Here is a 113,557-nt window from a genome sequence, read left to right as displayed (position 1 = left end):
CGACCAGCGCGCTGTCGACCAGCGCCTGCCCCACTTCGCGGCCGCTGCCCATCACGAGGTTGAAGGCACCGGCCGGCAGGGCCGCGCGGCTGATGATCTCGGTCAGCGCCCAGCCGCAGGCCGGCACCAGTTCGGCCGGCTTGAACACCACGCTGTTGCCATGGGCCAGCGCGGGCGCGATCTTCCAGGCTGGAATGACGAAGGGCGAGTTCCACGGCGTGATGAGCCCCACCACGCCGACCGGCTCGCGCGTGACGTCGACCTGCACGCCCGCGCGCACCGAGGCCACGTTCTCGCCCCCGCCGCCACGCAGGGCTTCACCCGCGAAGAACTTGAAGACCTGGCCCGCGCGCGCCACTTCCGCAACGGCCTCGGGCAGGGTCTTGCCCTCTTCGCGCGCCAGCAGCAGGCCCAGGTCGTCCTTGCGTGCGAGCAGCTCGGCGCCGATGCGGTCGAGCACGTCGGCGCGCCGCTGCGGCGTGCTGTGGCTCCAGTGGGGAAAGGCCTCGGTGGCCGCGCGGATGGCGGCCTCGGCCTGGCGGCGATCGGCGCGTGCGTACTCGGCCACCACTTCGCTGGTGTCCGAGGGATTGGCGCTCACACCCGTGGTCGCGCTGGTTTCCCAGCGGCCATTGATGTACTGCCGCACGTTCTGATGGAGCTCGCCGTGAATCACTGGGGCGCGGACCTTGTCTCTGTTGTTTTTGGAGTGCTGCGAGTCTATGAATAGATTTGATATCAATCCAATCGTTTTTTAAGCAAAATGGATATCGATCATCGGATTCTGGAAAACCCGATCAGTCCTTCGTTTCAAGAGACGACATGACCAACTACAACCACTGGTTCATCCGCGCCCGGCTCAAGACCCGGCAACTGCTGCTGCTCGTGGCCCTGGCCGAGGAAGGCAACATCCACCGCGCGGCGCAGGTGCTCAACATGACGCAGCCCGCCGCCTCCAAGCTGCTGAAAGACCTGGAAGACGTGCTGGAGGTGCCGCTGTTCGACCGCCTGCCGCGCGGCATGCGCCCGACCTGGTACGGCGAGACCATGATCCGCCACGCCCGCGTCGCGCTAGCGAGCCTGAACCAGGCGCACGACGAACTCACCGCGCTCAAGGCCGGCCGCTTCGGCCAGGTGAGCGTGGGCGCCATCACCGCGCCGGGCCTCACGCTGATGCCGCCCGCCGTGGCCATGGTGAAGCGCGAGCAGCCCGACCTGCGCGTGTCGCTGGAAATCGAGACCAGCCCGGTGCTGATCGAACGGCTGGAGCAAGGCAAGCTCGACATCCTGGTGGCGCGCCTCTTCGCCGAGCACGACAAATCGCAGCTGCGCTACGAGGCGCTGACCGAAGAGCCCGTGTGCGCGCTGGTGCGCCCCGGCCATCCGCTGCTGGGCGTGAGCGGGCTCACGCTGCGCGACGTGGTGAGCGCCGGCTGGATCGTGCCGCCTGCGGGCAGCGTGCTGCGGCACCGCTTCGAGTTGATGTTCCAGGAAGAAGGGCTAGCGCCGCCGACCAACACCATCGAAAGCTCGGCCCTGCTCTTCATCACGCGCATGCTGCAGCAGAGCGACATGGTGGCCGTGCTCGCAACCGACGTGGCGCGCTACTACGCCGCGCACGGCATCGTGTCGCTGCTGCCGCTGGACATGCCCTGCCACATGGACGCCTTCGGCATCATCACGCGCACCGACCGGCTGCTGTCGCCGGCGGCGAAGGTGATGATGAAGGCGCTGAAGACGGCCAGCATGAGCGTCTACGGACGCAAACTCGAAATCGATTGACCGGATTCATTCGCGGAATGCCGCGGAACCGGCTTTGCCGGGCCGCTGGCATTGCCCCCGGCGAGGGGGTCGGCGAAGCGACACGAAGTGCGCGAAGCCTGGGGGAGTGCCTGATTACGTCCAGCCGGCGTCGACGGTGAACTCTTGCGCCGTGCACATCTTCGCGTCGTCAGACGCGAGGAACAGCACCATGCGCGCGATGTCTTCCGGCATCAGCTTGTCGGGCAGGCACTGGTTGCGCTGCAAGGCCTTCTCGCCCTCTTCATCGAGCCACAGCTTCACCTGCCGCTCGGTCATCACCCAGCCGGGCGACACGGTGTTGATGCGGATGCGGTCGCGGCCCAGGTCCACCGCGAGCCCGCGCGTGAGCCCGTTCACCGACGACTTGGCAATTGCATAGCAGGGGTAGCCCGATCCCTTGGTCTGCCAGCCCGTCGAGCCCAGGTTGACCACCGACCCGAAGCCCAGCCGCTTCATGCCCGGCACCACCGACTGGATCGCGAACAGCGCGGGCCGCTCGTTGATGGCCATGCGGTTGTCGTAGTAGTCGGGCGTGACCGATTCGAGCGTGTGGCGGTCGTCGCTCGCCACGTTGTTGACCAGCACAGCGAAGTCGCCGAGTTCGGCGGCCGCGTCGGCAATGGCCTTCTGCAGCGCGGCGATGTCTCGCACGTCGCAGGCACGCCACCATGGCGCCGCGTGGCCAGCCTCTTTGATCTGCTGCGCGAGCGCCGCGCTGGCGCCCTCGGCAATATCGACGAAGGCTACGCGCGCGCCCTGCGCAGCAAAAGCAGCGACGATGGCCGCACCAATGCCGCTGCCGCCACCGGTGACGAACACCGTGCGGTCCTTCAGGCTGGGATGAATGGAAAGCTGGGGGGAATTCAAGAAAAGTCTCCGAGGTACGCATCACATGACATTGCAATATGAATATCAGTTGATGCCAGTATTTTCAATTTCCGTTATCAATATGCCTTGATACGATCCGCCGCGTCAAGAAGACATCACAAGGAAAGAACAAATGAAAGAGACAAGCCCCCTTCCCTCATTGCCCGCGCCTTCGGTCGCAGGCGAGCCCGAATGCATCTGGCCCGCTGGCGCCGAGCTCGGCGAGGGCACGCTCTGGTCGCAGCGCGAACAGGCGCTCTACTGGATCGACATCCTCACGCCGCGCCTGTTCTGGTTTCGCCCCGCCGACGGTGCACGACGGGCCTGGCAGTTCGACGAAGAGATCACCGCGATCTCCGAGCGCGCGACGGCACCGGGCCTGATCCTCACGCTGCGCCGCGGCTTCGCGCTCTTCGACACGACACAGCTGCCGGGTGCCGGCGCGAAGCCGCACTACCTGCACCAGCCCGAACCCGAGCGCACCGGCAACCGCTTCAACGACGGCAAGTGCGACAGCCGCGGCCGCTTCTGGGGCGGCAGCATGGACTTCGACTGCAAGGCTCCTACCGGCGCGCTCTACCGCTACGACGCCGACGGCCGCTGCACGAAGCACGACGACGGCTTCGAAGTGACCAACGGCCCGACGTGGTCGGCCGATGGCCGCACCATGTATTTCAACAACACGGTGCTGAACAATCTCTACGCCTACGACTTCGACATGGAAGCCGGCACCGTGTCGAACCGGCGCGTGTGGCACCGCTTTCCGAAGCCCGATGGTCTGCCCGACGGCATGACCACAGACGCGGCCGGCCGGTTGTGGATCGCGCACTGGGGCGGCTCCTGCGTGACCTGCCATGACCCGGTGAGCGCAGCCGAGCTGTGTCGCATCGTGCTGCCCGCGAGCCACGTCACCGACTGCGCCTTCGGCGATGCCGACCTGCGCACGCTCTACATCACGACCGCGCGCAACGGGCTTACTGCAGAACAGCAGGCGGCCGAGCCGCTGGCGGGTGGGTTGTTCAAGGTGCGCATCGACAGCCCGGGTGTGCCGGCGGCAATGTTCGCAGGCTAGAGCACCTCTCTATGCACGAAAGAATGATCGCGCACTAGTTCACGCAAAGCGCAGGCACCTGATGCGGTGTCATTGCCGTTGGCACATGGGCTCCCAGAATCCCGCCCAAACAAGTTCTTCGCCCTCGGCACGAGAGGCGATCACTATCCAGGGAGCCCAATGTCCAACTTCGACGGCGCGCACGTGCGCGCCCCGCTGCCATGAAGCGGCGGGTAAGCATCCGCACGCCTGCGAGCGATGCAATTCAATTCCACCGTCTGGCGGGCCGCGAGGCACTGAGCCAGCTCTACAGCTTCGATCTCGACCTGCTGGGCAGCGACAACGCAATTGATCCGAATGCGATGCTGGGCAAGTCCGCCAGCGTTGCCATCAAGACCGAACGCGGCGGAGTGCGATACCTCGACGGCATCGTCACCAGATTCGGTCTCTCGCGCGAAGACGACCGACACTGCTTCTACAGGATGCAGCTGCGCCCATGGCTGTGGCTGGCCACGCGCCGCAGTGACTTCAGGATCTTCCAGGACCAGAGCGTTCCCGAAATCATCACGGCCGTGCTGGAGCGCTACGGCTACCCGCTCGAACAGAAGCTCAGCCGAGACTACCGGCGCTGGGACTACTGCGTGCAGTACGGAGAGAGCGACTTTGACTTCATCTCCCGGCTCTGCGAGCACGAGGGCCTGTACTACTTCTTCCGCCACGAAGAAGGGCAGCACGTGCTGGTCTTCGCCGATGACATCGCCAGTTCGCATGGACCGCTGCCCGGTGGCGAAGAGCTCCGTTTCCACGTCGATGAACAAGCCGGCATGACGGGCGGCTTCGATGCGGGCGAGCGCATCTACGAATGGGCAGCTTGCGAAGAAGTCCGCTCAGGCCGGTTCCTCCACGACGACTACGACGACCTGCACCCCAAGGCCGATCTGAGTCAGTCGCAGCAGAAGCCAAGCGGCCACGACCACGACCGCTACGAGCTGTACGAGTGGCCCGGCGGCTACACCCGGCTCGCAGACGGTGAAGCCTATGCGGCCATCCGCAACGAAGAACAGCTGAGCGAGCGCAGCCGCGCAAGTGGCCGCTCCAACAGGCGCGACCTTGCGCCGGGTTTCACCATGCGCCTGGCAGAGCATCCCCGCACCGCTCAGAACCGGCAATACCTGCTGCTCGGCGTGAGCTACGACCTTCAGGAAAATCTTCAGGCCACAGAAGGTGCAAAGGCCTCCGAAGGCTCCGTGCAGCGTTTCGCCTTCGACGTGCAGCCCACGAGCAATCCGTGGCGGCCCCGTCGCACAACGACCAAGCCCCGCACCCACGGCCCACAGACCGCCGTCGTGGTCGGCCCGTCCGGCGAGGAGATCTGGACCGACCAGTACGGCCGCATCAAAGTGCAGTTCCACTGGGACCGCATCGGCCAGAACAACGAGAACTCCAGTTGCTGGATGCGCGTGTCTTCGAACTGGGCCGGCGCGAACTTCGGCGAAGTAGCGCTGCCGCGCATCGGTCAGGAAGTCATCGTCGATTTCCTCAACGGCGATCCGGACTACCCCGTCGTCATCGGCCGCGTGCACAACGCCGACCGGATGCCGGCATGGGCCCTGCCCCACCAGAAGCATCTGGCCGGCTACCGCAGCCGCGAACTCGGCGGCGGTGAGCGCGGCAACCATCTGGCGCTCGACGACACGAGCGGCAAGGTACAGGCCCAGCTCAAGAGCGACCACCTGAGCAGCAGCATCAGCCTGGGGCACATCGGCCGCATCGAAGACACCACCGGCCGCCAGGACGACCGGGGCCAGGGCTTCGAGCTGCGCACCGACGGGCACGGCGCCATTCGCGCCAGGGCCGGCCTGCTGGTCACCACAGAATCGCGCCCGAACGCACAGGCCCACATCACCGACATGCTCGAGACCGTGGCGCGGCTCGCGCAAGGGCGCGACCTGCACGAAGGCCTGAGCCAGATGGCGCAGGAGGCCAGGGCGCACGACTCGGGCGATCAGGACGAAGTGGCCCGGGAACTGAAGGAACAGAACGACGCCATCAGGGGAAGCGGCGTCGACCCGGAGCAAGGCCAGTTCCCCGAATTCCGGCAACCGCACCTGACGCTGGCCAGCCCGGCGGGCATCCAGGCCACGGCGCACGGCTCGACACACGTTGCGAGCTTGGGTCACAACGCGTTCACCAGCGGGGCGCATACCAGCGTGAGCGCGGGCAAGAGCCTTCTTGCAAGCGCGAGGGACGCGGTGCGCCTTTTTGCCTGCAGGGCAGGCATCCGCCTGATCGCCGGCAGCGCGGACATCGACGTTCAAGCTTTGCGCAACAGCATCAACCTCCTGGGCAGGCTCAACATCAAGCTCGAGGCTGAGCGCATCACGATCACGGCCAAAGAGGAAGTGCTGATCGCCGGTGGCTCGAGCTTCAGCCGCTGGAACGCGCAGGGCATCGTGCATGGCACCAGTGGACTGTGGCGCGAGCATGCGGCGACCCACAGCCTGATGGGACCAGCCAGGCGCACGCCGGAAGTGGTGAACCGGGATGCTAAGGCGGCTTTCGATCAGGAAGTCGTCTTCCATCACCTCGATGAGAAGAACACGGCTGCGGCCAGGCAGGTGTTCAGGCTCACTCGCGGTGGCGAATCGCCTCCGCCACCAGATCCCACGGCTTCGTCCGATGCCGCGGGGCTTCCCTGCGCACACACGAACGCCTCCGGTGCAACTACCGGCACCGATGGCACCACGCAATTGCAGCGCTCCGATGGTCCCGAGATCTACAGGGTATGTTGGATGGGGAGGAAGAAATAATGGCTGTCCAAGGCGAAGAAAAAGACATCTGGCTGGATTTCAGCCTCGGCATCGGCGGCTTCGCGGATGTGGCCGTCGCCACGACACCGGTGGCCGACAAGCGCAAGGTGCACGTGCGCGTTCCGCCCGGCAAGCTCATCCCCATCGTGTTCCTCCCCGGCATCATGGGCAGCAACCTGCGACTATCCAAGGCGCGACAGGCATTGCTCAAGCGCAGCGACAACATCGCCTGGCGACCCGACGATGCCGTGGACGGCTGGAACCGACGCAACGCCGAGCCGGCCGACCGCCAGATGCGCCTGGACCCCGACGAAGTGGAAGTTGACCGCTATGAAGTCACCGACGACGGCACCGGTCGCTTCGATGCCACGGGCGACGCTACCGTCAGCTCCGACAAGCGCCACAACAACGTGCCCGACGATCTGGGTCGCGTCGGCAAGCTGCTGATCGACGACCCCAAGGCCGACCCGAACCATCCGCTGGCGAACAACAGGCTGAGCTTCACGGCCGCGCAGAAGGCCCGCGCGCGCGGCTGGAGCGAGGTGATGTTCAAGGCCTATGGCGACATCATCAAACGCATGGAGTACCAGCTCAACGACATGCTGCGAGGCCACGGCGCAAACGCAAAGCTCTCTCCGATCTGGACTCCTGCAGGCAACCACCCCGGGCCGGTACGGTCCGAACGCGCGGTCATGCGCGACCCTTCGGCCTTCGGCGCCACGGGGGCGGCAGCGCTGACCGAGGCCGAGATCAAGAGGATCGGCAACTGCTGGTACCCAGTGCATGCCTTTGGCTACAACTGGCTCAAGAGCAACGGCGAGGAGGCCAAATCACTCGCGCCGAAGATCGAAAAGCTCATACAGACCTACAACGAGAACGGCTTCCACTGCCCGGGCGTGATCCTCGTGACCCACAGCATGGGCGGCATCCTGGCGCGTGCGCTGATTCATCCGGACTACGGAAACATCAAAAGCAAGGTGCTGGGCATCGTGCACGGGGTGATGCCCACGACCGGCGCGGCGGCGGCCTACAAGCGCATGCGTGCGGGCTTCGAGGGAGGCGGCATCGAGGACAACATCATCCAGGGCGTGCTCGGGGACGATGGCGCAAAGGTGACTGCCGTGCTGGCCAATGCGCAGGGCGGGCTGGAACTACTGCCCACGGCTGCCTACGGGATGCAGTGGCTGCATGTGCAGGATCAGAACGGCAACTTTCTGGCCAGGCTGCCGCAGGGCGATGCGGCGGACGAAATCTATGCGCTCGGACCGCAGAAGTGGTGGCGGCTGATCAATCCGGAGTGGATTGATCCGGCAAGGCAACTCGGAAAACCGCTTCAAGAGGGAGGAAAGACGAAAGAGCAGATCGGGCCGAAAGCAACGATGCGGCGAGTCATCAACGCAATGAAATTCGCCAACGCCATCGAGAACACCTTCCACGAGCGCACGTACGCCCATTACGGCAACGATCCGGAACACCGCGCCTGGAACGAGGTGTCGTGGCGTGTGGTCGATGGCGACGCGGCGAAGGCAGGCGACCCGGCCAACTGGACGCTGGTGCCCGGCGAGAAGGGCGACAACAAGAAGGGCCTGCTGAAGGTGCGCGGCAGCTACGGAGTGGAACTTACGCTGAAGCTCCAGCCACCCCTTGCAGCGGCCGACGGCACGGTGCCGGTGGAGCGTAGCGCGAGCAAAGTCAAAGCCAAGGTCAAGTTCACCCAGCGCGGCTACGACCATCAGGACAGCTACAAGAACCTTGATGCCGGTGCCTCAACGCTGTACGGCATTGTGCGCATCGCCAATGACTTCGACCCACCATGGTGGGACAAGAAGGACTGAAGCGCCTCATCTCATTCACGACCAAAGAAAGGACCTGATGACCAATCCTCGCATTGAACGGCTGTTCGAACATACCAAGTTGCTGTGCTTCGGGCGCTATGTATTGACTGCACCTGTGGAATCGCGCCTGGCCTTTGGCCGAGACTTCCCGACCCTACCCAACCAAGCCAAGGACATCGAGAAGGTGATGGAGGCTGATCGGGCAAAAATCCTTGCGGCGCACAAGACAGCCGAGATCAACTACTTCGGCAAAGGCCCAGCGCCGAGCACATGGCTGATTCGGTCCTACATGGATGACACGGCCAAAAAACTTGGGTTGGAAGGATTGCGCGTCTACTACATCGTTGGACCGCACATCTTCAAAGGCGGAGATGGAACGGACAATGGCGAAACGGCGGAGTCCATTCTCGATTACGCCAGCGATACAGCCAAAAACTTGCGAGCTCGTGAGCCCGACGAAGTGCCCAACGAACAAGGTCTTTGCCACGAGTTCGGCTTCCGCCAACTGGATGGCTCCAAAGGCAACGTGCTCACGCAAGTCGGCCTTCACATGGAGTCGTTACCCGACGTGGTCTTCAGCGTCCAAAGCAACCAGACCATCAACGCCAACTACCCCGGCAACAGCGATGGTCTGCTCAAGCTCATCGCCGACCGCAAGCGCGAGGCTGGCAGCAGATACCCCAAGCTCACGACCTTGCGCGAGGGCAAGAAGAAGATTCACGGCTGGGACGGCGAAGAGTCGCTGGTGCGCCGCCCCGACGGCACGCAGGACTTCGAGTGGATGTTCATCGGCGAGAACGGCGGCAGCGTCGCGCGCCCCGGCAATCTGAGCGTGGCGATGCGCACCAAGGTCCAGGCAGACCGCATCGGCGCGGCCGCGGCCTCCTCACTCAACGACGAAGAAGCCATCGCGCTGTGGGACAAGCTGCTCGACGGCTTGAAGTTCCGCGTGGCGGTGCCGGGTGCGCCTGCCGATGCGGTAGCAATCAAGTGACCAGATCAGGGAGGAATCAATCAATGACGAAAAACATCATGAATACGGGTGACGCTCCGTCTGACCCGAAGGCGGCCTCGACCCTTTCACGCCGGCGTGCCTTGCAGGCCGTAGGGACCATGGCTGCATTGCCCTTTTGCCCTGTGGTCCTCACCCATGCCGGGCCAGCACATGTGGAGGAGTTCGTGGCCAACAGGCTGTGGCGACCAACGGCACATGCGATTTACAGCCGTCGCGGACCGCTCAAGGCTCTGTAAAGTGATTCCGATTGCGGCGATGGCTTCACGCGAAGAAGCGGTGCTCCGTCGCACTGCGAAACACCTCCCCCGGCCGCAGCACCGTAGACGGAAACCCAGGCTGATTCGGTGAATCCGGATAGTGCTGCGTCTCCAGGCACAACCCGTCCCCCTGCCGCAGACTTGCACCCGCGCTGCCCATGAGGCTTCCGTCGAGAAAATTGCCTGAATAGAACTGCACCCCGGGCTCGCTGGTATGCACCTCCATGACGCGGCCCGTGGCCTCGTGCTCCAGCCGCGCCGCAAGCGCGAGGCCGCGATCGCCCTGCGCGCGGTCGAGCACCCAGTTGTGGTCATAGCCGTGTGCGAGCAGCAACTGTTCGTGGCCTTCGCGGATGCGCTCGCCAATATGGGTCGTAGTGCGAAAGTCGAACGGCGTCGAAGCCACATCGGCCAAGCCAGTCGGAATCAGCGTCGCATCCACCGGGCAGTAGCGGCTCGCAGGAATCATCAGCCGGTGGTCCATCACCGAGCCGCTGCCTGCGAGGTTGAAGTAGTCGTGGTGGCTCAGGTTCAGCACCGTGGGCTTGTCGGTCAGGGCGCTGTAGTCGATGCGCCATGTGTTTGCGCTCGCGCTCAGCGTGTAGCGCACTGTCAGCTGTACCTCGCCGGGGTAGCCTTCTTCGCCGTCGGCGCTGGTGTAGCGCAGCTCGATGGCGATGTCGTCGCCGGCCTCTTGCGCCGACAGCGGCACGATGTCCCAGAAGCGCGTGCCGAAGCCCTTCGCACCGCCGTGCAGCGAGTTGACGCCATCGTTCAGCCCCAGCTGATGCGCCGTGCCGTCGAGCGTGAAGCGCCCCGCCGCGATCCGGTTCGCGAAGCGTCCGACGATGGTGCCGAAGTGCGGATGCGGCTTGAGGTAGTCGGCGAGCGTCGGCAAGCCCAGCACGATATTCGCGCTGCGCCCATCGCGGTCGGGCACGCGCAGCGCGGTGACGATGCCGCCGTGGTTGATGGCGCTCAGGCTCAGGCCGCGGCCGTTGCCCAGGGTGTATTCGGTGACGGCGCGGCCGTCGGGCATGCGGCCGAACTCGCGCGATGTGATGCTGCTGCTCATGTGTCTCCTGCCTGCCGGAATTGTTTAGGGGAACAACGCCTCGCGCGCGCACTGCGAAGCGGTGCGCAGCGCGATGCGGTCCTTGAGGTCATGGTAGTCGGGCGGCTCGGCGGCGTGCGTGCGCAGTTCGATGCGATGACCGGCCTTGGACACAGCGTCGGCAAAGCGCTCCTGCAGCGCGAAGGGCGTGTTCCTGTCGTCGCGGTTGCCGATCAGCACGATACGCCGTGCCGGGTCGCGCACGATGCCACCCACGTGGTCCAGCGGGTCATAGAACTGCGCGCTGCCGGTGGTGTCGGTGCGGCCGTCTTTGGAGCGGCCCAGCAGGCGCGCGCGCTCCAGCAATCCGTAGGCACCCGAAGTCAGCACCGCGCAGACCACGCGCATGCGGCCCAGCGTGAGCAGCGCGGCGCCCGCGGTGGCACCGCCGCTGTGGCCGACGATGACGATGCGCTGCAGCCTGTGGCGCTGCATGAGTGCGTCGAGCGCGGCATCGAGCGCGTGGAACTCCACCAGCTGGCGGCGCTTGCGGTGATCGCCCGACGAGCCGTACGTGCCGGGCCGCGCCACGAAGATCCACGGCACGCCCGCGCGGTCGCGGCTGCGCTGCGCATCGAGCGTGCGCAGGTCTTCGGTGTTATCGGGAATGCGCGTGGGCGCCTGGTCCATCACGCTGTCGCGGTCGCCCGAGAACTGCACGATGGCGATGCGCGCGCCCTCGATGTCGTCGCTCGCGAAGTAGCGGATGCAGGCGGGGCCCTCTGGGGTCTGCACCCACAGGTAGCTGTTGCGGTCGGGGCAACTGGCGCGGTCGGCGGGCTGGTTCCAGTGCAGCACTTCGTCGTTGGCCGCGGCGAAGGGACGCGGCACGTCGGGGCCGGTGCGCTGCGCGCAGGCGGCCTGCGCCAGCGCGAGCAGAACGAGGGCGCAGCGCGCATATCGACGGAAGAGGCTCGATGCAGTCATAGCCGTTGCAGCAGTGCGGGGATGCTACCGAAGTCGGATCGGTCGCGGTCGCCCTTCACCAGCACCAGGTCGCCGTCGCGCAAGAAGCCTTCGAGGTAGTTCGCGAGCTGCACGGCGTTGTCGAAGTGCGGGCCGAGCAGTTCGGCGGGCACTTCCTCGCGCAGCCAGCGCATCTCTTCGCCGTGCGTCACGAGGTGCTGGATGCCCGATGCCAGCAGCGGCCCGGCCAGGCTGCGGTGCATGGCCTCGGCGTCGTTGTCGAGATTGACGATGCGCCCCAGCACGCCGATCTTGCGCATCACCGGGCCGCTGCTCTCCGCGCGCTGCCAGGTTCGCACGAACTCCATCGCGTTATGCATCGACATGACTTCGGCGTTCCAGCTGTCGTCGATCAGCGTGGCCTGCACGCCGGCCTGCGTGTGCAGCGCGCGCACCTGCATCACCGAGGCCGGCAGGCGCACATGCGGCATGCGCGCGCAGGCGGCCTCGCCATCGAAGCCCATGGCCAGCAGGGCCGCGAATGCGAGCGCCGAGTTGCGCACCAGCCCCGCGCTCTCGACCGGAAACAGGTACTCCAGCGTGCGCCCTGGCACGGCAATACGCACACGGCAGCCGCCGCCGGGCTCGGGCCGGGTGTCGACAATGCGCACGTTCGCGTCGGGCCCGGTGCCCACCACCCAGACGGCGCCCGCCGTGCGTGCGGCCGCTGCCACCACCTGCGGCAGACAGGGAATGTGATCGGGCACGATCGCCACGCCGCCGGGCTCCAGCCCCAGGAAGATGCGCGACTTGTATTCGGCCGTGAGCTCCAGCGTCGAGGCCTGGCGCGTCTGCGACAGGCCGATCTCGGTGATGAGTGCCACGTGCGGCCGCGCCACCAGTGAGATAGGGCCGCGGTCCATCCACAGTCCGCTTTGCGCCATTTCGAGGATGCACACGTCCACATCAGGCCCGAGGTTGGCCAGCATGGCAGGCACGCCGACGCGCGAGTTGTAGTTGTCGATGGTGGTGTGCACGCGCGCGCGCTCGGGCAGCAGGTCGCGCAGCATCGCGATAGTGGACGACTTGCCGACCGTGCCGGTCACGCCCACCACGAAGCCCTTGTAGCGCGACCGCGCGGCGGCGCCTATGGCGAGCATCGCGGCAATGGGATCGTCCACCTGCAGCAGCGGAAAGGCCGGGTCAAGCCCGTCCACCGCGTGCGCGACCACGGCGCCGGCCAGCTCGGAGTGCAGGCAGGGCAGTTCGAGGTGGCGGTCCCAGTTGTCGGTGCGCGGCTTGCTGTAGTTCTCGTGCGCGGCCAGTGTGCGGTAGTCGGAGGCGACGAAGAGCGAGGGCTTCGGCAGCAGCTCCATGTGGACCGGGCCGCGCACCACCGAGTTGGCGAACCAGTCCGGCGGCGGCTCGACGAGCCATCGGCCGCGCGTGGCCTTTTGCAGTTGCTCGGCGGTCCACACGGGCGCGGGATCGGGGCCCGCGCCGGGGCGGTCGGCCATGAGCACTGGCGCTGTGCGTTCCGGCAAGGGCGTAGGAGCGTCCGGCACGCGCAGGCCGCACCACAGCGCGAGGCGACGCGCGGGCGGCAGCTCGGACAGGTCGCCGCGCACACTCACTTCGAGCTGCAGTACGTCGCTTTCCAGCAGGCCGCCGCGCGGCGGGCGCAGGCCGTAGCGGTCGCGGTAGATGCGGCCGGGCTCCCAGCGGCTGGTAGGCCACATCCAGTCGCAGGGGTCGTGGTCCATGCTCTCGCCCCAGGGCGGCATGCGGGTGCTGCGCATCGGCATCGCGCGGAAGTACAAGCGCAGGTCGGCTGCGATGGGCTCGTCAGCGGTCCAGAAAGATTCGACCCACAGCATGCGGCGCCCGACGATCTGCCGCGGCGTGCAGCGCAGGCCCACGAGGCGCAACGGGCCGATCTGCAGTGGCGTGATGCGCGCGTCTTCGGGCACGGCGTCGACCAGCCATTCGGGCCGTGGTGTCTGTACCGGCTCCACGACAGGCGCCGGGCTGAAGACTGGTGCGGCCGCAGAGGCCGAGTCGGGCCGAAAGGCAGGCCGCTCGGGCGGCGACAGTCGCACCGCGCAACGGCCGCCAGACACCAGGACCATCTCCGTCCCGAGCGCGCGGCATTGCGCCGCAAAGCGTTCGCTCAAGGCCTGCGCCTTGTCGCCTTCGAGCTGCCGCGAGAAACCGAAGCCGACGCCAATGGGTGTGAACATCACCTCCTCGACACCGCGCGGACCCAGCGTCAGCGAGAACACGCCCGAGTCGCCGAAGTCGTTGCGCACCGAGTCGAACAGCAGGTCGCCGGCGTCGTGCAGGATCGGCCGGCCGCGATAGATCTCGATGCCCTGCAGCACATGCGCCGAAGTACCGAGGATCGCGTCCGCGCCGGCATCGACGATGGCGTGGCCGACTTCGATCTCGGCCTGCGTGGGTTCGGTCTCGAGGTTGGCGCCCCAGTGCACAGCCACCAGCACTACATCGGCCTCGCGGCGCGCGGCCTCGATGCGCGGCGAGAGCGTGGCGGTCCACTCGGCAGGGTCGTCCAGCGACAGCCAGGCGGCGCCCGCGCGCTCGGCCGTGGCGGCAAATTCGGGCTGCGTGGCGTCGAGCGAGAACAGCGCCACGCGCACGCCGCCCGCGCGCCGGAACGCCGGGCGCAACGCGGCCTCTGGCGTACGGCCGGTGCCGGCGTGGGCGATGCCCGCGGCGTCCAGCAGGCCCTGCTGTTCCATGAGCGCATCGGGGCCATAGTCGCCGCTGTGGTTGTTGGCGGTGGTGACCATGCCGATGCCGGCCTCGGTCAGCACCGCGAGCATTTCGGGGCGGGCGCGGTAGTAGTAGGGAGCCGTCTCGTCCTTGTCGACGCCCTGCTCGCCGATGGTGGCAACCACGCACTCGAGGTTCGCGATGCGCAGGTCTGCCTCGCGCAGCGCGGCGATGTCGCCGAGCATCTTTTTCGCGCCGCCGAGTTCGTGCAGCCGGTAGTGCTGGCGGCGCGAGAGATTCACGTCACCGCCCCAGGCAATGATGCCGGTAGCTGTTGTTGCCCGCGCGTCTTGCTGTGCCTCGCGCTCCTTCAGCATCCGGTGATACGCCACATAGCCCGAGAGGTAATGCTCCACGTCGTCGATGCGCACGCGAAAGCTGTGGTGCTTGATGAAGAACGAGCCGGCAATGCGCGCGGGGTTGCGGAAGAACATCGCCAGCTCGGGCCAGAAGTGGCCATTGGCGAGGTAGCGCGCGCGGTATGCCAGCGCACGGTCGAACCTGTCGCGGTCGAGCCCGGCCAGCAGCGGGCGCAATGCGGGATCGGCTTCGAGCCGCAGCACCATGTCGCGCGCGGCCATCATCAGTTCGAGCAGCGTGGGAAAGGTGGTGATGCGCTCCAGTACGAAGTCGAGATAGCCCGCCACGTTCTGCAGGCCGAACTGGTAGTAGCGCGTCTCGGGCCGGTAACGCGTGAGTTCGTTGACGCAGTAGCTCAACCAGTGGTCGTGCGCGCGCCAGTGCTCGGCGGCAATGAAATGATCGAAGGCTTTCTCGACGACCGCGAGCCAGCGCTCGTCGCGCGTGAGGCCGTAGAGCCGCATCAGACCGAAGGCGGCCTCGCCGTCGTAGTAGATGACGCGGAACCTGTCCTTCACGTCGAGCGCGGGCGCATTCAGCACGTGCACGAAGCTGCCCGTCTCCGCATCCTGCATGTGGCGGATGCCGAGTGCGAGCTGCTCCAGCAGCGGCAGGTATTTCCTGTCGCCGGTGAGCTCGGTGTACTTGACCAGCGCGAGCAGGCACACGGCGTTGCCGCCGAGCTTGATCTCGCTGCCGATGTCCAGCAGGTAGGCGGCGCGCGTGCCGTCCGGCAGATGGGCCGGGCGGATCAGCGTGCCGGTGAGGAAGGCCAGCGAGCGGTCGATGGCGGCCTTGAGCGTGTCGCTGCGCGTGAGCTCCCACGCTTCCAGCATCGCGTAGGTGGAGCTGGCGTGGCGCAGCGTGTTGTAGGTGGGGATGGCGCGGTCGAAGCAGGGAAACCAGCCGTAGTGGAACTCGCCCGTTGGCTTGACCTGCTCGGCGAGGTAGTTGCCGGCGTTGTCTACCAGCGCATGGACTTGCCGCGCATTCCATTCGCGCAGCTCGCGAAATCCGGCCGCCTGGCCTTCAGCGGTGATGGGCCATGCGCCCTTCGCATCCACGTACACGGCCCGCGTGGTGAAGCACCATACGAGCGCTGCGTCGTCAGTCGGAAAGTCGATCTCGCGGCCGAAGCGCCGCTTGCAGTGCAGGCGCAGGTTGCCGGTGTTGGGCTCGGCATGCTCCACGTCCCCGTTGTAGAGGATCGCGCTGCCGTGCATTTCCTGCGCGAGCAGCGCGAACTCGAAGCGCGCGTCGAATGCGATGCCTTCGTTGAAGTAGTTGCGCTTGGTTTTGGCCAGCTTCGTCTTCAGCGCGGCCCAGCTCATGGGCGTGACCTTGTCGACCACCTCGGCGCGCAGGCGCTGTGGTGCCTGGCCGGTGCGCCTGGCTTTCTCGGCGGCGGCGCGCCATGCGGCGTCGATGTCGGCGCCGCGCCCCGAGACCACGCGGGCCCGGCTGTCGTCTTCACCAGTGGCAAGGAACACCACGCACCCTGCTTCTCCGGTGGCGGGCGTTGCCGCGGGCAGCACACCCGCCGGGTCCGCCAGGGCTTGTCTGGCGCGATTCAACAGATCGGCAAGAAAATTCTTCGAGTCGTTATTCATGCAGCCGCGAATGATGACAGGCCCAAGCGTGGCCTGCCATCCCGGCAATCCATGGAAACCGACTGCAAGCCGGCCCCGATCTGACGACCGTCAGCTGACCGCCGACTGACCGCGCGGCTACAGCCGCAGCAGCTCGACACGACGGTTCTTCGCGCGGCCTTCTTCGTTGGTGTTCGGCGCCACCGGCTCCTTGGAACCAGCGCCGCGCGAAGTGAAGCGCCGCGCATCGAGGCCCGTCTTCGCAAGCGCCGCAATCACCGACACGCTGCGCCGGCGCGAGAGGTCTGCGTTGTGCGGCTCTTCGCCCTGCGCGTCGGTGTGGCCCACCACCTGCACGCGCAGTTGCGGGTTGCTGCGCATCAGCTTGGCGATCTCGTCGAGCGTGGGCTGCGAGTCGGGCTTGATGCTGTCCTTGTCGAGGTCGAAGTGAATGCCGTAGAGGCTGATGCGGCCGTTCTCCGCCAGCCCCTTCTGCATGGCCGTGGCATCTACGAAGACGATCTTGTCGCCCTCCATCGCCTTGCTCTCGACCACGCGCACGAAGGCGAAGTTGCCGCGGCTGTTGCCTTCGGCGAGCGCGATGCTGGCGTAGACCTTGCCGTTGGGGCCGTCGTATTGCGCGAGCAGGTAGCGGCCGCTGTTGTCGAAATAGTTGCTCACGAACTGGCGCCCGCGGCCGATCATCGGCCACTCGGGCGTGTCGATGGTGTTGGCAAGCACCGAGACGTCGGTGAACGGCGTTTCGCGGTCGGGGTCTTTCTTGTAGCAGCTGCTGTCGGTGGTGGCGCACGCGAACAGTGTCTGGAAGCCCTTGGCCTTCAGGCCAGCCTCGTAGTTGCGTTGCACTTCGAGCAGCGAGCGACCATCGGGCAGGCGGTAGTAGTAGAGCGAGACTTTGCCCGCGACCTGCAGCAGGCGCGGCTTGGGCACGGGGTCGCCCCAGTTCTGGATCGGTTCGCGCAGCAGGCCGACTTCGTCGTAGTCCTTGCTCTGGAAGGCATCCATCACCGAGCCTTCGTAGCGCCCGACCAGCGGATGATCTTTGGCGGGCTCGGCGGCCGATGTGACGGTGGCGGCCGCGAGCAGCGCGGCACACGCCAGTAGTTGTTGCAGGCGCCGGCCGAAGTTGGGCCGGAACGCGGGGAGTGAATGAGCCATTGTGGTTGTCCGTTTTCCATGCGAATCGCGCCTCGGATGAGGCGCGATTCGAAGGTATCGGCGGCTCGTTGTACGGGCAATAAGCCGTTTGGCATGCCTGTTAAGAAGAAGCTTTTAAGAATGGGCACTGGGGGTGCAAAACACCGACTTCGGGTGTGTTCATTCATTCAGGGCGAGTGCGAATGGCATCGGGTACTCCCCTCCGCGAATGTCCCCCGGCCTGCGGCCTCCTCCTTTATTTCGCTGCGGGGAGCACCCGATGCCATTCGCACATGAGCGCAGTCGTTGTGCCGCCGGATCAAACGCTGCGTCCAACGATCACGTCGATGGGGTGCCTTGCGCAGCGAAATAAAGGAGGAGGCCGAAGGCCGGGGGACATTCGCGGAGCAAGGTACCCCGTCGGCGTGATCGCGCCCCGAACGAGCCACGCCAACACTTCAAGCCCACGCCTCCATCACCGCACTGCGCACAGCATCAACCGCCACAAGCCGCTTGCCCTCAGCCGGCGCAACCCAACACAGCCACGTGTGCGAACGCCATCCGTTCCAGATCGCGAGTTCGCCATTGCGCTCGCCCTGCTCTGCCTGATCGAGCCGCATCAGGCCCGCGCCCATGCCGCTTGCGACCATGCTGCGGATGGCGCTCTCGCCATCGGCCGTGCGGCCCTGGCGGTATTCACGGCCTGCGCCGGCGAACAGTTTTTCGAGGTGCACACGCAGGATGCACGAAGGCGGCGTGCCCACCCATGGCAGGTTCGTAAGCTGGTCCAGCGAGAGGTCGGGGTGCGCTTCGGCCACCGGCAGCGGCAGGGTCACGACGAGGTCGATCACGCCGAGGCGATGCAGCTCCAGCCCGTCGATCTGCTCGCCGTCGCTGAGAACGTAGGCGCAGTCGAGATCGCCGCGTTGCACTGCCGACAGCGTTTCGTACGACAGGCCCTGCTTCAGCTGCAGCGCGACCTGCGGATGGCGCTCAGCCAGCTTCACCAGCACCTCTCCGAGCCGCAGCGCCACCGGATCGACCACGGTGCCGAAGCGCACCACGCCCTGCGCCGCACCACGCAGCTGGTCGGCCGCCGAGCGCATGCGCGATGCGGAGGCCAGCGTGCGCTCGGCCTCTTCCAGCAGGCTTAGGCCGGCCTCGGTGGGCGACATGCCCTTCGGCGTGCGTTCGAACAGCTTCACGCCGAGCTCGTCTTCCAGCGCCTTGAGCTGTGCGCTCACCGCCGGTGCGCTGGTGAACACGCGCTCGGCGGCGCGGGTCAGGCTGCCTTCCTTGGCGATGGCGACGAAGGTCTTGAGTTGGTAGAGCTCCATGGGAGCGGATTGTGAGCTTGGCGGCCGCTTCAGTCTGTTCGCTTTTTTGGAGACCCCTGTCCAAAGAAGCGAATGGCATTTGCGGGCCCCAGCATCGATTCTTGGGGCATTGATTCATTGCAAGAAAAGGCTTCCCCATGTCCCATCGCCAACGCCTGCTCGGCATCGCCGCGCTGCTGCTCGCCACCTCCGGGTGGGGCGGCATGTTCCTGGTCAGCAAGGGCGTGCTGCACCACGTCGAGCCGGCGTGGTTCACGCTCATCCGCTACAGCATGTCCGCACTGCTGTTCGTGCTGCTGATCGTTCCGCGCGGGGCGGCGCCGTGGCGCAAGCTGCGCCAGCATGCCGGGCCGCTGGCGGTGCGCGGGTTCGCGGGCTTCGGCATCTTCAGCGTGATGCTGCTGGCGGGCCTGGCGCACTCGGTGCCCTCGCACGGCGCGGTGATCATGGCGACCACGCCCATGACCACGCAGCTGCTGCGCTGGGCGCTCGACGGCGTGCGGCCGAGCCGCTCCACGCTGCTGACCACGGCGCTGTCGCTGCTCGGCGTGGCCATCGTGTCGGGGCTGCTGTTCGGCGCCGGGGCTTCGGGCGAATCGACGCTCTTCGGCGACGCGGTGGCCTTCGTCGGAACGCTGGGCTGGGTCTGGTACACGCGCGGCGCGGCGCGCTTTCCGGAACTCGACGTGATCGAGTACACGGCGCTCACGGTGCTGGCCTCGTGGCCGCTGCTGCTGGCCACGGCTCTGGTCGGCACGCTGCTGGGCTGGACGCATGCGCCCAGCATGGAAGGCCTGCGGCTGTCGTGGCAGGCATTGCTGTACGTCGGCCTGGTGTCCTCGGCCATCGCGGTGCTGGCTTTCAACTACGGCGTGCGCACGCTGGGCGCGGTGACGGGCACGGCCTTCATCAACTTCGTGCCGGTGTCGGCGCTGCTGATGAGCGCGGCGCTGGGCAGGCTGCCCACGGTGAACGAGGCGGTGGGCATGGCGATGGTGGTCGGCGCGCTGCTGATCCATACCGCCCTGAGCCGCAAGGCTTCCGCGCCGGCCCCGGCACCGATCGCGAAGACCCCGCAGAATTCGCGCAACTACAGCACCTGTGGAGCCGCATCGTCATGAGCAACGACAGCATCAGCAAGCCCCGTCTCTTCGAGCCCCTGCGGCTCGGCCCCCTGCAGATCGACAACCGCATCGTCATCGCGCCGATGTGCCAGTACTCCGCCGTCGATGGCACGCCGGGCGACTGGCACCTGATCCACCTGGGCCATCTCGCGCTCTCGGGAGCGGGGCTGCTGATCCTTGAAGCGACGGCGGTGGAAGCCGAGGGGCGCATCTCGCCCGGCGACCTCGGGCTGTATTCCGATGCCAATGAAGAGGGCCTGGCGCGCGTGCTGCATGCGATGCGTGCGCACTCGCCCATCAAGGTCGCGATGCAACTGGGCCACGCCGGGCGCAAGGCATCGAGCCGTGCACCGTGGGAAGGCGGCAAGCAGATCCGGCCGGACGAGCCCGGCGGCTGGAAGGCGTATGCGCCCTCGGCCGTACCCCATGCGCCCACCGAAGACCCGCCCATCGCGCTCGATGCCGCAGGGCTCGCCCGCATCCGCAACGCCTTCGTCGAAGCCGCACGGCGCGCGGCGCGGCTGGGCCTCGATGGCCTGGAGATCCACGCGGCGCATGGTTACCTGCTGCACCAGTTCCTCTCGCCGCTGGCCAATCACCGGGAGGACGAATACGGCGGCAGCCTCGAGAACCGCATGCGCTTTCCGCTCGAGGTGTTCGATGCGGTGCGCGAAGTCTTCCCCACCGACAAGCCCGTGTGGGTGCGCGTCTCGGCCATCGACTGGGTGCCGGGCGGCTGGGACCTCGACGGCACCGTCGCTTTCGCCAAGGCGCTCGAAGCGCGTGGCTGCGCGGCCATCCACGTATCGAGCGGCGGCGTGTCGCCGAAGCAGGCCATCGCGCTCGGCGCGGGCTACCAGGTGCCGTTTGCCGAGCGCGTGAAGTCGGAGGTCGGCATGCCGGTCATTGCCGTGGGCCTCATCACCGAGCCGCGGCAGGCGGAGGAAATCATTGCCAAGGAACAGGCCAATGCGGTGTCGCTCGCACGCGCGATCCTCTACGACCCGCGCTGGCCGTGGCATGCCGCTGCCGAACTGGGCGCGCAGGTCAAAGCGCCGCACCAGTACTGGCGCTCGCAGCCGCGCGAGTTCAAGGATCTTTTCGAAAACGCGGCGTTCGGGGCGCGCTAGCAGGCTGCAGGCCGCGCAGCCTCCGCGCAGTGGCGTGCTACTTGCATGGTGTCCCGCGCCATGCCTGCCACGCTCCTGACCCCGCCGGTGCCGCTGAATCTGCGGCAGATCGAAGTCTTCCACGCCATCATGATTGCCGGCACCCTCAGCGGGGCGGCGCGCATGCTGTGCGTTTCCCAGCCGGCCGTCAGCCGCGTGCTGGCCACGACGGAGAGCCGGCTGCGCATGCTGATGTTCGAGCGCGTGCGCGGGCGCCTGCAGCCAACGCCCGAGGCGCGCCGCCTGTTCTCGGAGGTGGAAAGCATCCTGGAGGGCGTGCGCCGCTTCAATGCACTGGCGGCCGACCTGGTCGGCGGTTCGCAGGGCGAGCTGTCATTGGTTTCGAGCCCCAGCTTCAGCGAGTGGCTGATACCGGTGGCGATCAAGCGCTTCCGGGCCCGCTATCCCGACGTGCGCATCAAGTACAGGCCATTGCCGTTCGACCAGTTGCTGCCGCACGTGCTGCTGGGCCACGCGGACCTGGCGATCTCCTCGATGCCGCCGCCGGCCAGTGCCAACGCGGCATCGCGGGCGATCGGCCACAGCTTCATCGAATGCGCGGTGCCCGAGCGCCATCCGCTGGCGCAGGCCGAGGCAATCAGCGCAAGCGACCTGGTGGGCCAGACCTTCATCGGCTACGGGCGCGACACGCCCTTCGGCCGGCTCACTGCCGATTTCCTCGCCGCGTCGGGCCTGCCCTTGCGCGCCGACGTCGAGATCCGCTCCACGCCCGAGGCGATGGCGCTGGTGCGCGAAGGCGTCGGCGTGGCGCTGATCGAGGCCTTCGGTGCGCGGCGCTCGGTGATGACGGATGGCGTGGTGCTCAAGCCGCTCTCGCCCGCGCTCGCGCACCGCATCTACCTGATCCACACCAACGTCAGCCCGCTGTCGGCCATGGCGAAGGAATTCCTGGCCGTATTCAAACGGCTGCTGAAGCAGGAGGGGCGCGACAGTGCGCTCGCCCTCACGCTGCCCGAGCACCCGGGCGAGGATGCGCCCGTGCGTGCGCCTCGCCCCTGAGCCGGGCCATTCGTTGCGCGCCATTGACAGCGCGGGCCGGACGTCCATCACCTTTTGTCCCCAGGGCATAACGCGCGGTTATCGACGAGCGGGTCGGGGCGCCTTGAGCGCCACGGGTTTTGTGTTTGAAATCAATCACTTGCGGCAGATTCGATGCATGCCCTCGCGGCCTGCCGGGGCGGTTCAGGCGCAGTTGGCCGCAGGGGCGGCGGGCCAGATCATTTGGCTCAGACCAACTTTTCTGCCGCCATGAACCGCTTGATCACCGTCGCCGCCGCCCAGCTCGGGCCCATCCAGAAAGCCGAAGGCCGCGATGCCGTCGTGGCCCGCATGGTGCGCCTGCTGGAGCGCGCGCATCAGCGCGGCGCCAATGTCGTGGTGTTTCCCGAACTGGCGCTGACCACTTTCTTTCCGCGCTGGTACGTCGAGAACCTCGACGAGGCCGACGCGTGGTACGAGGAGGCGCTGCCCTCGCCCGCCACACAGCCGATCTTCGATGCCATTCGCCGCTATGGGCTGACCTGCTACCTGGGCTACGCCGAGATCGCCCACGAGGCCGACGAGACCGGCGTGGTGCGCAAGCGGCGCTTCAACACCTCGGTGGTGATCGCGCCTTCGGGCGAGATCGTGCTCAAGTACCGCAAAGTGCACCTGCCGGGGCACAAGGAGTTTTCCACCATCCGCAAGGTGCAGCACCTGGAAAAGCGCTACTTCGAGGTGGGCAACCTGGGCTTCCCGGTCGTGCGCGCGCCTGTGGGCCAGGTCGATGGCGTGAACCTGGGCATGCTGATCTGCAACGACCGGCGGTGGCCCGAATCGTGGCGCGAGCTTGGGCTGCAGCAGGTCGAGCTGGTCATGCTGGGCTACAACACGCCGGCGGTGAACCAGGAGAACCGCGGCTTCGAGGCGCACCACCTGCGCAACTTCCACTCGCAGCTTTCCATCCAGGCCGGGTGCTACCAGAACGCCACTTTCGGCGTGGGCGTGGCCAAGGCCGGCAATGAAGACGGCTTCGAGCTGATGGGCCACTCCATCATCGTGAACCCCCAGGGCGAGATCATGGCCATGGCCACCAGCTGGGACGACGAGCTGGTGGTGGCCGACTGCAACCTGGACATGTGCCAGCTGGGCCGCAACACCATCTTCAACTTCGCCCAGCACCGCCGCCTGGAGGCCTACACCCGCCTCACCAGCCAGACCGGCAGCACCGAGCCCCCGGTGTGGCAACCGGCGTGAAGGAGGCCCGCGCGATGACGAGCACCTCCTCCACTTCTTCTGCCGCGGCGCTGCCGGACCACATCGAGCACGCGATGCTCGGCACGATGCGCGTGCCCCGTTTCGAAGACGTGCTGCGCGCCGCACAGGCCATTGCGCCATACGTGCAACGCACGCCGCTGCTGCGCTCGCCCGCGCTGGACGCGCTGATGGGCGGCACCGTGTGGATCAAGCCCGAGAGCCTGCAGGTCACCGGTTCCTTCAAGGCCCGCGGCGCCTTCAATGCCCTGCTGACGCTCACGCCGCAGCAGCGGGAGCGCGGCGTGGTGGCCTATTCGACGGGCAACCACGGCCAGGCGATTGCCTGGGCGGCGCGGCAACTGGGCGTGTCGGCCACCATCGTGATGCCGGTCGATGCCCCGAAGACCAAGGTGGCGCGCGCGCTCGCGCAGGGTGCGAAGGTCGTCCACTACGACCGCGAGAGGGAAAGCCGCGAGGACATCGGCATGCGCCTGCTGGCCGAGACCGGCGGCACGCTGGTACCGCCGGGTGATCACCCCGAGGTGCTGGCCGCGCAGGGCACCGTGGCACTGGAAGCGCTGCAAGACCTGCCGGCCGGTGCGCGGGAAACCCTGGGCCTGTTCGCAGCGCCCTGCGGCGGCGGCGGCCTCATGGCCGGCTGCTGCCTGGCCCTCGATGCGCTGAGCCCCGGCGCGCGGCGCGTGGCCGTCGAGCCCGCGGGCTTCGACGACACCGTGCGCTCGCTGCGCAGCGGCCGGCGCGAGACCAACGCACCCGGCGCGCGCACGCTGTGCGATGCCCTGCAGGCCGTCACGCCCGCAGAGCTGCCGTTCGCCATCAACCAGCCGCTGCTGCACGAGGCCGTCGCCGTGACGGATGCGGAGGTGGCCCGCGCGATGCGATTCGCGCTGGAGGAACTGCACCTCGTCGTCGAGCCCGGCGGCAGCGTGGCGCTCGCGGCAATGCTGGCCGGCCATGTCTCGCTGCGCGGGCAGAGCGCCGTGCTCGTTCTCTCGGGAGGCAATGTCGACCTGCCGGTCCTGCAATCCGTGATGGCGTAGCGCCCATTTCATCCATTCCCATAGCAACGAGGCCGACGCCGCCATGCCCCGGCGCAGCGTCGCCCAGGAGACCGCAAGCCCCTCCATCGATCTTCTTCAGAAAGCCTTGACCATGTCGTTCTTCAACGTCCGTTCCTTTGCCTCCCGCCGCTGGCTCTTGAGTGTGCTGGCCGCGCCGCTGGCCGCGCTGGCCCTGTGCGGCTACGCGCAAGCCGCGTACCCCGACAAGCCGATCACCCTGATCGTGCCCTTCAACGCCGGCACCACGCCCGACATCGTCTCGCGGCTGCTCGCCGATGCGGTGGGCCGCGACCTCGGCCAGTCGGTGGTGGTAATGAACCGCGTCGGCGCCTCCGGCATCATCGGCACGCAGGCCACCATCGCCGCCCCCGCGGACGGCTACACCATCGCCTATGCCAACGTGGCGACGCTGGCGATCAACCAGTCGCTCTACAAGAAGCTGCCCTACGACGCCGACACGCAGCTCGCCCCGGTGGCACTGACCGGCTTTGTGCAGAACGTGCTGGCCGTGCGCAGCGACCTCGGCGTGAAGGACGTGGCCGGCCTCATCGACATGGCCAAGAAGCAGCCCGGCAAGCTCACCGTGGCCTCCGGCGGCAACGGCACCACCGGCCACCTGAGCGCGGAGATGTTCAAGTCGATGGCTGGCGTGTCCATCGTGCACATCCCGTACAAGGGCGGGCTGGAAGCCGACATGGCGCTGATGCGCGGCGAGGTGGACCTGGTGTTCGAGAACATCACCTCCATCGCTCCGCACCTCAAGGGCGGCAAGATCACGCCGCTGGCCGTGACCGGCGCCGCGCGCGACAGCCGCCTGCCCGATCTGCCCACCATCGCCGAGACCGGCCTGAAGAAATACCAGGCCGTGGCGTGGACCGGCTACGTTGCACCGGCCGGCGTCGATCCGAAGATCCTCGACGCTCTCAACACTGCTTTCAACAAGGCGTTGAATTCGCCCGCGGTGAAGCAGCAGCTGGCCGCCCAGGCCTATGAGGTCCACACCGGTCCGCGCCAGGACCTGTTCGACCTCGCCAGGAAAGAGCGCCCCGTGTGGGCCGACGTGGTCAAGCACTCGGGCGCCAAGCTCGACTGAAGCGCGCACGTACATGGCCGACTTCGACCTCGTGGTGCGCCACGGCATGCTGATCGACGGCACGGGCGATGCACGGCGCAAGGCCGATGTCGGCATCCGCGGTGCGCGCGTAGCCGCCATCGGCGATCTGTCGGCGCTGCGTGGCACGGTCGAGATCGATGCCAGCGACCGCATCGTGGCGCCGGGCTTCATCGACTCGCACACGCACGACGACCGCTACCTCCTGCTCGAGCCGGACATGCCGGCCAAGCTGAGCCAGGGCGTGACGACGGTCGTCACCGGCAACTGCGGCATCAGCCTCGCGCCCTGGGGCGCGCCGGCCGGCGCCACCGTGCCGCCACCGCTGAACCTGCTGGGCCACGACCCCGCCTTATTCGGCGACGCCACCTTCGCGGCCTACCTCGCGCGCCTGGAAGCTGCGCCCGCCGCGGTGAACGCGGCCTGCCTGGTGGGCCACACCACCTTGCGCGCGGCGACGATGGAGCGCCTCGACCGGGCCGCCACACCGGAAGAGATCGTGCGCATGCGGGCGCTGCTCGACGAGGCCATGGCCAGCGGCGCCATCGGGCTGTCCACCGGCGCGGCCTATCCCACGGCCATGCCAGCCACGACCGAAGAGATGGCGCAAGTCGCCGAAGTGATCGGCCCCTACGGAGGCGTGTACGCGAGCCACATCCGCGACGAGGGCGACCATGTCTTCGCCGCGCTGGATGAGGCTTTCGCGGTCGGCCGCGCGGCGCAGGCGCCGGTGGTGGTGTCGCACCACAAGCTCATCGGCCCGCGCAACCATGGCCGTTCGGTGCAAACCCTGGCCCACGTGCGCAAGGCCATGGCGCACCAGCCGATCGCGCTCGACTGCTATCCCTACTGCGCGGGCTCCACCATCCTGCGCAAGGACCGCATTGCGGTGTCGAGCCGGATCATCGTCACCCAGTCACTGCCACACCCCGAGTTCGCGGGCATGGACCTCGACGCGATCGCGCAGCGCCTCGGTGTGTCGATGGAAGATGCGGTCGATTTGCTGCAGCCGGCCGGCGCCATCTACTTCCTGATGGACGAGGCCGACGTGCGGCGCGTGCTCGCCTTTCCTCAAACCATGATCGGCTCCGATGGCATGCCGCACGACGCGTCACCGCATCCGCGCCTGTGGGGCACTTTTCCGCGCGTGCTGGGCCACTACTGCCGCGACGTCGGTCTGTTCTCGCTCGAACAGGCGGTGCACAAGATGACGGGGCTGACGGCCCGGCATTTCCGCCTGCCCGGCCGCGGCGTGCTGTGCGAAGGCGCCTTTGCCGACATCACCGTGTTCGATGCCGACCGGATTGCCGACCGCGCAACCTGGGAGGCCCCTACGCTGCGCGCGGAGGGCATCGACGCCGTCATCGTCAACGGGCGGCCTGCGTGGCGCGATGGCAAATCGCTGGGCGTGCGCAACGGGCGCGTGGTGCGCCTGACCGACTGACGGACCGGCCGCGCATGGCAGCTCAGTTGTCCGACGCGGCGCGCACCCAGCGTTGCGTCTTGCCGAACAGCGGCAGCCCGACGTACGCACGCAGCAGCAGCTCGCCCGCCGGATTGCCGGTGGTGCTGACCGACATGTTGCAGCTGTAGGTCTTGCCGTTCTCGCGGTTGTAGATCTGCCCGGCCCATTCGGTGGGCGGCCGGGACGGATCGGTCACATCGACTGGCATGAAGTCTTTCAGCAGCGTCATGCCGAGGGCCGGTCGGCCGTCGGCGGGTTGCATGTCGCCGCCTCCGGGCGCCATCGATCGATTGCCGAGGACCTTGGTGACGGTGCCGCACAGCGCGGTGCCGCACGGTGCGAGCTCCACTTCGAGGTTGCCGTTCGCGGTGATCCAGCGGCCGCGAGGATCGGTTGCCGCGGAAGACGACTGCGCCTGCACGGCGAAGGCTGCGGTCAGCATCAGGACGGCGGCCAGCGCGCGGCCTGATGGACGATGGAACGAGTGCATGGTCATGGCGGGCTTCGTGTCGAGTGGATGAAGCACCCATTGCATCGCAGCACCTGCCTTCGCAGTGTGTCAGGGCAGGCACTGAATGGTCGCTCTCCGTATCTGGCCGCGTGCCAGACAAGGTGCGATACAAATCTGTTCGGCTCAGCCTGCCGCCGGTGCCTGTGCGCGGGCCTGCAGCGCGCGATAGAAGAAGGTGGTGCTGCACGGTTCGCCCTCCGGCAGCAGTGCGAATCCGGGGATCACGCCAACGCGCTGCCAGCCCATGCGGGCATAGAGCCGCTCGGCTTCGGCGCTCGACGTGTCGAGCACCAGCAAGGTCTTGCCGTGCGCATGCGCCTGGTCCTCGGCGGCCTGCATCAGCAGCGCGCCGATGCCCCGGCGCCGCGCCCTGCGGTACACCAGCATCTTCGAGACCTCTGCGCGGTGAGGCTGGTTCTCGGGCTGGTCGAGCACGAGTTGCACTGTTCCGAGGAGGCCCTCGGCGTCTTCGGCCACGAGCAATGCACGTTCGCCGCGCGCCACGCCGTCGGCCACCTTCCGCCAGAACGCGAGGGCGCGCTCGCGGGCCAGCGGGAGCATGAAGCTGACAGACGCGCCGCCCTCGACGCAATCGATCAACAGGTCGGCCAGCGCCTGGACCTGGGCATCGCTCACCGTAGAAAGGACATGGATGCGGGGCGCTTCGAAATTCGTCATGTTGTTCATCTCCAGGAAGAAGGCACTGTCGCGATCACCACGGCGTAGCGGGTGGTAGTGCTCGAGGGGTTGTAGTAGCTCATGGGGCGGTCGAGCACCATCGCCAGGCAATCGCCGGTGGCGAGCCGATGCTGGTCGTCGCCCAGCGTGAGTTCGATGACGCCGTCGAGCACCCACACCTGCTGGTGGATGACCGGCTCTCGCGCCGCGGTTTCATAAGCCACGCGGGCCTTGGGCGGAAACAGCACCTCGACGATCTGGATCGGCGATGCAAAGCTGCCCGGCGAGACGTTCCTCCGCACATAGCCGGAGTGCGGGTCGCGCCACTGCAGCTGGCTGGCCAGGCGCGACACCGGATCGGCGGCGGGCGCGGGCGCCTCGAACAGCGAGGCCAGCGACACGCCGAGACCCGTCGCGAGCTTTTCGAGCAGCACGGCGGTGGGGCTGCTTTCGCCTCGCTCGATCAGCGAGATCATGGAACGGCTGACGCCGCAGTGCGTGGCCAGCGCATCGAGCGAGAGGCCGCGTTGCGCACGCAGGTCGCGCACGCGCTGCGCGATGCGGTCGTTCAGGCCGGACGGTGCTTCTTCTATTTCCTTCATATTGGATTAAATATCCACCATAAAGGAAATTGCGTCAAGCCTCCCGGCGAACCGCCCTCAGCGCGGCGGGCCGATCAATGCGGCGCGCGCGGCTTCCGATGGAAAGACGCACGCCACGTCATGCGCGCAGCCCGGCACCACCACGACCTCGCGGCGCTTGGCCGGCGCGAGCAGCGTGCGGTCGTACTGCGCGTAGGCAAGGCCGCGCTGCAGGCGGAACGGGCCTTGAGCGGCGGCCGCGCAGGACTTGTCGAGCACGCGGTAGGCCGTGCCCCGCGCATCGTTGCTGTCCAGTTCGCCTTCGAGGTAGCTGATGTCGGCTTCCGCATACTGCCGGCGCGCCTGCGCGGCACTGCGCCCGAGGTGCGCTGGCAGGTCGTCGGTGCCGTACTTCCAGCGGTTCATCGCGGGGCAAGCCGTGGCATCGGGCGTCGGCTGCGGACGAAACGGATCGAAGTAGAGCCACGTACCCGGATCGGCGACCACGTAGCGCACGGCCACCGCGCCCCCGTTCTGCGCGAAGCCGATGTAGTGCTGCACCATCTGCGCGCCGGCCGAGAAGCCGGCGATGGTGACTGTGCGCAGGCTCGGCCAGCGCTGCGTCAGCTCGGTCACGAGCGCGTCCATGGCAGCGAACGAGGTGATGCGGCCGCCCTCGCCTGCACGGCCGCCTTCGAGCCAGGAGCCGCAGGTCCACAGCAGGTCGCCGGGCTGCGCAGCGGGCACGCCCGGGGTGCTGCACTTGCCGGCTTTGTCCGCTGCGACCTGGAAGACCGGCGCGACGACCAGCGTGTTGCCCAGCGCATCGGCATTGCGGACGGCGCGCAGTGCCGCGTCGAAGGTCTTGTTGGCGTCGCGCGGATGGCCGTGCACGGCGATGAGTGCCTTCATCGGGCCGGCAATTGCCTCCGCACCGGGAGCGAGCGAGGCGTAGTAGTTCAGCGTGCCGCCGGCTCCGGTCGGCTGGAAGCTGCGGTAGCAATCCAGGGAAGCCGACGCTGTGCAGTCGACGGGATCGGCCGCCGCATGCGCCGACCAGAGCGACAGGCACGCGGCCGCAAGGCAAAGCCATCTGTTGTTGTGCATGTTCGTGCGACTCCCCGGGGCTGGTGGTTGGAACACGGATTCTCTCGCGCGGCCCACCCGCTCGTCTTAGCGATTTACTCTGCCGAATCGCCATTCTTCGAACACAAATTCGCCCTGGAGACGCGGATCATCCAACATATCACCAGCACGAGCCCCTCATGAGCACCACCAGCGCCGACCCCCTGCCCTCTTCCTTCGCGGCGTTTGCCGATGGCTTGTCCGAGCCCTCTTCGGCGCTGCGCGAGCAGATCACTGCAGCCTGGCGCCGCGCCGAACCGCAGGCGCTGCCGCCGCTTCTTGCACAAGCGCGCCTGCCAAGCGGCCAGGCCGAAGAAGCCCAGGAACTCGCCTACCGCATCGCCCGGCAGCTGCGCGAGCGCAAGAACGCAGGGGGCCGCGCCGGCCTCGTGCAGGGCCTGCTGCAGGAATACGCGCTGTCGTCGCAGGAAGGCGTGGCGCTGATGTGCCTGGCCGAGGCGCTGCTGCGCATCCCCGACGCCGAGACGCGCAACGCGCTGATCCGCGACAAGATCGCGCACGGCCAATGGCAGTCGCATGCGGGCCGCAGCCCGTCGGTGTTCGTCAACGCCACGACCTGGGGCCTGCTGCTGACGGGCAAGCTCGTGGCCACGCACAGCGAGACCAGCCTGTCGGCCGTGCTCACGCGCCTGATCGGCAAGGGCGGCGAGCCGCTGATCCGCAAGGGCGTGGACATGGCGATGCGGATGATGGGCGAGCAGTTCGTCACCGGCGAAACCATCGCGCAGGCGCTGGGCAACGCGCGCGAACTGGAGGCCGGGGGCTTTCGCTATTCGTACGACATGCTCGGCGAGGCTGCGCTCACCATGGAAGACGCCAAGCGCTATCGCGTCGCGTACGAAGAGGCGATCCACGCGATCGGCAAGGCATCGAACCATCGCGGCGTGTACGAGGGGCCGGGCATCTCGATCAAGCTGTCGGCGCTGCATCCGCGCTACAGCCGCGCGCAGCATTCACGCGTGATGGCCGAGCTGTACCCGGTGCTGCGCGAGCTTGCGCTGCTGGCGCAGCAGTACGACATCGGCCTGAACATCGACGCAGAGGAGGCCGACCGGCTCGAACTCTCGCTCGATCTGCTGGAGCGCCTTTGCTTCGAGCCGGCGCTCGCGGGCTGGAACGGCATCGGCTTCGTGATCCAGGCTTATCAAAAGCGCTGCCCGTTCGTGATCGACTTCGTGATCGATCTCGCCCGCCGCAGCCGGCACCGGCTGATGGTGCGGCTGGTGAAAGGCGCGTACTGGGACAGCGAAATCAAGCGCGCGCAGATCGACGGGCTCGACGGCTACCCCGTCTACACGCGCAAGGCCTACACCGACGTGTCGTACCTCGCCTGCGCACGCAAGCTGCTCGATGCGCCGGAGGCCGTGTACCCGCAGTTCGCCACGCACAACGCGCACACGCTGGCCGCCATCTACACGGCGGCCGACCCGTCGCGCTACAAGCCGGGGCAGTACGAGTTCCAGTGCCTGCACGGCATGGGCGAGCCGCTGTACGAGCAGGTGGTCGGCCCGCTCGGTCGGCCTTGCCGCATCTATGCGCCAGTGGGCACGCACGAGACGCTGCTGGCCTATCTTGTGCGCCGCCTGCTGGAGAACGGCGCGAACACTTCGTTCGTGAACCGCATCGCGGACCCGACGATCTCGCTCGATGCGCTGGTGGAAGACCCGGTCGCCACGGTGGAACGCATGGCGCAGCAGGAAGGCACGATGGGCCTGCCGCATCCGGCCATTGCGCTGCCCGCGGCGCTGTATGGAACGCAGCGTGCCAACTCGCAGGGGCTCGACCTGGCGAACGACGACAGCCTGCGCGCGCTGGGCCATGTGCTCGCCGGCAGCGCCGGTGAAAGCTGGCATGCAGCGCCGATGCTCGCCGAAGCAGCGCCAGCTGGCGAAGCGGTCAGCGTGCTGAACCCCGCCGACCACCGCGACATCGTCGGACGGGTGCAAGAGGCCACGCTGGCCGATGTCGAATCGGCCATTGCCCATGCCCATGACATCGCCCCGGCATGGGCCGCCACGCCGCCCGCCGAGCGCGCCGCCCTGCTCGACCGCGCCGCCGGCAAGCTCGAAGAAGGCATGCCTCGCCTGCTCGGCCTGCTGACGCGCGAGGCCGGAAAGACCTATGCCAACGCCATCGCCGAAGTGCGCGAGGCGGTCGACTTCCTGCGCTACTACGCGGCGCAGGCACGCAGCGATTTCTCTAACGACACGCACCGCGCGCTCGGCCCGATGGTGTGCATCAGCCCATGGAACTTTCCGCTGGCGATCTTCACCGGCCAGGTGGCGGCCGCGCTCGCGGCGGGCAACCCCGTGCTGGCCAAGCCTGCCGAACAGACGCCGCTGGTGGCGGCCGAAGCAGTGCGCGTGCTGTGGGAAGCCGGCGTGCCGCATGCCGCTGTGCAGCTGCTGCCGGGCCGCGGCGAAACCGTCGGCGCTGCGCTGGTGGCCGACGCGCGCGTGCAGGGCGTGATGTTCACCGGCTCGACCGAGGTTGCGCGCATCCTGCAGAAGACGCTCTCGCAGCGGCTCGGCGCGCATGGTGCGCCGGTGCCGCTCATCGCGGAAACCGGCGGACAGAACGCGATGATCGTCGACTCGTCCGCGCTCGTGGAACAGGTCGTCACAGACGTGATGGCCTCGGCCTTCGACAGCGCGGGCCAGCGCTGCTCGGCGCTGCGCGTGCTGTGCGTGCAGGAAGAAGCGGCCGACCGGCTGCTGGAGATGCTCAAGGGCGCGATGGCCGAAGCCTGCATCGGCAACCCCGCGCGGCTGGCCGTCGACATCGGGCCGGTGATCGACGCCGAAGCACGCGACGGCATCGAGCGCCACATCGCGACCATGCGCTCGAAGGGCCGCAAGGTCTTTCGCCAGGGCCGCGAGTACGCACACGACACGCGCAACGGCACGTACGTGATGCCGACGCTGATCGAGCTCGACAGCATCGCGGAGCTGCAGCGCGAAGTGTTCGGACCGGTGCTGCATGTCGTGCGCTACCGCAGGCGCGACCTGGGCGCGCTGATCGGGCAGATCAACGGCACGGGCTACGGGCTGACGCTGGGCGTGCACACGCGCATCGACGAAACCATCGCGCAGATCGTGGAGCACGCCAAGGCGGGCAATGTCTATGTGAACCGCAACATCGTCGGCGCGGTGGTGGGCGTGCAGCCGTTCGGCGGCGAGGGGCTGTCGGGCACGGGGCCGAAGGCCGGTGGTCCGCTGTACATGCTGCGCATGCTGTCGGCGCGGCCGGACGATGCAATGGAGCGCGCGGTGGCGGGTGGTGCTGTTGCATCACGGGCCGCGCTGTCGGCACTCGCGCGCTGGGCGGAGGCAACCGACCGCCCCGCGCTGGCGGCGCAATGCGCGCGCTTCGCCGAGCAGTCGCGCTCAGGCAGTTCGCGCACGCTGGCCGGCCCGACCGGCGAGCGCAACGTCTACACGCTGGAGCCGCGCGAGGCGGTGCTGTGCCTGGTTGACTCGGGAGCTGATACGGAAGCCGACCGGCTGGTGCAGCTGGCCGCAGTGCTGTCGGTGGGCAGCACCGCGATCTGGCCCGCCAATGCCGCCGCGCAAAGTCTTCGCGCATCGCTGCCGGCCGAGGTGCAGCAGTGCGTGGCCATCGCGAATGACTGGGCCTCCGACACGGTGATGTTCGACGCCGCACTGCACCACGGCAGCATGCAGAGCCTGTCGGGCGTGATGCAGCGCATCGCAGCGCGGCCGGGGCCGATCGTCGGCGTGCGCGCCTTTACGCCCGGCGATACGGACATTCCGCTCGAAAGCCTGGTGGTGGAGCGTGCGCTCAGCATCAACACGGCGGCGGCCGGCGGCAATGCGAGCCTGATGACGATCGGCTGATCGGTTTTACTTGTCGAACGCCGGATCGATCGGCACGCGGTAGCCATTGACGAGCCGGTTGGTCTCGTTGGCCATACCGACCACGCTCATCAGCTCGGCGAACATCGCGGGCGTCATGCCGGCCTTCTCGGCGCCGGCGTGATGGCTCGCAATGCAGTAGCCGCAGTTGTTGGTGACGCTCACGGCAAGGTAGACCATCTCCTTCACCACCGGGTCGAGCGCGCCCGGTGCCATCACTTCCTTCAGGCTGCTCCAGGTGCGCCTGAGCGCGATGGGGTCGTTGGCCAGGTACTTCCAGAAGTTGTTGACGTCGGGCACGTTGCGCGAGGTCTTGATGTCGTCGAAGACGGCTTTGACTTCGTCCGAGGCGTTGGCGTATTCGATGGGCTGGGGTTTCATGAAAGCTCCTGGTGTTGAAGGCCGATAGCCGTTACCGACAACAGTAGCAGCCTCCACACAGCGCCCGTCAGTAGGTCTCCAGAAACCTTGCGTGCTCCTGATGCATGTGCGAGCGCGCGAGCAGCCACTTTCTCAGCGCGGCCTGCGTATCGGGCGACAGGTCTTTGGAGCACTGATCGAACGCTTCGCCCAGGAGCTTGAACTCGACGTCGAGATGGCGGCGCGACGGCGATGCGTCCAGCATCTGGTTCTTCGCGAAGGCGAGAAGTCCGGCCTGGCCGAATGCTTCCATCTCCTTGACGAGACGCCATCGCTCCTGCATCAGGCGACGGAATATGGCGGAGCGCCGGCGCACGCCGAAACGGCGAAGTATGGGATTGGTGTCGTCGGTTTGCACCGTCGCCAGGATGATGTCGAGCTGCTCGAGCAGATGCATCCACTGCTCGGGCTGGAAGAACTCCATCGACTCCGCAGGCGCCTTCTTCACGACTAGCATGGTTGTCTCCTGCCGTCATTTTTTTGGATGCGCCCCGGCCTGGTTCGGAATCATCCGAAACCAGGCCGGGGCTGCACTGCTGTCACTCACTCGGCGGCGACCGGAACCGGTCGCCTTCGATCACCGCCCGATCACTTCTTGAGGTCGAAGCGATCGAGGTTCATCACCTTGGTCCAGGCGGCCACGAAGTCCCGTACGAAGGCCTTCTGCGAATCGCTGGCCCCATAGACTTCCGCGAGCGCGCGCAACTGCGAGTTGGAACCGAACACGAGGTCGACGACGGTGCCCGTCCACTTGAGTTCGCCCGTCTTCCGGTCGCGGCCTTCCAGCACGCCTTCAGCCGTCGTTGACTTCTTCCACCCGGTGTTCATGTCGAGCAGGTTCACGAAGAAATCATTGCTGAGAGTCTCCGGACGCTTGGTGAACACACCGTTCTGCGACTGCCCGACGTTCGCGTTCAGGGCGCGCAGGCCACCGACCAGGACCGTCAGCTCGGGCGCGCTCAGGGTCAGCAGCTGCGCCTTGTCGAGCAGCAGGCCGGCGGCGGTGGCCGAGTCGATACCCTTCTTCAGATAGTTGCGGAACCCGTCGGCCTGCGGCTCCAGGGGTGCGAAGGATTCGACGTCGGTCTGCTCCTGCGAAGCGTCCCCGCGGCCCGGCGAGAAAGGCACCGTCACGTCTTGTCCGGCCTTCTTCGCCGCGGCCTCGACCGCTGCGTTGCCGGCCAGCACGATCAGGTCGGCGAGCGAGATCTTCTTGCCGCCGGACTGCGCGCCGTTGAATTCCTTCTGGATGCCTTCGAGCGTCGAAAGCACCTTCGCCAGCTGGGCCGGCTGGTTGACTTCCCAGTCTTTCTGCGGGGCGAGGCGGATGCGCGCACCGTTGGCGCCGCCGCGCTTGTCGCTGCCGCGGAAAGTCGAGGCCGAAGCCCAGGCGGCGCCCACGAGCTGCGCAATGCCCAGGCCGGAGGCGAGCACCTTGGCCTTCAGGGCCGCGACGTCCTTGTCATCGACCAGCGGGTGGTTCACGGCGGGAATCGGGTCCTGCCAGATCAGCTCTTCCTTCGGCACCAGCGCGCCGAGGTAGCGTGCGCGCGGCCCCATGTCGCGGTGCGTCAGCTTGAACCAGGCGCGGGCGAATGCATCGGCGAACTCCGCCGGATTCGCCATGTAGCGGCGCGAGATTTTTTCGTAGGCCGGGTCCATGCGCATGGCCATGTCGGCCGTGGTCATCATCGGGGCATGGCGTTTGCCCGAATCGTGCGCGTCTGGCACGGTGCCCGCACCCGTGCTGCCCTTGGGCTTCCACTGGTTGGCGCCCGCCGGGCTCTTGGTGAGTTCCCATTCGTAGCCGAACAGCGTCTCGAAGTAGCTGTTGTCCCATTTCGTGGGCGTGGGGGTCCAGGCGCCTTCGATACCGCTGGTGGTGGCATGCGCACCCAGGCCGCTTTCGAAGCCGTTCTTCCATCCCAGGCCCAGTTCCTCGATGTCGGCTCCCTCGGGTTCGGCGCCGACCAGGCCCGGGTCGCCCGCGCCGTGGGCCTTGCCGAAGGTGTGGCCGCCGGCGGTGAGCGCCACGGTTTCCTCGTCGTTCATGGCCATGCGGGCGAAGGTCTCGCGGATGTCGCGGGCCGAGCCGAGCGGATCGGGGTTGCCGTTCGGTCCTTCGGGGTTCACGTAGATCAGGCCCATCTGCACGGCGGCCAGCGGGCCGGCCAGCACGCGATCGCCGCTGTAGCGCTCATCGGCCAGCCACTTGCCTTCGGGGCCCCAGAAGATGTCGTCTTCCGGCTCCCAGATGTCGGGGCGGCCGCCGGCGAAGCCGAACGTCTTGAAGCCCATGGACTCCAGCGCGACGTTGCCGGTCAGGATCATCAGGTCGGCCCACGAAAGCTTGCGGCCGTATTTCTGCTTGATCGGCCACAGCAGCCGGCGCGCCTTGTCGAGGTTGCCGTTGTCCGGCCAGCTGTTCAGGGGCGCGAAGCGCTGAGCGCCGTGGCCACCGCCGCCGCGGCCGTCCGCAATGCGGTACGTGCCGGCGGAGTGCCAGGCCATGCGGATGAAGAGAGGTCCGTAGTGGCCGTAGTCGGCGGGCCACCAGTCCTGCGAATCGGTCATCAGGGCATGGAGGTCCTTGATCACGGCATCAAGGTCGAGGGTCTTGAATTCCTCGGCGTAGTCGAACGCTTCGCCCATGGGATCGGACTCGGCGGAATGCTGGTGCAGGAGCTTCAGGTTCAGCTGGCTGGGCCACCAGTCTGTATTCGCAGGAGCGCCGGCAAAGCTGTGTGTACGCTGGTGGCCCGGGAAGGGGCACTTTGTTTCATCGGACAAGGGGTTCTCCTTTGGTTGGTGATCGCACGTGGGGTCCGAGACCAGTCTAGGTTTGGATCTTCCGCCAATCAACCCAATTGAGTGAATTGAATTCATAGCGGCGAACTATGGTTTCTGCTTCACTCAACCCTTGGCCGGCGCACCCGGCAACCGGTCATGGTTGACGTACTGGCGCCCTGCTTCCAGGAGTCTCGAAGGGTTCTCGACCTGCAGTTCCATCAGATGAATGCCTGACCGCTTGGGCACCCAGCATCGCCACGTCAGATAGACCGTCGCCAGATCGGAGTTCAGATCCACATGGACGCCGTCGAGCATCATTTCCTGAGGGGCAGTGCCTCCATCTTTCCAGTGCGCCATGGCGGACAGCTGCACGCCAGGCAGCCAGACCTGAATGTGGGTGTGGTCCGGATGCATGTGAAGAAGCTGCAGCTCTTCGTCGCCGTTCAGGCGCTCCCGATGAATGAGGTCCGGCGCCGCATACTGGTAGAAGCGGTAGTCGAAATCGTCCGGCAGCAGAGGATGTTTCGACGCGAGCCATGCATCGTCGAAAGTGCCCGTGTATTGCTGGCGGGAACGCCAGACCGGCGGAAGCAGAGCGAAGCCTTGCGGCACGTAGTCACGGCGACGCCAATCGAGAACGGGATCAGCGGGATCCTCGATGCAAGGTGCGGGAATATCGACATCCGAAGGGCTGTGGTCTTCATCGACGATGCCGCATCCGATCGGGTTGAAGCGATGCACGTCGGTCGGCGTCTCATCGTCTCCCGAGCCGGGTATCGGGCCTCCGAAGGCCCCGCGCCAGTCGAGTGCGACGGCCTTGACGGGATGGGCCTGCGAGAGTGCCCAGCCCTTGCTGGTCGATCTGTCTTTTTCCTGTTCCTGCGTGGTGGCGCAGCGCCAGACTCTCGGCCCGTGGACCCTCAGAACCTTTTCGAGCTTGCCCAGACGCACGCCGGTGATCCACGAGCGGGCTTCCACGCCCCGAGGCGCCCAGCTCGCGCCCAGGATGGTGAGGTCAGCCGCCGGCCTGAAAGGCACGATGTCGCAGGTCCGCACCAGCAGGCCGTTGGCAGCGTCGCCTTCGTAGCGGTCGGCAAGTTCGAGTTCGTCCTGTCGGGGCGCGAGCACCAGCGGAGCGTTCGGCACGACATGGAAGCTGCCCCGCACCGCCAGCACGGCCATGTCGGTACCGTCGCTGTGAAACTGCGAAAAGGCCAGAGCGGAAAAAGGCGTGCGATTCTCGAGGTGTGGCGCCATGACTGTTGGGTTGAAGACCGTCGAAGGTTGCCTGTCGTCACTGACGCAGCACGGTGAAGATGACGCGATCACCTTCGCGGCGAATGGCAAAGAGTTGGGCCGGGAGCGAGGCCATGGCCTGCGGAATATCGGTGAACGCCGCAGGATCGTCCGTGGTGAGGATGAGCACCTGCCCCGGTGCGCTGCGGCTCAACGCCTTGCGCAATCGCAATATGGGCACCGGGCAGCGCGTGCCGCAGGCATCGATCTGAAGGGCGTCGCCGGTTTCGGACTCGGCCGGGGCTGGCCGTGCGGGCAGAAAGGGAATGGTCGACGGGTCCGGCGACGGGCTCGTCACGGTGTTCCCATCGTGCGGAAATCGGGCATGGTAACGATGCGCTGCAGGTGCAGGCTCTCGATGCCTGCCAGGGTGGGTCTGAATCCGACGCCGACCACGCGGCCATCTGGAAGGTAGTGGACGACGCGGTAGTTGCCGTCGCGGAAATCGACACTGCGGCCGAAAGCCGTGTCGGCGCTCAACTTGCGTTGGGTGCTCCGAGGCGTCTCGGCGCTGACGTTGAGATCGAAGGGCAGGGGAAGCCTGGAGGCATCGATTTCGAGGTCATGGAGCACCCACGCTTGCGGATCGGCTGACGCGGCGCGTTCGGCGAAGGGGTAGAGCAGCGTCATCTTCAGACCGCGCGAAAGGCTTGCGTAGTCCACCTTCTTTGCAAGCCCCGAGGGTGGGCACTCGGTAGGCGTCAGCTCTGCCCACGAGGCAAATTCCAGCAGCCACTCGGCGAGGCCGCAGCAACCGATGCGCTGCGCCGCCTCGCTGACCCAATCCATATCGCGTTTCCACCGTGCCATGACTGCCTATCGGATCGGGGGATTACCGGGAAACGGAATGCGTTCCCAGACCGTGCCGTCGAAGCGCACGATGTCGGCATAGCCGATGGACCACAGCACCCCATCGACCACCTGCAAGACGTGGCCATCCGCATGGTCTGGATCGAGCCCCGTCTGGACGCGTCGAGTCGTGCCGTTGTCATGGACGTAAAGACCTCTCTCCGTTGCCAGGAAGATCTGCCCGTCGTAGCTCGTGATATCGACGTAGCTGCGGGTGTCGTCGAGCTCCGAAACGTCCCTGAATCCATCGATGCAATTTCCGTGCAGAACGGTTCCACGGCGACCGCACGCCCATATCGAATCGTCACGCTCGGCATGGATGCTACTGATCGACGCGAAACTGGACGTCATGGGCTTCCAGCCACGGTTGTTCCCGCAGAACAGCACACCGTCGTTCACGTTCGCGCGCCAGCCTCCGACGTAGACCTCCTGTTCGTGGGGCCCGGCTATGGCGTTGAGGGTGAGCCCGCCAGTCTCGGTCTTGCCCCGCAGCAATCCGGTACCGATCTGCTCCCAGGTTCCGGCATCCGATCGCCGATAGACCTGGCCGCCGCCGCCGCAGGCATGGAGGCGACTGTCGATCTGCGCGATCGCGTTCATGGTCCCCCATCCCTCGGAGTCGTCGCTCCACAGCCCCGATCCCTCGATGCGCTCGGTTACGGCGGGCTCGTTGGGTGGCATGTACATCACGTTGCCTTCTTCCGTCAGAAAGACAAAGGCGGGCACCGCTACCGCGTCATCGGTATGGCGCGTCGGGGAGAAAAAAGTCGCGTCCGAGACTGTGGCCGAGAGGTCGAAGTAGCCCCACGGCGGCTTCGCTCCCGCGCGAAATCGACACAGACGAGTAAAGCCTTCAAAGCGCTCCTCTGCGTTGGAACAGGTCAGAAAGAGATCGTCGCGCGTGCCAGCTACCGCTGCTTCGAATTGAAGCTGGATCGCGTCGGGTTTGATCAGAGGTTTCATCGCCGTGCCTTGACGCCGCCTCGCTCACCCGGTTCATGTCTCGCGTCCACAGAGCCACCGAAGCTACAGGATCGGAGGATTTCCCGGGAACGGGATGCGCTCCCAGACTGTCCCGTCGTAGCGAGCAATGTCTGCATAGCCGATGGACCACAGGACGCCGTCAACCACCTGCAATACGTGACCATCGCGGTACTCCGGCACGAGACCCGTGACGACGGGCTCGATGATGCCGTTCTCATGGGCAAACAGTCCCTCAGGAGTGGCAAGGTAGACCCTCCCACCGTAAATCTTGACATCGCTGTAGTTCCTCGAATCGTCCAGTTGAGAGACGTCCGCAAATCCCGTTGACTGATTGCCGTGCAGCAATACGCCGTTGTGACCGCAAATCCAGATGGAATCGCTGCTCTCGATGCACAGCCCAGTGAGTTCCGCCGTATCGACGGCAATGGGCTTCCAGGCACCATCCATGCGAAAGAACAGCAGACCTCCATTGGTGTCTGAATTCCAGCCTGCGGCGTAGAGCGCGCGCTCATCGGTACCGTCAATCACATTCAGGAACAGGTTGTGCTCGCCCTCAGGTTCTTGCAGCAGGCCGTGATCGGCATGCTCCCACGCGTCTTCGCCAAGGCGCTGATAGATTTGTCCGCCGCCTCCGCAGGCATATAGATGCCCACCGATCTGACGCAATGCGTTCAAGTAGCCCCAACCTTCGGAGTCGTCGTCCCACAGGCCTGAGCCGACCACACGCTCCATCTCTGGTGCTTTGCCGATCGGCAGATGGACGACATCGCCGTTTTCCGAAGCAAAAACGAAAGAGGCAGCCTCCGATGGAGAGGGATGATGCAGGGCACCGGCTCGTATCGTGAGAGGCAGATCGAAATAGTTCCATTTGACCGACTTGTCCGCATTGAATATGCAGAGGCGGGCGAAGCCCTCGAAGCGATCCTCGATCTTCGAGCACGAGATGACCAGCCGGTTGCGCGTCGCAGCGACACCGGTTTCGATCTTGAGTTCGGGGGCTGACGCAGTGGTGTTGAACTGTTCCATGGATGTGTTGATTTCACTCTATTCAATGGGCCATCCCGCGGACTTCAGAGCTTTGCGGGCAGCTTCTTTCACGGCCTTCGATGCCGTCTTGTAGGCTCGAACCAATGCATCCTGCGAAATCTTCTGGAAGTACTCGTCTGTAGCAGCTTCGAACTTCCCCTTGCAGTCCGGCTTGGCCTTGGCCAAGGCATCGTAGGCAATCTGCTTGACCTTGTCGAAGGAGACGGTCCCGGTGGCTCCGCCGGCCGCCTTGATCGCGCCATCCATCAACTCGTGAACGCGGGCATGTTCCGCATCGGTGAGGCAGATCGCTGGGCCTTCGTTGAGCGACGGAGCTCCCGGCAAACGCGCGCCGGGTTCAGTCCGCGTGCCGATCCGCAGGATGTAGTCCGCGATGATGTGGTGCGATTGCTGATTGGGTGGGCATTCGTTCTTGCCGTGGGCACCTGGGTTGCAGGGATCAGGCTTGCCCTCGATCTTCGCGCCCTCTTCGGGATTTGGCTTTGATGAAGGCGTCACCTCCTGTTGGGACTGTGGGGCCGAGGCCTGCTGCTGCGCTCGCGCGCGCTCTTCGGCAATCTGCGCTTCGACGGCCTTGCGTACTTCCGCGTCGTAGTCACTGGCGCTCGCAGGCCACCAGGAGTCGTACGCGCTGGCCTTGTACTGGGCGAGGTGCTCAAAGGCCTGGTCGTAGATCGCCTGTTCCTGCGGTGTCTTCGGATCTATGCCTTCCAGGACCTGTTTTGCGCCGGACCTGCCCAGGATGAGGCTGTCGCCGGGCATAGGTGCGCCCTGGATGAGCCAAAGGATGATCAGGAATCGGCTCGCCGCGCCGGCCTTGCCGGCCAATCCCGTGCCGCCCGACGGACGAGGCATGCCGGGGGGTGGCCGGAAGACGTTGTCGTTGGCAGCCGGACCGGGCTGGAACGTTGGCGTCGGCCTGACTTGGGGGATGGTCGAGGGGCGCACGTCGCTAACCGGCGCGTTGGGCATCGGCTGCAGTTGCGCTTGCGCGAGCAGGATTGGTCTTTCTCCCAGCGCTGTGCGCACAAGGCTCGAATAGCCGGTCGTGCTCGCAGCAGGGATGAGACGCGCCTTGCCGGTTTTTTCCTGTTCCGTCTCGTAGGTCTCTATGACGGCGCCGTCAGCCTGTGCCCGCGCCAACAGTGCTTCGGCCTCGCTGTCGTCGATGGCCGGATCATCGTTGGGTGGCCAGTGCTTGCTCCGATCTTTCTTGTAGATCAACTCGCCGACAGTGTTGCGCCTGTTCATCCAGAAGCTGTCGCCGTCACGCACCAGCCACTGGCCGTTGACGCGCACTATGGTCGATGCCGTCTTGGGTTCTGCGATGTCGCCGACCGTCCCCGACTTGATCCCTGTCGCCGTTCCGGGCTCGTCACCGTTGACATGCGTAACCACACTGTCGAACTTGAACGCCTTGAGGCCGGTGAGAAAGACGTTTTGCGATGTGTTGGCATCGTCACCAAGCTTGCCGGTGATCTGATACGGAATGGGAGGTGTGGAGGATCCGATGGGCGTCTTGCACACATCGGGGGTTGTGCACACCACGATTGCCTCTCCGACGTCCCGGCCTGCTTCAGGAGCTGGATCGCTGCCGGGGGTTTTCGGCCCTGGCTTGCCCAGGATCACCGCGACACGTGCGATTCGACCGGGGATCAATCCGGGTTTGGACGCAGACGCGCCTGCCTTGGGATCCAGTGCCATGGATGATCGATCCTCGCGGCGTCTTCAATCAGCAGAGATCGATGACCTTGCCGTTGATCCGCACCGCGCCAGTGGCGCGGAAGTCGAACCTGGCACCGGTGAGCGTGACCTGCCCGTCCTTCGTCATCTCGAGCCGGCTCTTGCCAACCGTGATGACGAGCTTCTCGCCCACGTCGAGCGAAAAGTCTTCGCCGATGGTTTCGTTCTTGCTCTTGCCGACGGCCACCGTCTGGGTAAGGCCGATCAGCGAGGTCTTGGCTATGCCCACCTCCTCCGACGAGGTGAGCGCCACGAAGCGATTCATGTTCTGCAGCACGGTCAACAGTTCGTTGGCCTTGATCGTCTCCATGCGGTTGTTGCCGATCGTGATGGTCTCGTCGTGGCCCACGGTCTCGGTGCGGTCGTGCCCGACGCGAACCGTCTCGTCGTGGTCGATGGTCTTGCTGCGGTCGTGGGCTACCCAGTGGGTTTCGTCGTTCTCGACCTCGATGTCCTGATTGCGCTCGGCATGCAGCCACACCTGTTCCTGGCCCTTCTTGTCCTCGAAGCGCAGTGCGTTGGCGTTGGCATCCGTTGCGCCTTCGGAACTGCGCGTGAGCAAACCGCTTTGCGTGGCGTTGTCCGGCAAGGTCCACGGCGGCATGTTGTCGGCGTTGTAGACCCGGCCCGTCACGATGGGGCGGTCGGGGTCGCCGTTCTCGAAGTCGACGATCACCTCCTGGCCGATGCGCGGAATCTGGATGCCACCGAAATTGGTGCCGGCCCAGGGCGAGGACACGCGTACCCAGCAGGAGCTGTTTTCGTCCTTCGTGCAATAGCGATTCCAGTGAAAGCTCAGCTTCACGCGGCCGTACTGGTCGGTCCATATCTCGCGGCCCGCCGGGCCTGTGACGATCGCGGTTTGCGGTCCCGTGGTTCGTGGCCGCGGCACAGTTGGCGTCGAGGCCCTGTAGACCTTGCTGGTTGGAATGACCTCGAACTCCACACGGCACTCGAACTCCTGCTGCGAACTCGCATCGCCCACGTCCTGCAGCCGCAGGCTCGTGTTCGTCACAAGGTACTGCCGGTTCGATTCGTTCTGGGGATGCCGCTCCAGCGTGATCAGGTACCCCGGCACCACGGCCCGCAGGTTGCCCGCACCGTTGGCGCGCTCGCCCTGGCTGCCCGTCTCTTCCATGCGCGTACGCACCAGCTGCTCGCCTTCGGACTCCACGACGTAGTCGCCCGGCCAGTCGTAGCGCTCCCATGTGTTCTGCGCGGTCTTGCGCGGCATTGCGCTGACCTGCTGCAGCTCGGCCTTGGGGCGCTTGAAGTCGAAGTCGTCGGTGATCCAGCGGCCGCTTTGCAGTTCCTCGCAGGCATTGAAGCGGTCGCAATGCTCCTCCCGCACGGTGGCATCCGCCGCATGGAAAGGAATGGTCTGATAGCCCGCGTGTGCGAACGGCTGGTGCGAAGCCATGTCATCGACGATGACCAGCCTGTGATTGTTCTCTTCGTGTTCGAAGTAGTAGTAGAGCCCCCATTCGTGCAGCAGCCGTGCGACAAAGTCGTAGTCGGTCTCACCGTACTGCACCTGGAATTCGCGCGGCGGGTAGCTGCGGGTGGCCCGCACATCGAAGGGAAGGCCGTATTTGCCGAGGACATCCTTGACGATGTCCAGCACGGTCTGGTTCTGGAAAATTCGGTAGTCGCTGGTGCGCGTGGCCAGTGTGAGCCAAGGCTCGAGCACCGCTTCGTACAACGCACGGCGATTCTCCAGGCGCAGGAACCTCACACGCGTTACCAGGCCCGAGATGTGGCGCCGGTCCGGACCTGAGCCGGGACGACCGTCCAGCACGACATGCGCGGTGAGCGCCTCGCCGACCAACTGCTTGATGGTCACGTTGGCGGCCTGACGCTCGTTGTAGCCAGGCTGCTCGGGCGTGGCGAGCGTGAGGGTGTAGCGGAACAACCCGCTCAGGCCTTCGCTGCCTTCGATGGCCACCGGCTCCAGGGCCGGCTCACCGCCGAGTGTGGGCATGGCAGCCGCAGAAACGCTCAGAACGCGCGCAACTTGCGTAGAGCCTGTTGGCATGTGAGATCTCCCTGATGCTTGAACTTACAAGGCAGGACGGGGACCGTGATGCCCGTGGTCCCGTCGAAACTCGTTCGCTACTTTAGTAAAGACCCGTTACCCATATATGACCTGAAAGCCGTCCAAGTCATTTTTCTCATGCGTTTGCGAACTTCTTCTGTAAGAAATACAGCCTCTACTCCAGCGGTCCCTTTCTTTTCTTAATTCTTTCATGCAACTTCACGAGTACATCGACCTGCTCCACGGAGGCACCGAGGATCACGCCGCGAGCGATGCAATCAAACGCAGTGCAGTGGAGCTTGCCGGCAGCCTTTGCGAACCCCTGCGATTGAATGCACGGACGGCTCCCGGGCTGGCGCAGGTTTTTGCCCGCCGCTCGAAGGCGCACGATGTGTTGCTGGTTCATGTGCCGCTCGGCATTCCTGATTGCTTCGACATCGGCGCGGAGTTCGCAGTCAACGAGCGGCGCGGCGGAACGTACATGCAGGTGTTCGCCGACGCCAAGGGCTTTCAAGCGCTGGGAGTGGTTCGAGCTGCAGGCGGCCTCGGGGCCGGGGCAAGGCCAACTCAGTCCAGGCCCTTCCGCGCGAGAAACCCGGACATCAGATCCGCAACCTGCACATTGTTGAGATCGGAGAACGGGAACTGCGTATTGCCGCGGATGAATGGGTGACGAGCACCCCGGGACCGATGCGGTCGAAGAGCGCCGAAACAGCATCGGTCGCGACCTTCGCGTCGAACGGCCCGGTGTCCGGAACCATCTGCCTGAAGTACTGGTTCAACGCCTCAGGGTCTCGCGAGAACTGCGCGCCCGCGAGCCAGTGCAGCGGCAATGAATACGCCAGCCACTGGCGAATTGTTCTGCCCGGAGTGCATCTCAGACGCCGAGCCGCCGTTCGCTCATCCACTTGACGATTGCCGGATCGCGATGCGAGAAGAAGCTGCTCGTGCCGGTTTCGAGTTCTGCGATGCGGAGCATGTCCGAGTCGTCCAGCTGGAAATCGAAGATGTTCAGGTTCTCCGCCATCCGCTCCTTGCGCACCGACTTGGCAAGCGCCACGATGCCGCGCTGAACAAGCCAGCGCAGCACGACCTGCCCGACCGACTTGCCGTACTTTCCACCGATGTCCAGCAAGGCCTCGTTGCCGAACAGGTTGTTGCGGCCCTCGGCGAACGGTGCCCACGCCTCGGCTTGCACTCCGTTGTCGTGCATGAACGTCGCGCTGTCGGTCTGCTGATGGAAGGGGTTCACTTCCACCTGATTCACCGCGGGCGCCACTTCGTTGAAAACCTTGATGTCCATCAGCCGGTCGGGATGGAAGTTGCTCAGGCCGATAGCGCGGAGCTTGCCGGCCTTGTGGGCTGCTTCCATCGCCCTCCACGATCCGTGAACGTCGCCGAAGGGCTGATGGATCAGGTACAGGTCGAGGTAGTCGAGCTGGAGGCGGCGCAGCGACTTGTCGATGGCCAGCAGGGTGCGCTCGTAGCCGTTGTCCTCGACCCAGAGCTTCGTCGTAACGAACAGCTGGTCTCGCGCCACGCCGCTGCGGCGCAGCCCCTTGCCGACAGCCTCTTCGTTCATGTACGAAGCTGCCGTGTCGATCAGGCGATAGCCGGCCTCGATGGCATCGACCACGCTTTGCTCGCACTGCGCCGGGTCGGCAATCTGGAAGACGCCGAAGCCGAGGATCGGCATCCGCACGCCATTGTTCAAAGTCACGTATTGCATATCGAGTTCTTTCATCAAGGCCGCGTCGCGAACACTTCGCGGGCAACGCCGGTTGCCGTCACCGCGTTGGGCCAACCGGCATAGAAGGCGAGGTGCGTCAGTGCCTCGGCCAGCTCGTCTTTGGACAAACCGTTGTCGAGCGCGCGGGACATGTGCGAGCGCAACTGGTCGGGCCGATTCATTGCGATGAGCGCACTCACGGTGACCAGGCTCCGGTCGCGCGGCGAAAGACCCGGCCGCGCCCACACGTCGCCGAACAGCACGTCGTCGGTGAGCTGTGCCAGCTTTGGAGCGACGTCGCCAAGCAGGCGCTGGGCCTGCGACGGCTGCGCCGGTCCTGCGGCCGCAGCAGCCTGCGGCGCGCCGTACTGCGCATCGCTGACCTGCTCAAGCCAATCCACCGCCTTGCCATCGAGAGCTTCCGTGATGGCGATGTGCGTCATCGCGCTGGCGGGAGCGGCCCCATGCCAATGCTTCATGCCCGGCGGAATGTGCACGACGTCGCCGGCCTTGATCTCTTCGATCGGGCCGCCGAGGCGCTGCACGCGGCCAACGCCGGCGGTGACGATCAAGGTCTGCCCCAGCGGATGTGTGTGCCACGCAGTGCGCGCACCGGCGGCGAAGCTCACCGAGCCGGCGGACGTGCGCTCAGGCCCGGCCGGCGTGTAGAGCATCTCGACGCGCACGCTGCCTGTGAAATTCTGTGCAGGTGCACTGTTTGCCGTGCGTGTGCCGGCCCGGGAAATCTGCAACTCGGGCTCGGCGGCTGCCACGGGCGGCAACATCGAGAGGGCCAGCGCGGCTGCGGCGAAATGCTTCATCGGGTTCTCCTAGGTTGGCTGCGCGGACGCAATATCCACGCAGTCTAGGAGCCGCACCCACACCCGAATAGACGGCAAACGCTTGTTGGATTGACAAGCCGGAACGGACAATCGGCGCTACCGCGCCCGGCTTACTCGCAGCACGTGTTGCGGAGAACATCCTTGGGCCTCGGTGCAACGGACACAGCACGCCTCTATCTCGCGGCTGCCTTGGGCCAACCAATATGTGCAGCGCGACGAAGACTGGCTTTCACAACCTGGCGATGAAAAGGAGCGATAACCAATATGTAGGCTCGGCCCAGGAGGTTGTGGCAGTGAACGACGGTTGAGACAGTCAGTTGGCCACCGAGCGTTGGAGACAAGTCGGGGGTGTGGAGTACCGACAGTCTGAAATCAAGGTGCTTGTCGTCCTCGCCCAAGACGATCTCGGTTTCGCTTTTGGCGTAGACCTTGAAGATGCCAATGCGGTCGGCGTTGGCTTCGCTGGAGAGAGTCGCGAGGTGTTTGGCGGTCTTCAGACCAAAGCACGCAACGATTGCATCCCGGGCATTGGTTAGCCATCCGATCCAGGATGGCTGCTGCGAAATAAGGAATCGCCACAGGACCTCTGGATCGCTGGAGGTGCCAAAGGGAAGTTGAACCGCAAATGCGTCTGCGAGATTCGTTGACTCATAAATAGTAGCGACGGCAGACTGCGTGGGGAGAGCAACCGGCTTTACTAGCGTGAGTTCGCTTGGCATGAATGGCGCTCCTAGGCCTAACGGATGACATGAAGGGCGGGCGACGGCGGGCGAAGCCAGATGCTGCACGTCTCCCTCGCTGGAAGGGATGGAGACGTGACAGGGTTTGAACGCATACGTTGATGAGCGTGACGAAACCTGTGTTCTCGGCAATCGTAGTCATTGGAAGACTCCAGCGTCTCAAAGAGAAATCGCTCCCGACTCTCGCATCTTATGCGTGGCAGGTCGCACTGGACTCCATAGTTGGCACAAGTGGAAAAGCTCAGCCTCCTGCCCGTCGCGGTATTCGCGGCGGCAACTGTGGAAGCTACAGTGCTCTCATGACCGACACAAGCATGCTCCCTCCTGACCTGCAAGCCGCCATGCGTGCACGAGACGAAGCCTTCTATACCGTCGATGCGGCACAGTGGGGCAAGTACACCGCAAGCGACTTCACGACTGTCCAGCAGAACGGCCAGTTCATGTCTCGGGCCGAACGGATCGGCAACCTTCAAACGCAGAAGCAGCGGCCCTATGTCCCACGCGAACGCGAGCAACACGAACAGCAGGGCGACCTTGTAGTCACTCGCTTTTTCAGTGGCGGGCTATGGGTAGTGGAAGTCTGGAAGCGCATCGACGGTGCATGGGCCACCGTGATGACTCAAGCCACCACGGCGACTTCCACCACGCCCTGACCCACCGTTCATGGAGTGTCCGGTTCTGGCCGGGAGCACGAACTCACGCCGCTCCTGTTTGCTCATTCAGCGGCCGGCAAACCTCCAGCACCACTCCGCGCAGCCACCGATGCGCGGGGTCCCGGTCAAGACGCGGATGCCACATCTGCGACACGGTGATCTGCTCCGTGGGCATCGGCAGCGGGAACGAGCGCAGCGTGCCCCGCGCCCTCAGGTGTTCGAAGTACGAAGACGGTATCAGTGCCACCAGGTCAGTCGCGGCCGCTATCGACAAGGCAGTGCTGAAGCTGGGCACGACGACTGCGGTATTGCGCACCAGGCCCATCGCTGCGAGAGCGTCATCCACCGGCCCCACAGTCCGGCCGTGGCGTGAAGTGACCACGTGGTCGCAGGCGGCGTAGCGCTCGGCAGTGATCCCGGGTTCGGCGAGCAGGGGATGGCCCTCGCGCACCGCAGCGACAAAGCGGTCGCGGTAGAGCGCCTGAACGCGCACCTCCGGGCCCGCCTCGCCGAGAACGCCGACATCCAGATCGATCAATCCCTCGCGCAGGGGACGAACGTCCTTGTCGGGCTTGGGCGCGAAGCGCAGGCGAACGCCAGGCGCTTCGTGCGCTGTGCGAGCCACGAGCCGATGCGCGAAGCCCTCGATGAAGCCGTCGTTGGCCCGTATGGTGAACAGTTGCTGGAGCGTGCGAGGGTCCATGCTCGCGCCGGCGGGCTGAAGCGCCGCGCGTGACTCCTGCACCAACTCCCTGACGCGGTCGCGCAGTGCCAGCGCATGCGGCGTGAGCACCATCGCGCGACCCGCGCGAACGAGCAACTCGTCCCCGGTCGATTCCCGCAATCGCGCAAGCGCCCGGCTCATGGCCGATTCGCTCAGACCCAGGCGCTCGGCGGCTTTCGCGACGCTGCCCTCGGAAAGAAGTGCGTTCAACGCAAACAGCAGGTTCAGGTCGGCATCTGTTGGCATGCCCGAAACCTAGCACGGCTGCGATGGTTTCGACAGGCGCCGCATGCAGGAACAAGCTGCGCGCCATGCGCTGGGCAAGCCGTGCGTGCAGTCCTAAGCTGGCTTGGCGCAATAGAGCGTGCCTCTCCCAGTTGCCCAATCATGTTGTCCTCCACGCTTCGACCGAACTCTTCTTCCACCATGGCCCGCACCGCCGAAACCCAGGAGGTGAACGACGCGAACGCAGTGCATGACGCCGATGGCCTGCCTCTGCCGCGGCGCTTCGCAGCCGTCGCCGCGATCCTGGGCGCGGGCGTGCTGGTGGTGCTCGACGGCGCCATCGCCAACATCGCGCTGCCAGGCATCGCCCAGCAACTGCAGGCGACACCCGCCGATGCCGTCTGGATCATCACGGCCTACCAGCTGGCCGTGGTCATGTTCCTGTTGCCGGCTTCCGCTGTCGGGGAGCGGTTCGGGTATCGGCGCGTGTTCGCTGGCGGCGTCGCGCTGTTCACCGCGGCGTCGGTGTTGTGCGCGTTGGCTCCGTCGCTGCCATGGCTCGTGGCCGCGAGGTGCCTCCAGGGCCTGGGCAGTGCGGCCGTGATGCCTCTTGGGCTGGCGTTGTTGCGCTTTACCTATCCGCGTCGATTGCTGGCGCGCTCGATCGCCTGGAATGCGCTCGCCGTCGCGGCCGCTTCCGCGTCGGGGCCCACCCTTGGCGCTTTCATACTCTCCGCGGCAAGCTGGCCATGGCTCTTTGCGGTGAATCTGCCGATCGGCCTGGTCGTGCTCGCCGCCTGTGCGGGGTTGCCAAGCCCGCCGCGCTCGGTGCGCCGCATCGACGTGTGGAGCATCGCGCTCAACGCGGTCATGTTCGCCTCCTTCGTGCTCGGGAGCGACCGGCTCGTGGTGCATCCGTTGCACGGCGGCGCGTTGCTCGTGTTGTCGGCCGCTTGCATGATCCTGCTGGTACGGCGCGAGAAGCCGAAGGCGGCGCCGTTGATCCCGCTCGACCTGCTGCGCGTGCATTCCTTTCGGGTCTCGGTCATTGCCTCCGTGTGCTGCTTCACCGGCCAGATGGCCAGCCTCGTCGCGCTGCCGTTCTACATCCAGCACGAGCTGGGCCAGAGCGCGGTGACCGCCGGCCTCTTGATGACCCCCTGGCCTCTGGCGGTGATGCTGGCCGCGCCGCTGTCGGCGCGCCTGGCCCAGCGCGTGCCGAGCGCATGGCTCTGCGCGGCTGGAAGCGCTTGTTTCGCGAGTGGGCTGGCGCTGTGTGCCTTGTGGCCGCTGCATGGCAGCAACCCGGCTTTGCCGATCGCCGTGTTCACGAGCCTCGCCGGCCTGGGCTTCGGCTTCTTCCAGACGCCCAACAACCAGAACATGCTGCTTTCGGCACCCAAGGAGCGCAGTGGCGCGGCCGGTGGCGCGCAGGGCACCGCCCGACTCACGGGGTTGACGCTCGGCAGCCTGTTGATGAGCCTGATGTTCGGCTTGCTGCCGTCCCACAGCGCGGTGCACTGGGGTCTGGCAGTGGCGGCCCTGGCTGCATTGGCCGGGAGCGTGGCGAGCTTGCTCAGGAGTCCCGCAAGGGCTGGGGTCACCCATGCCCGAGGTCTCGTCAGATAAGCCCTCTGGTCGCCGCCTTCAACGTCGCGGCCGCTCGCGTCGAACATTCGAGCTTGAGGAACAGACGTTCGACATGCGTTCGCACCGTGCGCGGACTGATGCCCAACGCACGAGCAACCTGCTTGGTGTTTTCGCCCCGGCTGATGCAGCGCAAAACCTCCAGTTCGCGCTCTGACAGAGACTGCTCGCCGCGCGCCGGCACCACAGGTTTCGCGGGCGTATGCGTATACGTATGCGACAGAACACTGGCAAGCAAAGCAGCGACGACCTCCTGGTCGAAGCGGCCCGCCTCGGCCTCTTCCTTCATGCGATCGAGCGCCTCTGCTTCGGTGAACGCCGCTCGCCACGGACGGCGGGTTCGAAGAGAAACCCACTGCTCGGCTGCGGCAACGATCTGCCCCTCCTGCGGCATCGCCGCACCCGATCGGCCGCGGAAATAGCCGGAGCCATCGCGCCTTTCGAAGGCGAAGGATGCGATTTCTGCTTCGAGCGCGAGGCCGTCGATCTGTCCGGCGGCGCGGGAGGTCCAGTACGGCACGAGCCGCAGGCGTTCCAGTGACGAGGCCGGCAGCGGTTCGGGCGCGTTCCAGATTGCATTGGGCACCGACGCCCGCCCGATGCCGTGGATCAGTCCAGCCTTGTACGTGCGGCGGCACAAGGCCTCGTCCAGGCCGGCACGCGCGCTGCAATCGCGCGCCAGTTGGGCCACGCGACGCGAGTAACCCGTCATCCAGGGAAGCTTGAGATCGATCACGTCGCCCACGAGCTCCAGCCCGACACGTCGAAGCATCGAAGCGGGCTGGTCGGCAGCGTCGGTCCACGGCGGGGCGGCGGAATCCAGCGCATTCATCCACGTCGAGACCCACGGTGCGCTGGCGTCGACAAGAGCGCCGGGGTAGACGCTGTTCGCGCGTCCGCGGGCCAGCGCGAGCGCTTCGTCGAGCCCGTACAGGCGGCTGAAAATCTCGAGGTCGCTCGCCAGGGCCACGACGTACGTCGCAAGCGGCACGTCGTTGCCTTGCAGAAGGCCGGGCACGCCGCCGCCGTCGTAGGTCTCGAAGATGGCGCGCAGCGCAGCTTCGGTATCGGAACCCAGGCCCAGCGTGTTCGCGATGTCGCCGGCGATTTCGCAGTGGATGTTGGCCATGGCGAGCATGGCGTTGGGAATGGGCACGCTGCGGGACGGCTGCTGCGCCGTTCGCGGCTTCTGCGATGCAAGAAGGGCGCTTCGCCCTTGCACGTCGTCTTCCAGAAAGTCTGCGAACTCCTGGGCATTGGCAGTGCAACCCGACCAGCGCAGCAGCGCGACGTGCCGGGCGGCCTCGACCTGCGATGGGTCGCAGCGGGCCTGCGTCGCGATCATTCCGGCGAGCCACGCAGTGCGCAGCGAATGGTCGGTCGGCTGGCCCATGCTCAGGTCGCCGATGAAAGCAAGCGCGCGGACTGCGTCGAAAACGGCAATGGTCGTGTCGTCGGACATGAAATGGCTGGGGCAAAAGCCCAGCATCGCACAGTCGCTCTTTTTCGGGGCCTGTCGGTCATTCGACCGATACCGCGCCTGGTGCCGCCGAAACAGAATCTCCTGCACCGGCCCCGCCCAAGGGGCTGCGACCTTCCTTCCTACCCGATCTCGCGGTCTTCACCGCCAATGCCATGTCCAACACCAACCAGTCCCCTCTTCAGCGAGCCGCGTGGCTGCGCAAGCTCTACTTCATTCGCGCCGCTTTTTCCTTCGCGTGGGTCGCGCTGGCGTTCACCGCAGCCAAGGGGTCGCCCGCACTCGCAAGCAGCCTGCTGATCGTCTATCCCGCATGGGATGCGCTGGCAAACCTGCTGGACACCAGGATGACGGGGGGCGCAAAGGCCAACCCCACGCAGGTCCTGAATGCCTGGATGAGCGGGCTGGTCACGGTTGCCGTGGTGGTTTCGCTTGTGCTCAAGCTGCAGATCATCCTGGTGATCTTCGGGGTGTGGGCCATCGTTGCGGGGCTGCTTCAGCTGGCGACGGCCATCCGTCGTCGCAAGAGCGATCGAGGGCAATGGGTGATGATGCTGAGCGGGGCTCAGTCTGCGCTGGCCGGGGGATTTTTTGTGGCGCAGCAAGGCAGTGCGGCGCCCGTTGTGCAGACCTTTGGCGGTTATGCGGCGGTCGGGGCTGTGTACTTTCTGATTTCCGGACTTGTCATCCTGCTTCGGCAGTCCAGAGCCAAGGCCGGCGCGTTGGCTCCCGAGAAGGCTTGATGCCGACCTTCCACCCATACGTGCGGATGGGTACTATCGGCCCCAAGCAAGGAGACTCGAATGAGAAAGCTCAAGATCATGGAGCACGTGTCGCTGGACGGCGTGATCCAGTCCTCCGGCGAAGACGACTTTCCCTACGCTGACTGGACCGCGCCCTATCGGACGCCCGAGGGCCGGGATGAAGTCTTCGCCGCGCACGGCGGGCGCTTCGATCTGCTGCTCGGCCGCCGCACCTACGACATGTGGTCGGGCTTCTGGCCAAAGGCACCGAGCAGCCCGATGGCGGACGGCTTGAATGCGGCCACCAAATATGTCGTTACCCACCGTCCGGAAAGTCTTGAGTGGGGCCCATTCGAGGGCCTTGGACCGGACATCGTCGAGAGCATTCAACGCATCAAGTCGCAAGCAGGCCCGGACCTTGTCCTCTGGGGCAGCTCCACGCTGACATCGACGTTGCTCGAACATGGGCTTGCAGATGAAGCCATGCTGATCGTCTATCCGGTCCTGCTGGGCACCGGGAAGCGCCTCTTTGCGGAGGGAACGCCACCACGCTCCTTCGAGCTCGTCAGCACGAAAGCAATGCCGTCCGGAATCATCCTCAGTGCTTACAGGTTCAACGGGCCTCTGAAGACCGGATAGTCAGGCGCCGCGACATCGGCGCCGGTTTCGCCGACATCTCCTTTGCCAGCGCCACCGCATCGACACAATCACCCGCAGCCCAGCTGCTGCGCAACGTTTCCCGAAGATCACGAAGCTCGCGGCGCTGCAACCTCAGCGTCGACATGAGCCCGTCGATCTCGGCGAGCCGAACGTCGAGGTTGCGCATCAACTCGTCCTTCCTGAATCCTTCGGCGCTTGCGAAGACGCCCCCAAGCGTGTCGAGCGAGAAGCCGAGCGATTGCGCGACCTGGATCAGCCTGAGCCGTTCGATCGCATCGTTCGAGTAGCTCCGGTAGCCGTTGCTGCCACGCCGTGCCGCCGGCAGCAGGCCACTCTTTTCATAGAACCGGATGGCGGACGGGGCCACGCCCGTTGCCGCGGCAAGTTCACCGATCTTCATGGCGCTTGACCTTCAAGTTGACTTCAAACTTAGCATCACCCGCATTCTTCTCTTCGTGAGTACGGAAGGCCAGCGCAACGTGAACAGTCCCCTCTTCTCCAGCTTGACCCTGCCCAACGGCAGCGTCGTTCCCAACCGCATCGCCAAGGCGGCCATGGAAGAGAACATGGCGGCCATCGGGCAGCTGCCCGGGCCCGCGATCTTCGAGCTTTACAGGGCGTGGGCAAGCGGCGGCACCGGCCTGATCATCACCGGCAACGTGATGATCGACGGGCGGGCGTTGACGGGGCCTGGCGGCATCGTGCTCGACGCCGGAACGGCCATCGAGCCGTTCATCGAGTGGTCGAGGGTCGCGCGCAGCCGCGGTGCGCAAGCGTGGATGCAGATCAACCATCCAGGCCGGCAGGTGCGCGCCAACATGGGCGAAGAGGCGTGGGCGCCGTCTGCGGTTGCGCTCGATCTTGGCAAGCACAGCAAGCTGTTCGCCATGCCGAAGGCAATGAGCGAGGCCGAGATCGCCGAGATCATCACCCGCTTTGCCGACACTGCGACGGCGGCAGAACGCGCGGGCTTCACCGGCGTTGAAATCCACGCGGCGCACGGCTACCTGATCTCGCAGTTCCTGTCGCCATTGACCAACCGGCGCGACGACCGTTGGGGCGGAAGCCTCGCCAACCGTGTGCGATTGCTGCTCGAGGTCGTGAAAGCGGTTCGGACACGTGTCTCGCCGGGGTTCTGTGTCGCGGTGAAGCTCAATTCGGCCGACTTCCAGCGGGGCGGGTTCTCGGAAGACGATGCGCGGCAAGTCATTCTCTGGCTGAACGAGTTGCCAGTCGATCTGGTCGAGTTGTCCGGCGGCAGCTACGAAAGCCCTGCAATGCAAGGCGCCACCGCCGACGGCCGCACGCTGGCCCGCGAGGCGTACTTTCTCGAGTTCGCATCGAAGCTCGCGGCCGTGGCGAAGATGCCGCTGATGACGACGGGTGGCATCCGGAGCATGGCGGTGGCAGAGAAGGTCATCGCAGGCGGCGTGGCCATTGCCGGCATGGCCACCGCGCTCGCACTCGTGCCCGATCTGCCCGCACAGTGGCTGGCAGGCAAGCACCCGACGGGCGACACCACCCCTGTGCGCTGGAAGGACAAGACCATGGCCGCACTCGCATCGATGGCAATGGTCAAGCGCCGGCTCTGGGCGCTTGGTGAAGGGCGATCGAATCGGCGGGCCTATTCGCCGCTGGTCAGCACGGTCTTGATGCTTGCAAGAACGCAGCGGCTCACGCGCCGCTACCGGCAATGGCGAGGCGAGACAAGAACAAGTCGACCTGGCTTTCGTCCGTTGCCCATGAGGTGACCAGGCGGATCACGGAGTGGCCGTCGCCCGCCCTTCCCCACACATAGAACGCGAGGTCTTTCTGCAACGCAGCGATCACCGGGTCCGGCAGGATGGGGAACACCTGGTTGGTCTCGGTATCCGCAGCCAGTGCGTGGCCCGCCGAGGTGATGCCGGATGCGAGCTTTGCCGCCATGGCATTGGCGTGCTGCGCCATCGACGTGAACGCCACGTCACCCGAAAGACCTTGAAGGCCACGAATGCCTGGCATTCGTAGGCACTCGCTCGCCGTCGACCGATTGGCGGTTCCTGCACGATGGCCGTGAAATCGCCATCCCAGCGAGCGACAGACTGCAGGCGAACAACGCCAACGCTCTGCTCGCCGCCGCGCTTGTGGAAGCTGCGTCTGCCGGCCTGGGTGTGGCTCTCAGTCCGCTCGTGCTAGCGGCTGACGATGTGGAACGAGGAAGTCTCTCGGCACCTGCCGGCTTTGACCCTGCCGGCAGTCACCATGGGTTGATATGGCTGGGCTCCACTCGCAGAGTGGCTGCAAGCGCAGTTCAGTCGCCTGACTCCACACCACGAGTTCTGACAGTGGCCGCAACTACGAGCAGGTGTAGCTCGCCGCTGAGCCGATGTCTCCACTGGTGTAGGTAATTTTCTTCGGGTACACGCAGATGGGACGAGTTTTCGTCGGGGCACCGCCAAGGGTCTGCAGGGTCAGGGCATCCGGAGCGGTGCCTTTTTCCACCCACGCCGTCAGTGCGTCGTAGAACTGGGTCGGCGTGAAGTAGGGAACTTCCGCTGCCGGGTTGGACGTTCCGTTCGGATCGCCATGGCCGGCACCTGGCACCAGATAGAGTCGATAGAAGCCTTGGACATCGCTCAACCCGCCGTTCCTGGCGACCACGCTGTTGTAGTAGTTGACCGTCCCCTGCGCCATGATGAGCTCGTCGGCCAAACCATGCCAGGTCAGCATCTTGCCGCCGCGGTTCTTGAACGCGGAGAGGTCAGGGTTGTCCGTGTTGATGTTTCCGAACTGCGGCTGCAGCGTCACGCCGCGGTCGTAGGCATTGCTCAACTGCGCGTAGCTCAGTTGCTTCCAAAGCGATTGGCCGTTGCCGGTCGCATTCACGAACGAAGGGTCGCCGATGGTCGAGTTCTGCAACTCGAGCGCCACCTGATCAGACGCGATGGGGAATGCACCGTTCGGGCTGGTCAGACCGTTCAGACCAAAAGAAGCGAACATGGCGCCATACAGCGAAGTGCCGCGGCTCTGTCCGTACCAGCGCTGGTTTGCGGAGCCAAGCAACGTGGAAGACGATGCCGCAGACCAGCCGTTGTCGGTCGACGGCGACGGTGCCGAGCCGTCGGCGGTCATGCCGTACCAGACCTTGTTGATGGCCGTGGCTTGTGCTTTCGTGACGCACGCGCTCGTTCCGTTCGTTCCACCGTCGGATGTGCAGAGAACCGTGAGATCTGTCGTCGGGTCGTACGTACAAGACGCGGGGTCGAGCGCATAGCCCAGGTGCTGGCCGGCCACCACATCGCATGCGGCAATGGCAGCGTTGGAAACCAGATCCTGCTGAGCCTGGGTCGGTGCAACACCACCCAGGTCACGCTGGAAGACGATCTGCGGATACAGCTCCGCGGTGATGAACCTGCTCCAGTTGATGGCAGGATAGTTGGCGATGATGCCGTCGAAGTCGGTGGGGTTGTTCTGCGCCAGATTCAGTCCCTGGCGTCCACCCGTCGAGCCTCCCTCCCAATAGGCGTACTTGGCCGGCGTTCCGTAGTAGGCCGCCGCCAGTGCTTTCGTCTTGACGGCCTGTTCATGAATGCCTCGGCTCGCGAAGTCGGTCCACAACGTCTTGTTGATGGTGCCATCCGGGTTCATTGCGAACGAGCCGCCCGCGAGCGAGGAATGCCCGGTATCCGTGGTCGATGAGACAGCGCCTTCCTTGCCGGCCACGTTGGCCGCGTCGCTGCTCGCAATCGCTGCCGCACTGCCGGCGACACCCCCTTGCCAACCACCGCCTCCCAACGCATGAATGCGCGAATTCCAGGCTGCTTTCGATGGCAGCCAGATCTCGATGCCGATGCCGGGCGACGTTGAAGGAGCGCCTTCGGGTCCAGGGTTTCCAGGCCCCACATTGAGCTTGACCATGCAGACGTCGTTGGCAGCCACCGGCGTTGCCGCCGTCGCCGCGCCACCCAGGACGAGGGCGTCTCCCTTCTTGAAAGACTTGACCGCAACAACACTGGTGCTGGCGTCAGGCTTGAAATTGGCCTTGAGCGTGTCATCACATGTCAGCGCCGCAGGGCCTGACGGGGGCGGCACCGTGGCGACAGGGGGATTGCCGAATCCGATGAAAGGAAGTGCGTTGTTGTTGCCGCCGCCACCGCACCCACTGGCGAGAACGGCTGCAACGATTGCGGAAACTGCCAAAGGCTGATGAGTTTTCATGTGTCTCCTTCAAGTTAGGGCCAGCTGCAAGAAAGTGCATTTTTTTACCCACCTTCGAGTGCAACATGAACTATTAGGCATCCCTCACAAGCTTCGCTTGTACGGGTTATCCCGCCGCTAGGGAATACGCCGTGCAGTGGCTGTGAGTGAAGCGACTCAACAAAGCAGTCTGGATTCGGCCTTTTTGGTCATCAGCGTTCAGAAATATAGTGCACATCGTTGTCGGCAATGCCCTTGCGCTGGCAGGGCACGACTACGTTCCGACCTACTGGAACGTGAGCGTCTTTGACCCGATGGGCGAGTTGTCGCAAGTCCAGGACAAAGCTGGAACGACCGTGGCTCCCTCGAGCGCCGGCAGAACGTGGCGATTGACTCGAAAAACGAGCGTTTGAATTCCATTTTTCATGCCAATGGAAGGCACACGTTTCAGTAAACAATCAGCGCGCAAGGTTACCGAATGACACATGGGGTCCGCATCGCTCGCAAGAACCGAATCTCTTGCGAGCGATGCCGGGCGGTGGATGCGAACGCGACCCCCGAGGGTCGGCGAGACAGCAACGGCGTGTGATCGACATCGAAATTCAAACCGCCGTTGGCGTAGTACCCCCCATGTTCCCTTTTCCCCTGCGGCTGCTGCATGCCGCAATGATTCCCCTGGTCCCCGTGCTGGTGGCGCTGACGGCACTGCCGGCGCAGGCCGCCGACACGATGAGCAAGATCCGCGAAACGCACACGATCGTGCTCGGCGTGCGCGAAGCCGTGCCGCCTTTTTCGTTCGTCAATGCGCAGAAGCAGCCCGCCGGCTATTCGGTGGACCTGTGCCTGCACGCGGTCGAGGAGATCAAGCGCGAGCTCAAGCTTCCCGACATCAAGGTCCAGTACAAGCTCGTGGCCGGTCCGGAGCGCATTCCGAAGCTGCTCGCCGGCGAAATCGACCTCGAGTGCGGCTCGACCACCAACACGATGGCGCGCCAGGACAAGGTGGACTTCAGCTACACCTTCTTCGTCGCCGGGATGCGCGTGCTGACGAACAAGAGCCTTCACGTGGAGACGGTGAAGGACCTGAAGAACATGCCGATCGCTCTGGCCAAGGGTTCGACCTCGGAGAAGCTTTTCAAGCAACTGGGCGACGGCGAGCTGCGCGACGCGAAGTTCACCACCTACGACAACAACGGCGAGGCCTACAAAGCCCTGAAGGAAGGCAAGGTGCAAGCGTTTGCGCAGGATGACTCGCTGCTGCAGGGCCTCGTGTCGAACGACAAGGGGATCGATACGCTCAGCCTGAGCAGGCTTGCGCTGTCGGTCGAACCGTACGCAGTGATGGTGCGCAAGGGCGACACCGCGTTGCTCGCGGCGGTCGACCGGAGCCTCTCGCAGCTGTACGCCAGCGGCGAGATCAATGCGCTCTATGACAAGTGGTTCAACACCCAGACGCTCACCATCAAGATGGGACGCCTGACACGCGACAGCTTCGTCCGGCCGAACAAGCAACCCGGCGTCGCGATGGTGCTCGGTCATTCGATCTGAGACAAACCGCCCGCCAGTGAAAGACCTCGGCGCACGGGGCGCTCTCCGGTTCCGCCTTCGGGCCGTGTGCCTGGGCCTGCTTGCAGCCGGCGCGGTCGACACCGCCTGCGCGCAGAACGCGATCAAGGCGGTCGCAAGCGCCATGCAACAGGGTGTGGAGGTGATCCAGATCGACCTGGCACGACCGCTCGCCGCCGTGCCCAGCAGTTTTTCGGTCGCGAGCCCCGCGCGCATCGCACTGGACTTCCTTGGCGCCACCAACGATGTCGGGCGCGCGGCCATCGAAGTGAATCAACCCAACCTGCGCTCGATCAATGTGGTGCAGGCCGGCGAGCGCAGCCGGGTGGTGTTGAATCTCCGGCAGCCGGTGCCGTACACGGCAGAGCTGCAAGGCAATTCGGTGCGGGTCACGCTTCAGGCGGTTGCCGTTGTCGAGCCACGGACGGTGGAGACGCCCGCGCCGGCCGAGGCCGCGGCAGCGCCTGTTGTTCGCAGCAGTCCGATCACGCTCAATTTCTCCAACGCCGACATCGAGGCCGTGGCGCGCACCATGGCGGTGGTGACCGGGCGCAATGTGGTGGTCGATCCGCGCGTGAAGGGCACGATGGACCTCGTGACCGACCGCGCCGTGCAGCCGGCCGCCGCCTTCAACCAGTTCGCCGCGGCGCTGCGCCTGCAGGGCTTTGCGGTGGTGGAGGCCGACGGCCTCTACAAGGTAGTGCTCGAACCCAACGCCAAGCTGCAGAGCGTCGCCGTGAACACCTCCATCGGTGCCATGCCAGCGTCGGCAAGCAACCAGGTCGTCACCCAGATCTTCAGGCTCAACCACGAGTCGCCCAACGCCCTGATGCCGGTGCTGCGTCCGCTGATTCCGCCGAACAACACCATCAACGTGAACCCGGGCAGCAACTCGCTCGTGATCACCGACTACGCCGACAACATGCGGCGGCTCGCACGCATCATCGCGGCACTCGATGTGCCGAATGCCTCCGATGTCGAGGTCATCCAGCTGAAGCACTCGATCGCCACCGACCTGATTCCGCTGGTGCAGCGGCTCATCGATGGCGGTGCGTCGGGCGCACCGAGCGTCAGCGAAGCGCCGGGTGGCGCCGATGCATCGTTTCGCACCACGCTGCTGGCCGACGCGCGCAGCAACTCGGTGCTCATGCGCGCGGCCAATCCGGCGCGCGCGCAGCTCGTGCGCACGCTGATCGAGAAGCTCGACCGCCCGCCTGCCGAAAGCAGCAATGGCGCTGCCGGCAACATCTATGTGGTCTACCTGAAGAACGCCGAAGCGGTGCGCCTGGCGGCCACGCTGCGCGCCGCGATGGCTGCGAACCGGCCATCGGGCACCACGGGCGCGGGTGCGGCTGACGGCAGCAGCGCCGTGCCACAGCAGGCCACGCAGAACAGCACGGGCGGCCAAAGCGGCTCGCCAGCCGCCAACCAGCCCTCCACCGGCGGCCAGATCCAGGCCGACCCGACGACCAACTCGCTGATCATCACCGCCCCCGAGCCCCAGTACCGCCAGATGCGCGCCGTCATCGACAAGCTGGACGGGCGCCGCGCGCAGGTCATGATCGAGGCGCTGATCGTGGAGGTCAGCGCCAGCAAGGCCGCCAACTTCGGCGTGCAGTGGCAAAGCGCGCTGGGCAACAACGGGGTCATCGGCACCAACTCCAGCCTGAACAAGACCAACATCCTGGCGCTGACCCAGGCGCTGGCCACCCGCAATGCCGCCGGGCTGGCCTCCTCGATCCAGCCGGGGCTGAACCTGGGCATCGCCGGCAAGATCGGCGGCCAGTACATCCTGGGCGCGATCGCCAACTTCTTCAACAGCGATGGCGATGCCAACGTCCTCTCCACGCCCAACCTGCTGACGCTGGACAACGAAGAGGCCAGGATCATCATCGGCCAGAACGTGCCCTTCCCTACGGGCTCGTACGCCAGCACGTCGGGCTCGGTGGGAGTGAACCCGTTCACCACCGTGGAGCGCAAGGACGTGGGCCTGACCTTGCGCGTGCGCCCCACCATCAACGAGAACGGCACGGTGCGCATGACGATCTTCCAGGAGACCTCCACGGTCGACCAGAACTCGCTGACCAACGTGAACGGCCCGACCACCAACAAGCGTTCGATCGAGTCGAGCGTGCTGGTGGAGGACGGCGGCCTGGTGATGCTGGGCGGGCTGCTGTCGGACACCTACAACAACAACATCGAGAAGGTACCGCTGGCCGGGGACATCCCGGTGCTGGGGAACCTGTTCAAGAACGAGAACCGCACGCGCGCCAAGAGCAACCTGATGATGTTCCTGCGCCCGGCGGTGATGCGCGATGGCGCCTCGACCGAGGCCTTCGCCTACGACCGCTACGACGAGATCCGCGGCCAGCAGCTGCAGACGCAGCCCAACACCGACAACATCATGCTGCGCGGGGTGAACGCCGCGCCGGTGCTGCCCGATACGCGCAAGCTTGCGCCCAGCCCCCCGCGCGGTGCGCTGCCGCCGACGGCCGATCCGGTCAGCGCACGGGAGCTTCCGTAGGGCAGCAAGCGGAGGTGTTCAGTGCCATTGAAGGCCGGCACAAGATCGCCAACTGGAAGGGCGGCAAGAACAAGCAGTCGAGCGCTGCGTCGATATGTGAAGCACCCCGCACGGTCTTGCGCATGAGCGATGCGGGGATGAAGCGACGGGGTTCAGTTGCTGTAGAACGCACCCCGGCCGGTGCCGCTCACGTAGATGCGTCCATAGATGTTCTGATCGGCCGCCATCACGCCGATGCCGCCGAACTTCACGCTCTTCCAGGAGGTGCCCTGGGCGGGTGCGGGTTCAAGCGCGGGTGCAGGTGCGGTTGCGGGTGTGCCTGCAATGAGTGCCGCTGTCGAAGTGCCCGACGACCCACCGCTACAAGCCGCGACCCATGTGCTCAGCAGGCCGATCGCGATGAGCCACGCGCGATTCCAGTTGCGGGGGAACGTCGATGGAACTGGAGACGATCTGCCAATGGACACCTCACTTATTTTTCTTGAGATCTACGGCATTTTTTGGCGTATTGCTTGGAGCTGGAAGAGATGTGCCATGGGCGTGCCTGTCCATCGCGCATCGGGTTAATTACGGCTACTTGGAAACGAACAGCCCCAGTTCGGAAAGATCCGTGAGGGTGCTGTCGCCGTTGTTGGCTGTGATGTTGAGCCGGTAGTAGCGATAGGAGGCCGGATTCGCGATCGCATAGGTCTTCAGTTCCAGGCGGTAGTCAAACACCTGGTCGTTTTGCGTGTCCAGCGTGGTCCAGGTGACGCCGTCGTTGGAGGCCTGGAACTGCCAGTCCTTCGGATCGCGCGGGACCGGGTTGGTGGTGCTGGTGATCGCATAGCGCTGGACGCGCTCCGTATGGCCGAGGTCGTACTGCAGCCAGCCGGTCGTGCCCACGTAAAGCCATTGCGACAGCGAGTTCCGGTCGAAGGCGCGTTTCGCTTGGGTCGCATTGCCCGCGCTGTCGCTTGCGGTGCCGCCGGTGGCAACGTTCACCATCGGACGGGTCGGCGTGGCGCTGTCCATGGGAGAACGGCCGCTCGTTCCGGCGGAGTTGCTCGCCGTGACGGTGTAGTAGTAGGTGGTGCCATTGGTCACGGAGGTGTCCGTATAGCTGCTGCCCGTGACGCCCGACGCGACGGCCTCGTAGGGTCCGCCGCTGAACTCGGAGCGGCCGACCGTGTATCCGTTGGCGCCGAAGGACGCCTGCCAGCGCAACGGGACGGTGCCATCGCCCGGCGAGGCCAGCAGCATGGCGGGCGCCGCCGGGATGACGCTCGGCGCACCACCGTCGCCGCCGGTGATCTGCACGTTGCTGAAGACGCTGTTGTTTAGCTGGCTGGTGACCGACGAGACCACCAATCCGACATAGACCGTGTCGGGAACGGGGGCGTCGATGCGGCCGACATCGGTGGCGGCCCAATTGGTGCCGTCGGGAGAAACGTAGCCGGTGATGATGTTCCCGATGCGCTCGAGCTTCACCCAGTAAGTGGGCCCGGAGCTCGCAACCTTATTCGCGTAGTTCGAGCCGCCATACACCGCCAGCTTCGTCATGTTCTGTAAGGCTTCACCTTTGTAATTTATCGCCATCCAGGCGCGCGGAGCGTCTGGATCCAGGCTTGTGCGCATCATCACGCCCGCCATTGCGGACGGGTGGGTGTTCTGGAGCGACTCGACTTTCGCGATGATGGCGCTGTTGCCGGTGAGGGCCTTGTAGGCGAAGTGGGAACTATCGAGTGCGCCCCAGATACCCCGGCCTGCCCCAGCCACGTTCCACTTGCCGTCGGCGTAGGTGGCCGTGCCGGCCGGGCTGGCGCCCCCGATGTCGGCATTGCTGAATCCCGAGGTGATCGAGGCGGTCGAAGGAATGGGCAGCGCCGGCGGCGGCGTCGCCTTCGACGTGTCGGCGTCCTTGAGGAACATGAAGCTGCTGCCGTCCACCGGCATCCGGAGGCGCCTCTGCGCGATGAAGGGCGCTTGGAGACCCTTGCGCAGGACGTAGGCGCCATAGATCTGGGTCAGCGCCACGCTCCCGCCATTGGCGCCGTCCCAGCCGTGCCCGGTGACGTCGGTGAGGTAGTAGCGATCGGTGGTGCCGAAAGGAAGCGCTGCCGTGGGCACGCGCTCGTTCACCCTCGCGAAATACTCACCCGCCGCCAGCAGGCGGTTGTCGAAATCGGAATAGATGTCGATGCCTTGGCTCCAGAGCGCCTCGGCGAGCATGGTCAGCGACTTGAGCTGCCCATAGGCATGCCCCTGGTCGCGCAGCGAGTCGCCGAGCATGCCGATGTCGTTGGAATTTCTCAGCCCGATGTGGGCCAGCGTGCGGGCCTGGTAGACGACCTTGTCCAATGCCTCGATGTCGTCGTTGTAGATCGCCATCAGCCCAAGCGCGGTGAGGGACAGTGCGCCCTTGTTGGCGGCGCCGAACGAGCTTTCGCCGTAAGGGTTCGCCGCCGGCATCAGTACGTCCTTGAAGTACTTCTTCACCGTCGCCGTGTCGGACTCCTTCCAGCCCGGCCATGTGGCGCGCAGGATTTCCGCGCCGCCCACGAACTGGAGCGCGTAGTCGCCCAGGTCGAGCATCGACTCGCGACCCGAGAACTCCGTCTGCGTGGTGGCCCACCCAAGCAGGAACTTGCGCGCGTTCTCCGCGTATCGCTCGTCACGGGTGAAGTACCACATCAGCGAGAGATTCGAGATCGCGACCATGTCGTTGCGCCAGGCCCAGAGATTCTCGTCAGGGGCGCGGCTCACTTTCGCGAACGGGCCATGCCCTCCGTAGCTGAGCCTGGACATGGGACTGCCCGCCACTTGCTCGAAGCCGGACGCCCATGGCTCCCTGCCCTGGTCGACGTATGCCTTGAGCGTCGCGAGATCCGAGAGGGTGACCCCAACACCGGGGTGCTTGATGACGCGGGCCACCGGGGTGTCTCCCGGGGCGGCGGGGACTTCGGGGGTGACTCCCGTGGTGGCGGAAGTCTCCGGTGTGCCTCCCGCGACAGCGGGGACCTCTGGGGTGCCCCCTGCGACAACAGGGACCGTAGCGCCTGCCTGGAAATTTTCCGAATCTCCGCCCCCGCAACCCGGGAGCACGACCGCGCTCAACACGAGCAACGCAGCAGCAAAATCAGTTTTGTCAAACATGGGAGCCGTTGGTTAATGCGCTGAAAAGTCGCGGAGCCCGGCACGGACCGCCAGCTTTCCTGGAGGCGCTGATTTCATTGACAAGCCCGCGATCCGCCTTGAAGGCTTTTCGGCTCGCGAGGCTGACTGATCCTGGTGTTCATCCAGGAAGAGGATGTAGAACCGGGGCGCCTTCCACATACATGGTGGTCGAATACGTCGCCGTCGGATCAAGTGCGATTCCGGCGTCCGATCGCTACTTCAAGGCCGCACCGCCTCGCGCAAGGTACTGGCCCGACAGGCGGGCGAATTGGCCACCATCGGTGGTGATGGAGGTCTGGTGGCTTCCTCCTGGACTGAAGACGATCGCGAACGTGTGCGTGTCGCCGTACTCCTGGGTATTGCGCAGCATGTAGTCGACGTGGTTGTCGCGGTAGTGCTGGTCAGTGCCGCCGGGCGTGTCGGACGGCACGCCCATCGGCGTCTGCCACCACAGGATCGGCAGGCCATTGCCCAGTGCGGCACGGTAGTCCGAAATCTGCTTCTGGGAGTCGTGGAAATTCGGGCTGGTCTTGTTGCTTGCGTCCCAGTAGAACGTTCCGGTTCGGCCCCTGCATTCGTCGGGCGGCGAGTCAGCTTCCCAGCAGCCCGCGTCGCGGTCGCTGGTCTGGGCGACGATGAAGTCCGCCTTGTCTGCCCCGACCACGCGCATCTGCGCGCCGATCTCGGCAGCGGTGCCGCTCCAGAAGGAGGGCGGGAATCCCACCAGCGCCTTGGGCGCGATCTGCCTGCCCATCTGCACGAGGCATTGGCCGAGGCCCGCGGCGGTATTCGGCAGCCCGGCGCATTCCGGCTGGTTGTTCACGACGGCCGGAATTTGCGTCGCATCGTGATCGGGCCTCTTCGACGCAAGGAATCCCCAGAAGTCCGGCTCCAGGTTGATCAGAACGGGCCCGCGCAGGTCCGCAATGAGCTGGTACATCAGCCGCGTCTGCCCCCAGTATTTGTTCATGAAGGCCGCGTCGTTGATGCCGCTCAGATCGCCCTGCATCTGGTAGAGCGTGAACATCGGAATCGCGCCGTAGGCCTGCTTGGCCTGCGCGGTGTATGTGAGGTACGCGCCGTCGGGACTGTTCCAGGTAGGCCAGGCGCCTGCGCCAGTGCCTACCAGGTAGGTGTCCACGATGTCCGGGTGAATGTCCTGTTTCTTCATCTCGTCGATGGAGCCGGAGCCGAGCCCGAACAGCACCCGGGCGGGCTTGCCGAGCCTGGTTACCAGTGCGGTGGTCGCTGCGACGGGCGAAGTGCCCCCATCTATGCCGCCCCCTGTGCCGCCCCCCGTGCCGCTCGCGCCGCCTGTGCCACCGCCACTTTGGCCGGTGCCATTGCTGCCTTGACTGCCACCGCCCAGACCGGACAGGCCACTGCCCTGGTTGCCGCCACCCCCACCGCCGCAGCCAGACAGGAGCACCAAAAGCATCAGTGCGGAAACGCATCCTCCGGGAAACATCGTCATGGGAATGATTTTTTTGAGATTGAAGAGAACCAGCCGCCGCACGCGTTGCGTACTTCGCATGCGGGGGAATACTTTCGTCGTGCATGGCCAGCATGCATGTCGCAGGCTCGGGCCCGGATGCACTCGCCGACCACGCCATGAGGCGCACGATTCATGCCTCAGACCCCGCCGGAGAAGAACGCGCCAATTGATCCCGGAAAGTGACGCGGAGCGTCGCTTCGAATTCGTCGTGTGACAAGTTATGGCCAGCTCTTAAGTGGAGTCCGACAAAAAAGGAAATACCGGCGCATCAGGCCTAACATCAACCAACACTTGTGCATTACAAGGCGCTCCATTCACGATGCAGCGATCGACGGAGTAGAGCAACCAAGACTTCATCCCTTGCTTTTTGAATGCGTCGAAAATCGAGATTCACTCATTCATTTTTCATAGGAATGGCGTTGTTCTCTCACGCGTGCGCGCAGCCTCTGAACGCTATGCACTGGATGCTGGCACCCAATCCCGATGACTGAGCTTCTCCACAGCCATGTCGGCGAGCCGCTCACGCAACACGCCGAACGGCACCTGACATCCCCGGAAGCGCGAAGCTGATTCGCTCGATGTCTCGCGAGGGGTGCTCGCCTGACAACGCGTGAATGCATTGATCAGGTGATGCGGCTCTGTCTTGACCAACGGTGGCGCGTGCCACCCAAGCGACGGTTGGATTTCTCCGAAACGGCGAAACGTGCAGCGCGGCAGAACCTTGCGCTGCCCAACGTGGTCGTCGAAACGCGCTCGGTCATGGCCCTCAAGAGCTTGATCGGCCACTCGGGTTTTCTTGGGGCGACGGTGATCGGGCCCAGGTCGGTCTCGCAATGCCATTCGGTCGTGCCGTCGGGCCGCACCATCAAGGCCACTTCGTTCACCGCGCTCCGGGTTGAAGCTATCGCCCGGAGCAGGCGCTCAAAAGCGCATCGTGCTTTTCACCCTGGCCGTCGACAGGCTCGATCCTCTATTTACGCGCGTTCGACTTCTTGGCAAAAAGCCGTTCGCACAAACCGCGCAGCCAGCGATTCGCCGGGTCCTGGTTGTAGCGGGCGTGCCAGTGCTGCTTGACGGTGAAGGGCGGCACGGTCTTGATGCTTGCAAGAACGCAGCGGCTCACGCGCCGCTACCGGCAATGGCGAGGCGAGACAAGAACAAGTCGACCTGGCTTTCGTCCGTTGCCCATGAGGTGACCAGGCGGATCACGGAGTGGCCGTCGCCCGCCCTTCCCCACACATAGAACGCGAAGTCTTTCTGCAACGCAGCGATCACCGGGTCCGGCAGGATGGGGAACACCTGGTTGGTCTCGGTATCCGCAGCCAGTGCATGGCCCGCCGAGGTGATGCCGGATGCGAGCTTTGCCGCCATGGCATTGGCGTGCTGCGCCATCGACGTGAACAGACTGGCGGCGCCGAACAGCTCCTGGAACTGGATGCCCAGCAACCGCCCCTTCGCCAGCATGCCGCCGCGCTGCTTCAGATGAATTGCGAAGTCTTCCTTCAGTGCAGGGTTGCAGACCACGATGGCCTCTCCCAGCAGCGCACCGACCTTGGTCCCACCGATCCAGAAAATGTCTGCCAGCGCGGCGATGTCGGCCAGGCTCGTGTCGTTCTTGTGCGAAGCCAGTGCTGCCCCAAGGCGCGCACCGTCGAGAAAAAGTAGAAGGCCCCGCTGCCTGGCAAGGGCGGAGATCTCCTGCAGTTCCGCGAGGGTGTAGATCGTGCCCGTTTCCGTCGCGTTGGAAAGATAGATGAGCCGCGGCCTGGCCATGTGCGGGAAGTGCGCGTTGGAGGCAAGCGCTTCTTCGATCGCCTGCGGGGTGATCTTTCCATCGACCGCCGGAACCACGATGAGCTTGTGCCCGGTCGCCTCGATGGCGCCGGCCTCGCGTACGACGATGTGCCCGGAGCTCACGGCAATCACGGCTTCATGAGGGCGAAGGCAGCTCGATATCGAAACGATGTTTGCCATGGTCCCGCTGGCGACGAAGTGGATCGCGCCGTCGAAGCCCTCGCCCAGGCGCGACCTGATTTGCGCCTTTGCCTGTGCAGAGTAGGCGTCGTCCCCGTAGGGCGCCTGCTGCACCAGGTTGGAGTCGGTGAGCGCGCGCAGGATTTCGGGATGCGCGCCCTCGCTGTAGTCGTCGAGAAAACTGAAGGTGGTCATTCGGTGCCGTGCAGTTGGATGGATGCCAAGACACGGGAGACTACTGGCCGGTGACGAAGTCGCCTTGTAAAAAATTGACGCCGGGCCGCTGAAAACGCGCCGGGGTCACACCGTAAGCACGGCTGAACGCGCGGGTGAAATGGCTCTGGTCGAAGAACCCGACGGCGTGCGCAACATCGGTGATTGCCATGTCTCGGTTCGCCCGGATCAGCTCCACCGCGCGCTCGAGCCGCAGTCGCAGCAACCAGGCATGGGGCGTCATGCCGACTGTGCGCTTGAAGAGCTTCAGGAACCGAAACCGCTCCAGGCCGAGCAGGACGGCCAGATCCTCCAGGACGATCTTGTCGGCAATGTTCGCCTCCATGAAGTCCCGGGCAAGTCCGAACTGCTGCGGCGACAAGGCCCCGGCGACGATCTGGGGCGCGGGGCGCAGCAGGCGGGAAAAGATGGACTCGAACAAGTCCAGCACGCGGGCTTCGTTCAGCAACGGATCGGCCGATGCGTGCCGAAGGCTTGCATGCGCCCTCAGCAGCTCGTTTGCAAGGCGAGCGTCCCGCAGCACCATTGCGGGTTGGGAGGGAAGGTAGTGCCTGCCGGTGACCTCTTCACCCAGGCCTGCCAGCAATGCAGGCGAGATGCGGAAAGTGTGCAGCGTGTATGACTCATCTGCGCCCGCCGTTCCGTCATGAACCTCCCCCGGGGGCATCAGCTGGATTGCACCGCGTGAAAGCAGCAGCGACTCGCCCTGGTAAGTCTGGCGCTGCACGCCATCGGTGACGAGCGCTATGTGGCAGTCCAGGTGGTAGTGAGGCTCGAACCGGAACTCGGCAAACCGGGCCGTGCTCAGGACGAGGCCGGGTATGTCGATAGCGCGGTCGTATTGGACTTCTTCACGCACGAACGGCTCCAGTCGATGCGCTGTCTCCGGATCACTCCACAGTCACGCTCTTCGCCAGATTACGCGGCTTGTCCACATCGGTCCCCCGCGCACACGCCGTGTGATACGCCAGCAGTTGCAGTGGCACCACATGCAGGATCGGCGAGAGCGCGCCGTAGTGCTCGGGCATGCGGATCACGTGCAGCCCGTCGCTGCTCTTGATCTTCGTGTCGCCGTCGGCCAGCACGTAGAGCACGCCGCCGCGCGCGCGCACTTCCTGCAGGTTGCTCTTGAGCTTTTCGAGCAGTGCGTCGTTGGGCGCCACGGCCACCACGGGCATCTCGCTCGTCACCAGCGCGAGCGGGCCGTGCTTGAGTTCGCCGGCGGCGTAGGCCTCGGCGTGGATGTAGGTCACTTCCTTGAGCTTGAGCGCGCCTTCGAGTGCGATCGGGTAGTGCAGCCCGCGGCCGAGGAACAACGCGTTGTCCTTGCGCGCAAAGTCTTCGGCCCAGCCGATGATCTGCGGCTCCAGCGCCAGCACCGACTGCAGCGCGACGGGCAGGTGGCGCATTTCCTTCAGGTAGCGCGCCTCGTCGGCGTCGCTCAGGCGGCCCTTGGCCTGCGCGATGGCCAGCGTGAGCAGGAAGAGGCCCGCGAGTTGCGTGGTGAAGGCCTTGGTCGATGCCACGCCGATTTCGACGCCTGCGCGCGTGATGTACGCCAGCTTGCACTCGCGCACCATCGCGCTGGTGGCGACGTTGCAGATGGTCAGCGTCTGCTCCATGCCGAGCGAGCGCGCGTGCTTCAGCGCGGCCAGCGTGTCGGCGGTTTCGCCGGACTGACTGATGGTGACGACCAGCGTCTTCGGGTCGGGCACGGAGTCGCGGTAGCGGTATTCGCTCGCGATCTCGACCTGCGTGGAAATCTTCGCGATGCCCTCGAGCCAGTACTTGGCGGTGCAGCCGCTGTAGTAGCTGGTGCCGCAGGCGAGGATGAGGATCTTGTCGATGTCCTGGAACACGCGGTAGGCACTGGCGCCGGTCGCGCCGTCCTGGCCGATGCCGTCGAACAGCTCGGGCACGATGCCTTCCACGCCCTCGAGCGTGTCGCCGATCGCGCGCGGCTGCTCGAAGATTTCCTTCTGCATGTAGTGGCGGTACGGGCCGAGCTCGGCCGCGCCGCTGTGGGCGAGCACGGTGCGCACCTGGCGGGTGACCGGCTTGTGGTTCTTGTCGACGATCCAGTACTTGCCCGGCTGCACGTCGACCACGTCGCCCTCTTCCAGATAGACGATCTGGTCGGTCACGCCGGCCAGGGCCATCGCGTCGCTGGCGAGGAAGTTCTCTGCGCCGTCCTTGCCGGCGCCGAGGATCAGCGGCGAGCCCGCACGCGCACCGACCACGCGCTGCGGCTCGTCGCGGCAGATCACGGCAATGGCGTAGGCGCCGTGCAGTTGCAGCACGGCGGCCTTCACGGCTTCGAACAGGTCACCGTCGTAGAGGCTATCGACCAAGTGGGCGATGACCTCGGTGTCGGTCTGGCTCTCGAAGGCGTAGCCCTTGGCTTCGAGCGCGGCGCGCAGTGTTTCGTGGTTTTCGATGATGCCGTTGTGCACGAGCGCGATGCGGCCCGGCCGCGCGGTCTGCGCATCGGCGCCGGGGCCGTGGCTGAAATGCGGGTGTGCGTTGTGCACGGCCGGCGCGCCGTGCGTGGCCCAGCGCGTGTGGGCAATGCCGGTGAGGCCCTCGACCTTGTCGTCGCGCACCTGCACCACTAGGTCGGCCACGCGCGAAGTGGTGCGCGCCCGCGTCAGGCCGCCGGCATGCACCGCCACGCCGCACGAGTCATAGCCGCGGTATTCGAGCCGCTGGAGGCCCTGGACCAGGACCGGAACGATGTTGCGATGGGACGCTGCCCCGACGATGCCGCACATGGTGAGCTGCCTTTGAAAGAAGAAGAGCCTCGATGGTAGGAAGGCATGAAAGAAATATGCATTCGAAATTTTGTTTATTTCGGACTTTTATTTCTCCATTTCTTTGATTTGGACTTTTATTCCATAATTTCCTCTAATATGGAATCAATCTCCCTGGATTCAATCGACCTGCGCCTGCTCGACGCGCTCCAGCGCGATGCCTCGCAGACCAATCAGCGCCTGGCCGCGGACGTCGGCATCTCGCCGCCCACCTGCCTGCGCCGCGTGCAGCGGCTGCGCGAAGTCGGCCTGATCGAACGCCAGGTCGCACTGCTGTCGCCCGACCGGCTCGCCACAGTACTGGGCCACGGCCTGCAGGCGGTGATCGAAATCTCGCTCGACCGGCAGGACGCTGCCTCGCTCGACGCCTTCGAGACGCGCGTGATTGCCGACGACGCAGTGCAGCAGTGCTGGCGCGTGTCGCCGGGCCCGGACTTCGTGCTGGTCGTGGCCGCGCGCGACATGCCCGACTACGGCGCACTCACGCAGCGCCTGTTCACAGCCGACGCGAACGTGCGCAACGTCAAGGCCTTCTTCAGCCTCAAGCGCGCCAAGTTCGAGCCCCGGTTGCCGCTGCGATAAAGCTTTCGTGCCTCTTCGCGGAACACCGCGGAACCGGCTTTGCCGGGCCGCTGGTGTTGCCCCCGGCAGGGGGTTGGCGAAGCGACACGAAGTGCGCGCAGCCTGGGGGCGAGCCTATTTCTTCTGAGGGCGCTTCCAATTCGGAAAACTCACCTGCTTGCCCCGCGCCACGGTCAGCGCCCCCGGCTCGGTCGACTTGTTGATGGTCGAGCCGCCGCCGATGGTGCCGCCCGCACCGATGGTTATGGGCGCCACCAGCACGCAGTTACTGCCCACGTGCACGTCGTCGCCGATCACGGTGCGGTGCTTGTTGGCGCCGTCGTAGTTGGCGGTGATGCTGCCCGCCCCGTAGTTCACGCGCTCGCCCACGGTGGCGTCGCCCAGGTAGGCCAGGTGGTTAGCCTTGGCGCCGGCAGCCAGCGTCGAGTTCTTGACCTCCACGAAATTGCCGATGTGCACCTCGGCACCCAGTTGTGCGCCGGGCCGCAGCCGCGCGAAGGGGCCGATGAGCGAACCCGCGCCCACCGTCACGCCGGCCTTCTCGCCCTCGATATGCGTGAACGGATGAATCACCGCGCCTGCCTCGATGCGCGCATTCGCAATGACGCAGTTCGCGCCGATGCGCACGCCCTCGCCCAGCGACACCATGCCTTCGAACACGCAATTGACGTCGATCTCCACGTCGGCCCCGCAATCCAGCGTGCCGCGCAGGTCGAAGCGCGCCGGGTCGGCCAGGCGCACGCCCTGCTCCATCAGCGCATTCGCCTGGCGCAGTTGCCAGGCGCGCTCGAGCGCCGCGAGCTGGGCCGGGCTGTTGATGCCGGCCACCTGCAGTGCATCGGTGGTGATGTGCGCGACCACGGGCACGCCGTCGGCGGCGGCGAACTTCACCACGTCGGTCAGGTAGTACTCGCCCTGGGCGTTCTTGTTGTCCAGCCGCGCGAGCCAGCCCTTGAGCAGGCGCGCGGGCACGGCCATCACGCCGCTGTAGATCTCGCGCACGGCGCGCTGCGCTTCGGTGGCGTCCTTGTGCTCGACGATGGCGGTGACCTCGCCTTGCCCCGCCGCGCGGATGACGCGGCCGTAGCCGGTCGGGTCGTCGAATTCGATGGTCAGCAGCGCCAGCTTGCTGCCCGTGCTGGCCGCGATGAGCGCGCGCAGTGTGTCTTCGCCGATCAGCGGCACGTCGCCCGACAGCACGACCACCGTGCCGTCGTCCGGCAGCAGCGGCGCGGCCTGCTGCACTGCGTGGCCGGTGCCGAGCTGCGGCTCCTGGCGCGCAAAGCGCAGCGTGACGCCCTCGATGCCGCTGTTCAGCGAGGCCTCGACTTCGGCCGCGCCATGGCCAGTGATGACCACCACGTCGCGCGCGCCGATGCGCGCGGCGGTGCCCGTCACATGGGCCAGCAATGCGCGACCGCCCAATCGATGCAACACTTTGGGCAGTCTGCTTTTCATGCGCGTGCCCTTGCCGGCCGCCATGATGACGACGTCGACCGGCCCCCGGCTGTCTTGTTGCGGAGTCTGATTCATGCGTTTTTCTTCCCGATTTCGTTGCGCTGCAGTGGCGCGAATTATCGGCGTGCTGCTCATCGCCGCCGCCCTGGGCGCCTGCAGCGCGATCAAGCTGGCTTACAACAACCTGCCCACGGTGAGCTACTGGTGGCTCGACGGCTACCTGGACTTCGACGGCGCGCAGACCCCCAAGGTGCGCGACGAACTCGACCAGCTGCTGGCCTGGCACCGGCAGAACGAGCTGCCGCGCATCGCCTCGCTGCTGCAGGAAGCGCAGGCGCTGGCGCCGGGTGAGGTGACGCCGGAGCAAGTCTGCGCCATGGCCGACCGCATCCGCGAGCGCCTGCTGGCCGTTACCGAACGCGCCGAGCCCGCCGGCACCGAGCTGGCGCTGAGCCTGACCGACGCGCAGCTGCAGCAGCTGGAGCGCAAATACGCGAAGAACAACGCCGAGTACCGCAAGGACTGGCTCGACCGCACCCCGGCGCAGGTGCAGGAAAAGCGCTACGACCAGTTCCTCGACCGCACCGAGGACTTCTACGGCCGCCTCAGCACGGAGCAACGCGAACTGCTGAAGCAGCAGGTCGCACAGTCGGTGTTCGACCCGCGGCTGGCGGACGCCGAGCGCCGCAAGCGCCAGCAGGAGGCGCTGGTGCTGCTGCGCGGCTTCGTGGCCAGCAAGCCGTCGCCGGCCGGGGCGCGCGCGGCGCTGCATGGCTACATCCAGCGCATCGCCGAACCACCGCCCGGACCCTGGCGCGACCAGCAGCAGGCCTTGCTGCAGGAGGGTTGCCGCAACACGGCGGCGCTGCACAACGGCACCACGGCCAGCCAGCGCGCGCAGGCGGTGCGCCGGCTGCAGGCCTACGAGAGCGACCTGCGCCAGCTGGTGGCCACGCGCTGAAGGCCGTGTGGCGGATCAGATCAGCGGCGTAGGCCGCATCGGGCGTTCGAAGTAGTCGCCCAGCGTTTCCAGGGCGTGCGGCTCCATGATGCGCAGCCAGCCGGCGTCGATCTTGTAGAGCCCCAGCCGCTGCAGCCGCCGCAGCGTCTTGTTGGTGTGCACCAGCGACAGCCCCAGCGCATCAGCGATGTGCTGCTGGTTGAACGGAAACTCGACCCAGCCGTCGCGCACCATGCCCACGCGCTGCGCTCGGCGATACAGGTGCATCAGCAGCATGGCCACGCGCTCGCCGGCATTGCGCCGGCCGGTGGTGACGAGGTTGTCATCGACCATCTTTTCCTCGCGCGCTGCAAGCCAGGTGATGTCGTAGCCCAGCTTGGGCTGGGCATGGAACAGGTCCCACAGCCGGTCGCGCGAGAAGGCGCACAGCGTGACGTCGGTCACCGCCTCGACGCCGTGCGTCTGGCCCTCGGCGAACTCATCCTGCAGGCCGAGGAAATCGCCGGGCAGCAGAAAGCTCAGTATCTGCCGCCGTCCGTCGCTCAGCGTCTTGTAGCGGAAGGCCCAGCCTGAATAAAGGGTGAAGAGCTGCGGGCTCGGCCGGTGCTCGTCGATGATCGAACTGCCCGCCTCCACGCGCCGGGTGCCGACGCGGAAAGACTGGATGGCCTGCAACTCTTCGCCGGCAGGCGGCAGGAAGGCATCGAGCCGTCGCAATGCGCACTGGTCGCACGAATTCACGCCCTGGGGAGGCGCTGCAGCAGCGGGGTAGTCCTCGAATTTCACGCTTTACTATAGGCGCTTCGCCTGTGTCTTTTGACATTTCGCGGCGTCCCGGGGCTGCCTACACTCCGCACCGCTTTCCTCCCCAAGACGCATGACAGAAGACCCAAGGCTCCCGCTCTACGAAGTGCTTTACTGCAGCACGCTCGCCCAGGACCTGCCCCCGGGCACCGTGGGCTCGATCACCTCCCGGGCGCGCATGCGCAACGCGGAGCGCGACATCACCGGCCTGCTGGTGTTCGACGGGCAGCGTTTCTGCCAGCACCTGGAAGGCCCGCCCGAAGCCATCGACGCGCTGATGCAGCAGATCGAGGAAGACCCGCGCCATGTCGACGTCAGGGTGGTCTACGAAGCTCCGCTGGCGGCCCGGCGCTACAGCGGTTTCGGCATGGGGCTGGCCGAATGCGAGGGCCCCGACCTGATGGCCGGCGTGCATGTGCTGCTTGGCGAGGCGGCGCTGCGGCACTTTCTGGCCCTGGTGCCCAGCTTCGACATCAACGGCTGAATTGAACTGAACGGGCGGCCGTCCGACGGCCCTACCCCAAAAGACGCTTCAAAAAGAAAAAGGCGGCCGAGGCCGCCTTTTCAGCACTTGGAGGGAAAACAATCGCTCAGGCGTTGTCCCAGCTGTAGGTCGCGCCGTAGCCGTCCCACGCCTCCATGACGATGCGCTGGCCCGCGGCCACCGTCAGCGATTCGCCGGGTGCGAGCACCAGGTCTTCGCTGGGGTTCTTGAGCGTGGCATCGGGCGTGATCCACACCCGGCCCTGCTTGACCCGCAGGATGCTGGCCGCCCGCGCCTTCAGGCTCATCGCCTCGCCGGGCGCGATCTGCCAGGCACCACGACGCACGGCCGGCGGAACGGCGGCGGTGCGGGCGGGAACGGACAGGGACGAGAGCGATTCGGTGGTGCAGACGGCGGTGGACATGATGTAACTCCTTGGCTTTGCCGAAGCGCTTGTCAGAAAGTGGCAATAGCGCAGTTCGGGAATGAATGATCGTTTCTATGGCGTTGGCGGTCCAATGAAAACGAGGTAGCCTACTGATGCGCGTTTCGCATCAATCGATCCAAACGCCGATTCGCCCTCCAAAGTCATATCCATGCAACATTCGCAAACCCATCTGCGCTCCCGTCCGATCTCCGCCGGGCACCTGCGCGCCTTCGAGGCGGTGGCCCGGCACCTGAACTTCCGCGCCGCGGCTGAGGAAATGGCGCTGACCCAGTCGGCCGTGAGCCGCCAGATCCAGTCGCTGGAAGAAGAGGTGGGCGTGGCGCTGTTCCTGCGCCATACGCGCGCGGTGGAGCTCACGAGCGCGGGGGCACTGCTGCTGCTGGCCGTGCAGCAGTCGCTGCCGCGCATTGACACGGCCGTGCGCCAGATTCGCCAGAGCGCGGGGCGGCAGAGCGTGTCGCTGACCACTTTTGCCTCGTTCGCCTCGATGTGGCTGATCCCGCGGCTGGAGGCCTTCCAGCGCGACAACCCCGAGATCGACATCCGCATCGACGCCAGCGACGTGGCGGTCGACCTCGAAGTAGCCGACGTGGACATCGCCCTGCGCTACGGCCCGCGCGAGTCCATGACGGCCGGCGCGGTGCGCCTGTTCGGCGAAACGCTGACGCCGGTGGCCAGCCCCTGGCTGCTGAAGAGCAGCCCGCCCATCAAGACACCCGCCGACATCACCCAGTTCACGCTGATCGAGGCCGGCGACGCGCACCGCACGCACCTGGAATGGCTGACCTGGCGCCGCTGGTTCGAGGTGAACGGGCTGGAACGCGCGCAGCCCAAGCGCTGGCTCTATTTCAATTACGCCTACCAGATGGTGCAGGCGGCCCTTACCGGGCAGGGTGTGACGCTGGCGCGAAGCTCGCTCATTGCCGAGAGCCTGGCCAACGGCGACCTGGTCGAGGTGCTGCCGCAGCACCGCATGGATTCGCCGATGTCTTACTGGCTCATTGCCGGGCCGCGCAGCGCGCTGCGGCCGGAAATCAGGGCCTTCTGCGACTGGCTGCTGCTCCAGTCCGAGACCACCCGCCAGACCATCGGCGAGGTGCCCGACCCGGACACCGTCGACAACATCGACTGACGCTGGCAGCTCAGCTGGTCGGCCAGACGACTCCGTTGTCGTTGAGGATGGCGTCGAGCGGCAGGTCGTGCGCCTCGGGCTCGAAGTCTTCGAGAAAGCCGTGGGTGAAGCCCAGACCCACCGTGAACGGCCGCGGCTCGAGCGCCGCCAGCGTGCGGTCGTAGAAACCGCCGCCGTAGCCCAGCCGGTAGCCGCCCGCGCTGTAGCCCACGCAGGGCACGAACAGCAGGGTCGGCACGATCAGCTCGGTGTCCTTGGGCTTGGGAATGCCGTAGGCGTCTTCTTCCATCTGGCAGCCCGGGTACCAGGCATGGAAGGTCAGGGTCTTGTGGACTTTGTCGATCACCGGCAGTCCGATGCGCCGGCGCTGCGTCTCTTCCATGAGTTCGCCGTCTTCCTTCCAGCGGTGCAGGGCGGGCAGCGGATCGAACTCGCCCTTGATGGGCCAGTAGGCGCCGATCACGGTGTCGGGCCGGCCGACCAGCCAGATCCGCATCACGCGCTGCAAAAGGTCTGCGCGTGTCAGCCGGTCGGGCATCGCAAGACGTTGCTCGATGAGTGCCTTCCTCAACTGTTCCTTAAGAAAACTCGCCGTTGCCGAAGTGTCGGCACCCTTTGACTTGTCCATAATCCCCCGATGCAGTTCCCAAGCATTTTGGCACCCAAGCGCCATCGCCCGCGCGTCAACCCGCGCAACGCGGCACCCGCACTCGTTTTTTCCACTGTTCTTGCCCTCGCCGCGTTGCTCTCGCAGCAACCCGCAGCAGCCCAGAGCAACACCAACGACGACGTGCTGATCCAGATGAAGCAGGCCTTCCAGCGCGGCGACAAGGCCCGCCTGACCGCCCTGCTGCCGCAGGCCCGAGGCCATGCACTGGAGCCCTGGGCCGCCTACTGGGAACTCAAGGCGCGCCTGCAGGACGCCCCCGCCAACGAAGTGCAGGACTTCTTCGCGCGCTACCCCGGCACCTACCAGGAAGACCGCCTGCGCAACGACTGGCTGCTTCTGCTCGGCCAGCGCCGCGACTGGGACAACTTCACCGCCTCGGTAGACGGTTTCCGCATGGGCGACGACGCGCAGGTGCGCTGCTACGCGGTCCTGGTCGACTCGCTGCGCACCGGCACCGCCACGCAGGCACAGGCCGACGAAGTGCGCCGCAACTGGTTTGCCCAGAAAGACCTGGACGACGGCTGCCTCACCGCCGCCGACCGCATGGTCGCCGCCCGCCTGATGTCGACCAACGACGCCTGGAAGAAGGCGCGCCTGGCCATCGAGGCCAACCGCCCCCAGGCCGCACGCGCCGCCGTCACCATCGCCGCGCCCGACGCGCTGCCGCTGTTCGAGGAGCTCAACGCCAGCTCGGCCAAGTTCCTGACCGGCCGCGCCTTCGTGGCCGCCAAGTCGCGCAAGGAGCTGGTGGTGCTCGCGCTCATCAAGATCGCCATCGCCGACCCCGAACTCGCCGCCTCGCAGCTCGACAGCAAGTGGGGCCCGATGCTCTCCGCCGAGGAGCGCAACTGGCTCTGGGGCGCCATCGGCCGCGCCGCCGCGCTGAAGCTCTGGCCACAGGCCGGCACCTATTACGCCAACGTCACCAAGAACAGCGACTTGTCCGACGACATGCTCGGCTGGCGCGTGCGCGCCGCCCTGCGCGCCGGCCAGTGGAAAGAGGTGGCGCCCGCCATCAACGCCATGAGCGAAGCCGCCCAGCTCGAGCCGACCTGGGTCTACTGGAAGGCCCGCGCCCTGGCCAGCGCCGGCGGCGACGAACGCCGCGCGCAGGCCCGCGACCTCTACCAGAGCATCGCCGGCTCGCGCGGTTTCTACGAGATGCTGGCGCTCGAGGAGCTCGGCCAGCGCACCATGGTGCCCACCCGCCCCGACCCGCTCACGCCCGAGGAAAAAGCCGCCGCGCGCAACAACCCGGCGCTCGCCCGCGGCCTCTACGCCATCGCCATCGGCCTGCGCCCCGAAGGCACGCGCGAGTGGAACTACGCCACCAACCTGCACGACAAGGGCGGCATGGACGACCGCGCGCTGCTGGCCGCGGCCGACTTCGCCTGCCAGCGCGAGGTGTGGGACCGCTGCATCAACACCAGCGAGCGCACCAAGGGCGTGGTCGACGTCGAACAGCGCTTTCCCATGCCCTTCCACGACACGGTGCTGCGCAAGAGCCAGGACATCGGCCTCGACCCGGCCTACGTGTACGGCCTGATCCGCCAGGAAAGCCGCTTCATCATGGACGCGCGCTCGGGCGTCGGCGCCTCGGGCCTGATGCAGGTCATGCCCGCCACCGCGCGCTGGACGGCCCGCAAGATCGGCATGAACGACTTCTCGCCCGGCCAGATCAACGACCGCGAGACCAACATCACCATCGGCACCAACTACCTGAAGCTCGCACTCGACGACTTCGACGGGTCGATGGCGCTGGCGGCCGCCGCCTACAACGCCGGCCCGGGGCGCCCGCGCAGCTGGCGCAACGGCCCGGTGATCGACGCCGCCATCTGGGCGGAGAACGTGCCGTTCAACGAGACACGCGACTACGTGAAGAAAGTGCTGGCCAACACCACCAACTACGCGGCCATCATCAGCGGCCGGCCGCAGTCGCTGAAGGAACGCCTGGGTCGCATTGGCCCGCGCGATGCGGCTGAGCCGGAGCCCAACAAGGACCTCCCCTGAGATGAGCTGGCGCGACGAGGTGCTCGACACCCTCGCATCCGAGTTCTCGGACGTGAGCGACGTCGCGCAGCTCACCCGCATCGTGCTGCGCCTCACGCTCGCTGGCGCCCTCGGTTTCGTGCTCGGCTTCGAGCGCGAGCAGCAGGGCAAGGCGGCCGGCGTGCGCACCCACATGCTGGTGGCCATCGGCTCGGCGATGTTCGTGCTGATCCCGCAGCAGACCGGCATCGTGCCGGCCGACATGAGCCGCGTGATCCAGGGGCTGGTTGCAGGCGTGGGCTTCCTGTGCGCCGGCACCATCCTCAAGCAGGGCAAGGACGAGAGCCATGTGCAGGGCCTGACCACCGCCGCGGGCCTTTGGATGACGGCCGCCATCGGCATGGCCTGCGGGCTCGGCCGCGAGGTGACCGCCGTGGTGAGCGCGCTGCTGGCGCTCGCCGTGCTGGCACTGGTGCCGCGCCTCGTGAGCGTGATCGAGCGCGTGGCCGGTCCGAAGAAGAACGACGACACCCGCGAGCGCTGAACGCGCTGCCGCATCAATTCGCGCTGCCTTCGGCATCAATCGCGGCACCGCGTCCGGCTAGCATCGAAGACCCCCTTTTTGAACCACCGCAACGGACCGGAGATCCCTCTCATGCGCAAGCTCTATGTCGGCAACAAGAACTACTCGTCGTGGTCCATGCGGCCCTGGGTGTTGATGAAGCAGGCCGGCATCGATTTCGAGGAAGTCGTGGTGCGCTTCGATTCGTTCGAGGCCGATTCGCAGTTCAAGCACACCATCGCCGCGCTGAACCCGGTGGCCAAGGTGCCGGTGCTGGTGGACGACGGCCTCGTCGTCTGGGACACGCTGGCCATCGCCGAATACCTCGCCGAGACCTTCCCCGAAAAGCAGCTCTGGCCCCGGTCCGCGGCTGACCGTGCGCGCGCCCGCAGCGTCTGCGCCGAGATGCACTCGGGCTTCGGCGGCCTGCGCAACCATTGCGGCATGAACATCGAAGCCTCGCTGCCCGAGGTGGGCGCCCGGCTGCTGAAGGAAGTGCCCGAAGTCGCCAGCGACCTCGCGCGCATCGTGCAGATGTGGAACGGCCTGCTCGACACGCATGGCGGCCCGATGCTGTTCGGTGCCGGATTCGGCATCGCCGATGCCTACTTCGCGCCCATCGGCACGCGCATCAAGACCTATGGCCTGCCGGTGCCGGCGCATATCACGGCCTACATCGAGCGCGTGCAGGCGCTGCCGGGCGTCAGGGCCTGGATCGACGATGCACTGGCGGAGAAAGATTTCCTGCAGTTCGAAGAGCCCTATCGCACGGGGCGCTAGGGTCTTCGAAGCAGGTAGGGCGGATCAGAACCGGTAGGTTGCCGCCACGTAGGTGACGATCGGGTTCAGCTTCAGGCTGGCTTCGCTATTGGCCACCGGCAGGCCGTAGATCGAGGTCGTCGTCAGCTTGGCCTTGGTCTTCAGCGGGATGTACGACACCGAGAACGAGACGCCCCAGTGCTTGTCGAACTGGTAGGCCGCGCCCACGTTGATCACCGGCGCGAACTTGCTGTCGAGCTTGGCCGTGGTGTTCACCGCGAACGGCGACTGGTGGAACTGGCCGGCCAGTGCGCTCTGCAGGTTCGAGGTCAGCTTGACGTCGCTGTACCAGACGTAGGTGGCGCCCAGGCCCACGAACGGCCGGAAGGCGTCGGTGCCCTCGTTGAAGAAGTACTTGCCCAGGATCGTCGGGCTCCACTGGCGCGCCTCGCCGAGCTGTCCGACGCGGCCGAGGGTGCCGGTGCCGTTGAGCTTGAACTTCGGCGGCACGCCGAACACGCCTTCCACCGCCCAGTGGCTGTCGAGGAAATAGGTGGCGTTGAGACCCACCGTGTCGGAATCGCTCACGCTAGCACCCGAGCCGGCCAGCACGCTCGGAATGGGCGAGGTCACGGTCAGCGGCTTGCTGGAATCCTGTGGTGACAGATGGAACCAGCCCGCGCCGACGACCCAGTCGCCCGCCTGCTGCGCCATCGCGCTTCCGGATGCCAAGGCACCCAGAGCCGCCAGCGCAAACATTGTTTTCTTCATGATGTGAATTGCTCCTTTGGTTGACATATCCCTCTGCGGATGCGGGCGTCGACTTGTGATTGCCGCTGAATTTCGTCCGATGAACGAACGATTTCCCGGTCCGCTCCGGGGATTATCGAACGACCGTTCTATTTTTTTGTACCGGGAGTATCCCTACACTGCACTTATGAAAATTTTTCTCGTTGGAGGTGCACTTCGCGACCGGCTGCTGCAGCGGCCGGTGTCCGACCATGACTGGCTGGTGGTCGGCGCCACGCCCGAAGAAATGGTGGCCCGCGGCTACCTGCCCGTGGGACGCGACTTTCCGGTGTTCCTGCACCCCGAGACGCGCGAGGAGTACGCGCTGGCACGCACCGAGCGCAAGAGCGCGCCGGGCTACCGCGGCTTTACCGTGCATTCCGCGCCCGACGTCACGCTGGAGCAAGACCTCGCGCGCCGCGACCTGACCGTCAACGCCATTGCGCTGCCGGCCGAACTTGTGAGCGCCGACGGCCGCTTCGACCCCACGCCCGCCACGCTGGCCGACCCCTTCCACGGCCAGCGCGACCTGCGCGACAAGGTGCTGCGCCACGTGACCGACGCCTTTCGCGAAGACCCGGTGCGCATCCTGCGCGTGGCGCGCTTCGCGGCACGCTTCGACGACTTCAGCGTCGCCCCCGAAACCATGGCGCTGATGCGCGAGATGGTCGCCGCCGGCGAGGTCGATGCGCTGGTGGCCGAGCGCGTGTGGCAGGAGCTGTCGCGCGGCCTGATGGAAACACGCCCCTCGCGCATGTTCGAGGTGCTGCGCGAATGCGGTGCGCTGGCCGTGCTGCTGCCCGAGCTCGACGGCGGCACGCAAGCGACGATGGCAGTCATCGATGCCAGCGCCCGCCTGCAGGCCTCGCTGGCGGTGCGCTTCGCCTGCCTCATGCGCAACGAGAGCGTCAAGCAGCTGCAGCAGGTGTGCGACCGCTGGCGCGTGCCGGTGGACATCCGCGAACTGGCCGAGGTGGTGGCGCGCGAGCATGGCCACATCGACGGCAGCGACGCGCTGGACGCCACGGGGCTGGTGCGCCTGCTGGAGCGCTGCGACGCCTTCCGCAAGCCCGCGCGCTTCGCCGAGGCGCTGCTGGCCTGCGAATGTGACTCGCGCGGCCAGCCCGGCTCCGGCGATGCGCCCTACCCGCAGCGCGAGCGCCTGCTCGCCGTGCTGGCGACGGCAGCGGCCGTGGCCACCGATGTGGTGGCCAAAGCCGCCCAGCAGTCCGGCGCCATCGGCCCGAAGATCGGCGAGGCGATCCACCAGGCCCGGGTCGAAGCCGTCGCGGCGTCGCTGTCCGCCAGGGCATGACTTCTGGCACTTCCCGGAGCAGACCCGGCCGATAGCATCGACCGGGTGAATGCCACCGCGCCGAAGCCCGCACTCGAATCCGACGCTTCCCAGCATCCGACCGATCCATCCGCCGGGCCGGACGACCTGAGCCTGCGCGTGCTGCGCGAGCATGTGGCCTCGGTGTACGCGGCCTACAACGCATCGGTGTTCGTGCACTTCGGCCTGGGCGCGGCGCTCGGCGCCGCCATGTACGTGCACCAGCCCCGCCTGTGGATCCTGGCCTGGATGGCGGCCCACCTGTCGTTCGGCCTCGCCCTCTTCTTCATGCCGCGCTGGCACGAGGGCGTGCCGCTCGCGGACACGACGCGCTGGGCGCGCCGGCATTCGCGCACCGTCACTGCCGTGAGCATAGCCACGGCCACCGCCCCGCTGCTGTTCATCTCGGCCGGCGACCTGCCCGTGACCTCGGTGGTAACGGTGGTCATCATCGGCAGCTGCGCCCGGGCCATGCAGCTGCTGTGGCCGCTCAAGCCCGCGCTGTACGGCTACACCCTGCCGATGATGCTGAGCCTGATTGCCGCGCTGGCCTGGCAAGGCGACGCCCTGCACTTCTTCCTCGCGGTGTTCAGCCTGGGCTACCTGTTGTTCACGCTGCGCGTGGGCGACCAGCAGCACAAGCTGCTGACCGACTCGCTGGTACTGCGCTTCGAGAACGAGGCGCTGGCCGCGCAGCTCGGCAAACAGATTGCCGTCGCCGAACGCGCCAGCGCCGAGAAGACGCGCTTCCTCGCCACCGCCAGCCACGACCTGCGCCAGCCGTTGCATGCCATCGCCCTGTTCGGCGCCGCGCTGGAGAACGAGCTGCGCGAGCACCATGGCGGACGCAACGCGCAGCGGCTGATGCGCGCGGTAAATGCACTGGGCAATTCGCTGGACACCATGCTCGACGTGTCGCGCCTCGACGCTGGCGTGGTCATGCCGGCCGTCGGGCCTGTGTCGCTGGATGCGCTGTTCCGCTCGCTCAACCACATGTTCGCGGCGCAGGCCGAGCAACGGCAATTGCAATTGCGGGTGCGCGCCAGCGGCCTGTGGGTGCGCAGCGATCCGCAGCTGCTGTACCGCATGCTCTCGAACCTCGTCGACAACGCGCTGAAGTACACGGCACGCGGCGGCGTTGCCGTGCGGGCCCGTTCGCGCGGCGACATGGTGTGGATCGAAGTGCTCGACACCGGCATCGGCATCGCGCCCGAGCAGCACGAGCGCGTGTTCGAGGAGTACTACCAGGTGCAGAATCCGGGCCGCGACCGCGCGCAGGGCCTGGGCATCGGCCTGTCGATCGTGCAGCGGCTCTCGCGCCTGCTGCAGCATCCGGTGCAGGTGAAGTCGCGCCTGGGCGGTGGCTCGCGCTTCCGCATCCAGCTGCCGGCCGCGGCGCCCCTGGTGGCCGACGTCGAGCCGGCCGCAGCTTTCCGCAGCACCGCTGCTTCGCCCGAGGCGGTGATCCATGCGACACGCGCACGCATCCTGCTGATAGACGACGAAGCGGAGATCCGCGAGGCCATGACCGGCCTCTTCCACGCCCACGACCTGGCCGTGGACGCCGTGGCCAGCGAAACCGAAGCCGTCGAGGTGCTGGGCCGGCCCGATGTGCAGGAGCGGCCCTTCGCACTGCTGATGTGCGACTACCGCCTTTCCAACGGCGACAACGGCCTCGACGTCGGCCTGAGGCTGCAGCGCCGCTTCGGGCTGCAGGCGCCGCTGATGCTGGTGACCGGCGAGACCTCGCCCGAGCGGCTGCAGCACGTGCGCGCCTCCGGGGTGCCGGTGCTGTTCAAGCCGGTGAACGCCGCGGCGCTGCTGCGTGCGCTTGCCGATGTGGTGCCCAAGGCCGCCTGATTCACGGCCCTGACCCCGACGCACGTCCGGTTTTGGCCGACACGCGCATGCTTCGACGCGTGTTAAGGTTTTTCCCGATGCCAAAGTCCTCCAGCAACTTGCAGTTGCCTCCTCCGTTGGGCCGGGATGCAGCCCTCTTCCTCGACTTCGACGGTACGCTGGTCGGGCTTGCGCCCACGCCTGAAGCCATCGAGATTCCGCCTGCCCTCGTGCCTCTGCTGAGCGACCTGCGCGACCAGCTCGGCGGCGCGCTTGCCGTGGTGTCGGGCCGCCAGATCGACTCCATCGACCGCTTTCTCGCACCGCTGCGGCTGCCCGCGGCCGGCGAGCACGGCGTGCAGCGCCGCAACGCCAGCGGCCACACGCAGGAGCAGCGCCCGCCCGATCTCATTCCCATCCTCGAAATTGCCAACGAACTCGCGCGCGTGCACGAAGGCCTGCTGGTGGAGCGCAAGCACGCCGCCATCGCCCTGCACTACCGGCTCGCGCCGCAGCTCGAAGCCGTATGCCGCGACGCGATGTCGCGCGCCATCGAAAACCATCCGCAGCTCGAACTCATGCACGGCAAGTTCGTGTTCGAGGTAAAGCCCACGGGTGTCAACAAGGGCATCGCCATCGACGCCTTCATGACCGAGGCGCCGTTCGCGGGCCGCACGCCGGTCTTTCTGGGCGACGACACCACCGATGAAAGCGGCTTTGCGGTAGTGCAGCCGCGCGGCGGCATCGCCATCAAGGTCGGCTCGGGGCCGAGCCTGGCGCTGCACCGGCTCGAATCGCCGCGCGCCGTCTACGAATGGCTGGTGCAGGCACGCGACATGCTGGCGACGCAAAAACCCGCAAAAACCAACGAAGAATCCCCGAGGAGCCCCCGATGAGCGAACAACAACTGCCGGTGGCGCCCGAGGATCGCGCCGGCCAGGCGCTGGCAGGCGCGGCCGGCCCGGACGACCGCGCGCCGGCCGACATGCAGGCAGCCGCAGCACCCGGCCCGCGCGGCTTTGCCCCGCCGGCCGAGCCTTCGCTCAACGTCGGCGTGATCGGCAACTGCGCCTACAGCGCACTCATCGACGCGCGCGGCCGTGCCGTGTGGTGCTGCCTGCCGCGCTTCGACGGCGACCCGGTGTTCAACGCCCTGCTGCACCCCGGCGAAGATGCGGGTGCGTGGAGCATCGACATCGAAGACTTCGCCGAGGCCAAGCAGTGGTACGAGCCGAACACGGCCGTGCTGCGCACGCAGCTGTTCGACAGCGCGGGCCAGGGCGTGGAGATCACCGACTTCGCGCCGCGCTTCTACAGCCGCTCGCGCTACTTCCGCCCGCTGATGATGGTGCGCCGCGTGCGGCCGATTGCCGGCGCGCCGCGCATCCGCGTGTCGCTCGATCCGCGCTTCCAGTGGGGCGCCTCGGCGCCGGTGGAGGTTACGCGCGGCAGCAACCACATTCGCTACGTGGGCCCCGACGTGACGCTGCGGCTGAACACCGACGCATCGATCTCGCACATCCTCTCGCGCCAGCCCTTCGTGCTCTCGCGCGAATACAACTTCATGTTCGGCGTGGACGAGACGCTGCTCGACGGCATTGCCGACACCGCGCGCAAGTTCGAGCAGGAAACCATCTCCTACTGGCGCACCTGGAGCAAGCGCCTGGCCATTCCCTTCGAGTACCAGGAGGCGGTGATCCGCGCGGCCATCACGCTGAAGCTCTCGCTGTACGAGGACACCGGCGCCATCGTCGCCGCCATGACCACCAGCATTCCCGAGGCGCCGGGCAGCCAGCGCAACTGGGACTACCGCTACTGCTGGCTGCGCGACGCATTCTTCGTGGTGCGCGCGCTCAATTCCCTGAGCGAAGTGGGCACCATGGAAGACTACCTGCGCTGGCTGGGCAACGTGGTGATCGGCTCGCACGGCGAGCACATCCAGCCGCTGTACGGCATCGGGCTGGAGCGCGAGCTGCCCGAGTCCTTTGTCGAGAACCTGGCGGGCTACCGCGGCATGGGCCCGGTGCGCGTGGGCAACCAGGCGCAGGAGCATTTCCAGCACGACGTGTACGGCAACATCGTGCTCGGCGCGGCGCAGGCCTTTCACGATCACCGGCTGCTCAGCCGCGCGGGGCTGGCGGAGTTTCCGCACCTCGAGGCGGTGGGCGAACAGGCGGTGCGCGTCTACGGCACGCCCGACGCGGGCATGTGGGAGCTGCGCACGCGCGCACGCGTGCACACCAGCTCGGCGCTGATGAGCTGGGCGGCCTGCGACCGGCTCAGCAAGATCGCCCGCGCGCTGCACCTGCCCGAGCGCGCCGCCTACTGGCACGGCCATGCCGCGCGCATGAAGGAAGAGATCCTCGCCAAGTCGTGGTGCGAAGAGCGCCAGGCCTTTGCGGAGAGCTTCGGCGGGCACGAGCTCGACGCGAGCATCCTGCTGATGGTGGAGGTCGGCCTGATCGACGCGCGCGACCCCCGCTTCATCTCAACGGTCGATGCAATGGAAAAGTCGCTGTGCGACGGCCCCTACATGCGCCGCTACGAGGCCGCCGACGACTTCGGCAAGCCCGAGACCGCCTTCAACATCTGCACCTTCTGGCGCATCGACGCACTCGCCAAGATCGGCCGCAAGGCCGAGGCGCGCCAGATCTTCGAGACCATGCTCGCCGCGCGCAACCCGCTGGGCCTGCTGTCGGAAGACACGCACCCGGTCACGGGCGAGATGTGGGGCAACTTTCCGCAGACCTATTCGATGGTCGGCATCATCAACGCGGCCGTGCGCCTGTCCGCTCCCTGGGATTCGTGCATATGAGTCGTCTTGTTGTCGTTTCAAACCGCGTGGCGGACCCACGCAAGCCGGCAGCCGGCGGACTGGCCGTGGCGCTCGGCGAAAGCCTGCAGCAAAGCGGCGGCATGTGGTTCGGCTGGAGCGGACAGGTCGTCGAAGGCGGCCCCACGGGCGAAGGCGAACTGCACCGGCAGCAGGCCGGCAAGGTAACGCTGGCCACCATCGACCTGAGCCGCGAAGACCACGACAGCTACTACCTCGGCTACAGCAACGACGTGCTCTGGCCGGTGTTCCACAACCGGCTCGACCTGGCGCACTTCGACGCCGGCTTCATCGGCGGCTACCGGCGCGTGAACCAGCTGTTCGCACGCAAGCTGCTGCCGCTGCTGAAGGAAGACGACATCATCTGGGTGCACGACTACCACCTGATCCCGCTGGCAGCCGAGCTGCGCGCCATGGGCTGCAGGCAGCGCATCGGCTTCTTCCTGCACATTCCGCTGCCGCCGCAGATCATCACCGCGGCCATTCCGCAGCACGAATGGCTGATGCGCTCGCTGTTCTCGTACGACCTGATCGGCTTCCAGGCGCAGCAGGACGTGCAGCACTTCGAGCACTACGTGCGCAACGAGGCTCACGGCGAGTACCTGGGCAACGACATGTACCGCGCCTACGGGCAGACGGTGCGAAGCAGCGCCTTTCCCATCGGCATCGACGTCGACGAATTCGCGGCGCTCACGCATGCAAAAGAATCGCGCGACATGTACGAGACCATGAAGCGCGAGTATTCGAGCCGCCGGCTGCTGCTGGGCATCGACCGGCTCGACTACTCCAAGGGTATTCCGCAGCGGGTGCGTTCGTTCCGCGAGCTGCTGGCCAACTACCCCGAGAACCGGCGCAGCGCCACGCTGATCCAGATCGCCTCGCCCACGCGCGAGACGGTCGACGCGTATGGCGACATCCGGCGCGAGCTCGAATCGCTCTGCGGTGCCATCAACGGCGACTACGGCGAACTCGACTGGATGCCGGTGCGCTACATCCACCGCATGGTGGCGCGCAAGCGTGTGCCAGGGCTGTGCCGCGCGGCGGCCGTGGGGCTTGTAACGCCACTGCGCGACGGCATGAACCTCGTCGCGAAGGAATACATCGCGGCGCAGGACCCGGCGGACCCGGGCGTGCTGGTGCTGTCACGCTTTGCGGGAGCGGCCGAGCAGTTGAAGGAAGCGCTGCTGGTGAATCCGTACGACACGCACGGCACGGCGGAAACTGTTCAGCAGGCGCTGCAGATGCCGCTGGAGGAGCGGCGGGAGCGGCACCAGAAGTTGTTGTCGCGTATTCGTGAGCAGGATATTCACTGGTGGCGGAATAGCTTTCTCGAGGCGCTGCGGGAAGCGGCTAGCGAACGTTGATTGTTCGGGGTGCGATCACGCCGACGGGGGACATTCGCGGAGGGGAGTACCCGGTGTCATTCGCACGCACCCCGAACAAGTCCCCTACCAGCCAGTAAGCAGACGCACAAAGCGCATCACAGGCCGCGCCTCCACGGCCGAAACCTGCGCAACCAGCGGCACGTGCACCCGCAAATGCACCGGCGTCAGCGCAGACACTTCGATCCAGCCGCCGTGCGGCAGCCGATGCACCTCGCCTTCCTCGAGCAGCGTCTCGGCCATGAACACGGTCTCGCCGAACCATCCGGGCGGCGACACGACCCGGGCGCGGCCCTCGGCCAACTGGAGCCAGGCCCCGGCATCGACCGAGGTGCGCAGGGACTGGCCGGGTTCCAGAACGATGGAATCGGGCGCTTGGGAGAGGGTGGTGATCATGGCGAACCTCGGGTGAATGAGGGTTCATCGTAGAAATTCCGTCGCCTAAAAAACAGGCACACGCCATGGCTATTGCGACCGTAACAGCGGTGCCGCCGACGCATCTGTTATGGTCGTTTTCCCTAGCAACTGCATCTGTTTTCGGATGCCCGATACGGGGAACATCGACCCCATGGACTCGCTACCGCTCTACCGCCAGCTCTCCGCGCACTATGTGGACGCGATCCACACCGGCTCCCTCAAGCAGGGCGACAAGCTGCCCTCGCTGCGCAGCCTGATGCGGCTGCACGACATCAGCCTGTCGACCGCGCTGCAGGTCTGCCGAGCCATGGAAAGCGACGGCTGGGTCGAGGCCCGCGACCGTTCGGGCTACTTCGTGCGGCGGCCACAGCGGCTGGCCATCGCGCCGATGGAAGAGCCGATTGCCGACGTGCCGCCCGACCCCGCGCAGTTCGTCAGCATGCGCACACGCATGGCCAACTTCATGGCGCGTGGCCGGCACACGGGCGTGAAGCTCAACTTCGCCATCGCCCGCGCGGCTCCCGAGCTGTATCCCGCCGAGGCCCTGCGCAACTCGATGACGCGCGCACTGCGCCAGCGACCCGAGCTGCTGACCACCGCCTCGTCGCAGAAGGGCCACGAGCAGTTTCGCGAAGCGCTGGCACAGCGCAGCCTGCGCGTGGGCATGACGGTGCCGCCCGACGAAGTGCTCGTCACCAACGGCTGCATCGAGGCGCTGAACCTCGCGCTGCGCGCCATCGCCAAGCCCGGCGACACGGTGGCCGTGGAGTCGCCCACCTTCTACGGCCTGCTGCAGGTGCTCGAAAGCCTGGGGCTGCGCGCGCTGGAGATTCCGACCAGCCCGCAAACGGGCATCTCCCTGGAAGCGCTCGACCTCGCCATCCACACCTACGACGACATCAAGGCCGTGGTAGTGGTGCCGCACCTGCAGAACCCCATCGGCAGCGTGATGCCCGACGCCCACAAGCAGCGGCTGGTGCACCTGTGCGAGAGCCACGGCATCGCGCTCGTCGAAGACGACACCTACAGCGACCTCGTGGAAAGCGACGCGCCGCTGCGCGCGGTGAAGTCGTGGGACCGCACGGGCAACGTGATCTATTGCGCCTCGCTGCACAAGGTGCTGGCGCCGGGGCTGCGGCTGGGCTGGATCACCGCCGGGCGCTGGCACGCGCAGGTGGAAATGCTCAAGTACGCGCAGACCCGCAACAACGAGGCGCTGGCGCAGATCGCCGCGGGCGAGTTCGTCGCGAGCGGCGGCTACGACCGCCACCTGCGCCGGCTGCGCGAGCGGCTGCACGTGCAGCGCGACCAGACGGCGGATGCCATCGCCAAATACTTTCCGTCGGGCACGCGGCTGAACCTGCCGCGCGGCGGGCTGCAGCTGTGGGTCGAGCTGCCCGGGCAACGCTCGTCGGTGGACGTGTTCGACGCGGCGCTGCGCGAACACATGCTGGTGGCGCCGGGCGCACAGTTTTCGAACTCGGGGCGCTTCGACAACTACCTGCGCATCAACTGCGGCTGGCCATATTCGAAGGCGGTGGATGCGGGGCTGCAGCGGCTGGGCGAGATCGTGTCGGCCGTGCGGCCGCCGCACTAGCAGCCAGCCGGCGATTCAGACGATGTAGAACACGACGGCGTCGCGCCTTGCGGCCGCGCCGGCGAAGAAGCGCTTCACACCTTCCATGAAGCCCTCGAGGTCCCGGGCGCCGTCCTGCCAGACCTTGGCCCAGTAGAGTTCGCTGAACTTCGCCGGCTCGCCGGTGAAACGGCCCATCAGTTCCGCCACGTCGCGCTGCGCGAGCCGGGCCGCGGTGCGCTCGACGTGAGCGGCCGTGAGATAGATGCAGCCCAGCCCGTCGGTGCCGTCGAGCTCCTCGCCGTCCACCGCCTCGGGCAGCAGCGTGCGCACCACGTCCCAGGCCTGCTCCACTGTCTGGCTGTCGTGCGGGCCGCCCTGCGCGGCTGGCGAATGCAGGAAGCCCGACACGGTGGACGGATCGATCACCAGCGCGCGCAGCCGGTAGCGGTCCAGGGCGTAGAAGGCGCCGCCGATGCTCATGTGCTGGGTTCCATGCGTGCGGCGCGAGCGACCGTGGCGAGCACCATGCTCACGCTGTCGATGTTGCGCTGCGCGTTGTCGATGTTCCTGAAGTGGTCGGGCGCGCAGATCTGGTTGAGCAGCAGCGTGCGCTTGAAATGCATCAGCGCCTGGCGCAAGTCGCCCTCTTCCTGCGCGATCAGGCCCAGGTCGTTGTGGGCGGTTGCGGCCGCCTGGGAAATGCCCCGGCAGTTGCCCTGCTGGATGTCGAGCGAGCGCTCGAACAGCGGCCTGGCCTTGTCGAATTCGCGGCGCGCCATGAACAGGCTGGCGAAGTTGTTGAGCATGTCGGAGTGCAGTTCGGCGTCGCCCTCGCCCGGCGGGAGCTTGTCCAGATGCACGAGGGCGCGCGCGTAGCAAAGCTCGGCTTTGGCGTCCTGGCCGGACTCGGCATAGAGAAACGCCAGGTTGTTGAATGCGCGCACCACGCCATCGCTGGAGCCGCCCCGGGCTTCGGCCACCGCCATGGCGATGGTCTTCTTGTAGAGCGCTTCGGCCTCTTCGGCCCGCCCGGCCGCGGCATGCAGCAGCGCCAGGGTGTTGGTCGGCCCGCGCCGCCAGCTGTCGTCGAGGCCGAGCAGCCCGATCATGGCCAGGGCTTCGTCCGCCGAGGCCTGTGCCTTGTCGTACCACTGCAGCCGGCGGCACAGTTCCGCATAGCTGGCCAGCTGGAGCACCACGGCCCTGTCCGCGCCGCCGTACAGCCGGCGACTGGCGGCGACGGCTTCGGCGCAGAACTTCTCGGCCCGGGGCAGGTCGCCCTGGGCCAGTGCGTCGCGGTAGCGCGCGTCGCGGTCTTCGAGCAGGTTCAGCAGCGCGCCTTCTTCGTCGGATGCAGCGCCGTGGGCCTTGCGTTCGGCGATGCCGGTCAGGGTCAGGTCCAGCGCCTTGCGGGCGATGTCCATGTCTTCCGCCGGCATGCCGATCTTGCGGCCGATGGAAAGGCTTTCCTCCAGGCTGGCCCGGGCCCTGTCGAAGGCCTTGAACTGGTAGCAGGCCTGGCCGAGCATGCACAGCGTCATCGCGAGGTTCTGGTGCGGGCCCTTGAACACGCGGCGCGCGGTGGCGACGATCTGCTCGGCGATGGCAACGGCGCCGGCCCAGTCTTCGGCCTCGGCGGCGGCCACGAAGCGCTCCTGCAGCTTGTTGGCTTCGGCGAGGGCGGCGAGGTCGTATTCCTTGGCCTCTCGTGTCCCGGCGCGACGGGCGCGCTGGCGGGCCGGAGCTTCTTCACCATCTTCGACAGCGGCCCCGTCCTGCTGCTTCATCCGCCGGTAGATCCAGTAGACGTCGAACAGCATCCACGGCAGCACAAGCGCCAGGCCGAAGCGCGATCCCGGCAGGCCGGCAACGCCATACAGCAGCAGCGCCAGTTGCGCCGCGCCGCCCAGGTAGCTCCCGAGATAGAAGCGATGCGCCCCGATGAAACCGCCCACCAGCCACAACAAGTAGGCATAGGAGCGACGGCGAGGCAGCAGGGTCATGATGTTCGCCGGATCGTACGATGTGGCCGTTCAGTCGAGCAGCGCCAGTGCGGCGTAGTCGCCGACCTTGTCGCCCAGGCCGGCGGGCACGAGGCGCACGCCCTGCGTGAGCGGCGGCAGCTTGCCGTCTACATGCGCCTGCAGCCTCGGCAGCAGAAAGTCGCGGTGGTGCCAGAACACGCTGCCGCCCAGGCTGACGCGCTGCAGGTCGAGCGTGGCGATCAGGTTGTAGAGCATGCGGCCCATCACCCTGCACAGCGCGTCGACGATTTCCAGCGAATGCGGCTCGCCAGCCGCGGCCGAGCTGAACAGATCGGCCGCGGGCTGGCCGAAGCGCCGGGCGATCGAGTTGCCGGCAATCAGCCCTTCGACGTCGCCGACGTTGCCGCAGCCGCACAGCGCCCCGCTGGCGTCGTCCACCACGAAGCTGTGGCCCGCATGGCCGGCGTTGCCGTTCTTGCCGCGCAGCGCGCGGCCGTCCACGCACAGGCCGACGCCGACGCCGGTGCTCCACGTAACGTAGGCACAATCGTCCAGCCCCTTGAGCGCGCCCCAGTGGCGCTCGGCCTCCAGCGCGGCGACCGCATCGTTCTCGACCCGCACGCGGGCGAAGCGCTTTGCCAGCGGCGCCTCGACCAGCGCAGTCATCCATGTGTTGGGCAGGCCGCGCGCCGGGCCGGCGATGCCGCCGCAGATGTTGGGCGTGGCCAGTTCGACCTTGCCCTCGCGCAGCTCGAAGGGCCCGGCCGACGACACGCCCACGCGGTCGATGGTTGCGGCATCGATGCCTTGCTCCGCGCAGACCTCGTCGATCATCCGCATGATCTGCACCGCCACCGCGTCGTTGTCGCCGGTCTTGGCCGTGGGCTCGCTGCGGCGGCCAATCAGCGGCGCGTCGCTCGAAGCGGAAAGGCTTACGGCCACCTTGGTGCCGCCGATGTCTACGCAGGCTCTCATTGCTGTTTGTCTTTTCTCTACAGAAGACGCGCGACCAGCGCCGCGATCATGCTGAGCACCACGGTGCTGGCAATCGGCAGTTGCCACTCGCGGCCGAAGGCGCGGAACTCGAAATCGCCGGGCAGTCGTCCGAAGCCGAAGCGGCGCAGCCAGGCGGTCAGGCCGCTCATGAGCACCAGTGCGAGGACGACGACGATCAGCCAGCGGAACATGTTCGACAGTCTAGGCCGAGAGGATGGCCATCGCTTGCCGGTGGAGTTCGGGCGTTGCCGCCGCGATCACCCGCCCGTCTGACTTCAGCCCCAGCGGCTGGCCCTGCCAGTCGGTGATGACGCCGCCCCCGGCCTCGATCAGACCGGCGGGGCCGAGGTAGTCGTAAGGCTGCAGGCCAGTCTCGACCACGAGGTCGATGGTGCCGCCCGCCAGCTGGGCGTAGCCGTAGCAGTCGCCGCCGAAGCGGCGCATCGCGCACTGGCGGCTGAGCCGGTCGAAGGCAGTCCAGTCGGCCGGCGCGAAGATGTCGGGCGAGGTGGTGACGATGCGGGCCTTGGCCACCTCGGTGCAGCTGCTGGCGCGCACGGGCTGGCCGTCGCGCGTGGCGCCCTTGCCGGCCTCGCCGATCCAGCGCTCCTTGAGCACCGGCATGTCGACCACGCCCAGCACGATGCGGCCGCCCTGCAGCACACCGATCAGCGTGCCCCACAGCGGCGAGCCGGTGATGAAGCTGCGCGTGCCGTCGATGGGGTCGAGCACCCAGACGCGCTCTGCGTCGAGCCGCTCGGGGCCGTGCTCCTCGCCGTAGATGCCGTCGGCAGGCACGCGCGCGCCAAGGATTTCGCGCATGGCCGTCTCGGCGGCGCGGTCGGCCAGCGTGACCGGGCTTTCGTCGGCCTTGGTGATGATGTCCAGCGGCGTACGAAAGTAGTGCATCGACTGCGCTGCGGCGGCATCGGCCAGCGCCTGGGCAATCGACGAAAGATCGGGGGTCGAGGAGCTCATGGGAGAGTGGTTAACACATGCCAAAACCTGCGATTAGACCCGAGCCGGGCCGGGTTTGACACGGCGGGGGCGCCAGTCCTAGCATGGCCCGAAAATTGCCAGGAGACAAAACAAATGGCCTCGCTCAAATTCCTGCGCACCACGCTGCTCGCCCTCCTGCTAGGCGCCTCGGCCCTGCTGGCGCACGCCACCCCTTCCGACGCCGAGGACAAGCTGATCGACACGCTGATCCAGCGCGTCTCGAAGATGTCGGCCATGGTCTTCCTGCGCAACGGCAACGAATACACCGCCGCCGACGCCGCCAAGCACATGCAGGCGAAGTACGACTACTTCAAAAAGGAGCTGGTGACGGCCGAAGACTTCATCGAGCGCTGCGCCTCGCGCTCGGAGATGACGGGGCAGGCCTACAAGGTGAAGCTCAACAACGGCACGGTGCGCGACGCCAACGAGTTCCTCAACGGCGAGCTGCGCTCGATGCGGCAAGCCGCGAAGAAGACCAGCGGCTAGCTAGCGCTGCTGCCCCCAGCGGCGCACCGTGAGCCGCTCCAGCGTCTTGAAGCCCAGGCTCTCGACCAGCAGGCCGATCAGCACCACCATCGCAAGGCCCGCGAACACGCGGTCGGTGTACAGCTCGTTGCGGTTCTGGAAGATGTACCAGCCCAGCCCGCCCTTGCCCGACGAGGCGCCGAACACCAGTTCGGCCGCGATCAGCGTACGCCAGGCAAAGGCCCAGCCGATCTTCAGGCCCGACAGGATCGACGGCAGCGCAGCCGGCACCAGGATCTGCAGCACGTAGCGCAGGCCCTTCAGCCCGTAGTTGCGCCCCGCCATGCGCAGCGTTTCGGGCACGCCCTGGAAGCCCGCATAGGTGTTGAGCGCCAGCGGCCACAGCACCGAATGGATCAGCACGAACACGAGGCTGCCGCGCCCCAGCCCGAACCACAGCAGCGCCAGCGGCAGCAGCGCGATGGCGGGCAGCGGGTTGAACATCGAAGTTAGCGTGTCCAGCAGGTCGCGGCCGATCTGCGTCGACACGGCGAGCGTGGTGAGCGCGAATGCCAGCAGCACGCCGGCGAGGTAGCCCTGTAGCAGCACGGCCAGCGAGATACGCACCTTCTCGATCAGCTCGCCGCTGGCAAGCCCTTCGAACAGCGCGCTCGCCGTGGCGGTGAAGGTGGGCAGCAGCAGGTCGTTGTTCTGCCAGCGGGCTGCAAGCTCCCACAGCACGGCGATGACGGCGAGGATCAGCCCCTTGCGCAGCCAGGCCTGCGACCAGATGCGCGCGCCCAGGGGCAGCGTGCGTTCGACCGGCAGCTCGGTGAAGGGCTCGAGCGTGCGCTCGTATTCGGGGCGGATGGGAGGAACGATGGCACTCATGCCGCGGCCTCCTCGTGCTCTTCTTCGAAAAGCATGTCGTGGATGCGCTGCGCCGTGTTTTGGAACTCGGCGCCACCCAGGCTCGCAAGCGAAAAGCCGTGGCTGTTGATCTCGGCGCGCATGCGCCCCGGGTGCGGCGACAGCAAAGCGATGCGGTTGCCCACCACCAGAGCCTCTTCGATCGAATGCGTGACGAACAGCAGCGTGAAGCGCACCTCGTCCCACAGCTCGAGCAGTTCCTGCTGCATCTTGCGGCGCGTGAGCGCGTCGAGTGCGGCAAAGGGTTCGTCCATCAGCAGCACGCGCGGCTGCATCGCGAGCGCGCGTGCAATCGCCACGCGCTGCTTCATGCCACCTGAAAGCTGGTGCGGATGCACATCGGCAAACTTTGCAAGGCCGACCTTGTCGAGGTAGTGCAGCGCGCGTTCGGCGGCTTCCTTCTTGCCGAGCGTGCGCGAAGCCAGCAGCGGGAACATCACGTTCTGCTTCACGGTCTTCCACGGCGGCAGCTGGTCGAACTCCTGGAACACAACGATGCGGTCGGGGCCGGGCTGTGTCACCCGCTGGCCTTCGAGGCGGATTTCGCCTTCGACCGGCGGGATGAAGCCCGCCACGGCCTTCAGCAGCGTGGACTTGCCGCAGCCCGAGGGGCCGAGCAGCACGAAACGGTCGGCGGCGTGGACATCGAAACTCACGCGGTGCGTGGCGCGGACGACTCGCTCGGGGGTACGGTATTCGAGGCTGACCTTGTCCACCTGTAGCAGCGGTGCGCTTTCTTGCCCCCTCTCCCTCTCTCGCTCGCGGGAGAGGGTTGGGGTGAGGGCGGGTGGCGATGCCAGAGGCTCCCCCCTCACCCCTGCCCTCTCCCGATGTGAGAGGGAGTCACCCCGGGAAGGCAAAGCCGCTGCCGTGCTCATCGATCAATTCCCCGACGAATTCTGCGCATCGTCGAAGAAGTAATCCTTCACCGAAGCCGGCTTGTTCTTGATCGCGCCCACACGGTGCATGAACTCCGCCAGCGGATACGTGTTCTGCGGCGTGGTCTTGAACTGCACTTCGGGGTTCTTGATGATCTTCAGCAGCAGATCGCGGTCGAGCTTCGCGTTGCTCACCTTCAGGTAGATGTCGGCCGCCTTCTCAGGGTTGGCCGTGACGAACTTCGCCGCCTCGTCGAGCGCATCGACAAAGGCCTTGTACGTCTTCGGGTTCTCGCTGCGGAATTTCTCGGTGGCATAGAGCACCGTCGCCGACGATGGACCGCCCAGCACCTGGTACGAGTTGAGCACGATGTGCGCGTTCGGATTGCCCGCGAGCTCCTGCTCCTGGAACGGCGGATTGCCGAAGTGCCCCGTGATCTCCGTGCCGCCCTTGATGATGGCCGCAGCCGCATCGGGGTGCGGCAGCGCCACGCTGATCTTGTCGAGCCGGTTGAACTCCTTGTCGCCCCACAGCTTGGCCGAGGCGAACTGCAGCACGCGCGACTGCACCGACACGCCCACGGCGGGTAGCGCGATGCGGTCCTTGTCGGTGAAGTCGGCGATCGTCTTCACGTTCGGGTTGTTGCTCACCAGGTAATACGGAAAGTTGCCCAGCGAGGCCACGCCCTTCACGTTCTGCTTGCCCTTGGTGCGGTCCCACAGCGTGAGCAGCGGGCCCACGCCGGCGCCCGCGATCTCGATGTTGCCGGACAGCAGCGCGTCGTTGACGGCCGAGCCGCCCGAGAGCTTGACCCATTCGACCTTGGCGTCGACGCCCGCGGCCTTCGCGTGCTTCTCGATGAGCTTCTGCTCCTGCGCGACGTTGAGCAGCAGGTAGACGATGCCGAATTGCTCGGCGATGCGGATCTGGCCCTCAGCATGCGCAGCGAGGCTGCCGGCGAGAAGGCCGAGGCCGGTGACGAGCGCGGCGGCTTTGCGGGTGAAGCGGTTCATTGACTGTGGTTCGGAAGAAAGATCAGAAAGGCGTGTCGCCGACGATGGTGGTGCGGTTGAGGCGGCGGCGCAGGTGGTCTGGCGTGCCCGCTGCGAGGTGCATCAGCGAGCGGTTGTCCCAGAACACGAGGTCGTGCGGCGCCCACTGGTGGCGGTACACGAACTCGGGCTTCACGCTGTGCGCGAACAGCTCGGCGAGCAAGGCGTCGCTTTCGTCCTGCGGCAAACCGACGATGCGCGTGGTGAAGTGCTCGCTGACGAACAGCGCCTTGCGGCCTGTCTCGGGGTGCGTGCGCACCACGGGCTGGACGGCTGGGGCGACCTGATCGATCTGCGCTTGCGAGAGCTTGGGGCGCCACGGGTTCTTCGCGCGCAGCTCTTCGTACTTGGCGAGGTAGCTGTGCTCGGCCTTCAGCGGCAGGACGCGCTGCTGCAGCTCGGGGCTCAGCGACTCCCACGCGAGATGCTGGTCGGCGAACAGCGTGTCGCCGCCTTCGCTCGGCAGCTCCTGCGCATGCAGCAGGGAGCCCAGGCTGGGGTTGGGTTTGTACGAAATGTCGGAATGCCAGTAGACGCCTGCGTCGCCAAGGCCGATGGGCTCGCCGTTCTCCTTGATGTTGGAGACGATGAGGATCTCGGGGTGGTTCTTCAGCTGGAACTGGTGGAGGACGTGGATTTCGAGCGGGCCGAAGCGGCGGCTGAAGTCGATGTGCTCCTGCGGGGTGATCTGCTGGTCGCGGAATACCAGGACGTGGTGGTCGAGGTGGGCTTTGTGGATTCGGACGAAGTCTTCGGTGCTGATTGGCTTCGAGATGTCAAGGCCGATGATTTCGGCGCCGACCGGGGCATCGAAGGGGCGCACTTCGAAGTGCTGTGCGGCGGGCTCGGGCCTGCTGCTGGAAAGAACGGCTGTCATGCCGGGAATGTAGGGGCCGGTTTGTTGTTTCCCAACGAACTCTTCGTTGATAGCTTATGACTTTGGATGTTTGGGACGGGGGCCGGGTCTCGGCCCGGCGGCCGACTCACTTTCTTTTGCTTCGCCAAAAGAAAGTAAGCAAAGAAAAGGCGACCCTGCTGTCTGCGTCCCTTCGCTTCGCTTCGGGCAACCTGCGGTGCTCGACGTAGACGGGGGTCCGCAGAACTCGCTTCGCTCAAACAGCTGCGGCCCTGATCCCGTCTACGTCTGCGCTCCTCGGCGCAGCCAGAAGGGATGGGGGAACCCAGCAGGCCTTCGCTGCGCTCGGCCCCCGAACATCCAACAGCCAATACCAAGCCGAGCGAAGCAAAGGCCCGTTCCGTCTCCCCCTCCCCTCTGGCTGCGCCGAGGAGCGCAGCGTTTCGCGGATCAGGGCTCGCCCTTGTCTGAGCGAAGCGAGTTTGGGCGAGACCCCGCGCAACGCGAGCACCGCAGGTTGCCCCGTAGCGCAGCGAAGGGGTCGCAGACAGTGGGGTCGCCTTTCTTTTGCCTACTTTTCTTTGGCGAAGCAAAGAAAAGTAGGTCGCCCGCCGGGGCGAGTCCCGGCCCCGGAACACAAACAACCACAGTCACTCAAAGCGTATGACTGCGATCCCCATCAACAAACCCCATCGCATCCCAAGCCCCCCCAACAGCAAACCCGACAACCTTGAACAGTTCCCCCATCTCATGCTCATGGATCAACCGCGCAGCCATCGCCCGCTCGGCAACAGACCCGGCTTCCATCCGAGCCAACAACCCACAGTTCAGCAGAAACCGCGCCTGACTCGTATAGCCCAGCACCTCAAGCCCCGCGTCCTGCCCAGCCAGCGCAATACCCGTGAAGTCGACATGCGCAGTGATGTCCTTGTAGCCCACATCGGACAGCGGATCGCCATCAGCCTGGTGCGCCCGGTGGCACATCACCGTGCCCATATGCCGCTGCGGGTGGTAGTACTCGGCCTCGGGAAAACCGTAATCGATAAGAAAAGCCGCGCCCTTCCCAAGCCGATCCGCCAGCGTGGCAATGAATGCCCGAGCCTGCGGATGAATCTCGGTGAGGTAGTCGTGTTCGCCGGGCACTTCGATCGGCGGGCGAAGTTCGGTGGAACGGTCCGCCCATGCCCAACCGTCGTCGCTCGCATTGCGCACCACGCCGCGTTCGAACCACTGCCCGCCCACACGCGCCAGCAATTGCACAGGCATCGCATCGAGCACTTCGTTTCCGACCACCACGCCTTCCATCGACTCAGGCAGTTCGCTCAGCCACTCGACACGATCCGCATACCGCACCAGCGCCTGTTGCTGCCGCTCCCGCAACGTGCCGGACAGATCGACGATGCGATAGCGCACATCGGTACACCCCATCTCGTCGAGCGCATGCAGCAGCTGAACCGCCAACGCACCAGAGCCAGCACCGAATTCCCACACCGTGTCGGTCCCCGTCTTCTCCAGCGCCTCGGCCACCTGAGCCGCCAGGGTCTGGCCAAACATCGGCGTGAGTTCCGGCGCCGTCACGAAGTCGCTGCCCGAAGAAGGCATGTGCCCGAACTTGGCGGAAGTGTTGGCGTAGTAGCCCAGGCCGGGCGCATACAACGCGAGTGCCATGAAGCGGTCGAACCCGATCCATCCACCCGCGCGCTCGACGGAACGCGCGATGAGGTGGTCGAGGGCGGTAGGTAAACTGCTGGGGGTCGTCTTTGTCGTCACAGCGCCATTCTCCCTCTCCCCGCATGAGCCCCGCTTCCCAAGCCCCTGCCTCCCGCCGCACCGTTCTCGTCACGGGCGCAGGCCGCAGGCTGGGCCGCGAGATCGCGCTGGGGCTTGCCGCAGGCGGCTGGCAAGTGGCGGTGCACTACCGGAGTTCGCTGGCCGAGGCCGAGCAGACGGTGGCCGACTGCGCCGCACTCTCGGGCGACTCGGCCCTGTTCGCCGCCGACCTCGAAGACGAACAGGCCACGCGCGCCCTGCTGCCCCGCGTGGTCGCGCGCTTTCGCAGCGTCGACGCCGTGGTGCACAGCGCAGCGCTGTTCGAGCACGACGAAGCCGCCACCTTCGGCTATGCGCTCATGGAACGCCATGCGCGCAGCAACACCGGCGCGGCCATCCTGCTGGCGCAGGCGCTGCATGAACACGTGACGGCGCGCAACGCGCAAGGCGCGGTTGTCCATCTGCTCGACCAGAAGTTGTGGAACCCGAACCCCGACTTCCTGAGCTACACGCTGTCGAAGGCCGCGCTCGAAGCCGCTACGCCGATGCTGGCACTGGCCCTCGCGCCTCGCGTGCGCGTGGTGGGCGTGGCGCCCGGCCTCACGCTGGCGAGCCACATGCTGGACGACGACAAGTTCGCGCAATTGCATAAGCTGTCGCCGCTGGGCCGCTCCTCCACCCCGGACGACGTGGTCGCCACGGTGAAGTTCGCGCTGGAGAACCGCTCGATCACCGGCACCACGCTGCTGGTGGACGGCGGCCAGCACCTGATGAAATTCGAGCGCGATTTCTCGCTCATGTGAGCACCACCACCATGTCCACTCCCTCGCAAGGCCACCAGACACTCACCCTCCAGGGCCTGCGCTTCGACGCCAACCTGGGCATCCTCGAGCAGGAGAAGACGGCGCCGCAACCGATCCTGGTCGATGCCGAACTCAACCTCGGCCCGCAGCCGCTGCTGCCGCAGGACGACGACATCTTCCACGTGCTCGACTACCGCAAGGTGCGCCGCATCATCATCGAAGAGTGCACCGCCGAGCACGTCAACCTGCTCGAAAGCCTGATCGGCAAGCTGGTGCAGCGCCTGCTGCAGCTGCCCGGCGTGGTGGGCGTGCGCGTGAAGATCGCCAAGCTCGAAATCTTCGACGACTGCGAAGTGGCGATCCGCATGGAAGCGGGCGAGTGGTGAGCAACAGCCCTTCAGGCTGCTGAACCACAAGCCACGGCGGGCTTGACGGCCACGGGCCACATCCGCACGGCAAGCGCACCCAGCCCCGACACCGCCCCCAGCAAGGCCACAGCCGACCAGCCCCACTGCGCCAGCACCAGGGCGCCGAGCGCGGAACCCGTGGCCATGCCGATGAACACGCCGGTGAAGAACACCGCATTGAGCCGGCTGCGCGCACCGGGGTCGATGCCGTAGACCACGGTCTGGTGCGCGATCAACGCGGCCTGCAACCCGAAGTCGAAGCCGATGGCGCTGGCCACGATCAGCCCCAGCCGAGCGGCAGGCGCCATCAGCGGTGCAAACAGCATGGCCGCGAACGACACCACGACCAGCACGGCGCCCATGCGGATCACCAGTTCGGGGCCGCGGCGGTCCGCAAGGCGCCCGGCGAGGGGTGCGGCCAGCGCACCCGCGGCGCCGGCCAGGCCGAAGGCGCCGGCAGCTGCGCTGCCCAGATGAAAGGGCGCGCCGTGCAGCATCACGGCCAGCGTCGACCAGAAGGCGCTGAAACCCACCGACAGCAGGGCCTGCGCAAAGGCGGCGCGGCGCAGCGCGCTGTGGCGCTTCCACAGATCCGCCAGCGAGCCCAGCAACGCGCCGTAGCCCAGCTGTGTGGTCGGGCGCAGGTGCGGCAGGCCGCGCGCCGCGGCAACGCCAATGAACGCGATGCTGGCCGCCGCGACCATGAACATCGTGCGCCAGCCGAAGTGCTCGGCCACGAAGCCGCTGAGCACGCGCGACAGCAGGATGCCCAGCAGCAGCCCCGTCATCACCGTGCCGACAATCTTGCCGCGGTGCGCCTCGGGCGCCAGCGTGGCGGCGGCCGGCACCACGTCCTGCGCCATGGTGGCGGCAAGGCCGATGACGAGGCTGGCCGCCAGCAGCGGGCCGACCGAGGGCGAAAAAGCTGCACCGAGCAACGCCAGCACCAGCACCGTTGCCTTGACGAGGATGATGCGGCGGCGGTCGAAGCGGTCGCCCAGCGGCGCGAGCAGCAGGATGCCGAGCGCATAGCCCAGCTGCGTGAGCGTGGGCACGAAGCCCACGGAACGGGCCGAGGCGCCGATGTCGGGCCCGAGCACGCCCAGCATGGGCTGGCTGTAGTAGAGCGCCGCGACACCGAAGCCGGCGCTGGCGGCCAGCAGCAGGATCAGCGACCCGGGCAGTCGCTCATGCGTTGATTGAATGGAAGACATGGTGTTAACCCTTAGAACCAGAAGCAAGGACCGGAGTTTGCAGGGCGGTGGCAGTCAAAGGTAGCCTCCCGGGTCGAACAATTGATATACGCTCGACGCATGGAAAAGCCTGCTCCCGCCGACCGCATCGAGCTGATGCAGACCTTCGTGCGCATCGTCGAGGCCGGCAGCCTGTCGGCCGCAGCCACGCAGATGGGCACCACCCAGCCCACCGTGAGCCGCCGCCTGCAGGCGCTCGAGCGCTCGCTGGGCGTGCGGCTGCTGCAGCGCTCCACGCACGCGATGAAGCTCACGGAGGACGGCGAGCGCTGCTTCGACCGCGCCAAGGAGCTGATCCAGAGCTGGGGCGCCTTCGAGGCCGAGCTGCGCGGCGTCGGCGACCAGCCCGAGGGCCGGCTGCGCGTGGTGGCGCCGCACGCCTTCGGGCAGCAGTTGCTGGTCGGCCCGCTGGCCGGGTACCTGCAGCGCCATCCGCAGGTGACGGTCGAATGGCTGCTGCACGACAGCCCGCACGACCAGACGCCCGACTTCATCGCCGAGGGCGTCGACTGTGCGATTCGCGTCGGCGAAGTGACTGACCCGGCCGTGGTGGCGATCCGCCTGTCCGAGGTGCCGCGCATCGCGATTGCCGCGCCTTCTCTTTTCGAGGGTGCGGCCGCAGTGCCCACCCACCCCCGCGAGCTGGAAGCCCTGCCCTGGCTGGCCGCGCGCAACTTCTACCGCACCGAGGTCGTGCTCACGCACGAGACCACCGGCGAGGTGTGCCGCGTGCCGATCCGCCCGCGCCTGATCACCGATAGCCTCTACGCCCTGCGCAGCGCCGTCGTGCTGGGCCTGGGCGCGGGCGTGTCGTCGACATGGATGCTGACCGAGGAGATCGCCGCGGGCCGGCTGCTGCATCTGGTGCCGCAGTGGCGCGGGACGCCCGCGCCGGTGTACCTGGCGTACCCGTACGCGCGCTTCTACCCGGCGAAGCTGCGGCTCTTCGTCGAGGCGATGCGCACCGCCTTTCCCGCCGCGTAGCGTGCGGAATGGGGATCGGGGACAATCACCCCCTTCCCCCGACTCCCCGAAGTAGCCTGCCCATGAACGCCGTCTGGATCGACGAGGCGCCCGCCGCCGCCGACGCCACTGCCAATTCCCTGAAGATCGAGCGCGAAACGCACAAGCTCGAAAAGCGCCTGTGCCGCCAGGTCGGGCAGGCCATCGTCGACTACAACATGATCGAAGAGGGCGACAAGGTCATGGTGTGCGTCTCGGGTGGCAAAGACAGCTACGCGCTGCTCGACATCCTGCTCAAGCTGAAGGCGCGCGCGCCGATTCACTTCGACATCGTCGCGGTCAACCTCGACCAGAAGCAGCCCGGCTTTCCCGAAGAGGTGCTGCCCAAGTACCTGAGCGACCTGGGCGTGGACTTCCACATCGAGAACCAGGACACCTACAGCATCGTCAAGCGCGTGATCCCGGAGGGCAAGACCACCTGCGGCCTGTGCAGCCGGCTGCGCCGCGGCATCCTGTACCGCGTGGCCGACGAGCTGGGCGCCACCAAGGTCGCGCTGGGCCACCACCGCGACGACATGCTGCAGACCTTCTTCCTCAACATGTTCTTCGCCGGCAAGCTCAAGAGCATGCCGCCCAAGCTGGTGAGCGACGACGGCAAGCACATCGTGATCCGCCCGCTGGCCTACGTGGCCGAAAAAGACACGGTGCGCTGGGCCCAGCACCGCGAGTTCCCGATCATTCCGTGCACGCTGTGCGGCAGCCAGGAAAACCTGCAGCGCAAGCAGGTCGGCGAAATGCTGCGCGAGTGGGACAAGAAGTACCCCGGCCGCGTGGAGAACATGTTCACCGCGCTGCAGAACGTGGTGCCTTCGCACCTGCTCGACGGAACGCGGCACGACTTCAAGGGTCTGAAGGCGACGGGCGTGGCGGATGACGACGGCGACAAGGCCTTCGACACCCCCTCCTTCGATCTGCTCTCCCAGGCACCTGCCGCCCTGCGCATCGTCCAGGGCTGACCGGGCAACCCAGGGGAATTTTGGGCCTTGTGCCCGGAGACCCTAATGAAACTTGCGTTCTCTGCTCTTCTTCTTGCAGCAAGCCTGACGGGTTGCGCCACCTCCTGGGTGGTCGACAGCGACGTCAAGAGCTTTGCCTCCCCCGGCACCGTGGCGCCCGGCGCCACCTACCGCTTCGATCGCCTGCCCTCGCAGCAGGCCGACGGCGCGCGGCAGGAATCGCTCGAAGCCATGGCCGCCGCGGCGCTCGACAAAGTCGGCATGCGCCGCGACGACGCCAAGCCCCAGTACACCGCGCAGATCGGCGCGCGCGTGACGGCCGGCCTCTCGCCCTGGGCCGATCCGTGGCTCTACAACGGCCCCTGGGGCTATGGCTACGGCGGCTATGGCTACTACGGCCGGCGCTGGTACGGCGGCGGCTGGTATGGCGGCCCGGCGTTCGCGCCGCCCGCCAACCCCTGGTACGAGCGCGAAGTGAGCGTGGTGCTGCGCGAGGTGGGCTCCAACCGCGTGGTCTACGAGACCCGCGCCCGCAACGATGGTCCCTACACCTCGAGTGCGGCGATCCTGCCGGTGATGTTCCGGGCCGCGCTGCAGGGCTTCCCGAACCCGCCACAGGGTGAGCGCCGGGTCAACATCGAGCTGTCAACGGCCAAAAAGTAGCGCTTCTAGAATCCCGCGAATGGAAGAAGCCACCCGCCTGATCGCCGTTCGCCACGGCGAAACCGCCTGGAACGTCGACACCCGCATCCAGGGCCAGCTCGACATCGGGCTCAACGAGACCGGACTCTGGCAGGCGCGGCGCGCCGGTGGTGCGCTGGCCGACGAGCCGATTGGTGTCGTCTACGCCAGCGACCTCTCGCGCGCCTGGCAGACCGCAGAAGAAATCGCCAAGCCCCATGGCCTGGCCGTGCAACCCGAGCCGCGCCTGCGCGAGCGTGCCTTCGGGCATTTCGAGGGCCTGAGCTTCGCCGAGATCGAAGCCACGCTGCCGGTGCAGGCCAAGCTCTGGCGCGAGCGCGACCCCGAGTTCGAACCCGACGGCGGCGAGAGCCTGCTGGTGTTCCGCGACCGCGTGACAGGCGTGGCCTCCGAGCTGGCGGCACGACATCCGGGCGAGCTGGTCGTGCTGGTTGCACACGGCGGCGTGATGGACGTGCTCTACCGCGCAGCCACCCGCCAGGAGCTGCAGGCGCCGCGCACCTGGCAGCTGGGCAATGCAGCCATCAACCGCATGCTGTGGACGCCGGAAGGTTTCAGCCTTGTGGGCTGGAGCGATACCGCCCACCTGGCGGCGGACACGCCGCTCGATGAGCCCACGACCTAGCGCGACGGCACGATGGGCCGCTTGCCTTTCTCCGACCCGGGCAAGACGCTCCCATGAAAAGAACAAATTCGCGCCCCTCGGCGTACGCCAGTTGGGACGCATCCCAGACGCTGTCTGCGCCGTGGACCGACGCCACGCATCTGGGAAGCTTCGTCACCCTGGAGGCCGGCGACACCATTGCGCGCGAAGGCGAACGGCACGACTACTTCTATCTTTTGCGATCGGGGTTCGTTCACTCCACGATCCAGCGAAGCAACGGCTCGGAGTTTCTGCTCGAGATCTTCGGACCGGGTGCGATTTTTGGCGAAGGCCCGGCGTTTGCCGACAGTCCTCGGCCCACGACGACCCGGGCGGTCGCGCCGGCCATTCTCAGCCGCTATCGCCCGGCGGATGTCGCGCAGCAATTTTCGGAGCTTCCCGAACTCGCGACCTCGTTGATCCAGCTGCTCGGCTTCAAGAATCACATGATCGTCGCCAAGCTTGCCGGGGTGGCCTCGGCGGCGCCCAAGGAGCGGGTCATCGATTTGCTGCTGCGTGTGGCACGCCTGCCATCGGCGCAGGCATCGAAACAACTCACCGTCGATCTGACGCATGAGCAGATCGGCGCCATGACGGCATTGAGCCGCGTCACCGTCACCCGCACGTTGAATGCGCTGGCGGGACACGGGCTCATTGAAACGCGGGCCCGGCAGGTCAGCATCCCGAATGCGCCGGCCTTGCGGCGTTTCCGCGATGCGTCACCGTAAGAAAAAAGCCCACTTCCTGTATCGCTGGATACCGTCGAGCCCTTCCCCCATCGCCATCATTCACCCCGTCACACACATGGATGGGAAGAGCGGAGGAGGGAGCAGGAGGAGCCGTTGAAGAAGAGGCCCGCCTTCAATTGGCGATGGCCCGGGTGTGACGTTTCGCAGGACTGCCAAAGTCCTTTCTGGCCGGGTGGCTCACGCTCATGACCATCCGGCATCTTTTGGATCGCCGTCAGGCGTGCGAGGCGGCGTGACCGCCCGCTGCAGCTTCGGCCTTGGCCTCTCCCGGCAGATCGACCATCGGCCCCGTGCCGCTGTAACGGTCCAGCGCCAGGTAGATGGCCGGCGTGATGTACAGCGTGATCACCTGCGAGAAGATCAGCCCGCCCACCACGGCCACGCCCAGCGGCTGGCGCAGCTCGGCGCCGGCGCCCAGGCCCAGCGCCAGCGGCAGCGCGCCCATCAGCGCGGCCAGCGTGGTCATCAGGATCGGGCGGAACCGCAGGCGGCAGGCCTCGCGGATCGCGTCCACCGGCTTCATGCCCTCGGTGCGCTGCGCGTCGAGCGCGAAGTCGATCATCATGATCGCGTTCTTCTTCACGATGCCGATCAGCAGCAGGATGCCGATGGTCGCGATCAGCGTCAGGTCGAAGCCGAAGAGCTTCAGCGAGATCAGCGCCCCCACTGCCGCCGAAGGCAGCCCCGCCAGAATCGTCAGCGGGTGGATGTAGCTCTCGTACAGCACGCCCAGCAGCACGTAAATGACCAGCACCGCCAGCACCAGCAGCACGGCCTGGCTCGACTGCGAACTCTGGAACACCGCCGCATCGCCGCCGTAGGTGGTGATGATCGACTGCGGCATCTTCAGCTCGTCCTTGAACTGGTCGATCTTCGCGGTCGCGTTGCCCAGCGGCACGTCGGGCGCGAGGTTGAACGACACCGTCACCGCCTGCAGCTGGCCCTGGTGGTTGACCGAAGTCGGACCCACCGTGCGCTTGACAGTCGAGAAGGCCGACAGCGGCACCAGCCTGCCCGTGGTGCTGCGCACCGACAGGCGCGAGACGTCTTCCTCGAACTGGCGGTCGTTGTCGGCGGCCGAGAGGATCACCTGGTAGGTGTTGCTCGAACCGTAGATGCTGCCGATCTGCCGGTCGCCGTACGCGTTGTAGAGCGCGGTGCGCAGGTCGCCTACCGCCACGCCGAGCACGCCGGCCTTGTCGCGGTCAATGTCGAGCGTGGCCTGCAGGCCGCGGTTCTGCGAATCGCTGGTCACGTCGCGGAAGGCCGCATCAGCCCGCATGCGCTCCATGAGCTTGGTAGACCAGGGCACCATCTCGCCCGCGTTCACGCTCTGCAGCGTGTACTGGAAGCGCGCCTTGCTCTGGCGGCCGCCCAGGCGCAGGTTCTGCACCGGCTGCATGTAGACGGCGATGCCCGGGATCTCGCGGAAGCGCTGGCGCAGCGACTCGAGCACCTTCGCCATCTGCGGGCGCTCGCTGCGCGGCTTGAGCACCGCGAACAGCCGGCCGGAGTTCTGTGTGGCCGTAGGTCCGCCGACGCCGACGAAGGAACTCACGTAGTCGACGCTCGGGTCGTCCTTGAGCGTTGCGGCCACGCGGTCCTGCAGCGCCTTCATGGCAGTGAATGAAATGTCTTCGGCGGCCTCGGTCGTGATCTGGATCTGGCCGATGTCTTCCTCGGGGAAGAAGCCCTTCGGTATGGTCGCGAACAGCCAGCCCGTGATGACGAAGGTCAGCGCCGCCATCATCAGCATCACCTTGCGATGCCCCAGCGTCCAGTCGAGCGTACGCATGTAGCCGCCGTGCACCGCGCGATAGCCACGCTCGAATGCGCGGCCGATGGCGGTGCCCGGCTCGGGGTGTTCTTCTTCGTGGTCGAGCGCGCCTTCCTTGCGCGGCACCTGCTTGAGCAGGCGGCTCGCGAGCATCGGCACCAGCGTGAGCGACACCACGGCAGACACCAGCACCGCCAGCGCCACCACCACCGCGAACTCGTGGAACAGCAGGCCGATCACGCCCGGCATGAAGAAGATCGGGATGAACACGGCCACCAGCGAGATCGAAATCGACACGATGGTGAAGCCCACCTCGCGCGCGCCGCGCAGCGCCGCCGCGAACGGGTCCATGCCCTTCTCGACGTAGCGCATGATGTTTTCGAGCACCACGATGGCGTCGTCCACCACCAGGCCCACCGCCAGCGTGATGCCGAGCAGCGAGATGTTGTCGAGGCTGTAGCCGAAGGCGTAGAGCAGCGCCACCGCGCCGATCAGCGAAATGGGAATGGTCGCGGCCGGAATCAGCGTGGCCACCAGCCGGTGCAAAAACAGGAAGATCACCAGCACCACCAGCGCGATGGTGCCCAGCAGCGTGAGCTGCACGTCGTGCACGGCCTCGCGGATCGACAGCGAGCGGTCGTTCACCATCTGGATTTCCACCGACTGCGGCAGCTCGGCCTTGAAGCGCGGAATGAGCGCGCGCACCGCGTCCACCACCTGCACGGTGTTGGCGTTGGGCTGGCGCTGCACGGCGAGCGAAATCGAGTCCTGCCCGTTGAAGCTGCTGGCGGTCTTGACCGACTCGAAGCTGTCCTCGATGGTCGCCACTTCGTCGAGCCGCACCGGCGCGCCATTGCGCTGGCCGACGATCAGCTTGGCGAAGTCGGCCGCCTTCATGAGCTGGCGGTTGGCCTGGATGGTGAGCGTCTGGCGCGGGCCGTCGAGCACGCCGACCGGCGTGTTGGCATTCGCCGAGTTCACCGCCTTGGCGAGTTCGTCGAGCGTGATGTTGCGCGCGTTGAGCAGGTCGGCGTTGGCCTTGACGCGCACCGCAAAAGCCTTGCGGCCATACACGCCCACCTGCGCCACGCCGTCGATGGTCGAGAGCGTGGGCGAGATCAGGTTCTCGGCGTAGTCGTTGAGCTCCGACGGGTTCATCGACGGCGAGATCAGCGCGATGAACAGCACCGGCGCATCGGCCGGATTCACCTTGCGGTACGAGGGCAGCTGCGTGAGCTCTTGCGGCAGCTGGCGCTGGGCACGCAGCAGCGCGGCCTGCACGTCGACGGCGGCGGCGTCGATATCGCGGCTGCTCACGAACTCGAGCGTGAGCGAGGTCACGCCCTGCGTGTTCACCGAGCTGATGGTCTGCAGGCCCGGGATGGTCGAGAACTGCTTTTCGAGCGGCAGCGCTACAGACGACGCCATGGTGTCCGGGCTGGCACCCGGCAGCTGCGCGTTGACGTTGATGACCGGCGTGTTGTAGCTCGGCAGCGCGGCCACGGGGATGCTGAAGTACGCAAAGATGCCGATGACCACCACGGCCGCAGACAGCAGCACCGTCATCGCAGGACGACGGATGCAGAGCTCCGAAATATTCATGCGCGTTCCTGCTTCGGCGGCTTGATGTCGGCGCCGTCGGAAGACGCGGCACTGCCCGGCGTGACGCCGGTGGTGCCGTTGGCGGGCGCTGCAGGCTCGGCGGGCGCACCCGGCGCCTTGACGTCAACGCGGACCTTGCCGCCCGGGCGCACGTTCTGGCTGCCTTCGATCACCACCTGCTCGCCTGGCTCCACGCCGCTGACCGCGACCTTGGTGCCGAAGGTGTGCAGCGTCTTCACCTTGCGGCGCGTGGCGGTCTTGCCCTCGTCGACCACATAGAGCGAAGTGCCCTCGGACAGCATCATCAGCGCCGCGGCCGGCACCACGGTGGCGCCATTGAGCGTGCGCACCGTGATGCGCGTGCCGACGAACTGGCCCGGCCACAGGCTCTGGTCGGCGTTGGCGAACACGGCCTTGGCGCGCACAGTGCCGATCTGAGGATCGACGGTGTTGTCGACGAAGTCGAGCGTGCCGCTCAGCGGCGCCTTGCCGCCGGTGACGACGGCTTCGACCTTCGAACGCGAGCGCGCGGCCTCCAGCAGGTCTTGCAGGTTGCCTTCGGGCACCGGGAAGCTCACGGCGATCGGGTCGAGCTGCGTGATGGTGACCAGCGACAGCGTCGGCTGCACCAGCGTGCCCGGGTAGATGTTGACGGCGCCGATACGCCCCGCAATGGGCGCGCGCAGCGTCGCATAGCCCAGCGCCACCTGCGCCGACTGCACGGCCGCGCGGTCGGCGGCCACGGCGGCGCGCTGTGCCTCGAGCTGCGAGAGCGTGGCGTCGGCAGCGCTCTTGGCGATGAAGTTCTGCGCCACCAGGTCCTGGCTGCGCTTGTACTGGCGCTCGAGGTCGGCCATGGTGGCCTCATCCTTTTGCTGCTGTGCACGGGCGCGGGCGAGGTTGGCCTGGTCGTTGCGGTCGTCGAGCGTGAACAGCAGCTGGCCGGACTTGACGAACTGACCTTCCTTCACGTGCACCGCGCTCACCGTGTTGGTCACCTGCGGGCGCAGGTCGACGCTGTTGAGGGACACCACGCTGCCGTTGACCTGCACGGTCACCGGCACGTCCTGCTTCTGCGCCGTGGCCAGCGTCACGAGCGCGGGAGCACCGCCGCCGGAAGCAGTGCCGCCGTTGGCTGTCGGGGCCTTGGCACTCTTTGTGGCGGACTTGTCGCCGGACATGCTCCACCACCCGCCTGCGACGGCTACGATCAACACGCCCGCAAGGGCGACCGCGACATTTTTCTTCATGGGT

Annotated in this window: 99 protein-coding genes (1 of these 99 running past the window's edge); 44 read left to right on the top strand and 55 right to left on the bottom strand. The window is 66.3% G+C overall.

The window, feature by feature from the left end; all coding sequences use genetic code 11:
* A protein-coding gene (locus ACN9MV_RS05870; protein ID WP_426391588.1) for an aldehyde dehydrogenase family protein crosses the window boundary here: on the bottom strand, positions 1-676 show its 5' end (the start). It extends 779 nt beyond the left edge of the window; the window shows 676 of its 1,455 coding nt (coding positions 1-676); its start codon is at positions 674-676; the stop codon falls past the left edge of the window.
* Between the two features lie 146 nt (positions 677-822).
* Between ACN9MV_RS05870 and ACN9MV_RS05865 the strand changes: the two genes are divergently transcribed.
* Positions 823-1,782 carry a LysR family transcriptional regulator gene (locus ACN9MV_RS05865; protein WP_093048190.1) on the top strand — a complete coding sequence of 320 codons (960 nt, stop codon included), beginning with the start codon at positions 823-825 and terminating at the stop codon, positions 1,780-1,782.
* 114 nt (positions 1,783-1,896) lie between these two features.
* Here the strand turns inward: ACN9MV_RS05865 and ACN9MV_RS05860 are convergent, their stop codons facing one another.
* Entirely contained in the window at positions 1,897-2,670 is a 774-nt protein-coding gene (locus ACN9MV_RS05860; protein ID WP_093048184.1) for an SDR family NAD(P)-dependent oxidoreductase, read from the bottom strand.
* Between the two features lie 133 nt (positions 2,671-2,803).
* Here ACN9MV_RS05860 and ACN9MV_RS05855 point away from each other — a divergent pair, with 133 nt between their 5' ends.
* The 5 genes from ACN9MV_RS05855 (at position 2,804) to ACN9MV_RS05835 (ending at position 9,617) form a co-directional block, all read left to right on the top strand.
* Entirely contained in the window at positions 2,804-3,742 is a 939-nt protein-coding gene (locus tag ACN9MV_RS05855) for an SMP-30/gluconolactonase/LRE family protein (RefSeq protein ID WP_426391587.1), read from the top strand.
* 200 nt (positions 3,743-3,942) lie between these two features.
* The gene (locus ACN9MV_RS05850; protein ID WP_426391586.1) at positions 3,943-6,531 is read left to right on the top strand and encodes a type VI secretion system Vgr family protein; all 2,589 of its coding nucleotides are present in this window, start codon (positions 3,943-3,945) and stop codon (positions 6,529-6,531) included.
* A complete protein-coding gene (locus tag ACN9MV_RS05845; protein WP_426391585.1) occupies positions 6,507-8,366 on the top strand; it encodes an esterase/lipase family protein in 1,860 nt (619 codons plus the stop codon). The genes ACN9MV_RS05850 and ACN9MV_RS05845 overlap by 25 nt, the downstream gene beginning before the upstream one ends.
* Before the next feature lie 37 nt (positions 8,367-8,403).
* Positions 8,404-9,360 (top strand): T6SS immunity protein Tli4 family protein, encoded by a 957-nt coding sequence (locus tag ACN9MV_RS05840; RefSeq protein WP_426391584.1) that lies wholly within the window; start codon positions 8,404-8,406, stop codon positions 9,358-9,360.
* A gap of 23 nt (positions 9,361-9,383) precedes the next feature.
* Positions 9,384-9,617 carry a hypothetical protein gene (locus ACN9MV_RS05835; protein ID WP_426391583.1) on the top strand — a complete coding sequence of 78 codons (234 nt, stop codon included), beginning with the start codon at positions 9,384-9,386 and terminating at the stop codon, positions 9,615-9,617.
* Positions 9,618-9,642: 25 nt separating this feature from the next.
* Here the strand turns inward: ACN9MV_RS05835 and ACN9MV_RS05830 are convergent, their stop codons facing one another.
* The 5 genes from ACN9MV_RS05830 to ACN9MV_RS05810 all read right to left on the bottom strand — a co-directional run bounded on the left by ACN9MV_RS05830 (position 9,643) and on the right by ACN9MV_RS05810 (position 18,895).
* Entirely contained in the window at positions 9,643-10,713 is a 1,071-nt protein-coding gene (locus ACN9MV_RS05830) for an aldose epimerase family protein (protein ID WP_426391581.1), read from the bottom strand.
* A gap of 24 nt (positions 10,714-10,737) precedes the next feature.
* Entirely contained in the window at positions 10,738-11,679 is a 942-nt protein-coding gene (locus ACN9MV_RS05825; RefSeq protein WP_426391580.1) for an alpha/beta hydrolase family protein, read from the bottom strand.
* A complete protein-coding gene (locus ACN9MV_RS05820) occupies positions 11,676-16,385 on the bottom strand; it encodes a CapA family protein (RefSeq protein WP_426391579.1) in 4,710 nt (1,569 codons plus the stop codon). Before ACN9MV_RS05820 ends, ACN9MV_RS05825 begins: the two co-directional genes overlap by 4 nt.
* 153 nt (positions 16,386-16,538) lie before the next feature.
* Complete coding sequence (locus ACN9MV_RS05815) at positions 16,539-17,579, bottom strand: OmpA family protein (RefSeq protein ID WP_426391578.1); 1,041 nt, start codon at positions 17,577-17,579, stop codon at positions 16,539-16,541.
* 437 nt (positions 17,580-18,016) lie between these two features.
* On the bottom strand, positions 18,017-18,895 hold the full coding sequence (locus tag ACN9MV_RS05810) for a LysR family transcriptional regulator (protein WP_426391577.1): 879 nt from the start codon (positions 18,893-18,895) through the stop codon (positions 18,017-18,019).
* A 137-nt stretch (positions 18,896-19,032) separates the two neighbouring features.
* Here ACN9MV_RS05810 and ACN9MV_RS05805 point away from each other — a divergent pair, with 137 nt between their 5' ends.
* The 7 genes from ACN9MV_RS05805 to ACN9MV_RS05775 all read left to right on the top strand — a co-directional run bounded on the left by ACN9MV_RS05805 (position 19,033) and on the right by ACN9MV_RS05775 (position 27,081).
* The gene (locus ACN9MV_RS05805; RefSeq protein WP_093048160.1) at positions 19,033-20,016 is read left to right on the top strand and encodes a DMT family transporter; all 984 of its coding nucleotides are present in this window, start codon (positions 19,033-19,035) and stop codon (positions 20,014-20,016) included.
* Positions 20,013-21,149, top strand: coding sequence for an NADH:flavin oxidoreductase/NADH oxidase (locus tag ACN9MV_RS05800; RefSeq protein WP_426391576.1), 1,137 nt, complete (start codon positions 20,013-20,015; stop codon positions 21,147-21,149). The genes ACN9MV_RS05805 and ACN9MV_RS05800 overlap by 4 nt, the downstream gene beginning before the upstream one ends.
* 60 nt (positions 21,150-21,209) lie before the next feature.
* Entirely contained in the window at positions 21,210-22,208 is a 999-nt protein-coding gene (locus ACN9MV_RS05795) for a LysR substrate-binding domain-containing protein (RefSeq protein WP_093172680.1), read from the top strand.
* Between the two features lie 249 nt (positions 22,209-22,457).
* Complete coding sequence (locus ACN9MV_RS05790; protein ID WP_426391575.1) at positions 22,458-23,444, top strand: N-carbamoyl-D-amino-acid hydrolase; 987 nt, start codon at positions 22,458-22,460, stop codon at positions 23,442-23,444.
* Between the two features lie 14 nt (positions 23,445-23,458).
* Entirely contained in the window at positions 23,459-24,505 is a 1,047-nt protein-coding gene (locus ACN9MV_RS05785; protein WP_426391574.1) for a threonine ammonia-lyase, read from the top strand.
* Between the two features lie 43 nt (positions 24,506-24,548).
* Positions 24,549-25,619, top strand: coding sequence for a Bug family tripartite tricarboxylate transporter substrate binding protein (locus tag ACN9MV_RS05780; RefSeq protein ID WP_426391573.1), 1,071 nt, complete (start codon positions 24,549-24,551; stop codon positions 25,617-25,619).
* A 13-nt stretch (positions 25,620-25,632) separates the two neighbouring features.
* A complete protein-coding gene (locus ACN9MV_RS05775; protein ID WP_426391572.1) occupies positions 25,633-27,081 on the top strand; it encodes an N-acyl-D-amino-acid deacylase family protein in 1,449 nt (482 codons plus the stop codon).
* Positions 27,082-27,103: 22 nt separating this feature from the next.
* On the opposite strand, the gene ACN9MV_RS05770 is transcribed toward ACN9MV_RS05775, so the two are convergent.
* The 4 genes from ACN9MV_RS05770 to ACN9MV_RS05755 all read right to left on the bottom strand — a co-directional run bounded on the left by ACN9MV_RS05770 (position 27,104) and on the right by ACN9MV_RS05755 (position 29,979).
* Positions 27,104-27,637 carry a DUF2147 domain-containing protein gene (locus ACN9MV_RS05770; protein ID WP_426391571.1) on the bottom strand — a complete coding sequence of 178 codons (534 nt, stop codon included), beginning with the start codon at positions 27,635-27,637 and terminating at the stop codon, positions 27,104-27,106.
* A 99-nt stretch (positions 27,638-27,736) separates the two neighbouring features.
* Positions 27,737-28,291 (bottom strand): GNAT family N-acetyltransferase, encoded by a 555-nt coding sequence (locus tag ACN9MV_RS05765; protein ID WP_373423569.1) that lies wholly within the window; start codon positions 28,289-28,291, stop codon positions 27,737-27,739.
* 5 nt (positions 28,292-28,296) lie between these two features.
* On the bottom strand, positions 28,297-28,893 hold the full coding sequence (locus ACN9MV_RS05760) for a helix-turn-helix domain-containing protein (protein WP_426391570.1): 597 nt from the start codon (positions 28,891-28,893) through the stop codon (positions 28,297-28,299).
* Between the two features lie 57 nt (positions 28,894-28,950).
* A complete protein-coding gene (locus ACN9MV_RS05755) occupies positions 28,951-29,979 on the bottom strand; it encodes a hypothetical protein (protein WP_426391569.1) in 1,029 nt (342 codons plus the stop codon).
* A gap of 158 nt (positions 29,980-30,137) precedes the next feature.
* On the opposite strand from ACN9MV_RS05755, the gene putA reads away from it, so the two are divergent.
* Positions 30,138-33,875 carry a trifunctional transcriptional regulator/proline dehydrogenase/L-glutamate gamma-semialdehyde dehydrogenase gene (gene putA / locus ACN9MV_RS05750; RefSeq protein ID WP_426391568.1) on the top strand — a complete coding sequence of 1,246 codons (3,738 nt, stop codon included), beginning with the start codon at positions 30,138-30,140 and terminating at the stop codon, positions 33,873-33,875.
* 6 nt (positions 33,876-33,881) lie between these two features.
* Here putA and ACN9MV_RS05745 read toward each other — a convergent pair whose 3' ends face one another.
* The 10 genes from ACN9MV_RS05745 to ACN9MV_RS05700 form a co-directional block, all read right to left on the bottom strand.
* On the bottom strand, positions 33,882-34,274 hold the full coding sequence (locus ACN9MV_RS05745; protein ID WP_426391567.1) for a carboxymuconolactone decarboxylase family protein: 393 nt from the start codon (positions 34,272-34,274) through the stop codon (positions 33,882-33,884).
* 67 nt (positions 34,275-34,341) lie between these two features.
* The gene (locus ACN9MV_RS05740) at positions 34,342-34,761 is read right to left on the bottom strand and encodes a hypothetical protein (protein ID WP_426391566.1); all 420 of its coding nucleotides are present in this window, start codon (positions 34,759-34,761) and stop codon (positions 34,342-34,344) included.
* 140 nt (positions 34,762-34,901) lie between these two features.
* A complete protein-coding gene (gene katG / locus ACN9MV_RS05735) occupies positions 34,902-37,103 on the bottom strand; it encodes a catalase/peroxidase HPI (protein WP_426391565.1) in 2,202 nt (733 codons plus the stop codon).
* A 123-nt stretch (positions 37,104-37,226) separates the two neighbouring features.
* The gene (locus tag ACN9MV_RS05730) at positions 37,227-38,360 is read right to left on the bottom strand and encodes a DUF2169 family type VI secretion system accessory protein (protein WP_426391564.1); all 1,134 of its coding nucleotides are present in this window, start codon (positions 38,358-38,360) and stop codon (positions 37,227-37,229) included.
* Positions 38,361-38,397: 37 nt separating this feature from the next.
* Complete coding sequence (locus ACN9MV_RS05725) at positions 38,398-38,697, bottom strand: sulfurtransferase TusA family protein (RefSeq protein WP_177142252.1); 300 nt, start codon at positions 38,695-38,697, stop codon at positions 38,398-38,400.
* The gene (locus ACN9MV_RS05720) at positions 38,694-39,188 is read right to left on the bottom strand and encodes a hypothetical protein (protein WP_426391563.1); all 495 of its coding nucleotides are present in this window, start codon (positions 39,186-39,188) and stop codon (positions 38,694-38,696) included. Before ACN9MV_RS05720 ends, ACN9MV_RS05725 begins: the two co-directional genes overlap by 4 nt.
* Positions 39,189-39,215: 27 nt before the next feature.
* Positions 39,216-40,211: a hypothetical protein gene (locus tag ACN9MV_RS05715; RefSeq protein WP_426391562.1), complete on the bottom strand. Its 996-nt coding sequence runs from the start codon at positions 40,209-40,211 to the stop codon at positions 39,216-39,218.
* 63 nt (positions 40,212-40,274) lie between these two features.
* Entirely contained in the window at positions 40,275-41,258 is a 984-nt protein-coding gene (locus ACN9MV_RS05710) for a hypothetical protein (protein ID WP_093172700.1), read from the bottom strand.
* Between the two features lie 18 nt (positions 41,259-41,276).
* Complete coding sequence (locus ACN9MV_RS05705) at positions 41,277-42,983, bottom strand: DUF4150 domain-containing protein (RefSeq protein ID WP_093172702.1); 1,707 nt, start codon at positions 42,981-42,983, stop codon at positions 41,277-41,279.
* Positions 42,984-43,011: 28 nt separating this feature from the next.
* Positions 43,012-45,003, bottom strand: a complete 1,992-nt coding sequence (locus ACN9MV_RS05700; RefSeq protein ID WP_426391561.1) for a type VI secretion system Vgr family protein — start codon at positions 45,001-45,003, stop codon at positions 43,012-43,014.
* 265 nt (positions 45,004-45,268) lie between these two features.
* Here ACN9MV_RS05700 and ACN9MV_RS05695 point away from each other — a divergent pair, with 265 nt between their 5' ends.
* Positions 45,269-45,730, top strand: a complete 462-nt coding sequence (locus ACN9MV_RS05695) for a hypothetical protein (protein ID WP_426391560.1) — start codon at positions 45,269-45,271, stop codon at positions 45,728-45,730.
* A 204-nt stretch (positions 45,731-45,934) separates the two neighbouring features.
* Here the strand turns inward: ACN9MV_RS05695 and ACN9MV_RS05690 are convergent, their stop codons facing one another.
* From ACN9MV_RS05690 to ACN9MV_RS05680, 3 genes are all read right to left on the bottom strand, one after another.
* The gene (locus tag ACN9MV_RS05690) at positions 45,935-46,786 is read right to left on the bottom strand and encodes an aldo/keto reductase (protein WP_426391559.1); all 852 of its coding nucleotides are present in this window, start codon (positions 46,784-46,786) and stop codon (positions 45,935-45,937) included.
* A 14-nt stretch (positions 46,787-46,800) separates the two neighbouring features.
* On the bottom strand, positions 46,801-47,607 hold the full coding sequence (locus ACN9MV_RS05685; protein WP_426391558.1) for a (R)-mandelonitrile lyase: 807 nt from the start codon (positions 47,605-47,607) through the stop codon (positions 46,801-46,803).
* Positions 47,608-47,801: 194 nt separating this feature from the next.
* Positions 47,802-48,347 carry a DUF2867 domain-containing protein gene (locus tag ACN9MV_RS05680; protein ID WP_093048013.1) on the bottom strand — a complete coding sequence of 182 codons (546 nt, stop codon included), beginning with the start codon at positions 48,345-48,347 and terminating at the stop codon, positions 47,802-47,804.
* Between the two features lie 320 nt (positions 48,348-48,667).
* Here ACN9MV_RS05680 and ACN9MV_RS05675 point away from each other — a divergent pair, with 320 nt between their 5' ends.
* Positions 48,668-49,021, top strand: coding sequence for a nuclear transport factor 2 family protein (locus tag ACN9MV_RS05675; RefSeq protein ID WP_426391557.1), 354 nt, complete (start codon positions 48,668-48,670; stop codon positions 49,019-49,021).
* Positions 49,022-49,064: 43 nt separating this feature from the next.
* Here ACN9MV_RS05675 and ACN9MV_RS05670 read toward each other — a convergent pair whose 3' ends face one another.
* Positions 49,065-49,991: a LysR family transcriptional regulator gene (locus ACN9MV_RS05670; RefSeq protein WP_426391556.1), complete on the bottom strand. Its 927-nt coding sequence runs from the start codon at positions 49,989-49,991 to the stop codon at positions 49,065-49,067.
* Positions 49,992-50,171: 180 nt separating this feature from the next.
* Here ACN9MV_RS05670 and ACN9MV_RS05665 point away from each other — a divergent pair, with 180 nt between their 5' ends.
* The gene (locus ACN9MV_RS05665; RefSeq protein ID WP_426391555.1) at positions 50,172-51,599 is read left to right on the top strand and encodes an MFS transporter; all 1,428 of its coding nucleotides are present in this window, start codon (positions 50,172-50,174) and stop codon (positions 51,597-51,599) included.
* Here ACN9MV_RS05665 and ACN9MV_RS05660 read toward each other — a convergent pair.
* Positions 51,592-53,079, bottom strand: coding sequence for an HD domain-containing phosphohydrolase (locus tag ACN9MV_RS05660; protein WP_426391554.1), 1,488 nt, complete (start codon positions 53,077-53,079; stop codon positions 51,592-51,594). The two genes, ACN9MV_RS05665 and ACN9MV_RS05660, sit on opposite strands and share 8 nt — an antisense overlap.
* A gap of 173 nt (positions 53,080-53,252) precedes the next feature.
* On the opposite strand from ACN9MV_RS05660, the gene ACN9MV_RS05655 reads away from it, so the two are divergent.
* Entirely contained in the window at positions 53,253-53,840 is a 588-nt protein-coding gene (locus tag ACN9MV_RS05655) for a DUF308 domain-containing protein (RefSeq protein ID WP_426391553.1), read from the top strand.
* A 60-nt stretch (positions 53,841-53,900) separates the two neighbouring features.
* Positions 53,901-54,479 (top strand): dihydrofolate reductase family protein, encoded by a 579-nt coding sequence (locus ACN9MV_RS05650; protein ID WP_426391552.1) that lies wholly within the window; start codon positions 53,901-53,903, stop codon positions 54,477-54,479.
* On the opposite strand, the gene ACN9MV_RS05645 is transcribed toward ACN9MV_RS05650, so the two are convergent.
* Positions 54,454-54,900, bottom strand: coding sequence for a MerR family transcriptional regulator (locus ACN9MV_RS05645; RefSeq protein WP_093082691.1), 447 nt, complete (start codon positions 54,898-54,900; stop codon positions 54,454-54,456). The genes ACN9MV_RS05650 and ACN9MV_RS05645 overlap by 26 nt on opposite strands.
* A gap of 79 nt (positions 54,901-54,979) precedes the next feature.
* On the opposite strand from ACN9MV_RS05645, the gene ACN9MV_RS05640 reads away from it, so the two are divergent.
* Positions 54,980-56,251 carry an NADH:flavin oxidoreductase/NADH oxidase family protein gene (locus ACN9MV_RS05640; RefSeq protein ID WP_426391551.1) on the top strand — a complete coding sequence of 424 codons (1,272 nt, stop codon included), beginning with the start codon at positions 54,980-54,982 and terminating at the stop codon, positions 56,249-56,251.
* On the opposite strand, the gene ACN9MV_RS05635 is transcribed toward ACN9MV_RS05640, so the two are convergent.
* Positions 56,175-56,501, bottom strand: a complete 327-nt coding sequence (locus ACN9MV_RS05635; RefSeq protein WP_426391550.1) for a hypothetical protein — start codon at positions 56,499-56,501, stop codon at positions 56,175-56,177. The genes ACN9MV_RS05640 and ACN9MV_RS05635 overlap by 77 nt on opposite strands.
* Between ACN9MV_RS05635 and ACN9MV_RS05630 the strand changes: the two genes are divergently transcribed.
* Complete coding sequence (locus tag ACN9MV_RS05630) at positions 56,495-56,887, top strand: LysR substrate-binding domain-containing protein (protein ID WP_426393148.1); 393 nt, start codon at positions 56,495-56,497, stop codon at positions 56,885-56,887. The two genes, ACN9MV_RS05635 and ACN9MV_RS05630, sit on opposite strands and share 7 nt — an antisense overlap.
* Here ACN9MV_RS05630 and ACN9MV_RS05625 read toward each other — a convergent pair.
* On the bottom strand, positions 56,835-58,697 hold the full coding sequence (locus ACN9MV_RS05625; protein ID WP_426391549.1) for a tannase/feruloyl esterase family alpha/beta hydrolase: 1,863 nt from the start codon (positions 58,695-58,697) through the stop codon (positions 56,835-56,837). The two genes, ACN9MV_RS05630 and ACN9MV_RS05625, sit on opposite strands and share 53 nt — an antisense overlap.
* Positions 58,698-59,306: 609 nt before the next feature.
* On the opposite strand from ACN9MV_RS05625, the gene ACN9MV_RS05620 reads away from it, so the two are divergent.
* Positions 59,307-60,224, top strand: coding sequence for an amino acid ABC transporter substrate-binding protein (locus ACN9MV_RS05620; RefSeq protein WP_426391548.1), 918 nt, complete (start codon positions 59,307-59,309; stop codon positions 60,222-60,224).
* Positions 60,225-60,240: 16 nt separating this feature from the next.
* Positions 60,241-62,766 carry a type II secretion system secretin GspD gene (gspD, locus tag ACN9MV_RS05615; RefSeq protein WP_426391547.1) on the top strand — a complete coding sequence of 842 codons (2,526 nt, stop codon included), beginning with the start codon at positions 60,241-60,243 and terminating at the stop codon, positions 62,764-62,766.
* Positions 62,767-62,918: 152 nt separating this feature from the next.
* Here gspD and ACN9MV_RS05610 read toward each other — a convergent pair whose 3' ends face one another.
* The 7 genes from ACN9MV_RS05610 to glmS all read right to left on the bottom strand — a co-directional run bounded on the left by ACN9MV_RS05610 (position 62,919) and on the right by glmS (position 72,396).
* Entirely contained in the window at positions 62,919-63,233 is a 315-nt protein-coding gene (locus ACN9MV_RS05610) for a hypothetical protein (protein WP_426391546.1), read from the bottom strand.
* 106 nt (positions 63,234-63,339) lie between these two features.
* A complete protein-coding gene (locus ACN9MV_RS05605) occupies positions 63,340-65,679 on the bottom strand; it encodes a discoidin domain-containing protein (protein ID WP_426391545.1) in 2,340 nt (779 codons plus the stop codon).
* Between the two features lie 457 nt (positions 65,680-66,136).
* The gene (locus ACN9MV_RS05600) at positions 66,137-67,360 is read right to left on the bottom strand and encodes a hypothetical protein (RefSeq protein WP_426391544.1); all 1,224 of its coding nucleotides are present in this window, start codon (positions 67,358-67,360) and stop codon (positions 66,137-66,139) included.
* Between the two features lie 680 nt (positions 67,361-68,040).
* The gene (locus tag ACN9MV_RS05595; RefSeq protein ID WP_426391543.1) at positions 68,041-68,301 is read right to left on the bottom strand and encodes a hypothetical protein; all 261 of its coding nucleotides are present in this window, start codon (positions 68,299-68,301) and stop codon (positions 68,041-68,043) included.
* Between the two features lie 235 nt (positions 68,302-68,536).
* Entirely contained in the window at positions 68,537-69,586 is a 1,050-nt protein-coding gene (locus ACN9MV_RS05590; protein ID WP_426391542.1) for a threonine aldolase family protein, read from the bottom strand.
* A 40-nt stretch (positions 69,587-69,626) separates the two neighbouring features.
* Entirely contained in the window at positions 69,627-70,484 is an 858-nt protein-coding gene (locus ACN9MV_RS05585) for an AraC family transcriptional regulator (RefSeq protein ID WP_426391541.1), read from the bottom strand.
* Between the two features lie 31 nt (positions 70,485-70,515).
* Positions 70,516-72,396: a glutamine--fructose-6-phosphate transaminase (isomerizing) gene (gene glmS, locus ACN9MV_RS05580; RefSeq protein ID WP_426391540.1), complete on the bottom strand. Its 1,881-nt coding sequence runs from the start codon at positions 72,394-72,396 to the stop codon at positions 70,516-70,518.
* A 138-nt stretch (positions 72,397-72,534) separates the two neighbouring features.
* Here glmS and ACN9MV_RS05575 point away from each other — a divergent pair, with 138 nt between their 5' ends.
* Positions 72,535-73,017: an Lrp/AsnC family transcriptional regulator gene (locus ACN9MV_RS05575; protein WP_426391539.1), complete on the top strand. Its 483-nt coding sequence runs from the start codon at positions 72,535-72,537 to the stop codon at positions 73,015-73,017.
* Between the two features lie 114 nt (positions 73,018-73,131).
* On the opposite strand, the gene glmU is transcribed toward ACN9MV_RS05575, so the two are convergent.
* Positions 73,132-74,550 carry a bifunctional UDP-N-acetylglucosamine diphosphorylase/glucosamine-1-phosphate N-acetyltransferase GlmU gene (gene glmU / locus ACN9MV_RS05570; protein WP_426391538.1) on the bottom strand — a complete coding sequence of 473 codons (1,419 nt, stop codon included), beginning with the start codon at positions 74,548-74,550 and terminating at the stop codon, positions 73,132-73,134.
* A gap of 31 nt (positions 74,551-74,581) precedes the next feature.
* On the opposite strand from glmU, the gene ACN9MV_RS05565 reads away from it, so the two are divergent.
* On the top strand, positions 74,582-75,436 hold the full coding sequence (locus ACN9MV_RS05565; protein ID WP_426391537.1) for a DUF6279 family lipoprotein: 855 nt from the start codon (positions 74,582-74,584) through the stop codon (positions 75,434-75,436).
* 15 nt (positions 75,437-75,451) lie between these two features.
* Here ACN9MV_RS05565 and ACN9MV_RS05560 read toward each other — a convergent pair whose 3' ends face one another.
* Positions 75,452-76,222, bottom strand: a complete 771-nt coding sequence (locus ACN9MV_RS05560; protein WP_256216864.1) for a Crp/Fnr family transcriptional regulator — start codon at positions 76,220-76,222, stop codon at positions 75,452-75,454.
* 91 nt (positions 76,223-76,313) lie between these two features.
* Here ACN9MV_RS05560 and ACN9MV_RS05555 point away from each other — a divergent pair, with 91 nt between their 5' ends.
* Positions 76,314-76,724 carry a BLUF domain-containing protein gene (locus ACN9MV_RS05555; protein ID WP_093056105.1) on the top strand — a complete coding sequence of 137 codons (411 nt, stop codon included), beginning with the start codon at positions 76,314-76,316 and terminating at the stop codon, positions 76,722-76,724.
* Between the two features lie 106 nt (positions 76,725-76,830).
* Here the strand turns inward: ACN9MV_RS05555 and ACN9MV_RS05550 are convergent, their stop codons facing one another.
* On the bottom strand, positions 76,831-77,148 hold the full coding sequence (locus ACN9MV_RS05550) for a DUF2917 domain-containing protein (RefSeq protein WP_093056107.1): 318 nt from the start codon (positions 77,146-77,148) through the stop codon (positions 76,831-76,833).
* Positions 77,149-77,320: 172 nt separating this feature from the next.
* On the opposite strand from ACN9MV_RS05550, the gene ACN9MV_RS05545 reads away from it, so the two are divergent.
* Positions 77,321-78,304, top strand: coding sequence for a LysR substrate-binding domain-containing protein (locus tag ACN9MV_RS05545; protein ID WP_426391536.1), 984 nt, complete (start codon positions 77,321-77,323; stop codon positions 78,302-78,304).
* Positions 78,305-78,314: 10 nt separating this feature from the next.
* On the opposite strand, the gene ACN9MV_RS05540 is transcribed toward ACN9MV_RS05545, so the two are convergent.
* Positions 78,315-78,932 carry a 5-formyltetrahydrofolate cyclo-ligase gene (locus tag ACN9MV_RS05540; RefSeq protein ID WP_093056112.1) on the bottom strand — a complete coding sequence of 206 codons (618 nt, stop codon included), beginning with the start codon at positions 78,930-78,932 and terminating at the stop codon, positions 78,315-78,317.
* A gap of 9 nt (positions 78,933-78,941) precedes the next feature.
* On the opposite strand from ACN9MV_RS05540, the gene ACN9MV_RS05535 reads away from it, so the two are divergent.
* From ACN9MV_RS05535 to ACN9MV_RS05525, 3 genes are all read left to right on the top strand, one after another.
* Entirely contained in the window at positions 78,942-80,984 is a 2,043-nt protein-coding gene (locus ACN9MV_RS05535; protein ID WP_426391535.1) for a transglycosylase SLT domain-containing protein, read from the top strand.
* 1 nt (position 80,985) lies between these two features.
* On the top strand, positions 80,986-81,507 hold the full coding sequence (locus tag ACN9MV_RS05530) for an MgtC/SapB family protein (protein ID WP_093056116.1): 522 nt from the start codon (positions 80,986-80,988) through the stop codon (positions 81,505-81,507).
* A 111-nt stretch (positions 81,508-81,618) separates the two neighbouring features.
* The gene (locus ACN9MV_RS05525) at positions 81,619-82,305 is read left to right on the top strand and encodes a glutathione S-transferase family protein (RefSeq protein WP_426391534.1); all 687 of its coding nucleotides are present in this window, start codon (positions 81,619-81,621) and stop codon (positions 82,303-82,305) included.
* Between the two features lie 24 nt (positions 82,306-82,329).
* Here ACN9MV_RS05525 and ACN9MV_RS05520 read toward each other — a convergent pair whose 3' ends face one another.
* Complete coding sequence (locus ACN9MV_RS05520; protein WP_093056120.1) at positions 82,330-83,055, bottom strand: OmpW/AlkL family protein; 726 nt, start codon at positions 83,053-83,055, stop codon at positions 82,330-82,332.
* Positions 83,056-83,221: 166 nt separating this feature from the next.
* Between ACN9MV_RS05520 and ACN9MV_RS05515 the strand changes: the two genes are divergently transcribed.
* The 5 genes from ACN9MV_RS05515 (at position 83,222) to otsA (ending at position 90,442) form a co-directional block, all read left to right on the top strand.
* On the top strand, positions 83,222-84,388 hold the full coding sequence (locus ACN9MV_RS05515; protein WP_426391533.1) for a multifunctional CCA addition/repair protein: 1,167 nt from the start codon (positions 83,222-83,224) through the stop codon (positions 84,386-84,388).
* Positions 84,389-84,433: 45 nt separating this feature from the next.
* Complete coding sequence (locus tag ACN9MV_RS05510; protein ID WP_426391532.1) at positions 84,434-86,266, top strand: ATP-binding response regulator; 1,833 nt, start codon at positions 84,434-84,436, stop codon at positions 86,264-86,266.
* Positions 86,267-86,343: 77 nt separating this feature from the next.
* Complete coding sequence (otsB, locus tag ACN9MV_RS05505) at positions 86,344-87,141, top strand: trehalose-phosphatase (protein ID WP_093056127.1); 798 nt, start codon at positions 86,344-86,346, stop codon at positions 87,139-87,141.
* Positions 87,138-89,060 (top strand): glycoside hydrolase family 15 protein, encoded by a 1,923-nt coding sequence (locus ACN9MV_RS05500; protein WP_093056129.1) that lies wholly within the window; start codon positions 87,138-87,140, stop codon positions 89,058-89,060. The genes otsB and ACN9MV_RS05500 overlap by 4 nt, the downstream gene beginning before the upstream one ends.
* Positions 89,057-90,442 (top strand): alpha,alpha-trehalose-phosphate synthase (UDP-forming), encoded by a 1,386-nt coding sequence (gene otsA, locus ACN9MV_RS05495; RefSeq protein ID WP_093078665.1) that lies wholly within the window; start codon positions 89,057-89,059, stop codon positions 90,440-90,442. The genes ACN9MV_RS05500 and otsA overlap by 4 nt, the downstream gene beginning before the upstream one ends.
* A gap of 84 nt (positions 90,443-90,526) precedes the next feature.
* On the opposite strand, the gene ACN9MV_RS05490 is transcribed toward otsA, so the two are convergent.
* Positions 90,527-90,856: a hypothetical protein gene (locus tag ACN9MV_RS05490; RefSeq protein WP_093172976.1), complete on the bottom strand. Its 330-nt coding sequence runs from the start codon at positions 90,854-90,856 to the stop codon at positions 90,527-90,529.
* A gap of 172 nt (positions 90,857-91,028) precedes the next feature.
* Here ACN9MV_RS05490 and ACN9MV_RS05485 point away from each other — a divergent pair, with 172 nt between their 5' ends.
* A complete protein-coding gene (locus tag ACN9MV_RS05485; RefSeq protein WP_426391531.1) occupies positions 91,029-92,474 on the top strand; it encodes a PLP-dependent aminotransferase family protein in 1,446 nt (481 codons plus the stop codon).
* 15 nt (positions 92,475-92,489) lie between these two features.
* Here the strand turns inward: ACN9MV_RS05485 and ACN9MV_RS05480 are convergent, their stop codons facing one another.
* From ACN9MV_RS05480 to hisN, 5 genes are read right to left on the bottom strand one after another with little or no spacing between them, the layout of a single operon-like run.
* Positions 92,490-92,936 (bottom strand): DUF1877 family protein, encoded by a 447-nt coding sequence (locus ACN9MV_RS05480; protein WP_093056135.1) that lies wholly within the window; start codon positions 92,934-92,936, stop codon positions 92,490-92,492.
* Positions 92,933-94,459: a tetratricopeptide repeat protein gene (locus tag ACN9MV_RS05475; protein WP_426391530.1), complete on the bottom strand. Its 1,527-nt coding sequence runs from the start codon at positions 94,457-94,459 to the stop codon at positions 92,933-92,935. Before ACN9MV_RS05475 ends, ACN9MV_RS05480 begins: the two co-directional genes overlap by 4 nt.
* 30 nt (positions 94,460-94,489) lie before the next feature.
* Positions 94,490-95,416, bottom strand: a complete 927-nt coding sequence (locus ACN9MV_RS05470) for an ROK family protein (protein WP_426391529.1) — start codon at positions 95,414-95,416, stop codon at positions 94,490-94,492.
* 17 nt (positions 95,417-95,433) lie between these two features.
* On the bottom strand, positions 95,434-95,628 hold the full coding sequence (locus ACN9MV_RS05465) for a DUF2905 domain-containing protein (protein WP_056509065.1): 195 nt from the start codon (positions 95,626-95,628) through the stop codon (positions 95,434-95,436).
* 10 nt (positions 95,629-95,638) lie between these two features.
* Positions 95,639-96,415: a histidinol-phosphatase gene (hisN, locus tag ACN9MV_RS05460; protein WP_426391528.1), complete on the bottom strand. Its 777-nt coding sequence runs from the start codon at positions 96,413-96,415 to the stop codon at positions 95,639-95,641.
* Between the two features lie 114 nt (positions 96,416-96,529).
* On the opposite strand from hisN, the gene ACN9MV_RS05455 reads away from it, so the two are divergent.
* Entirely contained in the window at positions 96,530-96,922 is a 393-nt protein-coding gene (locus ACN9MV_RS05455; RefSeq protein WP_093172984.1) for a DUF5329 family protein, read from the top strand.
* Here ACN9MV_RS05455 and ACN9MV_RS05450 read toward each other — a convergent pair whose 3' ends face one another.
* From ACN9MV_RS05450 to ACN9MV_RS05430, 5 genes are all read right to left on the bottom strand, one after another.
* On the bottom strand, positions 96,923-97,792 hold the full coding sequence (locus tag ACN9MV_RS05450) for an ABC transporter permease (RefSeq protein ID WP_093078655.1): 870 nt from the start codon (positions 97,790-97,792) through the stop codon (positions 96,923-96,925).
* Positions 97,789-98,709: an ABC transporter ATP-binding protein gene (locus ACN9MV_RS05445; protein ID WP_426391527.1), complete on the bottom strand. Its 921-nt coding sequence runs from the start codon at positions 98,707-98,709 to the stop codon at positions 97,789-97,791. Before ACN9MV_RS05445 ends, ACN9MV_RS05450 begins: the two co-directional genes overlap by 4 nt.
* Positions 98,710-98,712: 3 nt before the next feature.
* Positions 98,713-99,723 carry an ABC transporter substrate-binding protein gene (locus ACN9MV_RS05440; RefSeq protein ID WP_097200098.1) on the bottom strand — a complete coding sequence of 337 codons (1,011 nt, stop codon included), beginning with the start codon at positions 99,721-99,723 and terminating at the stop codon, positions 98,713-98,715.
* 22 nt (positions 99,724-99,745) lie between these two features.
* Complete coding sequence (locus tag ACN9MV_RS05435) at positions 99,746-100,639, bottom strand: TauD/TfdA dioxygenase family protein (RefSeq protein WP_097200099.1); 894 nt, start codon at positions 100,637-100,639, stop codon at positions 99,746-99,748.
* A gap of 633 nt (positions 100,640-101,272) precedes the next feature.
* Positions 101,273-102,388, bottom strand: coding sequence for a class I SAM-dependent methyltransferase (locus tag ACN9MV_RS05430; protein ID WP_426391526.1), 1,116 nt, complete (start codon positions 102,386-102,388; stop codon positions 101,273-101,275).
* A gap of 23 nt (positions 102,389-102,411) precedes the next feature.
* On the opposite strand from ACN9MV_RS05430, the gene ACN9MV_RS05425 reads away from it, so the two are divergent.
* Together ACN9MV_RS05425 and ACN9MV_RS05420 are read left to right on the top strand one after the other, a co-directional pair.
* The gene (locus ACN9MV_RS05425; protein ID WP_426391525.1) at positions 102,412-103,191 is read left to right on the top strand and encodes an SDR family oxidoreductase; all 780 of its coding nucleotides are present in this window, start codon (positions 102,412-102,414) and stop codon (positions 103,189-103,191) included.
* Positions 103,192-103,202: 11 nt separating this feature from the next.
* Positions 103,203-103,577, top strand: coding sequence for a dihydroneopterin aldolase (locus ACN9MV_RS05420; RefSeq protein ID WP_093056387.1), 375 nt, complete (start codon positions 103,203-103,205; stop codon positions 103,575-103,577).
* Positions 103,578-103,588: 11 nt separating this feature from the next.
* Here the strand turns inward: ACN9MV_RS05420 and ACN9MV_RS05415 are convergent, their stop codons facing one another.
* Positions 103,589-104,812, bottom strand: a complete 1,224-nt coding sequence (locus tag ACN9MV_RS05415) for an MFS transporter (RefSeq protein ID WP_307616345.1) — start codon at positions 104,810-104,812, stop codon at positions 103,589-103,591.
* 99 nt (positions 104,813-104,911) lie between these two features.
* On the opposite strand from ACN9MV_RS05415, the gene ACN9MV_RS05410 reads away from it, so the two are divergent.
* From ACN9MV_RS05410 to ACN9MV_RS05390, 5 genes are all read left to right on the top strand, one after another.
* Positions 104,912-105,835 (top strand): LysR family transcriptional regulator, encoded by a 924-nt coding sequence (locus ACN9MV_RS05410; RefSeq protein ID WP_093056157.1) that lies wholly within the window; start codon positions 104,912-104,914, stop codon positions 105,833-105,835.
* A gap of 62 nt (positions 105,836-105,897) precedes the next feature.
* Positions 105,898-106,830 carry a tRNA 2-thiocytidine(32) synthetase TtcA gene (ttcA, locus tag ACN9MV_RS05405; RefSeq protein WP_093056159.1) on the top strand — a complete coding sequence of 311 codons (933 nt, stop codon included), beginning with the start codon at positions 105,898-105,900 and terminating at the stop codon, positions 106,828-106,830.
* 45 nt (positions 106,831-106,875) lie between these two features.
* Entirely contained in the window at positions 106,876-107,493 is a 618-nt protein-coding gene (locus ACN9MV_RS05400; RefSeq protein ID WP_426391524.1) for a DUF4136 domain-containing protein, read from the top strand.
* A gap of 19 nt (positions 107,494-107,512) precedes the next feature.
* Positions 107,513-108,157 carry a histidine phosphatase family protein gene (locus ACN9MV_RS05395; RefSeq protein ID WP_093056163.1) on the top strand — a complete coding sequence of 215 codons (645 nt, stop codon included), beginning with the start codon at positions 107,513-107,515 and terminating at the stop codon, positions 108,155-108,157.
* Positions 108,158-108,210: 53 nt separating this feature from the next.
* Positions 108,211-108,903: a Crp/Fnr family transcriptional regulator gene (locus ACN9MV_RS05390; protein WP_426391523.1), complete on the top strand. Its 693-nt coding sequence runs from the start codon at positions 108,211-108,213 to the stop codon at positions 108,901-108,903.
* A gap of 235 nt (positions 108,904-109,138) precedes the next feature.
* Here the strand turns inward: ACN9MV_RS05390 and ACN9MV_RS05385 are convergent, their stop codons facing one another.
* Together ACN9MV_RS05385 and ACN9MV_RS05380 are read right to left on the bottom strand one after the other, a co-directional pair.
* Entirely contained in the window at positions 109,139-112,303 is a 3,165-nt protein-coding gene (locus tag ACN9MV_RS05385; protein WP_426391522.1) for an efflux RND transporter permease subunit, read from the bottom strand.
* Positions 112,300-113,484 carry an efflux RND transporter periplasmic adaptor subunit gene (locus ACN9MV_RS05380; protein WP_426393147.1) on the bottom strand — a complete coding sequence of 395 codons (1,185 nt, stop codon included), beginning with the start codon at positions 113,482-113,484 and terminating at the stop codon, positions 112,300-112,302. Before ACN9MV_RS05380 ends, ACN9MV_RS05385 begins: the two co-directional genes overlap by 4 nt.
* Positions 113,485-113,557: the final 73 nt, after the last annotated feature.

Origin of the sequence: Variovorax sp. R-27 (assembly GCF_049913215.1) — a bacterium.
GTDB lineage: Bacteria > Pseudomonadota > Gammaproteobacteria > Burkholderiales > Burkholderiaceae_C > Variovorax.
This window is presented reverse-complemented; position numbering and strand designations above follow the sequence as displayed.

What these genes read in the sequence shown, in the direction of transcription:
- ACN9MV_RS05795 (WP_093172680.1), top strand. Translation starts at nt 21,210, where the DNA reads ATGCCTGCCACGCTCCTGACCCCGCCGGTGCCGCTGAATCTGCGGCAG.
- glmU (WP_426391538.1), bottom strand. Translation starts at nt 74,550, where the DNA reads ATGAATCAGACTCCGCAACAAGACAGCCGGGGGCCGGTCGACGTCGTC.
- otsB (WP_093056127.1), top strand. Translation starts at nt 86,344, where the DNA reads ATGCCAAAGTCCTCCAGCAACTTGCAGTTGCCTCCTCCGTTGGGCCGG.
- ACN9MV_RS05480 (WP_093056135.1), bottom strand. Translation starts at nt 92,936, where the DNA reads ATGAGCATCGGCGGCGCCTTCTACGCCCTGGACCGCTACCGGCTGCGC.
- ACN9MV_RS05655 (WP_426391553.1), top strand. Translation starts at nt 53,253, where the DNA reads ATGTCCAACACCAACCAGTCCCCTCTTCAGCGAGCCGCGTGGCTGCGC.
- ACN9MV_RS05775 (WP_426391572.1), top strand. Translation starts at nt 25,633, where the DNA reads ATGGCCGACTTCGACCTCGTGGTGCGCCACGGCATGCTGATCGACGGC.
- ACN9MV_RS05715 (WP_426391562.1), bottom strand. Translation starts at nt 40,211, where the DNA reads ATGAAACCTCTGATCAAACCCGACGCGATCCAGCTTCAATTCGAAGCA.
- ACN9MV_RS05645 (WP_093082691.1), bottom strand. Translation starts at nt 54,900, where the DNA reads ATGAAGATCGGTGAACTTGCCGCGGCAACGGGCGTGGCCCCGTCCGCC.
- ACN9MV_RS05555 (WP_093056105.1), top strand. Translation starts at nt 76,314, where the DNA reads ATGACAGAAGACCCAAGGCTCCCGCTCTACGAAGTGCTTTACTGCAGC.
- ACN9MV_RS05770 (WP_426391571.1), bottom strand. Translation starts at nt 27,637, where the DNA reads ATGCAATGGGTGCTTCATCCACTCGACACGAAGCCCGCCATGACCATG.
- ACN9MV_RS05470 (WP_426391529.1), bottom strand. Translation starts at nt 95,416, where the DNA reads ATGAGAGCCTGCGTAGACATCGGCGGCACCAAGGTGGCCGTAAGCCTT.
- ACN9MV_RS05425 (WP_426391525.1), top strand. Translation starts at nt 102,412, where the DNA reads ATGAGCCCCGCTTCCCAAGCCCCTGCCTCCCGCCGCACCGTTCTCGTC.
- ACN9MV_RS05450 (WP_093078655.1), bottom strand. Translation starts at nt 97,792, where the DNA reads ATGAGTGCCATCGTTCCTCCCATCCGCCCCGAATACGAGCGCACGCTC.
- ACN9MV_RS05545 (WP_426391536.1), top strand. Translation starts at nt 77,321, where the DNA reads ATGCAACATTCGCAAACCCATCTGCGCTCCCGTCCGATCTCCGCCGGG.
- ACN9MV_RS05485 (WP_426391531.1), top strand. Translation starts at nt 91,029, where the DNA reads ATGGACTCGCTACCGCTCTACCGCCAGCTCTCCGCGCACTATGTGGAC.
- ACN9MV_RS05825 (WP_426391580.1), bottom strand. Translation starts at nt 11,679, where the DNA reads ATGACTGCATCGAGCCTCTTCCGTCGATATGCGCGCTGCGCCCTCGTT.
- ACN9MV_RS05710 (WP_093172700.1), bottom strand. Translation starts at nt 41,258, where the DNA reads ATGGAACAGTTCAACACCACTGCGTCAGCCCCCGAACTCAAGATCGAA.
- ACN9MV_RS05675 (WP_426391557.1), top strand. Translation starts at nt 48,668, where the DNA reads ATGACCGACACAAGCATGCTCCCTCCTGACCTGCAAGCCGCCATGCGT.
- ACN9MV_RS05500 (WP_093056129.1), top strand. Translation starts at nt 87,138, where the DNA reads ATGAGCGAACAACAACTGCCGGTGGCGCCCGAGGATCGCGCCGGCCAG.
- ACN9MV_RS05435 (WP_097200099.1), bottom strand. Translation starts at nt 100,639, where the DNA reads ATGACAGCCGTTCTTTCCAGCAGCAGGCCCGAGCCCGCCGCACAGCAC.
- ACN9MV_RS05455 (WP_093172984.1), top strand. Translation starts at nt 96,530, where the DNA reads ATGGCCTCGCTCAAATTCCTGCGCACCACGCTGCTCGCCCTCCTGCTA.
- ACN9MV_RS05395 (WP_093056163.1), top strand. Translation starts at nt 107,513, where the DNA reads ATGGAAGAAGCCACCCGCCTGATCGCCGTTCGCCACGGCGAAACCGCC.
- ACN9MV_RS05835 (WP_426391583.1), top strand. Translation starts at nt 9,384, where the DNA reads ATGACGAAAAACATCATGAATACGGGTGACGCTCCGTCTGACCCGAAG.
- ttcA (WP_093056159.1), top strand. Translation starts at nt 105,898, where the DNA reads ATGAACGCCGTCTGGATCGACGAGGCGCCCGCCGCCGCCGACGCCACT.
- ACN9MV_RS05680 (WP_093048013.1), bottom strand. Translation starts at nt 48,347, where the DNA reads ATGCCAAGCGAACTCACGCTAGTAAAGCCGGTTGCTCTCCCCACGCAG.
- glmS (WP_426391540.1), bottom strand. Translation starts at nt 72,396, where the DNA reads ATGTGCGGCATCGTCGGGGCAGCGTCCCATCGCAACATCGTTCCGGTC.
- ACN9MV_RS05685 (WP_426391558.1), bottom strand. Translation starts at nt 47,607, where the DNA reads ATGAAGCATTTCGCCGCAGCCGCGCTGGCCCTCTCGATGTTGCCGCCC.
- ACN9MV_RS05420 (WP_093056387.1), top strand. Translation starts at nt 103,203, where the DNA reads ATGTCCACTCCCTCGCAAGGCCACCAGACACTCACCCTCCAGGGCCTG.
- otsA (WP_093078665.1), top strand. Translation starts at nt 89,057, where the DNA reads ATGAGTCGTCTTGTTGTCGTTTCAAACCGCGTGGCGGACCCACGCAAG.
- ACN9MV_RS05845 (WP_426391585.1), top strand. Translation starts at nt 6,507, where the DNA reads ATGTTGGATGGGGAGGAAGAAATAATGGCTGTCCAAGGCGAAGAAAAA.
- ACN9MV_RS05520 (WP_093056120.1), bottom strand. Translation starts at nt 83,055, where the DNA reads ATGAAGAAAACAATGTTTGCGCTGGCGGCTCTGGGTGCCTTGGCATCC.
- ACN9MV_RS05540 (WP_093056112.1), bottom strand. Translation starts at nt 78,932, where the DNA reads ATGGACAAGTCAAAGGGTGCCGACACTTCGGCAACGGCGAGTTTTCTT.
- ACN9MV_RS05865 (WP_093048190.1), top strand. Translation starts at nt 823, where the DNA reads ATGACCAACTACAACCACTGGTTCATCCGCGCCCGGCTCAAGACCCGG.
- ACN9MV_RS05670 (WP_426391556.1), bottom strand. Translation starts at nt 49,991, where the DNA reads ATGCCAACAGATGCCGACCTGAACCTGCTGTTTGCGTTGAACGCACTT.
- ACN9MV_RS05660 (WP_426391554.1), bottom strand. Translation starts at nt 53,079, where the DNA reads ATGTCCGACGACACGACCATTGCCGTTTTCGACGCAGTCCGCGCGCTT.
- ACN9MV_RS05475 (WP_426391530.1), bottom strand. Translation starts at nt 94,459, where the DNA reads ATGACCCTGCTGCCTCGCCGTCGCTCCTATGCCTACTTGTTGTGGCTG.
- ACN9MV_RS05810 (WP_426391577.1), bottom strand. Translation starts at nt 18,895, where the DNA reads ATGGAGCTCTACCAACTCAAGACCTTCGTCGCCATCGCCAAGGAAGGC.
- ACN9MV_RS05400 (WP_426391524.1), top strand. Translation starts at nt 106,876, where the DNA reads ATGAAACTTGCGTTCTCTGCTCTTCTTCTTGCAGCAAGCCTGACGGGT.
- ACN9MV_RS05440 (WP_097200098.1), bottom strand. Translation starts at nt 99,723, where the DNA reads ATGAACCGCTTCACCCGCAAAGCCGCCGCGCTCGTCACCGGCCTCGGC.
- putA (WP_426391568.1), top strand. Translation starts at nt 30,138, where the DNA reads ATGAGCACCACCAGCGCCGACCCCCTGCCCTCTTCCTTCGCGGCGTTT.
- ACN9MV_RS05855 (WP_426391587.1), top strand. Translation starts at nt 2,804, where the DNA reads ATGAAAGAGACAAGCCCCCTTCCCTCATTGCCCGCGCCTTCGGTCGCA.
- ACN9MV_RS05445 (WP_426391527.1), bottom strand. Translation starts at nt 98,709, where the DNA reads ATGAGCACGGCAGCGGCTTTGCCTTCCCGGGGTGACTCCCTCTCACAT.
- ACN9MV_RS05530 (WP_093056116.1), top strand. Translation starts at nt 80,986, where the DNA reads ATGAGCTGGCGCGACGAGGTGCTCGACACCCTCGCATCCGAGTTCTCG.
- ACN9MV_RS05690 (WP_426391559.1), bottom strand. Translation starts at nt 46,786, where the DNA reads ATGCAATACGTGACTTTGAACAATGGCGTGCGGATGCCGATCCTCGGC.
- ACN9MV_RS05625 (WP_426391549.1), bottom strand. Translation starts at nt 58,697, where the DNA reads ATGAAAACTCATCAGCCTTTGGCAGTTTCCGCAATCGTTGCAGCCGTT.
- ACN9MV_RS05745 (WP_426391567.1), bottom strand. Translation starts at nt 34,274, where the DNA reads ATGAAACCCCAGCCCATCGAATACGCCAACGCCTCGGACGAAGTCAAA.
- ACN9MV_RS05380 (WP_426393147.1), bottom strand. Translation starts at nt 113,484, where the DNA reads ATGTCCGGCGACAAGTCCGCCACAAAGAGTGCCAAGGCCCCGACAGCC.
- ACN9MV_RS05705 (WP_093172702.1), bottom strand. Translation starts at nt 42,983, where the DNA reads ATGGCACTGGATCCCAAGGCAGGCGCGTCTGCGTCCAAACCCGGATTG.
- ACN9MV_RS05800 (WP_426391576.1), top strand. Translation starts at nt 20,013, where the DNA reads ATGAGCAACGACAGCATCAGCAAGCCCCGTCTCTTCGAGCCCCTGCGG.
- ACN9MV_RS05620 (WP_426391548.1), top strand. Translation starts at nt 59,307, where the DNA reads ATGTTCCCTTTTCCCCTGCGGCTGCTGCATGCCGCAATGATTCCCCTG.
- ACN9MV_RS05465 (WP_056509065.1), bottom strand. Translation starts at nt 95,628, where the DNA reads ATGTTCCGCTGGCTGATCGTCGTCGTCCTCGCACTGGTGCTCATGAGC.
- ACN9MV_RS05700 (WP_426391561.1), bottom strand. Translation starts at nt 45,003, where the DNA reads ATGCCCACACTCGGCGGTGAGCCGGCCCTGGAGCCGGTGGCCATCGAA.
- ACN9MV_RS05415 (WP_307616345.1), bottom strand. Translation starts at nt 104,812, where the DNA reads ATGTCTTCCATTCAATCAACGCATGAGCGACTGCCCGGGTCGCTGATC.
- ACN9MV_RS05790 (WP_426391575.1), top strand. Translation starts at nt 22,458, where the DNA reads ATGAACCGCTTGATCACCGTCGCCGCCGCCCAGCTCGGGCCCATCCAG.
- ACN9MV_RS05830 (WP_426391581.1), bottom strand. Translation starts at nt 10,713, where the DNA reads ATGAGCAGCAGCATCACATCGCGCGAGTTCGGCCGCATGCCCGACGGC.
- ACN9MV_RS05760 (WP_426391570.1), bottom strand. Translation starts at nt 28,893, where the DNA reads ATGAAGGAAATAGAAGAAGCACCGTCCGGCCTGAACGACCGCATCGCG.
- ACN9MV_RS05575 (WP_426391539.1), top strand. Translation starts at nt 72,535, where the DNA reads ATGGAATCAATCTCCCTGGATTCAATCGACCTGCGCCTGCTCGACGCG.
- ACN9MV_RS05695 (WP_426391560.1), top strand. Translation starts at nt 45,269, where the DNA reads ATGCAACTTCACGAGTACATCGACCTGCTCCACGGAGGCACCGAGGAT.
- ACN9MV_RS05785 (WP_426391574.1), top strand. Translation starts at nt 23,459, where the DNA reads ATGACGAGCACCTCCTCCACTTCTTCTGCCGCGGCGCTGCCGGACCAC.
- ACN9MV_RS05390 (WP_426391523.1), top strand. Translation starts at nt 108,211, where the DNA reads ATGAAAAGAACAAATTCGCGCCCCTCGGCGTACGCCAGTTGGGACGCA.
- ACN9MV_RS05385 (WP_426391522.1), bottom strand. Translation starts at nt 112,303, where the DNA reads ATGAATATTTCGGAGCTCTGCATCCGTCGTCCTGCGATGACGGTGCTG.
- ACN9MV_RS05650 (WP_426391552.1), top strand. Translation starts at nt 53,901, where the DNA reads ATGAGAAAGCTCAAGATCATGGAGCACGTGTCGCTGGACGGCGTGATC.
- ACN9MV_RS05815 (WP_426391578.1), bottom strand. Translation starts at nt 17,579, where the DNA reads ATGGCTCATTCACTCCCCGCGTTCCGGCCCAACTTCGGCCGGCGCCTG.
- ACN9MV_RS05780 (WP_426391573.1), top strand. Translation starts at nt 24,549, where the DNA reads ATGCCCCGGCGCAGCGTCGCCCAGGAGACCGCAAGCCCCTCCATCGAT.
- ACN9MV_RS05635 (WP_426391550.1), bottom strand. Translation starts at nt 56,501, where the DNA reads ATGCCAGGCATTCGTGGCCTTCAAGGTCTTTCGGGTGACGTGGCGTTC.
- ACN9MV_RS05765 (WP_373423569.1), bottom strand. Translation starts at nt 28,291, where the DNA reads ATGACGAATTTCGAAGCGCCCCGCATCCATGTCCTTTCTACGGTGAGC.
- hisN (WP_426391528.1), bottom strand. Translation starts at nt 96,415, where the DNA reads ATGAGCTCCTCGACCCCCGATCTTTCGTCGATTGCCCAGGCGCTGGCC.
- ACN9MV_RS05590 (WP_426391542.1), bottom strand. Translation starts at nt 69,586, where the DNA reads ATGACCACCTTCAGTTTTCTCGACGACTACAGCGAGGGCGCGCATCCC.
- ACN9MV_RS05550 (WP_093056107.1), bottom strand. Translation starts at nt 77,148, where the DNA reads ATGTCCACCGCCGTCTGCACCACCGAATCGCTCTCGTCCCTGTCCGTT.
- ACN9MV_RS05850 (WP_426391586.1), top strand. Translation starts at nt 3,943, where the DNA reads ATGAAGCGGCGGGTAAGCATCCGCACGCCTGCGAGCGATGCAATTCAA.
- ACN9MV_RS05665 (WP_426391555.1), top strand. Translation starts at nt 50,172, where the DNA reads ATGGCCCGCACCGCCGAAACCCAGGAGGTGAACGACGCGAACGCAGTG.
- ACN9MV_RS05515 (WP_426391533.1), top strand. Translation starts at nt 83,222, where the DNA reads ATGAAAATTTTTCTCGTTGGAGGTGCACTTCGCGACCGGCTGCTGCAG.
- ACN9MV_RS05410 (WP_093056157.1), top strand. Translation starts at nt 104,912, where the DNA reads ATGGAAAAGCCTGCTCCCGCCGACCGCATCGAGCTGATGCAGACCTTC.
- ACN9MV_RS05525 (WP_426391534.1), top strand. Translation starts at nt 81,619, where the DNA reads ATGCGCAAGCTCTATGTCGGCAACAAGAACTACTCGTCGTGGTCCATG.
- ACN9MV_RS05535 (WP_426391535.1), top strand. Translation starts at nt 78,942, where the DNA reads ATGCAGTTCCCAAGCATTTTGGCACCCAAGCGCCATCGCCCGCGCGTC.
- ACN9MV_RS05490 (WP_093172976.1), bottom strand. Translation starts at nt 90,856, where the DNA reads ATGATCACCACCCTCTCCCAAGCGCCCGATTCCATCGTTCTGGAACCC.
- ACN9MV_RS05600 (WP_426391544.1), bottom strand. Translation starts at nt 67,360, where the DNA reads ATGCTTTTGGTGCTCCTGTCTGGCTGCGGCGGTGGGGGTGGCGGCAAC.
- ACN9MV_RS05720 (WP_426391563.1), bottom strand. Translation starts at nt 39,188, where the DNA reads ATGGATTGGGTCAGCGAGGCGGCGCAGCGCATCGGTTGCTGCGGCCTC.
- ACN9MV_RS05840 (WP_426391584.1), top strand. Translation starts at nt 8,404, where the DNA reads ATGACCAATCCTCGCATTGAACGGCTGTTCGAACATACCAAGTTGCTG.
- ACN9MV_RS05730 (WP_426391564.1), bottom strand. Translation starts at nt 38,360, where the DNA reads ATGGCGCCACACCTCGAGAATCGCACGCCTTTTTCCGCTCTGGCCTTT.
- ACN9MV_RS05755 (WP_426391569.1), bottom strand. Translation starts at nt 29,979, where the DNA reads ATGCACAACAACAGATGGCTTTGCCTTGCGGCCGCGTGCCTGTCGCTC.
- ACN9MV_RS05805 (WP_093048160.1), top strand. Translation starts at nt 19,033, where the DNA reads ATGTCCCATCGCCAACGCCTGCTCGGCATCGCCGCGCTGCTGCTCGCC.